General features: G+C 60.2%; 109 protein-coding genes and 1 pseudogene (1 of these 110 cut by a window edge). 44 read left to right on the forward strand and 66 right to left on the reverse strand.

Features of this window, described 5'->3' with window-relative positions:
* Nucleotides 1–1,166 precede the first annotated feature (1,166 nt).
* Both BW33_RS05940 and BW33_RS05945 read left to right on the forward strand, forming a co-directional pair.
* Nucleotides 1,167–2,141 carry a 2-hydroxyacid dehydrogenase gene (locus tag BW33_RS05940; RefSeq protein ID WP_047597740.1) on the forward strand — a complete coding sequence of 325 codons (975 nt, stop codon included), beginning with the start codon at nt 1,167–1,169 and terminating at the stop codon, nt 2,139–2,141.
* Between the two features lie 148 nt (nt 2,142–2,289).
* On the forward strand, nt 2,290–2,799 hold the full coding sequence (locus BW33_RS05945; RefSeq protein WP_047597743.1) for a DUF2165 family protein: 510 nt from the start codon (nt 2,290–2,292) through the stop codon (nt 2,797–2,799).
* 26 nt (nt 2,800–2,825) lie between these two features.
* On the opposite strand, the gene BW33_RS05950 is transcribed toward BW33_RS05945, so the two are convergent.
* The gene (locus BW33_RS05950) at nt 2,826–3,728 is read right to left on the reverse strand and encodes a DMT family transporter (RefSeq protein ID WP_047597746.1); all 903 of its coding nucleotides are present in this window, start codon (nt 3,726–3,728) and stop codon (nt 2,826–2,828) included.
* A gap of 254 nt (nt 3,729–3,982) precedes the next feature.
* On the opposite strand from BW33_RS05950, the gene BW33_RS05955 reads away from it, so the two are divergent.
* Entirely contained in the window at nt 3,983–4,858 is an 876-nt protein-coding gene (locus BW33_RS05955) for a helix-turn-helix domain-containing protein (protein ID WP_047597747.1), read from the forward strand.
* A gap of 99 nt (nt 4,859–4,957) precedes the next feature.
* On the opposite strand, the gene BW33_RS05960 is transcribed toward BW33_RS05955, so the two are convergent.
* The 6 genes from BW33_RS05960 to BW33_RS05985 form a co-directional block, all read right to left on the reverse strand.
* Nucleotides 4,958–7,387 carry a TonB-dependent siderophore receptor gene (locus BW33_RS05960; protein ID WP_047597749.1) on the reverse strand — a complete coding sequence of 810 codons (2,430 nt, stop codon included), beginning with the start codon at nt 7,385–7,387 and terminating at the stop codon, nt 4,958–4,960.
* A 212-nt stretch (nt 7,388–7,599) separates the two neighbouring features.
* Nucleotides 7,600–8,589, reverse strand: coding sequence for a FecR family protein (locus BW33_RS05965; RefSeq protein ID WP_047597751.1), 990 nt, complete (start codon nt 8,587–8,589; stop codon nt 7,600–7,602).
* Entirely contained in the window at nt 8,586–9,152 is a 567-nt protein-coding gene (locus tag BW33_RS05970) for an RNA polymerase sigma factor (RefSeq protein WP_029977467.1), read from the reverse strand. The genes BW33_RS05965 and BW33_RS05970 overlap by 4 nt, the downstream gene beginning before the upstream one ends.
* 1 nt (nt 9,153) lies before the next feature.
* Entirely contained in the window at nt 9,154–9,480 is a 327-nt protein-coding gene (locus BW33_RS05975) for a DUF3325 domain-containing protein (RefSeq protein ID WP_047597754.1), read from the reverse strand.
* Nucleotides 9,480–11,063 carry a PepSY-associated TM helix domain-containing protein gene (locus BW33_RS05980; RefSeq protein ID WP_047597755.1) on the reverse strand — a complete coding sequence of 528 codons (1,584 nt, stop codon included), beginning with the start codon at nt 11,061–11,063 and terminating at the stop codon, nt 9,480–9,482. The genes BW33_RS05975 and BW33_RS05980 overlap by 1 nt, the downstream gene beginning before the upstream one ends.
* Nucleotides 11,060–11,365, reverse strand: coding sequence for a DUF3649 domain-containing protein (locus BW33_RS05985; protein WP_007967542.1), 306 nt, complete (start codon nt 11,363–11,365; stop codon nt 11,060–11,062). Before BW33_RS05985 ends, BW33_RS05980 begins: the two co-directional genes overlap by 4 nt.
* 178 nt (nt 11,366–11,543) lie before the next feature.
* Between BW33_RS05985 and BW33_RS05990 the strand changes: the two genes are divergently transcribed.
* The 3 genes from BW33_RS05990 (at nt 11,544) to fecA (ending at nt 15,469) form a co-directional block, all read left to right on the forward strand.
* On the forward strand, nt 11,544–12,032 hold the full coding sequence (locus tag BW33_RS05990; RefSeq protein ID WP_047597757.1) for a sigma-70 family RNA polymerase sigma factor: 489 nt from the start codon (nt 11,544–11,546) through the stop codon (nt 12,030–12,032).
* Nucleotides 12,029–12,961, forward strand: coding sequence for a FecR domain-containing protein (locus BW33_RS05995; protein ID WP_047597759.1), 933 nt, complete (start codon nt 12,029–12,031; stop codon nt 12,959–12,961). Before BW33_RS05990 ends, BW33_RS05995 begins: the two co-directional genes overlap by 4 nt.
* Before the next feature lie 177 nt (nt 12,962–13,138).
* Nucleotides 13,139–15,469 (forward strand): TonB-dependent Fe(3+) dicitrate receptor FecA, encoded by a 2,331-nt coding sequence (fecA, locus tag BW33_RS06000; RefSeq protein ID WP_047597760.1) that lies wholly within the window; start codon nt 13,139–13,141, stop codon nt 15,467–15,469.
* 210 nt (nt 15,470–15,679) lie between these two features.
* Here the strand turns inward: fecA and BW33_RS06005 are convergent, their stop codons facing one another.
* Both BW33_RS06005 and BW33_RS06010 read right to left on the reverse strand, forming a co-directional pair.
* The gene (locus BW33_RS06005; RefSeq protein ID WP_007968091.1) at nt 15,680–16,084 is read right to left on the reverse strand and encodes an HPF/RaiA family ribosome-associated protein; all 405 of its coding nucleotides are present in this window, start codon (nt 16,082–16,084) and stop codon (nt 15,680–15,682) included.
* 200 nt (nt 16,085–16,284) lie between these two features.
* Entirely contained in the window at nt 16,285–17,232 is a 948-nt protein-coding gene (locus BW33_RS06010; protein WP_007914183.1) for a LysR substrate-binding domain-containing protein, read from the reverse strand.
* 135 nt (nt 17,233–17,367) lie between these two features.
* On the opposite strand from BW33_RS06010, the gene BW33_RS06015 reads away from it, so the two are divergent.
* From BW33_RS06015 to BW33_RS06025, 3 genes are all read left to right on the forward strand, one after another.
* Nucleotides 17,368–18,744, forward strand: a complete 1,377-nt coding sequence (locus BW33_RS06015; RefSeq protein WP_047597763.1) for an L-serine ammonia-lyase — start codon at nt 17,368–17,370, stop codon at nt 18,742–18,744.
* An 86-nt stretch (nt 18,745–18,830) separates the two neighbouring features.
* A complete protein-coding gene (locus tag BW33_RS06020) occupies nt 18,831–20,132 on the forward strand; it encodes an HAAAP family serine/threonine permease (RefSeq protein WP_047597765.1) in 1,302 nt (433 codons plus the stop codon).
* A 304-nt stretch (nt 20,133–20,436) separates the two neighbouring features.
* Nucleotides 20,437–20,754 (forward strand): DUF3509 domain-containing protein, encoded by a 318-nt coding sequence (locus BW33_RS06025; protein ID WP_047597768.1) that lies wholly within the window; start codon nt 20,437–20,439, stop codon nt 20,752–20,754.
* On the opposite strand, the gene BW33_RS06030 is transcribed toward BW33_RS06025, so the two are convergent.
* Together BW33_RS06030 and BW33_RS06035 are read right to left on the reverse strand one after the other, a co-directional pair.
* Nucleotides 20,751–21,251 carry a phosphate-starvation-inducible protein PsiE gene (locus BW33_RS06030; protein WP_003221775.1) on the reverse strand — a complete coding sequence of 167 codons (501 nt, stop codon included), beginning with the start codon at nt 21,249–21,251 and terminating at the stop codon, nt 20,751–20,753. The genes BW33_RS06025 and BW33_RS06030 overlap by 4 nt on opposite strands.
* Before the next feature lie 324 nt (nt 21,252–21,575).
* A complete protein-coding gene (locus BW33_RS06035) occupies nt 21,576–22,295 on the reverse strand; it encodes an autoinducer binding domain-containing protein (RefSeq protein ID WP_047597770.1) in 720 nt (239 codons plus the stop codon).
* 155 nt (nt 22,296–22,450) lie between these two features.
* Here BW33_RS06035 and BW33_RS06040 point away from each other — a divergent pair, with 155 nt between their 5' ends.
* From BW33_RS06040 to BW33_RS06060, 5 genes and pseudogenes are all read left to right on the forward strand, one after another.
* Complete coding sequence (locus tag BW33_RS06040) at nt 22,451–23,005, forward strand: acyl-homoserine-lactone synthase (RefSeq protein WP_047597772.1); 555 nt, start codon at nt 22,451–22,453, stop codon at nt 23,003–23,005.
* Between the two features lie 141 nt (nt 23,006–23,146).
* The gene (locus BW33_RS06045) at nt 23,147–24,391 is read left to right on the forward strand and encodes an AfsA-related hotdog domain-containing protein (protein WP_047598023.1); all 1,245 of its coding nucleotides are present in this window, start codon (nt 23,147–23,149) and stop codon (nt 24,389–24,391) included.
* Nucleotides 24,388–25,536: an oxidoreductase gene (locus BW33_RS06050; protein WP_047597774.1), complete on the forward strand. Its 1,149-nt coding sequence runs from the start codon at nt 24,388–24,390 to the stop codon at nt 25,534–25,536. Before BW33_RS06045 ends, BW33_RS06050 begins: the two co-directional genes overlap by 4 nt.
* A 13-nt stretch (nt 25,537–25,549) precedes the next feature.
* Nucleotides 25,550–26,320 (forward strand): SDR family NAD(P)-dependent oxidoreductase, encoded by a 771-nt coding sequence (locus tag BW33_RS06055; protein WP_047597777.1) that lies wholly within the window; start codon nt 25,550–25,552, stop codon nt 26,318–26,320.
* A gap of 188 nt (nt 26,321–26,508) precedes the next feature.
* Nucleotides 26,509–26,763 (forward strand): annotated as a pseudogene (locus BW33_RS06060) (YebG family protein); the annotation flags it as partial.
* A 209-nt stretch (nt 26,764–26,972) separates the two neighbouring features.
* Here BW33_RS06060 and BW33_RS06065 read toward each other — a convergent pair.
* Nucleotides 26,973–27,992, reverse strand: a complete 1,020-nt coding sequence (locus BW33_RS06065; protein WP_047597781.1) for a Glu/Leu/Phe/Val dehydrogenase family protein — start codon at nt 27,990–27,992, stop codon at nt 26,973–26,975.
* Between the two features lie 172 nt (nt 27,993–28,164).
* Between BW33_RS06065 and BW33_RS06070 the strand changes: the two genes are divergently transcribed.
* Complete coding sequence (locus tag BW33_RS06070; protein WP_047597784.1) at nt 28,165–28,968, forward strand: SirB1 family protein; 804 nt, start codon at nt 28,165–28,167, stop codon at nt 28,966–28,968.
* A 99-nt stretch (nt 28,969–29,067) separates the two neighbouring features.
* Here BW33_RS06070 and BW33_RS06075 read toward each other — a convergent pair whose 3' ends face one another.
* The 4 genes from BW33_RS06075 to hmgA form a co-directional block, all read right to left on the reverse strand.
* Entirely contained in the window at nt 29,068–30,423 is a 1,356-nt protein-coding gene (locus BW33_RS06075) for an MFS transporter (protein WP_047597786.1), read from the reverse strand.
* 157 nt (nt 30,424–30,580) lie between these two features.
* Entirely contained in the window at nt 30,581–31,216 is a 636-nt protein-coding gene (maiA, locus tag BW33_RS06080) for a maleylacetoacetate isomerase (RefSeq protein ID WP_047597787.1), read from the reverse strand.
* 12 nt (nt 31,217–31,228) lie between these two features.
* Complete coding sequence (gene fahA / locus BW33_RS06085; RefSeq protein ID WP_047597789.1) at nt 31,229–32,533, reverse strand: fumarylacetoacetase; 1,305 nt, start codon at nt 32,531–32,533, stop codon at nt 31,229–31,231.
* A gap of 3 nt (nt 32,534–32,536) precedes the next feature.
* Nucleotides 32,537–33,841, reverse strand: coding sequence for a homogentisate 1,2-dioxygenase (hmgA, locus tag BW33_RS06090; RefSeq protein ID WP_047597790.1), 1,305 nt, complete (start codon nt 33,839–33,841; stop codon nt 32,537–32,539).
* A 165-nt stretch (nt 33,842–34,006) separates the two neighbouring features.
* Between hmgA and BW33_RS06095 the strand changes: the two genes are divergently transcribed.
* Entirely contained in the window at nt 34,007–34,801 is a 795-nt protein-coding gene (locus tag BW33_RS06095; protein WP_047597792.1) for an IclR family transcriptional regulator, read from the forward strand.
* Between the two features lie 355 nt (nt 34,802–35,156).
* Here the strand turns inward: BW33_RS06095 and BW33_RS06100 are convergent, their stop codons facing one another.
* The 5 genes from BW33_RS06100 to BW33_RS06120 form a co-directional block, all read right to left on the reverse strand.
* Entirely contained in the window at nt 35,157–36,068 is a 912-nt protein-coding gene (locus BW33_RS06100; RefSeq protein WP_047597794.1) for an SDR family oxidoreductase, read from the reverse strand.
* A gap of 200 nt (nt 36,069–36,268) precedes the next feature.
* Nucleotides 36,269–37,171, reverse strand: a complete 903-nt coding sequence (locus BW33_RS06105; RefSeq protein ID WP_047597797.1) for an alpha/beta fold hydrolase — start codon at nt 37,169–37,171, stop codon at nt 36,269–36,271.
* Nucleotides 37,171–37,953, reverse strand: a complete 783-nt coding sequence (locus tag BW33_RS06110; protein ID WP_047597799.1) for a class II aldolase/adducin family protein — start codon at nt 37,951–37,953, stop codon at nt 37,171–37,173. The genes BW33_RS06105 and BW33_RS06110 overlap by 1 nt, the downstream gene beginning before the upstream one ends.
* A 131-nt stretch (nt 37,954–38,084) precedes the next feature.
* Nucleotides 38,085–38,771 (reverse strand): LrgB family protein, encoded by a 687-nt coding sequence (locus BW33_RS06115; RefSeq protein ID WP_047597802.1) that lies wholly within the window; start codon nt 38,769–38,771, stop codon nt 38,085–38,087.
* The gene (locus BW33_RS06120) at nt 38,761–39,147 is read right to left on the reverse strand and encodes a CidA/LrgA family protein (protein WP_027610876.1); all 387 of its coding nucleotides are present in this window, start codon (nt 39,145–39,147) and stop codon (nt 38,761–38,763) included. The genes BW33_RS06115 and BW33_RS06120 overlap by 11 nt, the downstream gene beginning before the upstream one ends.
* Nucleotides 39,148–39,241: 94 nt before the next feature.
* Here BW33_RS06120 and BW33_RS06125 point away from each other — a divergent pair, with 94 nt between their 5' ends.
* Complete coding sequence (locus BW33_RS06125) at nt 39,242–40,129, forward strand: LysR family transcriptional regulator (protein WP_047597804.1); 888 nt, start codon at nt 39,242–39,244, stop codon at nt 40,127–40,129.
* Here the strand turns inward: BW33_RS06125 and BW33_RS06130 are convergent.
* Entirely contained in the window at nt 40,119–40,574 is a 456-nt protein-coding gene (locus BW33_RS06130) for a flavodoxin (RefSeq protein WP_047597806.1), read from the reverse strand. The genes BW33_RS06125 and BW33_RS06130 overlap by 11 nt on opposite strands.
* 152 nt (nt 40,575–40,726) lie before the next feature.
* On the opposite strand from BW33_RS06130, the gene BW33_RS06135 reads away from it, so the two are divergent.
* A complete protein-coding gene (locus BW33_RS06135) occupies nt 40,727–41,203 on the forward strand; it encodes a PAS domain-containing protein (RefSeq protein ID WP_047597807.1) in 477 nt (158 codons plus the stop codon).
* A gap of 55 nt (nt 41,204–41,258) precedes the next feature.
* On the forward strand, nt 41,259–41,864 hold the full coding sequence (locus BW33_RS06140) for a hypothetical protein (RefSeq protein WP_025109427.1): 606 nt from the start codon (nt 41,259–41,261) through the stop codon (nt 41,862–41,864).
* Between the two features lie 3 nt (nt 41,865–41,867).
* Here the strand turns inward: BW33_RS06140 and BW33_RS06145 are convergent, their stop codons facing one another.
* On the reverse strand, nt 41,868–42,827 hold the full coding sequence (locus tag BW33_RS06145) for a MerR family transcriptional regulator (protein WP_047597808.1): 960 nt from the start codon (nt 42,825–42,827) through the stop codon (nt 41,868–41,870).
* Nucleotides 42,828–43,039: 212 nt separating this feature from the next.
* On the opposite strand from BW33_RS06145, the gene BW33_RS06150 reads away from it, so the two are divergent.
* The 6 genes from BW33_RS06150 (at nt 43,040) to BW33_RS06175 (ending at nt 46,144) form a co-directional block, all read left to right on the forward strand.
* A complete protein-coding gene (locus BW33_RS06150) occupies nt 43,040–43,609 on the forward strand; it encodes an antibiotic biosynthesis monooxygenase (protein ID WP_047597809.1) in 570 nt (189 codons plus the stop codon).
* Nucleotides 43,610–43,789: 180 nt separating this feature from the next.
* Nucleotides 43,790–44,494, forward strand: a complete 705-nt coding sequence (gene folM / locus BW33_RS06155) for a dihydromonapterin reductase (protein WP_442965392.1) — start codon at nt 43,790–43,792, stop codon at nt 44,492–44,494.
* Nucleotides 44,495–44,515: 21 nt separating this feature from the next.
* A complete protein-coding gene (gene folE / locus BW33_RS06160) occupies nt 44,516–45,076 on the forward strand; it encodes a GTP cyclohydrolase I FolE (protein WP_047597811.1) in 561 nt (186 codons plus the stop codon).
* Nucleotides 45,077–45,448, forward strand: a complete 372-nt coding sequence (gene folX / locus BW33_RS06165; protein WP_047597813.1) for a dihydroneopterin triphosphate 2'-epimerase — start codon at nt 45,077–45,079, stop codon at nt 45,446–45,448.
* Nucleotides 45,449–45,516: 68 nt separating this feature from the next.
* The gene (locus BW33_RS06170; protein WP_047597815.1) at nt 45,517–45,813 is read left to right on the forward strand and encodes a DUF1244 domain-containing protein; all 297 of its coding nucleotides are present in this window, start codon (nt 45,517–45,519) and stop codon (nt 45,811–45,813) included.
* The gene (locus BW33_RS06175; RefSeq protein WP_047597817.1) at nt 45,806–46,144 is read left to right on the forward strand and encodes a HopJ type III effector protein; all 339 of its coding nucleotides are present in this window, start codon (nt 45,806–45,808) and stop codon (nt 46,142–46,144) included. The genes BW33_RS06170 and BW33_RS06175 overlap by 8 nt, the downstream gene beginning before the upstream one ends.
* Nucleotides 46,145–46,326: 182 nt before the next feature.
* Here BW33_RS06175 and trxB read toward each other — a convergent pair whose 3' ends face one another.
* The 18 genes from trxB to BW33_RS06255 form a co-directional block, all read right to left on the reverse strand.
* Entirely contained in the window at nt 46,327–47,289 is a 963-nt protein-coding gene (gene trxB / locus BW33_RS06180) for a thioredoxin-disulfide reductase (protein ID WP_003221727.1), read from the reverse strand.
* A 649-nt stretch (nt 47,290–47,938) separates the two neighbouring features.
* On the reverse strand, nt 47,939–48,634 hold the full coding sequence (locus BW33_RS06185; protein ID WP_081794177.1) for an outer membrane protein: 696 nt from the start codon (nt 48,632–48,634) through the stop codon (nt 47,939–47,941).
* A gap of 43 nt (nt 48,635–48,677) precedes the next feature.
* Nucleotides 48,678–50,126, reverse strand: coding sequence for a catalase (locus BW33_RS06190; RefSeq protein WP_047597818.1), 1,449 nt, complete (start codon nt 50,124–50,126; stop codon nt 48,678–48,680).
* 28 nt (nt 50,127–50,154) lie between these two features.
* Nucleotides 50,155–50,922, reverse strand: coding sequence for an OmpA family protein (locus BW33_RS06195; protein WP_047597819.1), 768 nt, complete (start codon nt 50,920–50,922; stop codon nt 50,155–50,157).
* A gap of 10 nt (nt 50,923–50,932) precedes the next feature.
* Entirely contained in the window at nt 50,933–51,349 is a 417-nt protein-coding gene (locus BW33_RS06200; RefSeq protein ID WP_052032685.1) for a DUF4398 domain-containing protein, read from the reverse strand.
* Nucleotides 51,350–51,602: 253 nt separating this feature from the next.
* Nucleotides 51,603–52,358: a carbonic anhydrase gene (locus tag BW33_RS06205; RefSeq protein WP_047597820.1), complete on the reverse strand. Its 756-nt coding sequence runs from the start codon at nt 52,356–52,358 to the stop codon at nt 51,603–51,605.
* Between the two features lie 87 nt (nt 52,359–52,445).
* Entirely contained in the window at nt 52,446–52,889 is a 444-nt protein-coding gene (locus tag BW33_RS06210) for a hypothetical protein (RefSeq protein WP_047597821.1), read from the reverse strand.
* Nucleotides 52,886–54,091 (reverse strand): EAL domain-containing response regulator, encoded by a 1,206-nt coding sequence (locus BW33_RS06215; RefSeq protein ID WP_047597822.1) that lies wholly within the window; start codon nt 54,089–54,091, stop codon nt 52,886–52,888. The genes BW33_RS06210 and BW33_RS06215 overlap by 4 nt, the downstream gene beginning before the upstream one ends.
* Before the next feature lie 188 nt (nt 54,092–54,279).
* A complete protein-coding gene (locus BW33_RS28030; RefSeq protein ID WP_052032686.1) occupies nt 54,280–57,147 on the reverse strand; it encodes an autotransporter outer membrane beta-barrel domain-containing protein in 2,868 nt (955 codons plus the stop codon).
* 181 nt (nt 57,148–57,328) lie between these two features.
* A complete protein-coding gene (locus BW33_RS06225; RefSeq protein ID WP_047597823.1) occupies nt 57,329–57,901 on the reverse strand; it encodes a hypothetical protein in 573 nt (190 codons plus the stop codon).
* Nucleotides 57,902–57,933: 32 nt separating this feature from the next.
* The gene (locus BW33_RS06230) at nt 57,934–60,414 is read right to left on the reverse strand and encodes a fimbrial biogenesis usher protein (RefSeq protein ID WP_236645203.1); all 2,481 of its coding nucleotides are present in this window, start codon (nt 60,412–60,414) and stop codon (nt 57,934–57,936) included.
* A 127-nt stretch (nt 60,415–60,541) separates the two neighbouring features.
* Complete coding sequence (locus tag BW33_RS06235; RefSeq protein ID WP_152546090.1) at nt 60,542–61,255, reverse strand: fimbria/pilus chaperone family protein; 714 nt, start codon at nt 61,253–61,255, stop codon at nt 60,542–60,544.
* Nucleotides 61,256–61,760: 505 nt separating this feature from the next.
* Complete coding sequence (locus tag BW33_RS28300) at nt 61,761–62,396, reverse strand: DUF1120 domain-containing protein (RefSeq protein ID WP_081794179.1); 636 nt, start codon at nt 62,394–62,396, stop codon at nt 61,761–61,763.
* Between the two features lie 257 nt (nt 62,397–62,653).
* The gene (locus BW33_RS06240) at nt 62,654–63,052 is read right to left on the reverse strand and encodes a fimbria/pilus periplasmic chaperone (RefSeq protein ID WP_081794180.1); all 399 of its coding nucleotides are present in this window, start codon (nt 63,050–63,052) and stop codon (nt 62,654–62,656) included.
* 172 nt (nt 63,053–63,224) lie between these two features.
* Entirely contained in the window at nt 63,225–63,869 is a 645-nt protein-coding gene (locus BW33_RS28305; protein ID WP_081794181.1) for a DUF1120 domain-containing protein, read from the reverse strand.
* 326 nt (nt 63,870–64,195) lie between these two features.
* On the reverse strand, nt 64,196–67,825 hold the full coding sequence (locus BW33_RS06245) for a transporter substrate-binding domain-containing protein (RefSeq protein WP_047597824.1): 3,630 nt from the start codon (nt 67,823–67,825) through the stop codon (nt 64,196–64,198).
* Entirely contained in the window at nt 67,825–68,451 is a 627-nt protein-coding gene (locus tag BW33_RS06250; RefSeq protein ID WP_047597826.1) for a response regulator transcription factor, read from the reverse strand. Before BW33_RS06250 ends, BW33_RS06245 begins: the two co-directional genes overlap by 1 nt.
* Nucleotides 68,452–68,585: 134 nt before the next feature.
* Nucleotides 68,586–69,806 (reverse strand): EAL domain-containing response regulator, encoded by a 1,221-nt coding sequence (locus BW33_RS06255; RefSeq protein WP_047597827.1) that lies wholly within the window; start codon nt 69,804–69,806, stop codon nt 68,586–68,588.
* 434 nt (nt 69,807–70,240) lie between these two features.
* On the opposite strand from BW33_RS06255, the gene cysZ reads away from it, so the two are divergent.
* The gene (cysZ, locus tag BW33_RS06260) at nt 70,241–70,993 is read left to right on the forward strand and encodes a sulfate transporter CysZ (RefSeq protein ID WP_047597828.1); all 753 of its coding nucleotides are present in this window, start codon (nt 70,241–70,243) and stop codon (nt 70,991–70,993) included.
* A gap of 54 nt (nt 70,994–71,047) precedes the next feature.
* Entirely contained in the window at nt 71,048–72,247 is a 1,200-nt protein-coding gene (locus tag BW33_RS06265) for a glycosyltransferase family 4 protein (protein WP_047597829.1), read from the forward strand.
* A gap of 135 nt (nt 72,248–72,382) precedes the next feature.
* On the opposite strand, the gene BW33_RS06270 is transcribed toward BW33_RS06265, so the two are convergent.
* From BW33_RS06270 to BW33_RS06280, 3 genes are all read right to left on the reverse strand, one after another.
* Complete coding sequence (locus BW33_RS06270) at nt 72,383–73,486, reverse strand: NADH:flavin oxidoreductase (protein ID WP_047597830.1); 1,104 nt, start codon at nt 73,484–73,486, stop codon at nt 72,383–72,385.
* Between the two features lie 221 nt (nt 73,487–73,707).
* Complete coding sequence (locus BW33_RS06275; protein ID WP_047597831.1) at nt 73,708–74,190, reverse strand: glutathione peroxidase; 483 nt, start codon at nt 74,188–74,190, stop codon at nt 73,708–73,710.
* A gap of 122 nt (nt 74,191–74,312) precedes the next feature.
* Nucleotides 74,313–74,798: an FKBP-type peptidyl-prolyl cis-trans isomerase gene (locus tag BW33_RS06280; RefSeq protein WP_047597832.1), complete on the reverse strand. Its 486-nt coding sequence runs from the start codon at nt 74,796–74,798 to the stop codon at nt 74,313–74,315.
* Here BW33_RS06280 and BW33_RS06285 point away from each other — a divergent pair.
* Genes BW33_RS06285 through BW33_RS06295 form a run of 3 tightly spaced genes read left to right on the forward strand, consistent with a single transcriptional unit; the run spans nt 74,767 to nt 78,159 of the window.
* Complete coding sequence (locus BW33_RS06285; RefSeq protein ID WP_045122156.1) at nt 74,767–75,093, forward strand: DUF3565 domain-containing protein; 327 nt, start codon at nt 74,767–74,769, stop codon at nt 75,091–75,093. The genes BW33_RS06280 and BW33_RS06285 overlap by 32 nt on opposite strands.
* 60 nt (nt 75,094–75,153) lie before the next feature.
* Nucleotides 75,154–77,253, forward strand: coding sequence for a phosphate acetyltransferase (pta, locus tag BW33_RS06290; protein ID WP_047597833.1), 2,100 nt, complete (start codon nt 75,154–75,156; stop codon nt 77,251–77,253).
* Nucleotides 77,254–78,159 carry an acyltransferase gene (locus BW33_RS06295; protein WP_047597834.1) on the forward strand — a complete coding sequence of 302 codons (906 nt, stop codon included), beginning with the start codon at nt 77,254–77,256 and terminating at the stop codon, nt 78,157–78,159.
* Nucleotides 78,160–78,864: 705 nt separating this feature from the next.
* Here BW33_RS06295 and cysN read toward each other — a convergent pair.
* The 3 genes from cysN to BW33_RS06310 form a co-directional block, all read right to left on the reverse strand.
* A complete protein-coding gene (cysN, locus tag BW33_RS06300; RefSeq protein WP_047597835.1) occupies nt 78,865–80,763 on the reverse strand; it encodes a sulfate adenylyltransferase subunit CysN in 1,899 nt (632 codons plus the stop codon).
* Nucleotides 80,764–80,772: 9 nt separating this feature from the next.
* Nucleotides 80,773–81,690, reverse strand: coding sequence for a sulfate adenylyltransferase subunit CysD (cysD, locus tag BW33_RS06305; RefSeq protein ID WP_003221715.1), 918 nt, complete (start codon nt 81,688–81,690; stop codon nt 80,773–80,775).
* Between the two features lie 254 nt (nt 81,691–81,944).
* Nucleotides 81,945–82,703 carry a Nif3-like dinuclear metal center hexameric protein gene (locus BW33_RS06310; protein WP_047597837.1) on the reverse strand — a complete coding sequence of 253 codons (759 nt, stop codon included), beginning with the start codon at nt 82,701–82,703 and terminating at the stop codon, nt 81,945–81,947.
* Between the two features lie 103 nt (nt 82,704–82,806).
* Between BW33_RS06310 and algW the strand changes: the two genes are divergently transcribed.
* The 3 genes from algW (at nt 82,807) to BW33_RS06325 (ending at nt 86,887) form a co-directional block, all read left to right on the forward strand.
* Nucleotides 82,807–83,961 carry a Do family serine endopeptidase AlgW gene (gene algW / locus BW33_RS06315; protein ID WP_047597839.1) on the forward strand — a complete coding sequence of 385 codons (1,155 nt, stop codon included), beginning with the start codon at nt 82,807–82,809 and terminating at the stop codon, nt 83,959–83,961.
* A gap of 88 nt (nt 83,962–84,049) precedes the next feature.
* Nucleotides 84,050–86,155: a TonB-dependent siderophore receptor gene (locus BW33_RS06320; protein WP_047597840.1), complete on the forward strand. Its 2,106-nt coding sequence runs from the start codon at nt 84,050–84,052 to the stop codon at nt 86,153–86,155.
* A gap of 12 nt (nt 86,156–86,167) precedes the next feature.
* Complete coding sequence (locus BW33_RS06325) at nt 86,168–86,887, forward strand: DUF4198 domain-containing protein (protein ID WP_047597842.1); 720 nt, start codon at nt 86,168–86,170, stop codon at nt 86,885–86,887.
* Between the two features lie 119 nt (nt 86,888–87,006).
* On the opposite strand, the gene hisC is transcribed toward BW33_RS06325, so the two are convergent.
* The 10 genes from hisC to BW33_RS06375 form a co-directional block, all read right to left on the reverse strand.
* On the reverse strand, nt 87,007–88,059 hold the full coding sequence (gene hisC, locus BW33_RS06330) for a histidinol-phosphate transaminase (protein WP_047597843.1): 1,053 nt from the start codon (nt 88,057–88,059) through the stop codon (nt 87,007–87,009).
* A gap of 2 nt (nt 88,060–88,061) precedes the next feature.
* Nucleotides 88,062–89,399, reverse strand: coding sequence for a histidinol dehydrogenase (hisD, locus tag BW33_RS06335; RefSeq protein ID WP_003221712.1), 1,338 nt, complete (start codon nt 89,397–89,399; stop codon nt 88,062–88,064).
* A 125-nt stretch (nt 89,400–89,524) separates the two neighbouring features.
* Nucleotides 89,525–90,160, reverse strand: a complete 636-nt coding sequence (gene hisG, locus BW33_RS06340) for an ATP phosphoribosyltransferase (RefSeq protein ID WP_007912384.1) — start codon at nt 90,158–90,160, stop codon at nt 89,525–89,527.
* Between the two features lie 141 nt (nt 90,161–90,301).
* Complete coding sequence (gene murA, locus BW33_RS06345; protein ID WP_047291321.1) at nt 90,302–91,567, reverse strand: UDP-N-acetylglucosamine 1-carboxyvinyltransferase; 1,266 nt, start codon at nt 91,565–91,567, stop codon at nt 90,302–90,304.
* A 22-nt stretch (nt 91,568–91,589) separates the two neighbouring features.
* Nucleotides 91,590–91,829: a BolA family protein gene (locus tag BW33_RS06350; RefSeq protein ID WP_008085051.1), complete on the reverse strand. Its 240-nt coding sequence runs from the start codon at nt 91,827–91,829 to the stop codon at nt 91,590–91,592.
* 116 nt (nt 91,830–91,945) lie between these two features.
* Nucleotides 91,946–92,251 (reverse strand): STAS domain-containing protein, encoded by a 306-nt coding sequence (locus BW33_RS06355; RefSeq protein WP_047597845.1) that lies wholly within the window; start codon nt 92,249–92,251, stop codon nt 91,946–91,948.
* Entirely contained in the window at nt 92,248–92,901 is a 654-nt protein-coding gene (locus BW33_RS06360; RefSeq protein ID WP_047597846.1) for an MlaC/ttg2D family ABC transporter substrate-binding protein, read from the reverse strand. The genes BW33_RS06355 and BW33_RS06360 overlap by 4 nt, the downstream gene beginning before the upstream one ends.
* Before the next feature lie 11 nt (nt 92,902–92,912).
* Nucleotides 92,913–93,380, reverse strand: coding sequence for an outer membrane lipid asymmetry maintenance protein MlaD (mlaD, locus tag BW33_RS06365; RefSeq protein WP_007967220.1), 468 nt, complete (start codon nt 93,378–93,380; stop codon nt 92,913–92,915).
* Nucleotides 93,380–94,177: a lipid asymmetry maintenance ABC transporter permease subunit MlaE gene (gene mlaE, locus BW33_RS06370; protein WP_003221704.1), complete on the reverse strand. Its 798-nt coding sequence runs from the start codon at nt 94,175–94,177 to the stop codon at nt 93,380–93,382. The genes mlaD and mlaE overlap by 1 nt, the downstream gene beginning before the upstream one ends.
* Nucleotides 94,177–94,986: an ATP-binding cassette domain-containing protein gene (locus BW33_RS06375; RefSeq protein WP_003221703.1), complete on the reverse strand. Its 810-nt coding sequence runs from the start codon at nt 94,984–94,986 to the stop codon at nt 94,177–94,179. Before BW33_RS06375 ends, mlaE begins: the two co-directional genes overlap by 1 nt.
* Nucleotides 94,987–95,261: 275 nt before the next feature.
* Here BW33_RS06375 and BW33_RS06380 point away from each other — a divergent pair, with 275 nt between their 5' ends.
* From BW33_RS06380 to BW33_RS06425, 10 genes are all read left to right on the forward strand, one after another.
* Nucleotides 95,262–96,236 (forward strand): KpsF/GutQ family sugar-phosphate isomerase, encoded by a 975-nt coding sequence (locus tag BW33_RS06380; protein WP_027610849.1) that lies wholly within the window; start codon nt 95,262–95,264, stop codon nt 96,234–96,236.
* Nucleotides 96,236–96,760, forward strand: a complete 525-nt coding sequence (locus tag BW33_RS06385; protein WP_007967216.1) for a KdsC family phosphatase — start codon at nt 96,236–96,238, stop codon at nt 96,758–96,760. The genes BW33_RS06380 and BW33_RS06385 overlap by 1 nt, the downstream gene beginning before the upstream one ends.
* An 8-nt stretch (nt 96,761–96,768) precedes the next feature.
* Entirely contained in the window at nt 96,769–97,341 is a 573-nt protein-coding gene (lptC, locus tag BW33_RS06390) for an LPS export ABC transporter periplasmic protein LptC (RefSeq protein WP_047597847.1), read from the forward strand.
* Nucleotides 97,328–97,873 carry a lipopolysaccharide transport periplasmic protein LptA gene (gene lptA / locus BW33_RS06395; RefSeq protein WP_025109456.1) on the forward strand — a complete coding sequence of 182 codons (546 nt, stop codon included), beginning with the start codon at nt 97,328–97,330 and terminating at the stop codon, nt 97,871–97,873. The genes lptC and lptA overlap by 14 nt, the downstream gene beginning before the upstream one ends.
* Nucleotides 97,873–98,598 (forward strand): LPS export ABC transporter ATP-binding protein, encoded by a 726-nt coding sequence (gene lptB / locus BW33_RS06400; protein ID WP_003221693.1) that lies wholly within the window; start codon nt 97,873–97,875, stop codon nt 98,596–98,598. The genes lptA and lptB overlap by 1 nt, the downstream gene beginning before the upstream one ends.
* A 275-nt stretch (nt 98,599–98,873) precedes the next feature.
* A complete protein-coding gene (locus tag BW33_RS06405) occupies nt 98,874–100,367 on the forward strand; it encodes an RNA polymerase factor sigma-54 (protein WP_027610846.1) in 1,494 nt (497 codons plus the stop codon).
* A gap of 73 nt (nt 100,368–100,440) precedes the next feature.
* Nucleotides 100,441–100,749, forward strand: a complete 309-nt coding sequence (gene hpf / locus BW33_RS06410) for a ribosome hibernation-promoting factor, HPF/YfiA family (protein ID WP_025109458.1) — start codon at nt 100,441–100,443, stop codon at nt 100,747–100,749.
* Between the two features lie 12 nt (nt 100,750–100,761).
* Complete coding sequence (ptsN, locus tag BW33_RS06415; RefSeq protein WP_007967207.1) at nt 100,762–101,226, forward strand: PTS IIA-like nitrogen regulatory protein PtsN; 465 nt, start codon at nt 100,762–100,764, stop codon at nt 101,224–101,226.
* A 2-nt stretch (nt 101,227–101,228) separates the two neighbouring features.
* Entirely contained in the window at nt 101,229–102,086 is an 858-nt protein-coding gene (rapZ, locus tag BW33_RS06420; RefSeq protein ID WP_007967205.1) for an RNase adapter RapZ, read from the forward strand.
* Nucleotides 102,087–102,101: 15 nt separating this feature from the next.
* Nucleotides 102,102–102,377 (forward strand): HPr family phosphocarrier protein, encoded by a 276-nt coding sequence (locus BW33_RS06425; protein ID WP_047597848.1) that lies wholly within the window; start codon nt 102,102–102,104, stop codon nt 102,375–102,377.
* Between the two features lie 117 nt (nt 102,378–102,494).
* Here the strand turns inward: BW33_RS06425 and BW33_RS06430 are convergent, their stop codons facing one another.
* From BW33_RS06430 to pmbA, 6 genes are all read right to left on the reverse strand, one after another.
* Nucleotides 102,495–103,388: a ZIP family metal transporter gene (locus BW33_RS06430; protein WP_047597849.1), complete on the reverse strand. Its 894-nt coding sequence runs from the start codon at nt 103,386–103,388 to the stop codon at nt 102,495–102,497.
* Between the two features lie 30 nt (nt 103,389–103,418).
* Nucleotides 103,419–104,030 (reverse strand): superoxide dismutase, encoded by a 612-nt coding sequence (locus BW33_RS06435; RefSeq protein ID WP_047597850.1) that lies wholly within the window; start codon nt 104,028–104,030, stop codon nt 103,419–103,421.
* A 1-nt stretch (nt 104,031) separates the two neighbouring features.
* Complete coding sequence (locus BW33_RS06440; RefSeq protein WP_007967199.1) at nt 104,032–104,472, reverse strand: hypothetical protein; 441 nt, start codon at nt 104,470–104,472, stop codon at nt 104,032–104,034.
* A 27-nt stretch (nt 104,473–104,499) separates the two neighbouring features.
* The gene (locus BW33_RS06445) at nt 104,500–105,876 is read right to left on the reverse strand and encodes a class II fumarate hydratase (protein ID WP_047597851.1); all 1,377 of its coding nucleotides are present in this window, start codon (nt 105,874–105,876) and stop codon (nt 104,500–104,502) included.
* Nucleotides 105,857–106,264: a hypothetical protein gene (locus tag BW33_RS06450; protein ID WP_047597852.1), complete on the reverse strand. Its 408-nt coding sequence runs from the start codon at nt 106,262–106,264 to the stop codon at nt 105,857–105,859. Before BW33_RS06450 ends, BW33_RS06445 begins: the two co-directional genes overlap by 20 nt.
* Before the next feature lie 217 nt (nt 106,265–106,481).
* Nucleotides 106,482–107,828: a metalloprotease PmbA gene (gene pmbA / locus BW33_RS06455; RefSeq protein WP_047597853.1), complete on the reverse strand. Its 1,347-nt coding sequence runs from the start codon at nt 107,826–107,828 to the stop codon at nt 106,482–106,484.
* Between the two features lie 108 nt (nt 107,829–107,936).
* On the opposite strand from pmbA, the gene yjgA reads away from it, so the two are divergent.
* Entirely contained in the window at nt 107,937–108,461 is a 525-nt protein-coding gene (gene yjgA, locus BW33_RS06460) for a ribosome biogenesis factor YjgA (protein ID WP_007961589.1), read from the forward strand.
* 111 nt (nt 108,462–108,572) lie between these two features.
* Here yjgA and tldD read toward each other — a convergent pair whose 3' ends face one another.
* From tldD to BW33_RS06475, 3 genes are all read right to left on the reverse strand, one after another.
* Nucleotides 108,573–110,015, reverse strand: coding sequence for a metalloprotease TldD (tldD, locus tag BW33_RS06465; RefSeq protein WP_007961588.1), 1,443 nt, complete (start codon nt 110,013–110,015; stop codon nt 108,573–108,575).
* 4 nt (nt 110,016–110,019) lie between these two features.
* Nucleotides 110,020–110,880, reverse strand: a complete 861-nt coding sequence (locus tag BW33_RS06470) for a carbon-nitrogen hydrolase family protein (RefSeq protein WP_047597854.1) — start codon at nt 110,878–110,880, stop codon at nt 110,020–110,022.
* Nucleotides 110,881–111,012: 132 nt separating this feature from the next.
* Nucleotides 111,013–113,560 carry the 3' portion of a YhdP family protein gene (locus tag BW33_RS06475; RefSeq protein WP_047597855.1) on the reverse strand. 1,256 nt of this gene lie beyond the right edge of the window, so the window shows 2,548 of its 3,804 coding nt (coding positions 1,257–3,804); its start codon lies beyond the right edge, outside the window; the stop codon is at nt 111,013–111,015.

A 113,560-nucleotide genomic window follows, 5' to 3' on the forward strand; every position in this document is an offset into this window, starting at 1 on the left:
CCTACAATTGGATGGGGGCAGTCAGTTGGAGATTGGTCGGCTGGCAGGCCGTCTTCGCGAGCAGGCTCGCTCCTACAGTGGAATGGGGGCAGTTAGTTGGAGATTGGTCGGCTGTCAGGCCGTCTTCGCGAGCAGGCTCACTCCTACAGTGGGAATGGGGCAGTTAGTTGGAGATTGGTCGGCTGTCAGGCCGCCTTCGCGGGCAGGCTCGCTCCTACAATTGGATGGGGGCAGTCAGTTGGAGATTGGTCGGCTGGCAGGCCGTCTTCGCGAGCAGGCTCGCTCCTACAGTGGGAATGGGGCAGTCAGTTGGAGATTGGTCGGCTGGCAGGCCGTCTTCGCGAGCAGGCTCACTCCTACAATTGGATTGGGTCAGTCAGTTGGAGATTGGTCGGCTGTCAGGCCGTCTTCGCGGGCAGGCTCGCTCCTACAATTGGATGGGGGCAGTCAGCTGGAGATTGGTCGGCTGTCAGGCCGTCTTCGCGAGCAGGCTCGCTCCTACAGTGGAATGGGGGCAGTCAGTTGGAAATTGGTCGGCTGTCAGGCCGTCTTCGCGAGCAGGCTCGCTCCTACAGTGGAATGGGGGCAGTCAGTTGGAGACTGGTCGGCTGTCAGGCCGCCATCGCGAGCAGGCTCGCTCCTACAATTGGATTGGGTCAGTCAGTTGGAGACTGGTCGGCTGTCAGGCCGCCATCGCCAGCAGGCTGGCTCCTGCAGAAGAGCAAAAGCCGAACGCATGCTCTTCACCACTCAATGGCCGAGTGTCAGCTCGCCGAAAGCTCTTGATCTTGCCGTGCCGGCCCCATCGGCAGGCTGAGTGGAGGGGGTTATCCGGGGGTGGGAGCGCAGCGACGTTTGGCGCAGCCAAACACATCGAGAGGAGGTGCAGCGAAGCAAACCGGAGGCGATGCCCCCGGATGAACCCCGCAACGAAGGAACCCGAGCCACGGCGAGGGCCGTACGCCGGGGCCAAGCCTTTTGGTTACTTTTCGGCGTCTGGAAAAGTGACTCGCCGTAAGGGCGAAACCGCCAGCCGCAACACCCGAAGCAACAGATAAACACCCAAAACCCAGAAGCATGGTCGGCCCAGAGGCCGCCAAGACAAGCCAAACCCCACAAAGAAATGTTAGCGTGCTTGGTAATAAAGACAGCCGAGCCCAAGCCCAATGAAAAAAACAGTCCTGGCCTTCAGCCGCATCACCCCGCCCATGATCGAACGCCTCCAGCAAGAGTTCGACGTCATCGTCCCCAACCCGAAAAACGGCGACATCAACGCCCAATTCAACGAAGCCCTGCCCCACGCCCACGGCCTGATCGGCGTCGGCCGCAAACTCGGCAAAGCCCAGCTCGAAACCGCCACAAAACTCGAAGTGGTCTCCAGCGTCTCCGTCGGCTACGACAATTACGACCTCGACTACTTCAATGAACGCGGGATCATGCTCACCAACACCCCGGACGTGCTCACCGAAAGCACCGCCGACCTCGCCTTCGCCCTGATCATGAGCAGCGCCCGCCGCGTCGCCGAACTCGACGCCTGGACCAAGGCCGGCCAATGGCAAGCCAGCGTCGGCGCCCCCTTGTTCGGCTGTGACGTCCACGGCAAAACCCTGGGCATCGTCGGCATGGGCAACATCGGCGCCGCCATCGCCCGCCGCGGCCACTTCGGCTTCAACATGCCGATCCTCTACAGCGGCAACAGCCGCAAGGCCGAACTGGAACAACAACTCGGTGCAGAATTTCGTAGCCTCGACCAGTTGCTCGCCGAGGCTGATTTCGTCTGCCTGGTCGTGCCGCTCAGCGCCAAGACCCGCCACCTGATCAGCCACCGCGAACTGGCGCTGATGAAACCGGGCGCGATTCTGGTCAACATTTCCCGTGGCCCGGTGGTCGACGAGCCGGCGTTGATCGAAGCCCTGCAAAATAACCGCATCCGCGGCGCCGGTCTGGACGTCTACGAGAAAGAACCGCTGGCCGAATCGCCGCTGTTCCAGTTGAAAAATGCGGTGACATTGCCGCACATCGGCTCCGCTACGAATGAAACCCGCGAAGCCATGGCCAATCGCGCAATGAGCAACTTGCGCAGTGCCTTGCTCGGCGAGCGTCCACAGGATCTGGTGAACCCGCAGGTCTGGCGCGGTTAAACACAATCGGGCAAGTGTCAGAAGACACTTGCCCGTCAAGTTACGCACTTGCACATACTTTGCAATTCAACCCGTCACCAAAAAAAAAGACCCCGCTATAAACTCTCACGGCATATCGAACTCTCGAAAAATGTTATGGAGAACACACTTGAACGCTCTGACCATGGATAAAATTATCCGCTACAGCAAAGTCATACTGATGTGCTACTTCAGTTTTTTTGGCTTGCTGATGATGTTCAGCAATTTCACCGACTACGGTTCAAACTACCAATATGTCGCGCATATCCTGAGCATGGACACCACCGAACACAACGTCAACTTGCGCTACCGCGCCATCACCTCGCCAATTCTGCACCACCGCGTCTACTGGTTGATCATTACCCTGGAAGTCACTTTCAGCGCATTTTGCATGTTGGGTGCCTATCAATTACTCAAGAACATTAACGCGTCCAGCGAGGAATTCCATGAAGCCAAGAAGTTTTCGATCATTGGCCTTTTAATAGCTATTTTCATCTACTACGTATGCTTTCAAGTTATCGGTATCGAATGGTTCGACATGGACACCTCAAGAATCTGGAACGCCAAGGATTGGGCCCGGCATATTGTCGATTTTATCTTGCCGCTGATGATTTACATCGTAATAAAAATCGAGCGCTGAACATTAGCGCCCGAACAGTTACATGCTCAAGCCAACTTGCCCTGACGGGGCAATGCCACGGTACGAGGTTTGCGAAATACCAAGACGTTGCCGAACATCACCAGGACCAGCCCGACCAGTGCCGGCGCCGTCCATTGGTAGCCTTCGGCAAACGCCGACACGTTCAGCGCCACCACCGGAAACAGCACCGTGCAATAGGCTGCACGCTCCGGGCCCATGCGTCCGACCAGCGTCAGGTAGGCAGTGAAGCCAATCACCGAGCCAGGGATCACCAGATACAGCAGCGCGCCGACGTAACGTGGCGACCAGTCCATATCGAACGGAATGCCTTTGACCAGGCACCACACCGACAACATCGCCGCCCCGTAGGCCATACCCCAGGCGTTGGTGGTCAACGGTTTCAGACCGGCCTTCTGCTGCAGGCTCGACAGCATGTTGCCCGCCGAGAAACACAAGGTGCCACACAGCGCCAGGCCAAGACCGAGCAAGGTCTGCGGGCTCGCGTGATGGCCGGCCAGTTCCGGCCAGAACAGCATTCCCAGACCAAACAGGCCGAGCGCTCCCCCCATCAGCACGTTACGGGCGATACGCTGACCGAAGAACACCCGGGCATTGAGCGCATTCCACAAAGTGGCTGTGGAAAACACCACCGCGACCAGCCCGCTGGGTATCCACTGGCTGGCGGTCAGAAAGCACATGAAGTTGACGCAAAACAGGCACAAACCCTGCGCCACGCAGATCAGATGCCCGCGCCGATTCATCGGTTGCAGCCGCCGGCTGAGCAGCAACAACACAAACAGCACCAGCGCGGCGAGGCCAAAGCGATAGACGATCGATACCGGAATCGCGACTACGCCCAGTTGCCATTTCAGGGCAATCCAGGTGGTGCCCCAGATCAGCACGGTCAGCAGATACAGCGAAAGGTTCATGACGAGACTCCTGAGGACACCGGACACTCTGTAGCGAGCGAGCTTGCTCGCGCTTGAGTGCGCAGCACTCACTGATGGGTCCGCTGCGCAGCCCGGCGAGAGCAAGCTCCCTCGCTACAGGGTTGTGTTGTATGGAGATTCAGGGTGCGGCAGCCAGGATCGGCGCGCTTGCAGATTCTTGCGCTTTTGTCGCTCGACAGGCTGGCAGCGCGCAGGCTACGGAGTAGGATGCAAGGCGTTGGAGAGAACCGAACATGGCCGCTATCGATACCCTGCAAGTCTTTCAAGCCCTCAACCGCTCGCCGAACGCACGCCTTGTGCACAGCGCCGAGCTCGGTGACGGCTTGTCTGCGGCCTTGTGGACCAACCACCACGATGCCCAGGAATACGAAGCGCCGAGCCACCACACCCTGTCCTGCTACATCGCCGGTGGCACCGGGACTTTTCGTCGCGGCCAACCGGGCCACAAGGGTGGGCCGGACAAGCTGTGCATCCTGCCGGCGGATCATGAATCCGGTTGGGTGATCAACGGCGATATCCGCCTCGCTCATCTGTATTTCAGTGCCGAGCAGTTTGCGTTGGGGTGCGTCACCTTGCTCGATCGCGAGCCGCGAGAGATGCAACTGCGTGAGCAGACTTTTCTGGAAGACCCGCAGCAGGCCCGACGCTTTCGGCAGTTACTGACGCTGAATTGGGACGAACCTGCCGAACGCTTGCTGACCAGCAGCATTGCCCATGAATTGATCAGCCATACCCTGCTCAGCCAGGTCGGCGCGCGCCAGGGTTTGCGCCTCAAGGGCGGACTGGCGCCCCATCAGCGGCGGCAATTGGTCGAGTTCATCGACAGTCAGTTGGCCGAACCGATCAGCCTCGGGCAACTGGCCGGGCTGTGTGCGTTGTCGGAATACCACTTTGCGCGGATGTTTCGCGTGAGCTTTGGCTTGCCGCCGCATCAGTACGTACTGGCACGGCGCTTGAACCGGGCGCGGGAATTGTTGCGCGGGACGGCGTTGCCGCTGGGGGAAATCGCGCTGGCGTGCGGCTTTGCCAGTGCCAGTCATTTCACCAACCGGTTTCGGCAGGTGTTGGGTGGGACCCCGGGGGAATATCGGCAGGCGTTTTTGCGTTAGAGCCAGATCAAGAGATCGCAGCCTGCGGCAGCTCCTCCAGTTGGAATGCGTTTCCCCTGTAGGAGCTGCCGCAGGCTGCGATCTTTTGCTGTTTACGGATCAGAATTCCAGCGTGCTCGACAACGAAATCTGCCGCGAATCGCCCATCGACACAAAGAACCGGCTCGCCGCCGAGGTGTAGTAGGTACGGTCGAACAGGTTCTTCACGTTGAGCTGGAACTTGACCTTCTGCCCTTCAAGTCTGGTGTCGTAAGTGGCGAACGCATCGGCCACGGTATAGCTCGGCAGGTCGAAATCATTCACCGCGTTGCCCGCGCGTTCGCCGACATACCGCGCCCCGGCACCGACCCGCAGTTGATCACCACCGATCACACTGCCGAAGTCATACACCGCCGACAATGAGCCGCTGTTCTTTGCCACGTTTTGCAGGCGATTGCCTTTGTAGTCCGGGTCTTCGGTGACCTCGGCATCGGTGTAGGCATAGGCGCCGATCAGGCTCCAACGATCGGTCAGTTGACCGGTCAGATCCAGCTCCAGCCCCCGGGAACGTACTTCGCCCGCCGCGCTGTAAATGGTGGTCGGGCCTTCAGAATTGGAGACCAGCACGTTGCGCTTCTTGATGTCGAACAGTGCGATATTGCCAGTGATGCGCCCCGGCATATCCAGACGCGCCCCCAGTTCCCACGACTTGGCTTCTTCCGGTGCAATGCTGCCGTCGAGCACAGTGCTGCTGCCACTGAGTGGGGCGATGGTCGAGTTGGGTTTGAACGATTCGGTGTAGCTGCCGTAGAACGACAACTCGTCGGTGTAGCGATACACCAGCCCCGCGCGTGGTACGAATTTCTGCCCGTTGCTGTCGGTGTTGGCCTTGAACGGCACACCTTTGCCGGCGTACTGGTCGTACTCCTGGAAGCGCCCGCCCGCGACCAGAATCCACTGGTCATTGAGGTGAATGGAATCCTGCAGAAACACCGAATCGCTGCGCAGCAGATCGGTCTGCGCACTGTCCGCCGGGCTGACCGTGGTGCCTTCGACTTCGCGGCCGTAGACCGGATTGACATAGCTGAAGGTGCTCAGGCTTTTCTGGCGGATCAGGTCGGCGCGGTAGATCTTGCGGTACTCATCGTCAACGCCGAACACCAGATCATGTTGCATGCCCAGCAGGTTGACCTTGCCTTCGAGGCTGGCGGTGGTGAAACGGTCAGTGCTGATCGCGCCTTGCGTGCCGTCCATGCTGCGGGTCAGCGTGCCTTTCTTGGTGTCGATGGCGGTCACGCGCACCTGGCTGGCGTCGTAGGTCTCGCGGTTCCAGCTGTAGCCGAAGTGAGCTTTCCAGTCGTCATTGAGTTCGTGGTCGGCCTCGAAGTGGTAGAGGTCGGAACGCCCCTCCATGTCGTTGAACGGCTCGTCCAGACGCTCGTTGCGCGAGATGTCCAGCGGATGGTTGGTGCGCGGATCGATCACCGTGCCACGGTCGAACGGGGTGAGAAACTCGCGGTGTTCATAGCCGAACGACAGCTTGGTGCGCTCGCCGAACCAGGCCAGCGACGGTGCGATCAGCGTCTCGCGGTGAGTGCCGTAGTTGCGCCAGTAATCTTCGTCTTCGTGATCCAGGACCAGCCGGTAGGCCAGCCCGGATTCACCCAGCGCACCGGTGCTGTCGAAGGTGCCGCCGCTGCCATTCTTGCCGTCGCCGTAGGTCGAGCCACGCAGGGTCAAGGCGTTGTATTGAGTCAGTTCCGGCTTCTTGCTGACCAGGTTGACCACACCGCCCGGGTCCTGAATGCCGTAGAGCAACGAGGCCGGGCCCTTGAGCACTTCGACCCGATCGACCGTGGCGTTCATGCCGCGGCCCTGCACGATCGGCATCCCGTCGCGCATGATCGAGCCGTTGCGGTTGTCACCGAAGCCACGGGTCATCACCGAGTCCTGGGTGCTGCCCAAGGTGTTGCCCTGGGTGATGCCACTGACGTTGGCCAGCGCATCGTCGAGATTGCGCGGGGCCTGATCGCGAATGACCTGGGCCGGGATCACGTTGACGGTCTGCGGGATTTCCTGCAACGAAGCCGAGGAGCGCATCACCGAACTGGTCTGCGGCGGCTGATAGCTCATCGACTCGTCACGCATCGAAGTGATGGTGGTCGCGCCAAGATTGAGTGCGCCTGCGCTGGGCTGCGGTTCCAGCGCCAGGGTGTGGCTGTCGGTACGGCGGAAGGTCATGCCGGAGCCACTGAGCAGGCGTTGCAGCGCCTGTTCGGCGCTCATCTGGCCACTGACCGCCGGGGCATTGAGGCCGTATGGCGCTTCGTCGGTGTAGACCACACTTTGCCCGGTGACGCGGCTGAAGTCGCTCAGAGCCTGGGGCAGCGGTTTGGCGCTCAGGGAGAAATTGAACTGTTTCTGCGCCGGGCTGCTGACGGTTTCAGCGGCCAGCGCCACGCTCATCGGCAACAGCGCCAATGCGCAAAAACTCAATGCCGAAACACCCAACCACTGTTTGACCGAACCCGATTTTGCCCTGGACTTCATTGCTCAATGACCTGTGTAGAACCGCAACGGATGCGAATGAATCGCAGTTTCAGTCACTACACGGATGGGGCTGTGGTTTACCTCACCACAAATTTGAAAATATTTTTCGGGACGTGCGTTTTCGGTGCCGACGCCTTCGCGAGCAGGCTCGCTCCCACAGAGAATGCATTCCAAAGGTGGGAGCGAGCCTGCTCGCGAAAGGGCCAGCCCCCTCAGCGCAGAATGATCAGATGCCCCAGCACCTGATGCTGCTCAAACCCCATTACCCCTTGCAGGGAACTGAGCACCGCCTGCGGATCCTTGCTCGGAAAACTGCCGCTGACCTTGCGCGCCGCCAGCTCATCGTTGAGCACAACGATCCGCCCTGGGTAATAACGCCGCAGATCCTCCACCACATCGGCCAGTGACGCCTTGTAGTAAGTCAGCCAGCCCTGACGCCAGGCCAGTCGTGCCTCGCTGTCCACCGCATGGAGTTTTTCTGCCGCGCCGTTAGCGAAAGCCACTTGTTGTCCGGCCGTCAGAATCTGCTGCGGCGCGTTGCGATCCGCCGTCACGCCAACGCGCCCGGACAGCACCGTGACCTGCGCACCGTGAGGCTGCAGTCGCACTTCGAATTGCGTGCCGAGTACCCGCGTCTCGCCCTTCTCCGCCGCGACCACAAACGGATCCCCCGTATGCGTGACGCTGAAGAAACCGGCGCCACGGCGAAGCTGCACATGCCGTTCGCCATGGCTGAAATCCACGGCGATGGCACTGTCGGCATCCAGCGTGACTTGCGATTGATCGGCCAGGGTCACCGTGCGGATTTGCCCCGGTGCCGAGACATAATCGGCGCCCAGATCATCGATCCAGCGCTGCGGCTGCCAGCCCGTGCCGAGGCTGATCATCAGCATCAGACACGCGGCCATCGCCAGCGCGCCCGACCAACGCACCAGCGTTGAACGACGCGGACGATCCATCGCATTCAGGTAGCCCTGCAACGCAAACGCCTCTTCATCGGCCAAGGTACGCGCCGGACTTTCGCTCAACTCCCAGAGTACTTGCGCCTGGGCATAGGCCTCGGCGTGGGCCGGGTCGGCGCGCAGCCATTGGCTGAAGGTCAGTTGATCGCCAGTGCTCGGGCGGTCGTGCAGCAGACTCAGCCAGGCGAGCGCGGCCTGTTCCTGAGCGGGCGTCGGGGTGACGCGGTCGGTGGGTTTCACGGTGCTTTCCCTGGCAGGCGTGGCGCGGGTTCGCGCAGGCTGGCCTTGCAGGCCTCGAGGGCGCGCATCATATGTTTTTCCACGGCGCTTTGGGACAGCCCCATGGCTTTGGCGATGTCCGCGTACTTGCGGCCGTGGATGCGATTGAGCAAAAAGATCTGCCGGGTGCGCTCGGGCAACGCGCGCAATGCCGCTTCGACATGGCGCAGATCATTGCCCGCTTCGAGCGCGGCTTGCGGTTCGCTGCCGTGGCTGTCCGGCTCATCCGGTTGCCAGCCCTCGTTGACCCGCACGCGCGTGCCTTCGCTGCGCAAGTGGTCGATGGCGATGTTGCCGGCGCAACGCAAAAGGTAGGTGCTGAGTTCTTCGACCTGCACCAGCGGCCGCCGCCAGAAACGCAGGAACAGATCCTGCACCAGATCCGCCGCCGTGGCCCGGCAACCGACGCGCCGGTTCACCAGCGCTTCCATCTGCGAGCGCTGCGACAGGAACACCTGGAGAAAATGCGCACGCGCGCCGTGCGGCTCGTCGTCGCGGGATTCCGGAGGATGACCGATCAGCATGTCAGCCCTGCGCCCAGGCGGCGACCGGACTGGCCAGCAGGCTCAACCCGGCCAGTGCGAGGGCCAGACGTGGGCGATACGGCAGCAACAGCACCAACGCCAAGGCGCTGAGCATGAGCACCGCGAACCAGTCGACCAGACCGAAACTCCAGCCGTGTGCAGCGACTGCCGCCCAAAGCGACAGCCCGAGCAACAGCCAGCCGGCGAGTTTCAAAACCCGTGCGCGTCGGACCGAGGGTTTGTTGCCGAGCAGTTCATCGTGGTGCCGAGGCATCGACAGACACAACGCGCTGAACCCGGCGTAGCACAGCAACAACGCCAGCAACATCAATTGACCTCCTGCTCAAGCGCGATCGGTCGAGGCTTTTCGCAGGGTGTTTTTTTCACGCTGACGGCGCTGCCAGCGCGCTGCATTTTCCATGCGGCCCAGCCGAGGAACAGGCCTGCGCCCAGGCAAGTCAGATCGAAACCCGCCAGCGTCCAGTCACCTTGCGCCAGCGTTTCGCCGAGATTCCACGGTGTGGTCAGATTGATCAGCGGCACCGCGATAAACAGCACGGCAGCCAGCGCGAGCTGTTCGACCCAGGCCTTTCGCCCTTTGCGCAGCAACGCATGCACCACACTCAAGGCCCAGGCGATAAAGAACGCTTCCACTTCCTGATCGGCGCGCCCGACCAGATCTGCCGGCAACAGGCGATTGGCCAAAAAGAACACCGCTACCGCCACCACCAGTCCGGCCATGCTGGCGATGTTCAGCACTTCCACCAGACGCAACTCGAACGGCATCACGCCGCTTTTGGCGTGTTTGAGCTGGCGCTTGCCAAGCCAGATCACCAACCCGGTGCCGATCATCGCGGTACTCGCCAGACCGCAGATGAAATACAGCCAGCGCAATGTCGCCCCGGCGAAGTGGCCCATGTGCAAACCGTAGAACGTGCCGCCAACCGCCATCGCCACGGGCTGCTCCGGCGTGCTGCCGAGGCGCTCGCCGGTGACACCATTGAACGTCACCGCGCGACCGAAATCATGGACGACGCGGTCGCCACGGCGCGACAGCACCACCGAGGCATTCGCGTCCCCCGGGTTGTTCACCGTCAGCCGCGCGGTGCTGCCTCCCGCCCACTGCTCGCTGGCCTTGGCCAGCAGTGGCGCCATCGGGCTCAGCGGCGCCGCCCGGTTGGCTCGCTCAGGGGTCTTCGATGCCGGAAAAACTTCGTCGTAAAAGGCGCGCACGTCGCCGTTATAGGACGCCAGAATGCTCGCCGGCATGACCATCGCCATGAAGATCACCAGGCTGCTGTAGGTGATCATCAGGTGAAACGGCAGCACCAGCACGCCGACTGCGTTATGCCCGTCGAGCCATGAACGCTGGCCTTTGCGCGGGCGAAAGGTGAAGAAGTCCTTGAAGATTTTCTTGTGGGTGATGATGCCGGTGATCAGCCCGACGAACATCACCATTGCCGCCATCGTCGCCAGCCAGCGGCCCCACGGATAGGGCATTTGCAGCTGAAAATGGAAGCGGTAGAAGAACTCGCCGCCCAGGCTTTCGCGGGCCTGGACTTCGCTGCCGGTCTGCGCGTCGAGAGTTCTGGATTCGAACTTGCCGCGCTCGCCCGGTTTGTTCGGGGCCTGCTGCCAGCGCACCGTCAGGCCGGGATCGCGGGCGTCGGGCAAGTCGATCAGCCAGCGCGAGGCACCGGCGGCGTGTTGTTGCAGATAACTTTGCGCCAGGGTCAGGCTCGCTTCGGCATTGATGGGCCGCGCGGGAATTTCCGGCTGCATCCAGTGGCTGATCTCATCCTTGAAATAGGCCAGCGTCCCGGTCAGGAAAATCGCAAACAGCAGCCAGCCGAACACCAGTCCCGTCCAGGTGTGCAGCCAGGCCATCGACTGACGAAAGCCCTCTTTCATGCGTAGCCCAAGCCCCGTGCGGCGCCGGACACCGTCGCCAGAATCACGCTTGGCACCAGCAGACCGACCCACGCCGACCACGCCGTGCGGCAAGCGAAACACCACAGCACCGCGACCAGATAGACCAGAAAGGAAATGGTCATGCCGGTCACCACCGCTTCGGCGCGGCTCAACGGCAGCCACATCGTCAAGGCGACACTGGCCAACGCCGCAACCAGATAGCCGCCGAACACCGCCGCCAGCACCCGCGAGGTGACAGCCAGACGATAGGACATGGGAAGTGAGGCGAGTTTGCCTTTCATGTTTCGACCCTGAAACGAAAAAACGTCCGGCCGACAAGCCGAACCAACAGGCGAGCAATATTAATGATAAATATTCTCATACGCAAAAGCATCTGATTGCCGGACACCCTCGCCCACCCCTACAATGCGAACAGTTCTTGTTCTCTAACGCATCGATCATGCGCCCGGAGTAATACCCTTGCCGTCCGCCCATCCCGTCGAATCGCTCTACCACGACCACCACAGCTGGCTCACCGGCTGGTTGCGGCGCAGACTCGGCTGCCCGGACAGCGCGGCGGATCTGGCACAAGACACGTTCCTCCGCGTGCTCAGCGCCCGCGACCCCGCAGTGATCATCGAACCGCGCGCCTTTCTCACCACCCTCGCCAAACGCGTGCTGTTCAATCATTACCGCCGTCAGGACCTGGAGCGCGCCTATCTCGAAACCCTGGCGCAGATGCCGGAAGTGACCGCGCCATCGGAGGAAGACAAAGCGATCATCCTGCAAACCCTGATCGAACTGGATCAGTTGCTCGATGGCTTGCCACGACCGGTCAAACGCGCCTTTTTGCTGGCGCAGGTCGATGGCCTGACTTATCCGCAAATCGCCGCCGAGCTGGGCATCTCCGTAGCCACGGTCAAGCGTCACCTGCAAAAAGCCGCCCTGCGCTGCTACTTCGCCCGATGAATCGCGTTCCGGATTTCTCTGCGCAAGTGGCCGAACAGGCCGTGCACTGGCTGATGGAAATGCAGCAAGGGTCGCTCTCCCCGCGCCAGCAACAAGCCTGGCAGCAATGGCTGGACGCCCACAGCGAACATCGTCGGGCGTGGGAGCACATGCAGCGGGTCAACCAGCGCTTGCGCGGCGTGGCGTCACCATTGGCCCACGCCGCGTTGAACGGGCAGAAGTCTTCCAGCCGCCGTCAGGCGCTCAAATTGCTGCTGCTTCTCGGTGCCGGTTCTGCCGTCACCTGGGGCATGCGCGAGCACAATCCACTGCCGACGCTGCTCGCCGATTACCGCAGTCCGCTGGGTGAGCGACGCAAAGTTACGCTGGGTGCGGGCAGTCAGTTGCAGCTCAACACCGCGAGCGCGGCAGACGTGGACAGCACGCAACGGCTGATTCGTCTGCTGGAAGGCGAGATCCTCCTGAGTACCGCACAGGCGTTCGAAGTGCGCACGGCACAAGGACTGTTGAAAACCAGTGCTGCCCGGTTCAACGTCCGGCAATTTGCCGATCGCACGCAGGTGGCGCTGTTCGAAGGCCAGGTCGAATTGACCCGCCACGGGCACGCGCCGATGTGGCTGCCCGTCGCTCGTCAGCTGAGTTTCAGCGCCACCTCGATCAGCGAAGCCAAGCCACTGGACGCCAACAGCGGCGCCTGGGCCGACGGCATGCTGATCGCCGCACACATGCGCCTGGGCGATTTTCTTGAAGAGCTCGGCCGCTACCGTCGCGGCCAGTTGCATTGCGATGCGAAAGTGGCCGACCTGCTGATCTCCGGGACTTATCCACTGGACGACAGCGAGCGAATTCTTGATCTGCTGCAAATCAGTCTGCCGGTGAAAGTGCGGCGGTTTACCCGCTATTGGGTGAGCGTCGAGGCGCGGGCGTAGAAGCAAAATCAAAAGATCTCAGCCTGCGGCAACTCCTACACTGGCTCGGTGTACATCCTGCAGGAGCTGCCGAAGGCTGCAATCTTTTGCCCTCGAAAAATAAATGAGCCGTTTTTCAGATCTGGCGTGACAGAGAAGGAAAGCCCCCTTGATTCAACCTTCTCAGGATCAACCTTCATGCACCCCACCCGCCTCACGCCACTGGCCCGCCGCCTGCGCAACCTCATACTGGGCGCCAGCCTGAGCTTCAGCGCTCTGCCGGCCATGGCCGCCGAAACCAGGGTTTACCACATCGCCCCGGCGTCGCTGGAAAACGCCCTCAACCAGTTTGGTCGTGAAGCCGGCGTGCTGATTTCCTTCGGTTCGCAGATCACCCGCGGCGTGCAAAGCCGTGGTCTGGAGGGAAGCTACAGCGCCGAACAAGGTCTCGATGCGCTGCTCGAAGGCACCGGCCTGCAAGCTCGCGCCGAGGGCAACAATGCGTTCAGCCTGCAACCTGTGGCCGACACGGCGCTGGAGCTGGACACCTCGAAAGTCGTCGGCGACTGGCTCGGTGACGCGGCGCAGGTCAACGTGTTCGAACACCCCGGCGCCCGCGACGTGATCCGCCGCGAAGACTTTGAACGTCAGGGCGCGACTCAGGCGCGCGACGTGCTCAATCGCATCCCCGGGGTCAATGCTCCGGAAAACAACGGCACCGGCAGCCACGACATGGCGCTGAACTTCGGCATTCGCGGTCTCAATCCGCGCCTGGCCGCGCGCTCGACGGTACTGATGGACGGCATTCCCGTACCGTTCGCACCGTACGGCCAGCCGCAGTTGTCGTTCGCGCCGATCAGCATGGGCAACATGGATGCCGTGGACGTGGTGCGTGGCGGCGGCGCCGTGCGTTATGGCCCGCAGAACGTCGGCGGCGTGGTCAACTTCGTGACCCGCGCCATCCCGGATGAGCCGACGGTCAAGGGTGGTTTCCAGACGGAAACCAGCCCGTCGTCGAGCCATGACGGCTTCAAGACCAGTGCCAACCTGCTGGCTGGCGGCACCAACGAAAATGGTCTGGGTGGCGCGCTGCTGTACTCCGGCACCCGTGGCGGTGACTGGCGTGAACACAGCGACAGCGAAATCGACGACCTGATCCTCAAGGGCAAATACCAGCTCGACGACGCCAACAGCTTCAACGCCATGGCCCAGTATTACGAAGGCAAGGCCGACATGCCCGGTGGCCTCGGCGTCGCCGATTACGACGCCGATCCGTATCAGTCGACGCGCCTGAAAGACCAGTTCTGGGGCCGTCGCACAATGTTCAACTTCGGCTATCGCTATCAGGAAGATCGCCGCGAATTCACCGCCAACACTTTCTTCACCAAGACCCTGCGCAGCGGGTATCTGGATCAGGGCAGTTTCCTCTCGCTGTCACCGCGCGAGTATTGGGTACGCGGTTTCGAAACGCGCTTCGCACAGGGCTTCGACCTCGGCCCGACCAGCCATGAAGTCGGCGTCGGTTACCGCTACATCAACGAGGCTGGCCACGAGTTGCGCTATCGCACGCCGATCAGCAGCAACCAATACCCGACCACCAACAGCCGCAACGACCGCGATACCCGCGGCGGCACCGAAGCCAATGCGTTCTTCGTCGACGATCGCATCGACATCGGCAAATGGACCATCACCCCGGGCGTGCGCTACGAGATGATCGAGTCGCAGCAGACCAACAACCTGACGGACGTCAAATACAAGGGCGACTACAACACCGCGCTGCCGGCGCTGAACGTGCTGTATCACCTGAGCGACAGCTGGAATCTGTACGCCAACACCGAAGGTTCGTTCGGCAGCGTGCAATACAGTCAGATGCCCAACCGTGTGAGCAGCGGCGAAGTGAAACCGGAGAAGGCTCGCACTTGGGAACTCGGTACCCGTTATGACAACGGCGCATTGCGCGCCGAGATTGGTGCCTTCCTGATCAACTTCGACAACCAGTACGAAAGCAACCAGACCAACGATTCGGTGATTGCCCGTGGCGAGACCCGTCATCAGGGCATCGAGACCAGCGTCAATTACGCGCTGGATGACTTGAGCCCGGCACTGGCCGGTTTCGATGTGTACGCCACTTATGCCTACGTCGACGCGACCATCCGCGAAGACGGGCCGAACAAGGGCAATCGCGTACCGTTCTCGTCGAAACACAAAGGCACGATTGGCGTTGGTTACACCGAAGGCCCGTGGAAACTCAACGTCGACAGCAGCTTCCAGAGCGACCAGTTCGCCGACAACGCCAACACCTCCAAGGAAAGCGCCGACGGCAGCACCGGCAAGATCCCGGGCTACATGCTGTTCAGCAGCCGCGCCGGTTATGATTTCGGCCCGCAACTGTCGGATCTGAACGTGGCGGTCGGGGTGAAGAACATTTTCAATACCCAGTACTTCACCCGCTCGTTTGATGACAACAACAAGGGCAAGTACGTGGGTGAACCGCGCACGGTGTATGTACAAACGTCTGTAGCTTTCTAAGAAAATTGTGGCGAGGGAGCTTGCTCCCGCTCGGCTGCGAAGCAGCCGTAAATCCTGCTAATACGGTCTCGCTGTTGAACGCCGCTGCAGGTTTTGGGGCTGCTTCGCAGCCCAGCGGGAGCAAGCTCCCTCGCCACACCATTGACCAAACAAAAAACGGGCCTGCTTGCGCAGGCCCGTTCTCATGGGGTGGCTTGAAAAATCAGCGCATCAACTGTTGATCGCTGCCTGTTCGTTCTCCAGAAATTCTTCCTCCAGCAGTGCGTCATTCGCCTTGCTGAATGGCACGATGGCGGCGCGGGGTTTGCCTCGCAGTTTGCCAAACAGGTGCTCCAGCGCGTGTTCCAGTTTTTCGGCTGCACCGTCGATCGCCTGTTCCAGCGAATCGGCTTTATGGGTGACGGAAATCGGTTGATGGCCTTTTGGCCGCGCTTCCAGTTGGCAGCGCAAGTCATGGGGACCTGGTTTGTCGCCGTTCTCGTCGCTCAGGTGGACTTCGACACGGGTCAGGTCTTCTTCATAACGGTCGAGCGTGCTCTCAATGGTTGTACGTACCCACTCCTCCAGTCGTTTACTGCTTTGAATATGGTTATCGCTGTTGACTTGGATTTGCATAGTTCATCCCTTATTTCAGCTAGCTCGCGAGAGGCCTTGAATTGAATTTCCTGACCCCTTGGTTACAACAATCGGCCCGACTGACGAACATTTCAACCCCTGAAAAAAGATAAATATTCATTCGCAAAAAAAGCCGGACAACCGAGCAAGTCACTGGTAAGGTCGGGAGTTGGGTCGCCTCGCAACCCTGCAAAATCTGCTCACAATTGCCCGTCGTTCAACGGGTGCAAGCTGCGGAAAATCCCCGCCTCCTCCACCAGCCAGTCATGCACCGCACGCACGCCCGGATGGCTCAAGGCCCCCGGCGCATACAGCAGCACGTAGCGTTTATGGTTGGGCACCGACAGACCGAACGGCACAATCAACGTCCCGCGCTCCAGCTCATCGTTGAGCAACGTGCGCCGGGCAATCGCCACGCCCATACCGGCGATCGCCGCTTCGATGGTCAGGTGATTGCGATTGAACGTGTGCCCACGCCGTACGTCGGCGCCTTCAAAGCCAATCGCATTCAGATAGAACTCCCATTCCGCGTATTCATAACTGCCGCGCCAGGCGGTGATGTCGTGCAACAACGGGAAATGCACCAGATCCGCCGGCCCGTGCAGCGGAGGGCGTCCGCGCAGCAAACTCGGCGCGCAGACCGGGAAAATCTGCTCATCGAGCAAGGCTGTGGATAACAGCCCCGGGTAGCTGCCGTCGTTCAAATCGATTGCCAGATCAAAGTCGCCCTCGTGCAACGGCACGCTGCTGTCCTCGGCCACCAGGCGCAACTGGATATCCGGATAACGCTGTTGCAGACGCGGCAAACGCGGGGTCAGCCATTTGCTGAGGAACGACGGAATCGAGCGCACCCGCAGAATTCCGCTGATCATCCCCGCATCCAGTCGACGCAATTCAGCATCGATGCTGCCGTAGGCCTCATTGACGGTGATAGCCAGCCGCTGGCCTTCCGCACTCAACTCGACACCCCGCGCCCGGCGATGGAACAGGCGAAAACCGAGACGCTCTTCCAGTTGGCGAATCTGCTGGCTGACCGCCCCCGGTGTGATGTGCAGCTCTTCCGCGCAACGGGTGAACGACAGGTGCCGCGCGGCACAGGAAAACACCTGCAGCCAGACGTAGGTCTGGGCGTGCAATTGACGACTCATCGTTTAGTCCTGCTAAAGGCTTTCTTAGGAAGTTTCGTTGGTCACGTAGGACCGAGGTAGGCAGTATCGCCGACATTGCGCTTGTCCTACAAAAAATGGCAGCGATTCCTACTCCATTGCTTGTAAGGGTTTAGCATGGCTATCAGTGTTTTCGATCTATTCAAAGTCGGCATCGGTCCGTCCAGTTCCCACACCGTCGGCCCGATGCGTGCCGCCGCGACCTTCGCCCAAGCGCTGATCGACCAACGCTTGCTCAACGATGTCCGCCGCGTGGAAATCCGTTTGTACGGTTCGCTGTCGGCCACCGGTGTCGGCCACGCCACCGACCGCGCCACGGTCATGGGCCTGATGGGCGAATGGCCGGACAGCATCGATCCGGCGACCATCGACCCACGCATCCAGCAACTGCGCGAAAGCGGCGTGTTGCTTCTGGCCGGGCAGAGAGAAATCTCCTTCAACTGGCAACACGATCTCCTGCTGCTGGACGAAAGCCTGCCCTACCATCCCAACGCCATGTCGCTGACAGCCTTCGGCGAAAGCGCCGAGCTGTTTACGCAGACGTATTACTCGATTGGCGGCGGTTTCATCATCGAAGCGGCGCAAGCCGAGTCCGGTGTGGCACCAGCCGGCGACGTGGTGCTGCCGTACGATTTTTCCAGCGCTGCCGAACTGCTGAGCCTGTGCAAAACCCACAACCTGCGAGTCTCAGAGCTGATGATGGCCAACGAACGGGCCTGGCGCAGCGACGCTGAAATCCGTAACGGCTTGCTGCACATCTGGTCGGTAATGCGCGAGTGCGTTGAACAGGGCCTGCGCCACGAAGGCATCCTGCCCGGCGGTCTGAACGTGCCGCGCCGCGCGGCGAAACTGCACCGCAGCCTGCTGGAAATCGGCAAGCCGAACGTGATCAGTTCGACGCTGTCGGCGATGGAGTGGGTCAACCTGTTCGCCCTCGCGGTCAACGAGGAGAACGCTGCCGGCGGGCGCATGGTCACCGCGCCGACCAATGGCGCAGCCGGGATCATCCCCGCCGTTCTGCACTACTACATGAAATTCAATCCGGATGCGTCTGACGATGACGTGGTCGCGTTCTTCATGGGCGCCGCCGCCGTCGGCATTCTGTGTAAGAAAAATGCTTCGATCTCCGGCGCTGAAGTCGGCTGCCAGGGTGAAGTCGGTTCGGCCTGCGCCATGGCCGCTGCGGGCCTTGCTGAAGTACTCGGCGCAACCCCGGAGCAACTGGAGAACGCCGCCGAAATCGGCCTGGAACACAACCTCGGCCTGACCTGCGACCCGGTCGGCGGCCTGGTGCAGGTGCCCTGCATCGAGCGCAATGCCATCGCTGCGGTGAAAGCGATCAACGCCACGCAAATGGCCCTGCGCGGCGACGGCAAACACTTCATTTCCCTCGACCGGGTGATCCGCACCATGCGCGATACCGGCGCCGACATGCACGACAAGTACAAAGAGACTTCACGGGGCGGCCTGGCCGTGAGCTGGGTGGAATGCTGACGCGCATTCCCTGACTGCCCCGGCGGGCTGCAACTTGCGGCCTGCCAACCGTGAGCCCGAGCAAAAATAATAACGAGGCAAAAACGATGACCGATGTACGTACACCTGCTGCCGAAAATCCCGCTGTAGATCGCACACGCAATACAGAAACTGCCCACAAGGGCTGGAGCAAATCCGACACCACCTGGATGCTCGGCCTGTACGGTACCGCGATTGGTGCCGGCACTTTGTTCCTGCCGATCAATGCCGGTGTCGGCGGTTTCTGGCCGTTGCTGATTCTGGCACTGCTGGCGTTCCCGATGACTTACTTCGCTCATCGGGGACTGACCCGCTTCGTGCTGTCCGGGCGTTCGGGCGACATCACCGAAGTCGTCGAAGAGCACTTCGGCATCGGTGCCGGCAAGCTGATCACCCTGCTGTACTTCTTCGCGATCTTCCCGATTCTGCTGGTGTACAGCGTCGCGCTGACCAACACCTTGAGCAGCTTTCTCGAACACCAGTTGCACATCGCCCCGCCACCTCGGGCAATCCTGTCGCTGGTGCTGATCCTCGGCTTGATGGCGATCGTACGCTGCGGGCAGAACGTGATCGTCAAGGCCATGAGCGTGCTGGTCTATCCGTTCGTTGCCGCACTGCTGTTACTCGGCCTGAGCCTGATCCCCAACTGGAACGGCGCGTTCTTCGCCAGCGCTCAAGAGGCAATGCCGCTGTCGACGTTCCTCAAAACGATGTGGCTGGCGATCCCGGTGATGGTGTTCTCGTTCAACCACTCGCCGATCATCTCCGCTTTCGCGGTCGACCAGAAACAGCGCTACGGCGCCGAAGCCGAACGCAAGAGCAGCGGCATTCTCGCCATGGCCCACGGGATAATGGTGGTGACGGTGATGTTCTTCTGCTTCAGTTGTGTGCTGGCGCTGTCGCCGGCCGATCTGGCTGCGGCCAAGGCGCAGAACATTTCGATCCTGTCGTATCTGGCCAACCACTTCCAGACCCCGGTCATCGCCTACGCCGCACCGCTGATTGCGCTGGTGGCGATCACCAAATCCTTCCTCGGCCACTACATCGGCGCCAGCGAAGGCTTTCAGGGCATGATCGTCAAGAGCCTGCGCGGTCGTGGCAAGGTGATGTCGGCGAGTTGGCTGAACCGTGCAACCGCGCTGTTCATGATCCTCAGCTGCTGGGCCGTGGCCACGTTCAACCCGAGCATCCTCGGCATGATCGAAACCCTCGGCGGGCCGGTGATTGCCTGCCTGTTGTTCCTGATGCCGATGTACGCCATCCGCCGCGTGCCAGCCTTGCGCCAGTACTCGGGACAGGCGTCCAACGTGTTCGTGGTGCTGATCGGCCTGATTGCACTGCCGGCGATCATCTACTCGGTTCTGCCCTGAAACGGGCCACAAATGACAAAGGCGAGCCATGGGCTCGCCTTTTTTATGCCGTATCCATTGTCCAACAATTTTCCCGGCACAGCCCTTGCTATGACGTGTGCAGGAGCTGTCGAGTGCTACGAGGCTGCGATCTTTTGATCTTCATGACTGAAGTCAAAACAGCACAGGTCAAAAGATCGCAGCCTGCGGCAGCTCCTACATAAAGCAACAACACAGGCCACGGAATCGCCGATGATCAGGTATTGCGAACCAACCCGATCACGGCCGGTCAACAACTGCACGTTCAATCAGGCGGTGACGCATCATGGACAACCCTTTTCAGATCATTACCGATGCCTTCGCGCCGGACTATCAGATCAACCTGAGCATTCAGGGGCTGGACGGCAGCATCATGCTGACCCTGTCGAACAGCGGCCGGATCGTCGCCAAACGGATGATCAGCGCCGACCAGCGCAACGATCCGGTACGGCTCAAACGGCTGGTGCAAAGCATTCAGTTCGGCATCGCCATCGAACAGGGTCACAGCGCGATGGCAATCCTTGAAGCGATGACCGGCGGCGACGGTCTGCCCCCGCCACCGCAGCCATTTGACGGCCGCTCTCGACCGTCAGCCGGGATTTAGAGTTCGCCCTTCTCGATCTCGGGGTGTTCACCGGAGCCGGCGCCGAGTTTGCGTTGCGGTTTTTCGATCTTCACCGACGGAAATTGCGACGAGGCGTAACGCACCACCAGGATCGAGAACGCCAGCAGCAGAATGCCGCCGCACAGGTAGATGATGCCCATGTCCGGCGGGTTGTGGTGCGAGACGTTGGAGATCAGCAAGCGGGTCAGCGCAGTGATCGCCACGTAGATCAGGAAGCGCACCGGCATGTGGTTGGTCTTGAAGTAAATCCCGACCATCGCCCCCAGTTCCAGATAGATGAACAGCAACAGAATGTCATCGATCTTGATGTGGCCCTCTTCGAGCATGCCGAGAAATTCCATCACCGCCGCCCACGCGGTCACCGCACCAATGGCGAACAGCGCCAGGTAGTGGAAGGTCTCGACGAACAGATTGCCCAGGGACTCGGCCAGTTGGTGCACGTTTTGCCGCAGTTTCTCGGCCCAGTTGATTTTCACGATGATGTTCCTTAGCCCGACTCGGGCGGATGATGCGTGTTGGACGTGACGGTTTTCCGTATGTGCTGTGCGCCATGCAGAAACGAGGCCACGCATCATGGCGAGCCGGCATGAAACCTGCGCCGTGGCGTTTGGTCGCACCGTTGAACAGACAACGTCGACAGGAATGATTGTGACGGTATAACTGAAGTTTCTTGATGAGTTCGTTACGCTTGAAAAGGCATTAGCTTATAAGTGAAATATTATTAACCAGGTCAATCTGTGAACTCGCGCACACTCACCCGGTTATTCACCAGTTAGTTATCCAATAAATGACGGGGGTAATTATTTCCAGAGCAGACCCATCAGCGAAGCTTTAACTGCAGCAGCGATCTTGTTTTGGCAACCGAGTTTTTTCAGGCAATGGTTAATATGGAAGTTTACCGTCCTTTTGCTGATGCCAAGGATCACCGAAACATCGTCCGATGACTTTCCGTCAGCGGTCCATTGCAGGATTTCCTTTTCCCTCTGCGACAGTTCTATCGGCACCGGGAGCGCCGAATCCACGCCGCGCATTTGCAGGCGCGTCAGGCCCAGGTGAGTGATCTGGGCCAGCCAGGACAGCTGCGCCTGTTTGGTTTCGAGTTCCAGCGCGGTGATCGTCTCGCTGCCCCGGGCAAAGGTCACCAGCCCTTGGGTTTCGCTATTGAGCAGCGTCTGCCCCCAGCCCTCCGAGAGCCCGTGAGCCTGCGCATCCTGCCAGAATTCAGGTGTCTGAGCCTTGAGTTCAGCGTCCCACAGCACCGGTTTCACGCTGCGCATTGCGCGCATGACGTAAGGGTCGATTTCCAGGTAACGATTGGTGGAATAGGCAGCTTGCCAGGCGGGCGAATAATTATTGGCGAGAAAAAGACAAGGTTTGGTGATGGGAAAAAGCCTGCGTGAACCATAGGCCACATAATCAAACTCCAACTGCCTGGCAACGGTCTTGATATTGTCGAACAACAACTCGACATCCGTTGCAGACATGGCGTTTTCCAACAGTTCAGCCTGCCAATACGACATAGAGATTCCTTTCCCACAGTTAATGCTGTCGGCCTCTTGCCAACATGCCTAGCATATTTCCAAATGTTTCCGCTAGCTGTCAAGGGTGACAGGTAGTATGCGAGCGCAGTGTGCACTTTAATCGCCACCCAACCAATCACTAAACGGAATCTGTGATGGATTACTTGTCAGGACGTTATGACGAGTTGACGACACTAAAGCGTCAACGCTTGGCTCAATATCGCTATCAGGTGTTCGTCGAACGCCTCGGCTGGCAATTATCCACGCCGGACGATTTCGAATTCGACCAATTCGATCACATCGGCACTCACTACATCGTCGCCGAAGAAGACGGCGGCAACATCAAGGGATGCGCCCGCCTGCTGCCGACCACCCAACCGTATTTGCTGAGTGAGGTGTTCACCTCGTTGCTCGGTGACAAGCCTGCACCGTGCGCAGATGACATCTGGGAGCTGTCACGCTTCACCTCACTGGACCTCGATGCCGAGGGCGGCAAAAACGAACAGGTGATGTCCGACGAAAACACCGTTGGCCTGTTCATGGCCACGCTGGAGTACGCCAGGACCTGCGGCGTTTCACATCTGGTGTCGGTGTCCCCGATTGCCATCGGACGCCTGCTCAAACGTGGCGGCATCGACTACAAATGGCTGGCACCGCCGCAGGTACTGGACAACCGAACCCTGGGCGCCTGCTACATCACGGTGCAGTAACCCTGCCCGACACTCGATAACAAGAAAACACATCAACTGAAGCTGCTGACACGCGTCGAGCAGCACCTTTCGGTGTGGGTCGATTTTCACGCCATGGATAGCAACTGCCTTACAACCAACGTTCAACACAGAGGGATGATCATGATCGACATGCACAGGAAAGTTGCCAAAGACATCGTCCACAAGGGCCACGATGACGATGTGCTGATTTACGACGCTCACCACTTGCTGCCGGCCTGGCTGCCTGCCGCCATCGTGCAACAGGCCAACCTCGATCCCGTGGATCTGGAGATCGTCAATCAGGCCTATCGGCTGGACAGCGAACGTCTGGTGCTGCGCTCGCTGCCAACCATCATTGACCTGCAAGAACTCGAACAGGCGGGCCTGTCGGACTGTCTGCCGGAGCTGCTGACGAATTACGAAAAGGCCACCGACCACCTGATCCTCAGCGGCGTCTGGGTGCTGGAAAGCACTGAGGCCAAACTGGCTCGACTGCCCGGTTACGGCAACGGCCTGAGCCTCGACCAGCGTCGACAGGTGCATGATGTCCTGAAAACCCTGGACGGCTGCCCGCAGCAGGGTCTGCTTTATTTCACCCTGTTCAACGACACCGCCAATTATTTTTTCTACCGCAAGCACCACGAACACGTGCCCGGCCTGATGCTGATCGAAGCGGCACGCCAGGCGATGTACGCGCAGTTCTACGAGCACAGCGGTTACGCCCGCGGCGAGGTGTCGATTTCCATCGTTGATCTGCTGTCGAGTTTTCCCCGTTACACCGAGTCTTCATTTCAGGTGGATGTACTGGTCGGCGACTACGAGGGCATGGCGCAGCCGCGGGCGCGCAAGGTCGACAAGCGTGCGCGTTTCTTCCAGCGTGGCGAGCTGGTGGCCGATATTCGCCTGCACGGCGAAGTGATCAAGATGCCGGTGTTCAAGCGCATGCGGAATATCAACATCGACCCGGCCTGCTGGTTCCGTCCGCTCAAGGGCATACGCCATGAAGTGCTGGTGCGCCTGGATTCTGGCCGTCACCTCTCCGCCCGCCTTGAGCTGCTGTCGATGGCCGGTCTGCAAGTGCAATGCGACAGCCCGCTCGACGCCTCCGAGCGCGGACACGTCTACCTGTACCTGGAAAACGAAGGCATGCTCAACCTGCCGTTGCAATCGCTGCACGCCGGCGACGCGACAAAGGCCGGCACGCTCAAACTGCATCTGGCAGAGCTGGACTCGCCGTTGCGCTTCAAGTGGCGCGAAGTGCTCAAACAATTCGCTTACTTCTCGCACGAAGAAACCACCCCGGCTCCGGCGCCCGTCCTAGGGCAACCGTTGTGGATGACCTTCGATCAAGCCTCGGCGATGCCCGAACAAAGGAAGGAAGCATGATGCCGCGCTATCCCCACGTGCTGGAGCCTCTGCGGCTGGCCGGTGGCCTGGAGTTGCGCAATCGGCTGTTCTTCGCGTCGATGGGCGTGGACCTGGCCGATCACAGCGGGTGCGTGACGCCCGCCATGATCGAGTTTTATCAGGGCATCATGGAGGGCGGCTGCGCCATGGCGTTTCTGTGCAACGCCACGGTCTCGCCGCAGTCGCGTCTGCAGAGCACCGGGCTCGGCCTGTTCGAGCAGCATCAGGGCGAATCGCTCAAGGCGATGTTCGCCATGGCCGAGCAGGTCAACACGCCGGTGGGTGTGCAACTGCAGCATTACGGGGGTCAGGGCACCACCACCCACACCGGAGTCGCGGTGCTGACCCCGAGCGGCGTGCCCTGCCCGCGCGTGTCGAAACTTGATCCGGATTATCGCGTGCGGATCATGGACGAAAGCGACATCGCTCTGGTGATCGAGCAGTTCGCCCATTCCGCCTGGCTGGCCTGGACCAACGGCGCGCGTCTGGTGCAGTTGCAGGCGTCCAACGGCTACCTGCTGAGCAGTTTTCTCTCGCCGCACACCAACAAGCGCACCGACCGATATGGCGGCAGCGAAGAGAACCGCGCGCGGCTGTTGCTCGACGTGGTCAGGGCCATCCGCGAGCGCACCCAGGGCCAACTGATCGTCACCATTCGTCTGGGCATCGACGACCGTCTGGGCGCTGAGGGGCTGCAATATCCGGACCTCAAGGAAACCGTGCAGACGCTCTGTCAGGCCGGCGTTGCCGCGCTGGAATGTTCGATGTGCATGGGCGCGACGTTCGGCCAGTTGATCGTGCATTCCGAGACCATGGACCAATACCTGCAAGCCGGGGTGCGGGCAATCAAGTCCGTGTCGACAGTGCCGGTGGGATACGCCGGCTTCATCAATGGGCTGGACAAGGCCGAGCAGTTGCTCGCCGACGGTGTATGCGATTGGGTGGGGATGTCGCGGGCGCTGTTTGCCGACAATGACTTGATCAACAAAACCCTGCAGGGCCGCTCCGCCGACATCCACAAATGCCGATGGGACAGCCAGTGCTTCAGCGACAAGAGCAATCCGCGACTGGATCGGGTGTATTGCTGCGTAAACCCAAAATATTTACGCCCCGCGTTGGCATAAGGAGATGCGACATATGTACGATTTTCTGGGAAAAGTGTGCCTGGTCACCGGCGGCACCAGCGGCATCGGCGAGACCGTCAGCGAACGCCTGATCAAGGCCGGCGCCGATGTGATCGTGTTCGGCCGGGACGAAGAAAAAGGCGCGGCGCTGGCCGATCGACTGGGTGAGCACTGCCGCTTCATCGCCTGCGATGTCGGTGACCCGGCGCAGGTCGAACAGGCGTTCGCGACCATTCGTTCGGTCTACAACCGCCTCGATTGCGCGTTCAACAATGCCGGCGTGACCGCCAAGTACGGAGCGCTCGCACAATCGTGCCCGGATGACTGGATGAAGGTGATGAACATCAACGTCAACGGCACCTACCACTGCATGCGTCATGAGCTGCAACTGATGCTGGGCCGCGGCACCGGGGCGATCGTCAACACCTCGTCCTGCGCAGGTGTGGTACCGATTGGCGGCCAGGTGGCCTATGTCGCCAGCAAGCAGGCGATCAACGGCATGACCCAGGTGGCGTCGATCGAAAATGCGCGGCTGGAAGACGGCGGCTGCATTCGCGTCAATGCGGTCGCCCCGGGGCCGATTCTCGGCGGCATGAACAGCGAGGCACGCCTGAAAGCCGCACCGGAAAACACCCAGCGCAAAATCAACGTGACTTCGATGAAACGCTTCGGCACTGCGGACGAAGTGGCCAACGCGGTGCTCTGGCTGCTCAGCGATCAATCCGCTTACGTCACGGGTGTGATCATGCCCATCGATGGCGGTTACGCCAGCGGCAAGTTCTGAAATCAAAAAAACCAACGACCCGACCTGTGCGGGTCGTTTTGCTTGAGGGCCAGGGTCAGAAAAACTGCCGAATCCGGTCTACAGTGAAAAGCCGCTACCCAAAGCGCAGGGATTCGCTTATCCTTTTCGCTGTATATAGATACAGTAGTCGCTAAGACAACTAAATGTGAAGGCATGTGAGGTGGTGAATGGCCGTCGAAGTGGTATACCGCAGCAGCCGAGATCTGGAGCGCTTGTTCATGGATAAAGCCGAAGCTGACCGTCATGACAAAATGCTCGAACTGGCAGAGATGCTGTCCGAAGTGTTGCAAAAAGCCGTGCCGTCGCTGAACGAGCAACAGGTTGAAGAAGTCGGGATCTACATGGCGAAGAACCGCGATGTGTTCGCCAAGGCTTTCAAGAGCCAGCCTGATGCGCTGTCGGAGCTGATCAATGCACCGGCCGAGCCCGTGGCTGAAGAGACTGGCTCGGCAGAATCCGATGAAGCACCGGTCAAACCGGCAAAAGCGGCGAAAGCTGCCAAGTAATCACTGACCCATTAAAAGATCGTCCGTACGCGGCCCGAGCCTGCGGCAGCTCCTACAGGGAATACGCATTCCCAATTGTAGGAGCTGCCGCAGGCTCGGGCCGCGTTCGGACGATCTTTTGCTTTTCAGCGATACAGGACTTTCTCCGCCAACTCATCCGCCACCCGCGCCGGCGAGCGCTTCTCGGCTTGCGCATGGGCAAACACCTCGGTCAGTCGCGAACTGATCTTCGACAGGTGCGCAGTAATCGTCCCCAGCTCTTCGCCGCGATGTTTGAGCGAGACATAAATCAAACCGCCCGCATTGATCACGTAATCCGGCGCATAGAGGATCCCACGCCGCTCCAGCTGGTCGGCCACGTCCAGATGCGTCAGTTGATTGTTCGCTGAACCGGCCACCGCCGAGCAGCGCAGTTGCGTCACCGTGTGACTGTTGAGCACCCCGCCGAGGCCGCACGGCGCAAGGATGTCGCAGGGTGTACTGAGCAAGGCGTCGTTGGCGATCGGATGCGCGTTGAGTTGCTCCATCGCCAGTTGCACCTTGCCGTGGTCGATGTCGCTGACCAGCAATTCGGCGCCTGCCGCGTGTAGCTGCTCGGCCAGTGCATAACCGACGTTGCCCAAGCCCTGAATCGCCACGCGCAAGCCTTCAAGATTGTCGCTGCCCAGCCGCGCCATAGCGGTGGCACGAATTCCGGTGAACACGCCCATCGCCGCGTGCGGCGCCGGGTCGCCCGCCGAGGTGGTGCTGGTGACATGCTGGGTCTGCTGGGCGATGCAATCCATGTCCGCCACCGAAGTGCCGCTGTCGATGGCGGTGATGTAGCGACCGTCGAGCTGCTCGATGCAACGGCCAAATGCCTCGAACAGCGCCGCGCGGTTTTCCACATGCGCCGGGCGCACGATCACCGCCACCCCGCCGCCCTGATCGAGCCCGGCCAGGGCCGCCTTGTAGCTCATGCCCTGCGCGAGGCGAATGGCATCCTCGACCGCGGATTCGTCGTTGGGATAGGCAAGATAACGGCAACCGCCCAGGGCAGGCCCGAGGCGACTGTTATGAATGGCAATGACCGCCTTCAACCCGGTGACCGGGTCAACGCTGAGGTGCAGCGATTCCAGGCGAGTGCTTTGCATGAGAGCGAACATCGGCAGGCTCCCGAATCACTTCTGGTAGACGCCAGTATAGGCTTGCGCCCAAAAATTGCTGAAGCGCACCGGAATAAGCGCCCGCTTCGACGGCGACTTTGCGGCATAACCTGGCCGGTACTGGACGAATGGCGCGGACGGGGCTAAAACGAGGCATTCCCCGGAGATTTCGATGAGCCCGCGCCAACGTTTTTTCGAGTGTCTGCACCGTTCACCGCCCGCGCTGTTCGAAGCGGCGTTGTGGATGGCTGCCGAGCACGAAAAAAGCCTGGATGTCGAAGCGCTGCAACAAGATTTCAAGGAGCTGCAACAGCGCGTCAGCTACGGCTTGCCGATGCTGCCGGTCAGCGAACTGGCGCAGCCGTTGCTGCGGCGGATGAATGATCTGGGCTTTTCTCAGGACGATTTTCTGCCGCTGCGCCCGCAGGTCGCGTTGTTGGACAAAGTGTTACAGACCCGTCGCGGCCAACCGCTGAGCCTGTCCTTGATTGCTCTGGAACTGGCGCGTGGTCTGGAGATTCCGCTGGTCGGGGTGAACTTTCCCGGGCATTTCCTGCTGCGGGTGCCCGGTGCTGATCACCTGCTGGATCCCTGCGGTGGTCGGCGGCTGTATCCCAATGATTGTCGCGAGTTGTTGCAGCGTCAGTACGGCGCGCACCTCAAACTCAATGCCGACCATCTGGTCACCGCCAGCCCAGAGCAGATGCTCCAGCGCCTGTCACGCAACCTGCGGCAGTTGCATCTGGCCCATGAGGATTACATCGCCGCGCTGATCGATGCCGAACGCGTGCTGGAACTGGGCGGTGCCAGCGCCGCCGATTATCTGGCCCGCGCCAGCCTGTATCAACGGCTCGATTGCCCGAACGCCGAGCGCTTCGATCTGGAACATGCGCTGCTGCTCAGCGACGATCCGATCCAGCGATTGCGTCTGACTGAACGGCTTGGGCATCTGCCACCCAATTCCGTTGTTCATTGAAAAGCAAAGATCGTCCGAACGCGGCCCGAGCCTGCGGCAGCTCCTACAGGGGCATGTATTTCAATGTAGGAGCTGCCGCAGGTTGCGATCTTTTGCTCTTCAGGTTTTTACAGCCTCTGCATTTCCAACAACCGGAACGAAATCGGAAGGCGAGCGCACCTGGATGATCAACAGCGCCGCAATGACTGCCGGAATCGCGCAGAAGAAGAAAATCTGCGTCACCGGAATGTGCATCGCCAGCAACATGCTGCCGAACAGCGGCCCGAGGATCGAACCGAAGCGCCCTACCCCCAACGCCCAGCCAGTGCCCGTGGCCCGCACATGCGCCGGGTAGAAATTACTGGCGAAGGCGTTCAGCGTCAGTTGCCCACCGATGATGCAGAACCCGGCGGCAAACACGCAGGCCACCAGATAACGTGGATTGTCGTGGTTCAAACCCAACAGAATCGTGCACAGCGCCGCCCCGGCCAACACTGCGCAGAGTAGCCGCACCTTGCGTTTCAGGCGATCGGCGAACCACGCCATGCACACCGCGCCCAAGGTGCCGGCGAACAGGAACATCGAGGTCACCAGGTTGGCTTCGTTGAGTTTCAGACCGCTTTCCAGCAACAGCGTCGGCAGCCAGCTGATCATGAAATACAACAGAATCAGGCTGACAAAAAACGTCGCCCAGATCAGCAGGGTCGGTCGTGCATAACCGTTGCGGAACAGCTCGACCACGGTCAATTTGCTGCCCTGCTCGCGCTCGTTCTGTTCGACGGACGCGGCCGGCGGTTGCCAGTCCGGCAGCATTCGCGCGGTGACTTTGCGCAGGCGCGCATAGGGCGCTGCATCGCGCAGCAGACGCGGCAGCGATTCCGGCAGCATCCACCACAGGAACGGGAACAGCAGCAACGGCGTGACACCACCGGCGAGGAACACCGCTTGCCAGCCAAAGCGATCGATGAAGCCCGCAGCAACAAAACCACCCGCCGCACCGCCAAACGAAAACCCACAAGCCGCCAGCGTCACCATCAAGGTGCGCAGACGCGGCGGTGAGTATTCCGACATCAGGGCCATGGCACTCGGCATCGCCCCACCCATGCCGATGCCGCAGATGAAGCGCGCGATCATCAGGGTATTCAGCGAGTCGGCGAACACCATCAGCACCGTCAGGCTGGCGTAGATCAGCACGCAGGCGAGCAGGATTCGCCGTACGCCGAAGCGATCGGCCAGCGGCGTCACCGCAAGAGAACCGAGGGTCAGACCCAACAGGTTGGCGCTGAAAACCGGCCCGAACGCGGCTTTCTCCAGCCCCCAATCCTGAGCCAGGGCCGGCACCACGTAACCGAGCACCTGGGCGTCATAACCGTCGGTGACCAGCAACAAGGCGAGCAGGATCAGGAGCAACCACTGATAGCGGGACACAGGACGGGCGTCGAGTGCTGCGCGGAAGCTGGCAATCTGGTTGTGCATCGCAAGGTACCTGTTTTGTTTTTATGATTTTTGTGTACGGCGCTGATCCCTTGTAGGAGTGAGCCTGCTCGCGATAGCGGTGTGTCAGTCAACATCCCCGTATCTGACACTCCGCCATCGCGAGCAGGCTCACCCCTACAGTGGGCAGTGTGGCGCTTTAAGGGGTATCCGGTTGATTGGCCGGATGCGCCTTGATGAACGCCGGATGCTCAGCCGCCAGCGCCGCCACCCGACAAATCCGCGGGTAAGCCTGCAGCGAAACACCGAAGCGCTCGGCCGCATACAACTGCGGAATCAGATAGACATCCGCCACGCACGGCCACTCACCGAAACAGAAACCGCTGTCACCGATCAACTGCTCGACAGTCGCCAGCCCCTGACTGATCCAGTGCGCGATCCACTCCACCACCTGCGGCTCTTCGTGGCCCAGCTGACGCAGACGATTGAGCACGCTGACGTTGTGCAGCGGATGCACGTCGCAACCGATCACCGCCGCGACGCCGCGCACATGAGCGCGGGCAGCGAGGTCTTCGGGCAGCAATGGCAGCTGCGGATAACGTTCTTCCAGGTACTCGATGATCGCCGGCGACTGAATCAGCAACTCGCCGTCATCGGTACGCAGGGCCGGCACCCGCCCCTGCGGATTGATCGCCAGATACGCCGCCTGCCGATGCTCGCCCCCGGACGGCGCGATCAGGTTGACCGGCAGCGCGGTGTAGTCGAGCCCTTTCAGCGCCAGGGCGATACGTACCCGGTATGACGAGGTCGAGCGGTAATAGGTATAGAGATCCATGACCCGCTCCTGTCAGCGCGCCGCCAGCACTTTGCCACGGCATTCGCCGAAGCCGATCGAGGCAAAACCGTCTCGGGTGCAACGCGCGCGCAGGATGATTTCGTCGCCGTCTTCGAGGAATTTGCGCACTTCGCCGGAGGCCAGTTCGATCGGCTTTTTACCGCCCTCGGTGATTTCCAGCAGGCTGCCGAACTGACCGCTTTGCGGACCGGACAAGGTGCCCGAACCGAACAGGTCACCGGCCTGCAACTGGCAACCGTTGACGCTGTGGTGCGCGACCATTTGTGCGACGGTCCAGTACATGTAGCGAGTGTTGCTCAGGGTCAGGCGATGGGCCGGCAGATTCTGTTCGCGCATGGCTTCGGTGAGCAGCAGCACTTCCAGTTCGATGTCGAAAGCACCGCCATCCTGATCACGCTTGTCGAACAGATAGGGCAGCGGCTGCGGATCGCCTTCCGGGCGCGCAGGTTGCGCCGTGCGGAATGGCTCCAGCGCTTCGGCGGTCACCACCCATGGCGAGACACTGGTGATGAAACTCTTGGAGAGGAACGGGCCCAGCGGCTGGTACTCCCAGGCCTGGATATCGCGGGCCGACCAGTCATTGAGCAGGCAGAAACCGGCGATGTGTTCGGAGGCGTCACCGATCGCAATCGGCTCGCCCATTTCGTTGCCCTGACCGATCCAGATGCCCAGTTCCAGTTCGTAGTCCAGTCGGGCGCAAGGGCCGAAGGTCGGCTCGCTCGCACCGGCCGGCAGGGTCTGGCCTTTCGGGCGGCGCACGTCGGTACCGGAGGCGCGAACCGTAGAGGCGCGACCGTGATAACCGATCGGCACGTGCTTGTAGTTGGGCAGCAGCGGGTTGTCCGGACGGAACAGTTTGCCGACGTTCTGCGCGTGCTCGATGCCCACGTAGAAGTCGGTGTAATCGCTGATGCGCGCCGGCAGGTGCATCTGGCAATCGGCCGCCAGTGGCAGCAGTTTTGCGCCCTGGGCCTCGATGGCGCCGCGATGGCTGCTGCCCTCGCTGAACAATTCCAGCAAACGGCTGCGCAAGGCTACGCGGGCTTCGCGACCGAGGTCGAAGAAGGCGTTCAGCAGGCCGCCGTGCATCGCTTCAACCGCGCTGCGTGCCACGTCGTCGAACAGACCGGCTTCAAGCGCCACTTGCAGATCGAAAATATGTTCACCGATCGCCACGCCCGCGCGCGGTGCCGAGCCGCCAGTGCTGAACACGCCCAGCGGCAGGTTCTGCAGCGGGAAATCCGCGTGGCCATTGGCCGAAGCAACCCAGCTGCGGGTGATGGAAGTCTGAGTCATGGGTTATCTCCGGGTCGGGTCGAACGTGGCGGGCAGCGTGGCCCAGCAGGCGTCGTAGTTGGATTGCAGTTGCGGGCAGTCGAGGGCGAAGCGGCTTGGGCGCAGCACCTGACTGGTCTCGAACATGAAGGCCATGGTGTTGTCGATCTTCGCTGGCTTGAGGTCGGCGTTGATCGCTTTGGTGCAGGTTTCGCCATCCGGGCCGTGGGCGCTCATGCAGCTGTGCAGCGAGGCACCACCGGGCACGAAGCCTTCAGCCTTGGCGTCGTATTCGCCCTGGATCAGGCCCATGAATTCGTTCATCAGGTTGCGATGGAACCACGGTGGACGGAAGGTGTTCTCGGCGACCATCCAGCGTGGCGGGAAGATCACGAAATCGAGGTTGGCCAGACCGTGCACGCTGGTCGGCGAGGTCAGCACGGTGAAGATCGACGGATCCGGGTGATCGAAACTCACGGTGCCGATGGTGTTGAAACGGCGCAGATCATATTTGTACGGCACGTTGTTGCCGTGCCAGGCGACCACGTTCAGCGGCGAATGATTGAGCTCGGTGCCCCACAACTGGCCGAGGAACTTCTGCACCAGCGTCGTCGGCTGCTGCAGGTTTTCGTAGGCGGCGACCGGTGCAAGGAAGTCCCGTGGATTGGCCAGGCCGTTACTGCCGATCGGCCCCAGATCCGGCAGGCGCAGCGGCGCGCCGTGGTTCTCGGCGACGTAACCGCGCGCTTGCGGATCAAGCAACTCGACGCGGAATTTCAGACCGCGCGGCAGCACGGCGATTTCCAGCGGCGCGACTTCGAGCACACCGAGTTCGGTGGCAATGCGCAACCGCCCCAGTTGCGGTACCAGCAGCAGTTCGCCGTCGGCGTTGTAGAACACCCGCTCCATCGAGCGGTTGGCGACATAGTTATAGATGCTGATGCCGGCCGGTTTTTCCGCTGCCGAGTTCGCCACCATGCCGACCAGACCGTCGATGAAATCAGTCGGCTCGGCCGGGATCTGTAGCGGGTTCCAGCGCAAGCGATTGGGGGTCACCTCACCCAACGGGCCGCCGGCCAGTTGCCGCTCCAGTTTGACGAACGCCGGGTGATTGGCCGACGGCTGAATCCGGTACATCCAGGTGCGCCGCGCTTCACTGCGGGTCATGGTGAACGCAGTGCCGGAGAGCAATTCGGTATAGAGGCCGTACGGGGCTTTTTGCGGAGAGTTCTGGCCGATGGGCAAGGCGCCGGGCAACGCTTCACTGCTGAATTCGTTGCCGAAACCGGACTGATAAACCAGCTCCGACGCGTTTGAATCGAGGTTCATGGAGCCTCCTGAACAGGGAGTCGGCAGTGGCCCATCGCTCTGGCTCGGAGCTTTGCGCACGCCGGGGTTGTTATTATCGTAATTCGATTACGCATAACGTAATTTGCTCGCTATCCAGCGTCAAGCTATAAAGACGCCCATTCGTTTTCGGATCCCGGCCGCACCATGGAAAAAACCAGCGACAGCAACGGCAAACAGAAAGTCCGCTCCGCCGAGGTCGGCACCGACATCCTCAAGGCGTTGGCCGAGTTATCGCCCTCCACCTCACTGTCGCGTCTGGCCGAACATGTGCAGATGCCGGCGAGCAAGGTGCACCGTTATCTTCAGGCACTGATCGCCAGTGGTTTCGCCGAGCAGAACGCCGCCACCAACCACTATGGACTCGGCCGCGAAGCGTTGCGCGTGGGCCTGGCAGCCCTGAACAGTATGGACGTGCTGAAAGTCGCCGCCCTGCCCCTGTCCGAGTTGCGCGACGAACTGAATGAAACCTGTTTTCTGGCGGTGTGGGGCAATCAGGGCGCGACCGTGGTGCACATCGAACCGGCAGTGCGCGCAGTGACGGTGGTGACGCAGTTGGGCTCGGTGTTGCCGCTGCTCAGTTCGTCCACCGGGCTGGTGTTCAGTGCCTTTCTGCCGCATCGGGAAACCGATGAGTTGCGCGAGCAGGAAATCGCCGTCGCCGGCCATCCACTGGCCGATCAAAATGCCTACAGCGGTTTGTGCGAGCAGATCCGCGAGCGCGGTCTGCATCATGTTCACGGCTTGTTGATGCCAGGTGTGGACGCGTTGTCGGCGCCGGTGTTCAACGCTGTCGGGCAGATCGCCGCGGTGCTGACCATCGTCGGCCCGACTTCGCTGTTCCACGCGGATGAAAACGGCCCGGCCGCCCGGCGACTGCTGGCTGCGGCACGCGCCGTGAGTTGGCGCATGGGCTATCAGGCCGACGACCTGCGCCCTTGAAGCAACAGCCACAATCCCTTCAGTGACCCAATGGCGTAGCCGGATTCGACTGTTGCATGCCCCGTAACAGTGCATGTCCGGAATCGCTATTTTTCCTTCGGCCTCAAGTGCTTATTCTGAGCGGGCTTTCACGACACACGCCGCAAAGCACCCAGCCCTGGCTGCTGAGCAACTCGCGCCATCGCTGACCGATTTCAGATGAGTCGATGCTTCGATTGATCGCCCCGGTGTTCACTGACGTTGATTTGTAGCTCCTTGATCCAACGTCTTACCTTGGCCGCTGCGTTTGCAGCGGCCTTTTTTATGGGCAAGGGTTTTACCGACGAGATCGGTCATTTGTCGCGCATGACACACGTCACAGCGAATACTTCTGCAAGTTCGCCATCATTTCCTTCAGCGCTTCAATGTTGTCATTCGGATGCGCCGCGCCTTCGAAATCGCAGATCTGCTGCCAGTGCGCCGCGACATCTTCCGGCGAGAAACCGCTGCGTGGATCGAACCCGGCACCGAGGCTGCGTTCCCAGCGCACCTTGCCCATCCAGCCGCCACCGACTTCAAACAGGCCGGACGTTTCCTGGCACTGTTCACTGGACAGGTACACCACCAGCGGGCTGACCAGTTCCGGTTTCAGCTGCTCGAACACTTGCGGCGGGATCAGGCCCTCGGTCATGCGCGTGCCGCCGGTAGGCGCGATGGCGTTGACCAGAATATTGTTCTTGCGACCTTCGATGGCCAGGGTACGGGTCAAGCCGTAGAGGCCGAGTTTGGCCATGCCGTAGTTGGACTGGCCGAAGTTGCCGTAGATGCCTGAGGTCGAAGCCGTGAAGATCACCCGACCGTAGTTTTGCTCACGCATGTGCGGCCAGGCGGCGCGGGTCACTTTGTAGGCGCCTTCGACATGGACGCGATAGACCAGATCCCAGTCGGCGTCGTCCATCTTGTGAAAGGTCTTGTCACGCAGAATCCCGGCGTTGTTCACCACCACGTCGACACGGCCAAAGGCGTCGAGGGCGTTCTGCACCAGTTTGTCGCCGTCGGTCACCGAGTCATGGTTGGCCTCGGCGATGCCGCCGGCTTCGCGAATCTCCGCCACCACACGGTCGGCGGCGGAGGCGTTGGCACCTTCACCCTGGGTCGAGCCGCCGAGGTCGTTGACCAGCACTTTGGCACCATGCCGGGCGAACAGCAACGCGTGCGCCCGCCCCAGGCCACCACCGGCTCCGGTGACGATCACGACTTTATCTTCGAAACGTACGGACTCATTCATCGCAGGAACTCCAGCAGGCCAGTATTGATTCCGAGTGTCAGGCACAAGGCTTTGGGTCACAACGAATACGGCTGCGGCTGAATAGTGCGCGATAAGGGTGGGGGATGATGAGGGCGTCAAAAGATCAAAAGATCGCAGCTTGCGGCAGCTCCTGCATTAATTTGTGCAGGAGCTGCCGCAGGCTGCGATCTTTTGATCTTTCAGGAACACGCCACCTTGCGCGGTGGCAACTCCAGGCGCTCACGAAACGCCAGGTAATGCTTGAGCACCTGCACCGGCGCTTCGATCTGCGGATAGTGGCCGATGCCCGGCAACAGCACGGTGTCGGCATCGGCAATCAGCTCGCGGTAACGCTCGACCATGTGCGCACCGGAGACCGGGTCAACTTCGCCATCAATCACCCGCAACGGCACTTCATCGCGCTGCATGGCCGTCACCCAGCGGTCGCGCTGCACGCGGCGCTCGGGGATGTAGCCGATCAGTTTGTGCAGGATGCGCGGCCCGCGATGGGTCTCGATCAGGCTCCAGAAATCATCCAGTTCACTTTCACTGGGGCCGGTCTGCGGACCGAAGATCTGCCGGAAACCTTTCACCAGTGCATCACGGGTGAACGCCCGCCCGATCATCCAGCCCAGCGGACTGAGCAACAGCTTTTGCATCAGCACCGGACGATGGGTTTCCGGAAACAGCCCGCCATTGAGAAAGACACAACTGGCCACCTCGATGCGCTGTTCGTAATGCCGGGCAAGCAGTTCCTGGGCAACGCTGTCACCGTAATCGTGAGCCAGCACATGCACCGCTTGCTCGATCTGAAGATGCGCCAGCAGCGCCTGTTGCAGGTCGGCCTGTTCCAGCAGACTGTAGCGGTGATTCAACGGTTTGGCCGAATCCCCGAAACCGAGCATGTCACAGGCGATCACCCGATAACGCTGAGCCAGCGGCTGCCACAGGTAGTGCCAGTCCCAACTGGCCGTCGGGAAGCCATGGATCAGCAGCAGCGGCTCACCCTGCCCCGCCGTCCAGTAACGGATCGACTGGCCGCGAAAGACAAACGTCCGGCTGCGTTTGCGCCAGACACACAGAGGAATCTCGGCAAGAGGCATCAGAGTTTATATCCGGGGTCTTGTTTATCGAGTTTGCGCAGCAGCGCCGGCCAGGCCAGCGCGCCGCCCATGCCTTGGGCGCTTTTGGTCACACCGGCGATCATCGCCTTGGCGCCCGCGAGGATCTGCGGTTCGATGGCGATCAGTTCAGCACCGCCGGTTTGCGCCATGACCTGAATATCGCAGGCGCGCTGGAAGGTGAACATCATCAGAAAAGTGTCGGCGATGGTGCCGCCACAGGTCAGCAACCCGTGGTTGTGCAGCATCAGGAAATTGTTGTCGCCAAGGTCCGCCTGCAAGCGCGCCTTCTCTTCGTGATTCAGCGCCACGCCTTCATAGGCGTGATAGGCCAGGCTCGACAGCACGAACAGCGACTGCTGACTGATCGGCAACACGCCCTGCTTTTGCGCTGAAACAGCCACACCGGACGCGGTGTGGGTGTGCAGCACACAAACCACATCGTGCCGCACTTCGTGCACGGCGCTGTGGATGGTGTAACCGGCGGGATTGATTTCGTAGGGACTGTCCATGAGCTTGTTGCCGGCCTGATCGACTTTGACCAGGCTCGAGGCAGTGATCTCATGGAACATCAACCCGAACGGGTTGATCAGGAAGTCTTCGGTGCCGGGGACCTTGGCCGAGATGTGGGTGAAGATCAGGTCGTCCCAGCCATGCAACGCCACCAGTCGATAGCAGGCGGCGAGATCGACCCGAGTCTGCCATTCCGCGGCACTGACCTGGTCTTTGACATCAAGGGACGATTGGACGGTGGCTACGCTCACTGTATGCACCTCTGCGTTCTTATTGTTCTGCACGTACGAGCAGTCTAGTCAGGCGCAGACGATCGCGGAGTTGCATTGCCAGCCAGCTTGATGACTGAGCGGGTCAGCCATGCAAACACCTTGGATCCATGTCAAAGCAACGACGCCAACAAAGGCGCGGCGAACAGATTGAGCAGCCCGGTCAGCACCATCACCAGCCCCGCCACCGAGCCTTCTTCACCGCCCACTTCATGCGCCCGACTGACGCCTGCGCCGTGTGCGCCAACCCCAAACAATGCACCGCGCGCCAGGGCACTGCGCAGCGGCAGCCACTTGAGCAACACGCCGCCGAGCATTGCGCCGAATACGCCAGTGAACATCACGAACACGGCGGTCAGTTCCGGCACGCCACCGAGATCCTGCGCCAGCGGCATGGCAAACGGCGTGGTGATCGAACGCGGCACCAGCGACATGGTGACTGAGGTGTCCAGCGCCAGCGCTCTGGCCAGGCCGAACGAGGTGGCGATCGATGCCGCACTGCCGGCGAGCATGCCCAGCAGCAGCGCCGACCAGTGCCGCACCAGCAGACGCCGCTGCTGCCAGATCGGCACCGCGAAGGCGACCGTCACCGGCCCGAGCACCAGCATCAACCAATGGGTGTTGCTGGCGTATTCGGCATACGCGGTGTGCAACGGCACCGCGAGCGCCAGCAGCAGGGCTGGCACCAGAATCAGCGGCGACAGCAGATAGCGCCCGGTGCGCCGGTAAATCCAGCGACTGAACAGGTAAGCCAACAAGGTGAAGGCGAGCCAGAACATCGGCATCCATTCAAGCTTCATGGGACCGCCTCAGGCGCACGGCCAGCTCCACGGTGAAGGCTGTCACCAGCATCACCATCAGGGTACTGGCGCCGATCACCAGCAGAATCCGCCAGCCGTCATCGCGCAGCAGTGCGCCGTAGTCGAGCAGACTCATCAGTGCCGGAATAAAGAACAGCAGCATCTCGGCCATCAGCAATCCGGCCCCCAGTTGCAACGCCGCCGGTTTGACCCAGCCAAACGCGAACGCCAGCAGCAACAGGGCCATGCCGATGACGCCGCCGGGAATCGGCCAGGCCAGCCACGCGGCAATCTGGCAGCCGAGCAAGTAGAGACCGAGCAACACGGCCAGTTCTGCGAATAGACGGGAAAGGTATTTGAGGGATGCGGCGTTCATGATGGGCTCCTTACAGGGGCTTATTTTACGAAGCGGCCTGTCATCCCAGAAGCGAATTGTTAGACTCAGCCCTATTCCACAATGGAATCGAATGATGGAATTCAAACAGCTGCGCAGTTTTGTCGAAGTCATGCATCAGGGCGGCTTCACCCAGGCGGCGAAAACCCTGCACATCAGCCAGTCGGCGGTGAGCAAGCAAGTCGCGCAACTGGAGCAGAGCCTCGGCACGCCCTTGCTCGAACGACTCGGCTCGCAACTGCGCCTGACCGCCGCGGGCAGCGTGGTGCTGCAACGCGCCGAGGGCATGTTGCGTTTGCGTAACGAGTTACTCATCGAACTGGATGATCTGAGCCAACTGGCGCGCGGTGAATTGCGCCTCGGTCTGCCGCTGCTGGGCAGTGATGCGCTGTTCGCCGGGTTGTTCGCCGAGTATCGGCGGCGCTATCCGAACATCAGCATTCAATTGCTTGAAGGCGGCAGCCGCAATATCGAGCAGGCGGTGCTCAGCGGCGAACTGGAGTTGGGTGGCAGCCTGTTGCCGAAAGATCCACAGTTCGATTTTCAACCGTTCTGCGATGAGAAACTCGATGCGTTGCTGCCGGTGGATCATCCGTTGGCAGCACGCGGCGAGATTGGTCTGGAGGAATTGGCCGACACGCCGTTCCTGCTGTATCAGCGCAGCTTTGTGCTCAATGACCGTTTATTGCAGGCCTGCCAGCAACTGGGCTTTACCCCGAAAGAAGGCGGGCGCAGTGGGCAGGCTGATTTTCTCGTGGCACTGGTGGCCGCCGGGCAAGGCGTGGTGTTGCTGCCCAGCGTGGTCGCCCGGGCACTGGAGCGTCCGGGCGTGGTGCGCCTGACCTTGCGCGCGCCAGAGTATCTGCGTTGGGACATCGCCTTCATCTGGCGTCAGGGCGCCTATCTGTCGAAAGCCGCGCAGGCCTGGCTGGCCTTGCTGCGCGAGCGCGCGATCAGCCCTTGAGCGTGGCGATCAGTTGCGCCAGCCATGGCTCGGCGTCGGTTTCCGGGGTCACGCTTTCGCTGGCGTCCAGACGCAGCATCTCCTGCACCTCGCGCACGCCCAGCTCGGCGAACAACTCACGCATCAGTTCGCCGCCACCGCAGAACGTATCGCCGTAACTGGCATCACCCAAACCGATCACTGCGCCCTGCAAACCGCGCCACGCGGCTGGCAACTGATCGCGAAGGCTGAAATACAGCGGCTGCAGGTTATCCGGCAGTTCGCCCATGCCGGTCGTCGAGGTCACCGCAAGGAGCGCTTCAGGGCCGAACGCCTGAATGTCCGCCAGACTGGCGCGTGGGTTGTAGAACGTTTCAAAACCGGCGTCTTTCAGCAGGTTCTGCGCGTGACGGGCGACTTCTTCGGCCGTGCCGTAAACCGAGCCGGAGAGGATGGCGACTTTCATCAATCTGATCCTGAAGCTGAAAAAAAGAGCGGCGATAGTAGCAGTCCGGCGTAAAAGCCGCGATCAAGGCCCAATCAGCAGTGATGGCCAGTAGACAGGCCCGCTGGAACTTCTAGAATGCCAGCCAACATCGACACGGAAAGGATTCATTGATGATCAATGCCAGTCTGCTGCAAATGGTGATCAACGCGTCGAACGACGGAGTCGTCGTGGCTGAGAAGGAAGGCGAACAGGACAACATCCTGATCTATGTGAACCCGGCCTTCGAACGCCTGACCGGTTACACCAGCGAGGAGATTCTCTATCAGGACTGCCGTTTTCTGCAGTCCGGAGACCGCGATCAGGCCAATCTGACGCTGATTCGTGACACCTTGCGCAATGGCGGGGCGTGTCGGGAAATCCTGCGTAACTACCGCAAGGACGGCACCCCGTTCTGGAACGAACTGTCGCTGTCGACAGTGAAAAACGCCGAAGACGGCCAGACCTATTTCGTTGGCGTGCAGAAAGACGTCACGGTTCAGGTCAAGGCGCAGCAACGCGTCGCGCAACTGGAAGCGCAGGTTGCCGCCTTGCAAGCTGAACTCGCTGCCCTGAAAGCGACGAACGGCGCAAACAAAACTGCGAACTAAGTGTCAGTAACTACAATCACCAATGACTTTGTAACTATTTCTTTCGAGCCAGGCCATGCAACGCGACGCACTCCTGACCCAGGATGAGCTGGATTTTATCCAGACCATGCAGCACAACCCGCAGCTTAACGTGCGGGATGCGACGTCGAGCCTGTTGGTCAATGGCGGTTCGCAGATCCGTGATCTGCTCACGCGCCTGGCTGCTCATGAGCAAGTGACCATCCAGGCCAACTTCGAAAATCAGCAGATGACCTTCCCGCTGCACCTGGTGGAAGACGAATTTCACGCCTTGCACCTGCGTCTGGGCGTACCGAGCATTTACGAAGACGGGCCGATGGTTCGCCCATGGCGCCTGACCCTCGAAGAGCCGGTAGCGCTGGAAAATGCCAAGGGCCAGCCGGGCATGATGTGGGTGCACGAGGTGTCGCACAAAGGTGTGCTGCTGGAAATGCGCAACAAGACCAAACCACCCAAGCATTTCGCCCTGTGGTTCAGCCCGTCAGGTTATGAGCGGATTTCCCTGCGCGGCAATTTCGAGCGCGAAACCGAGCACGGTTTCTACGCCTACGAGCTGAGCCAGACCGATGCCGATGAAACCGAACGCCTGCGCCAGTTCATTCTGCAGCAACACCGTCTGACCCACCCCGCCCTGCACACCTGATCGTCAGGTATCCAGCGTCCCCGCGAGAAACTGCGTCATGCGCTGACGCATCGTCGCCCCTTCATTGCCCAGACAGCCGATCGACGATCCGTCCAGGCTGTCCTGTGCCAGATCAGCGGTATCACCGGCCAGCATGACCTGACAATCCAGACTTAACGCCAGACGGTTCAACCGTCGCGGCAAATCGGCTGCCGGGGCGTGATTGGAAAACAGCACCAGTGCCTGCGGCTTGATCCGCTCGCACACCAGCGCCAACTCATCGAATGGCTGACCGGTGGTGAGCACCCGCACCCCGGCGTCATTGCCACTGAGAAACAACGCGGCGACCAGCAATTCCAGCTCCCGACACTGAGCGGCCAGTGCGCTGACGACCACCTTGCGCGGCTGCGTGCCGCGCAGCACGACAATCCGCTGTAACACCCGCGCCCGCAGGAACCCGTCGAAAAACAGCCACTCGCTGGTCTGACCGAAGGCGTCCTGGCGCTGCAACATCTGCAGCCACAAAGGCATGAGGATGTCCTGAAACACCACCGGCAACGCGTAGGACGAGAAAATCTGGTTGTAGACCTGATCCAGCGCACGGTCATCGAACGCACTGACCGCAACCTGCACCTGTTGCTGCCACTGCACGTAATCGGTCTGGACCAGATCATCGGGGATGATATGGGCCAAGGCTTTCAATGGCTCGGTCTTGGCGAGGATCTTGCCGACCTTGCTCACGGCGACGCCGCGATCAATCCAGTCGACGATGCTGCGCACGCGCTCGATTTCGGTCATCGAATACAACCGGTGTCCGCTTTCGGTGCGCGTCGGCTGGATCAAACCGTAGCGGCGCTCCCATGCACGCAGCGTAACCGGGTTGACGCCGGTCAGCCGCGACACCTCCCGAATAGGGAACAACTCTTCGCGCTCAAGCGCAACAGAGGCCTGCGAGCCAAGGTTAGCGTCCGTGATAACAGCCATTGTGCTGGTGTGTCCGCTGGGTAAATTTGGATCCCATTCTACATCCGATGCCCTCTATCGTTTCAACCCAATGAACAGAGTCGAAAGCCTCTGAAATTGTCATCAAAATCAGGAATAATCCTTGCTTGCTGAAGAGCGCAGGCCCCTACCCCCGCCTGCGCAATGCGAAATCTCCTACCCGGAGCGACGCACTCGAAATATGGAGATACACAATGTCTACTTCCCCCGTCACGCTGATGGTTGCGCGTCGCGTCGCCGACGGCCGCTATCAGGACCTGATTGCCTGGCTGCGCGAAGGCGAACAACTGGCCACTGACTTTCCCGGTTACCTGGGTTCGGGCGTGCTCGCTCCGCCACCCGGTGACAACGAATTCCAGATCATTTTCCGCTTCGTCGACGAGCAGACCCTGCACGCCTGGGAACACTCGGCCTCGCGTACCACCTGGCTGGCACGGGGCAGCGATCTGTTCGCGCATCCCAAAGAACATCGGGTCAGTGGTATCGAAGGCTGGTTCGGCGCTGCGGGTCAACGGCCACCGCGCTGGAAACAGGCCGTGGCGATCTGGCTGGCATTCTTCCCGGTATCGCTGCTGTTCAACTTTATCCTCGGGCCGCTGCTCGGCGAGATGAGCCTGTTGCCGCGGGTGTTGATCAGCACGGCGTGCCTGACGCCGTTGATGGTGTATTTCTTTATTCCGCTGTCGACGCGGTTGCTGGCCAACTGGTTGAACAGCACGCCGGTACGGCCATTATCTGCGACGCCTTCTGCACAGAATCGCTGATATCTGTGTGGGAGCGAGCCTGCTCGCGAATACGGACTGACATTCAACATTGATGTCGACTGAGACACCGCTTCGCGAGCAGGCTCGCTCCCACAGGTATTGGTAACGTCGACGATAGGTGCATGGCTCATGTCGCTGTTATAGTTTTTACTCTAACCGCGACGCGAGCCGTTCATGTCCATATCCTCCGCCCCGATCCTCATCACCGGTGCCGGCCAGCGTGTCGGTCTGCACTGCGCGCAGCGTTTGCTTGACGACGGCCACCGGGTCATCTTCACCTACCGCAGCGAACGTCCGGGCGTACAGGCCCTGCGTGATCTGGGCGCTGTCGCGGTGTTCGCGGACTTCTCCAGCGAAGCCGCCATCCTTGCCTTCATCGATGAACTGAAGAGCCACACCGACTGCCTGCGCGCCATCGTCCACAATGCCTCCGAATGGCTGGCGGAAACCCCGGGCAGTGAAGCCGAGGCCTTCTCGCGCATGCTCAACGTGCACATGCTCGCGCCGTACCTGATCAACCTGCACTGCGCCGACCTGCTCAGGCGCTCGACCCCGGCCGACATCATCCACCTCAGCGACGACGTCACGCGCAAGGGCAGCAGCAAACACATCGGTTATTGCGCCAGCAAAGCCGGGCTCGACAGCCTGACCCTGTCTTTCGCCGCGCGCTATGCGCCGGCAATCAAGGTCAACGGCATCGCGCCGGCCCTGCTATTGTTCAACCCCGACGACGACGCGGCGTACCGTGCCAAGGCGCTGGCCAAATCCGCGCTGGGCATCGAACCCGGCAGCGAAGTGATCTACCAGAGCCTGCGCTATCTGCTCGACAACCCCTATGTCACCGGCACGACCCTGACCGTCAACGGCGGACGGCACGTCAAATAAGCTGCTGCGCGAGGATCTCCCATGAGCCGTTCCCTGTCCGAGAATTACCGCGAGATCCTCATCGGCCTCGGCGAAGACCCCGACCGCGAAGGCCTGCTCGATACGCCGGTACGCGCGGCCAAGGCCATGCAATACCTGTGTCACGGCTACGAACAGAGTGTGGATCAGATCGTCAACGGCGCGCTGTTTGCCTCCGACAGCGACGAGATGATCATTGTCGCCGACATCGAGTTGTACTCGTTGTGCGAACATCACCTGTTGCCCTTCATCGGCAAGGCCCATGTGGCTTATATTCCGACAGGCAAGGTGCTGGGGCTGTCGAAGATCGCGCGGCTGGTGGACATGTTCGCCCGGCGCCTGCAGATTCAGGAAAACCTCACCCGGCAGATTGCCGATGCGGTGCAACAGGTCAGCGATGCCGCCGGCGTCGCGGTGGTCATCGAGGCCCGGCACATGTGCATGATGATGCGCGGTGTCGAGAAACAGAATTCGACCATGAACACCTCGGTCATGCTCGGCGCCTTTCGCGACTCGAGCAACACCCGTCAGGAGTTCCTGCAATTGATTGGACGGAGCAAGTAAATGTCACAACTTCAACCGGGAATGGCGCGCATCCGGGTCAAGGATCTGCGCCTGCGCACCTTTATCGGGATCAACGAGGACGAGATCCTCAACAAGCAGGATGTGCTGATCAATCTCACGATCCTGTACGCGGCGCAGGAAGCGGTGCGCGACAACGACATCGATCACGCGCTGAACTATCGCACTATCACCAAGGCGATCATCGCCCACGTCGAGGGCAACCGTTTTGCGCTGCTCGAACGCCTGACCCAGGAACTGCTGGATCTGGTGATGAGCAATACCGCCGTGCTGTACGCCGAAGTCGAAGTCGACAAGCCGCATGCGCTGCGTTTCGCCGAATCAGTGTCGATCACCCTCGCCGCCAGCCGCTGAGCGTGTCTGGCGCATCACGCGCCAGACTTTTATCATCCGCGCCACGAATAGACTGCACAGAGCCCATCATGACCGAGCAACAACGCCTCGAACTCGAAGCCGCCGCCTTCCGCCGGCTGGTCGCCCACCTGGACAGCCGCAAGGACGTGCAGAACATCGACCTGATGAACCTCGCCGGGTTCTGCCGCAACTGCCTGTCCAAGTGGTACAAGGCCGCCGCCGACGAGAAGCAGATCGAGGTCAGCCTCGACGACGCCCGCGAAGTGGTTTACGGCATGCCTTACGCCGAGTGGAAGGCCCAATACCAGCAAGAAGCCAACGCCGAACAACAGGCGGCGTTCGCCAAAGGAAAACCCAATGAGTGATCTGAACACCCTGCGCGCCAGCCTCAAGAGCGGCGAACACGTTTTTGCCGACACCCTGGCTTTCATTGCCGTCGGTTATGACTACCAGCCTCAGGCGTTCAACAACGGAGGCGTGGAAAACGCCGCCGGGCAGAACGAAGGTTCGTGCAAGACGTTGGGTCTGGCACTGCTGGAAGGCTTGAGCGATGAAGAAGCGCTGCTGGCATTCGGCGAACATTACCGCTCGGTAGTGGCGACACCTGAAGGCAGCGACCACGGCAATATCCGCGCGCTGATCAAGCACGGGCTGGCCGGTGTCAAATTCGAAGCACAGCCGCTGACCCGCCGCTGATATCAGATCTAACGCCATTCCCTGTGGGAGCGAGCCTGCTCGCGAAAGCGGTGTATCAGACATCCAGAATATTGACTGACATGACGCCTTCGCGAGCAGGCTCGCTCCCACATTTGTTGTGTGGTGCTGTAAATAACAAGCATAAAAAAACCGGCCGAAGCCGGTTTTTTTTTGTCTGCGATTTAGAACGAAGCGTTCTGCAGACCGTCCAGGTAACGCTCGGTGTCCAGTGCCGCCATGCAGCCGGCGCCGGCCGAGGTGATGGCCTGACGGTAAACGTGGTCAGCCACGTCACCGGCAGCGAAGATACCTTCGACGCTGGTGGCAGTCGCGTTGCCGTCACGGCCGCCCTGCACCACCAGGTAACCGTCCTTGAGGGTCAACTGGCCTTCGAACAGCGAAGTGTTCGGAGTGTGGCCGATGGCGATGAACACGCCGTCAACTTTGATCTCGTCGAAGCTGCCATCGTTGTTCTTCAGACGCGCACCGGTCACGCCCATGTTGTCGCCCAGCACTTCGTCGAGGTTGGCGTTCAACTTGAGGATGATCTTGCCTTCGGCAACGCGGGCGTTGAGCTTGTCGATCAGGATCTTCTCGGCGCGGAAGGTTTCGCGACGGTGGATCAGGGTCACGGTGCTGGCGATGTTGGCCAGGTACAGCGCCTCTTCAACAGCAGTGTTGCCGCCGCCGACCACAGCCACTGGCTTGTTGCGGTAGAAGAAACCGTCGCAGGTCGCGCAGGCCGAAACGCCTTTGCCCATGAACGCTTCTTCCGACGGCAGGCCCAGGTAACGAGCGCTGGCACCGGTAGCGATGATCAGGGCGTCGCAGGTATAGGTCGCGCTGTCGCCGGTCAGGGTGTACGGCTTGGCGGCGAAGTCCACGGCATTGATGTGATCGAAAACGATCTCGGTTTCAAATCGCTCGGCGTGCTCGCGCATCCGCTCCATCAGCGCCGGGCCGGTCAGGCCGTGTACGTCACCTGGCCAGTTGTCGACTTCGGTGGTGGTGGTCAGTTGACCGCCAGCCTGCATGCCGGTGATCAGCAGTGGCTTGAGGTTGGCACGGGCGGCGTAGACCGCAGCGCTGTAACCGGCAGGGCCGGAACCGAGAATAATCACTCGCGAATGACGGACTTCAGACATGACCTGCTCCTGTTGACCGGGCCGAAAAACTGGCGCGGAACGCCGGACTGCCGGCGGGAATAAAAAAGGACTGTGGATAACCTTGGGGAAGGCATGAGCTCGACAGTCCTGTAAAAAGTTGGGTGCAGCGTATCGAGGGGGGCAAGATTAAGGAAATACGGTTTAACAATCCAGCTCATAGGTGGTCTCTATGTGCAGACTCCGACCAGATCGACGTCAGCGTATCTGAATTACCCTAACCAATATCAATCAGCATCCTATCGATTTTTAAGGGTTTCACATCGCCAGCCTTTTTCTTTTTTTAGCAATTGAGGGCGGAACGGCAGACCAACAGGCCTTTGAGAGGTATCAGGGGTTGTAGTGAAGTCCGCTCGGTTGGTGTCACCTGAATGGTTCACCGGGGAGTCAGTTGCGCGTCGGTCGCCACACAGGCAGAGCAACCGCGATAACCTCTTGTCAGAAAATCAATGTTCCCCACTAAAATGTACAAAAGAAATAAAGTTCGTCTCAAGTTGCCACAGCAGGTTCGAAAAATCCTGCCCTTCAAAAAAATATAGGCGCTTGCCCGTTATGATGTGATGGAACCGAGCGTCAGTGCAGCCAATACGCGCAATGTTCGGGGAGGACTAAAGCCCTCCCGTACTCATAGTTAGAAGGCCCAACGAGCACCCAACAAAATTTCACTGGATACGAGGTTGGCCTTCATCTTCTCGTCCTGCAGGCCACGGGCATTCGGGAAGTTGTTCCAGCCACTTTCGGTATCACCCATGTCAACGTAGCGATAACCGAGGTCCAGCGCCAAGTGATCAGTCACGTCATACGCGACGCCCGCGCCGAGAGACCAAGCCAGATTGGTCTGTGTCGCCGAGCCGTACTGGCGTGACTCGTTACCCTGCCAGCCCTTAGATTCAAGTTGGGCCAGGCCCAGTCCGGCGGAACCGTAGAACGACATTTTCTCTGTCACACGGAAGTCCCGATAGGCGTTTAGCATTACGCGCCTGGACTCGATATGGTGCTCGTTGAGGCTGGTGGGGAACGTGGTCGAGCCGCTGGTGAACTTGTCCTTTTGAGGCAGGGACAACTCGCCCTCCATGCGCCAGCCATTGCCGAAACGATATCCAACACCGATGGAACCGGTCATGTCGTTCTGGGTATCGTTGCCGGAGACAAACGCGCCGATGCCGGGACGTGCGCTGGAGTCCATGTTGCGCGCTTTGCGCTCGGCGCTGATCACCCGGGCAACTCCGTAGTAACCCTCTTTTTCGGCAGGAGCGGCCACTGCCAGCGTAGTGTGGATGGCAGAGCTTACAAGCAATAACACAGGAAGAGTCTTCAACATTTGCATGATATTTTTATCGCTTATGTCTAATGAATAACATTGGGCTTTATTAGCCAAGTGGGACGCCCAAGGCTTGGGCGATACCTTCTCCATAAGCCGGATCGGCCTTGAAGAAATGTTGCAACTGGCGCTGAACTATCTCGACGCTGACACCAGACATCGCATCCACGATGTTGTGGATCAACAGCGTCCGCTGCTGCTCACTCATTAAGCGGAACAGAGCGCCCGCGTGGCTGTAGTAGTCGGTGTCTTCGCGGTGATCGAAACGATCGGCCGCGCCACTGAGGGCAAGGGTCGGCTCCGCAGAGTGGCGAACCTGTTGCGGTGCATCGGCGTAGCTGTTCGGCTCGTAGTTCGGTGCCGCTCCACCATTGCTGCCAAAGGCCATAGCCCCGTCACGCTGATGGTTGCTCACCGGGCAACGAGGCGCGTTGACCGGCAATTGCTGGTGATTGGTTCCAACCCGATACCGGTGAGCGTCGGCATAGGCGAATACGCGGCCTTGCAGCATGCGATCCGGCGATAGGCCGACACCCGGCACCATATTGCTTGGGCCAAAAGTCGCTTGCTCGACCTCCGCGAAATAGTTCAGCGGGTTACGGTTGAGCTCTAGCTCACCGAGCTCGATCAACGGGAACTCCTTCTGTGACCAGGTCTTGGTCACGTCGAACGGGTTCTCGTAATGCACCGCAGCCTGCGCCTCGCTCATGATCTGAATGCAAACAGTCCACCGCGGAAAATCGCCGTGCTCGATAGTGTTGAACAGGTCACGCTGGGCATAGTCCGGATCGTTGCCAGCCAAGTGAGCTGCATCCTCCGGGGTCAGGTTTTTGATGCCCTGCTGAGTCTTGTAATGCCATTTCACCCAGTGACGCTCACCCTTGGCGTTGATCAGGCTGTAGGTGTGACTCCCATAGCCATGCATATGCCGGTAGCCATCCGGAATCCCACGATCTGAAAACAGAATGGTGATCTGGTGAAGAGCCTCGGGAGAGTAGGACCAGAAATCCCACATTGCCTGGGCGCTTTTCAAGTTGCTCTGTGGCAGGCGTTTCTGGGTGTGAATGAAGTCGGGGAACTTCAGTGGGTCTCGAATGAAGAACACAGGAGTGTTGTTGCCGACGATGTCCCAGTTACCCTCTTCGGTATAGAACTTCACGGCAAAACCGCGCGGGTCGCGCTCGGTGTCTGCCGAACCACGTTCGCCGCCGACCGTGGAGAAGCGCAGGAACACCGGCGTGCGTTTGCCCACGGACTCGAACAGCTTGGCGCATGTGTAGTCGGTGATGTCCCGGGTCACAGTGAAAGTGCCGTAGGCACCCGAACCCTTGGCGTGAACACGACGCTCGGGAATGTTCTCTCGGTTGAAGTGCGCGAGCTTCTCGATCAGATGAAAATCGTCGAGCAGCAACGGACCGCGGGGACCCGCCGATCGGGAATTCTGGTTATCCGTGACGGGAGCACCACTGGCAGTGGTAAGCACTTTGATTTCACTCATGCTTAATCGTCCTTTGTCAGGCAGGCAGTTACCCGCGGCCATCAACAGCCGCGGCACCGTTGGAAATGATCACCTCGACCCGACGATTCAATTGGCGTGACTGCGCCGAGGCATCGTCGGCCACTGGATAGGCCTTGCCGTAGCCCTCGGTCTTTATGCGGTTCATGTCCACGCCCAGGCGTTGCAGGGCAAAGGCCACGCTTTCGGCGCGACGCTCGGAGAGCGTCTGGTTGAAGGCATCGCTACCCACGCTGTCGGTGAAGCCTTCGATACGCACCTTGCGCTCGGGGTTGCTGAGCAGAAAATCCGCCAGTTGCTGGACGTTGCGCTGGTTGCCGGGCTTGAGGCTGGCCTTACCGGTATCGAATAGCACGTCGCCGAAGGTGACCACTTCACCTCGTGGCGTCTGTTTGGCATTCATCGCCTGCAGGGCCTTGAGCTGCTGGGTACGTACATCCAGTTGCACCTGGGTGCGTTGCACATCGATATTGCTCAAGCCGGCCTCGGCCTTGCGCCCGAGAATGGTCTGCTCGGCCAAAGCGATTTTTTGCTTTGCCAGGTACGCGTATTGGTCGATCTCGGGAGCGCGGCGGTCCTGGATGGACAGCATGTCTGCCTTGCCCAAGGCGATAAACGCATCCTGGGTTTCCAAGGCAGCCAGAGTGCTCGACTCCGGCTTGCTCTCCAGCTGCGAATAGAGATCTCGCGCCTCAATCAGTTGTGGGTTCTCGGGGGTCGCCGCGCAACCAGTCAAGACCAGAGCGAAAACGCAAGCGGAGGGAAACAAAATACGCATGAAGAAATCCTCAGTTGGAAAGCGGGGTGGTTGACTTCAAACCAGAGTCGGGGGCCTGTAGCATTTCCTGCTTGAGGACCTGAATACCGGTCTGGGCATCCTTCAGCTCTTTCTGCAATTTCGCGGTACGCGCCATGCGCTCGGCCAATGCCGAGTCCGCCGCGATCTGCTCAGCCAGACTCTTGGCCTTCCCGAAGTTTCTTTCGCCGAGCGCACGGTCCATCAACATGGTTTTGTCCTGCGCGGTTTTCATTTGTACCGGCGCGTATTGAGTCGCACCTGCGGATACCGCGCGGCTCAGAGCATTACGTGCCAAGGAAACTTGTTCGTCAGGCGCAGGGACGCTGGCGCAGGCACTGATCAAGACAGTGCCGATGAGCAGCGAAGACCAGAAAAAGGCTCGCCGGAATACAGGTTTAGTACTCATAAAGTTCTCCAGATGTTCTCAATGCTTGAAGCCTTCCTCACCCAAGTGAGAGGCAATGGACATCCACACGCGCATTACCTGACGGCAATGCACAGCGGCTTAGTGACGATTCATTGGGCGGGTGGTCCACTGCTGCATCAGCCCCCGCCTAACTTCTCAGCCAGTGCTGAAAAGCCGTACCTCATCTTGCGTGACCTCCCAAGCCAACAACCGAGGCAACGGCCTGAATTCCTGTAAGAAATTTCCCAAGGATTTAGTCCTCGTCCACCTCGCGCTCATTGAGCGGTTGCGACGGACGATGGTTGTCGGGAAACAATTGGCGGATTTTCCGGATCTGGGTCTTTGACATTTCGATGGGTTGTTCGAACAGAACCCACTGCACCCCTTCCGTGCAGGGCGGCGTGGTCAGTGAGCCCTTGTAGAAGACATGATGGCTGGCGGCGGGCACTAGAGATCCGAGGTCCGGCGCGTCCTTTGCACTCAGGGTCAGGGTTTGGTTTTCATGATCGGGGAGTCGCTTCCACAACGAGGCAAGCTCACGGTTGTTTTTCCCTTCCTTGACAAAAAGCCCTATGACCAGCAAACGGCCGTCCGAGTCTTGGTTGACCAAGTGCATTTCCATTGGATACGACACATGGTCGATCTGGTGCTCGCTGGGGGTGTGAAAGTGGAACTGAACCAGGCGGTATTCGCGGCCCTTGAACGTGACGGTTTCCACATCACCCACGTTGGCCTGAATGCTGTGGCCATTGTTGACCACATCGAGCGACATCGCGCCGTAGCTGATTTTCAAGTCCGAGGCGCTGCCCGCAAGCGGGTGAATTTTTTTCAACTCGACATCGATGGGCGACTGCTGTTCGCCTTGGGCGCACAGCTCGCTGCCCAGCATGCCCCAATGCGCGGGACCATGGGCCCCGTGATAATTCCAGTCAGCTCCATGCGAGTGCTGACTGGCCAGGGAAAAGCACAATGGAACGATCAAATAAAAAGGACGAATAAATACGCTCATGAGGCCTCGTTTAAAAACCGTTAAATTCGACAGACGCGAATCCATACGCGTATCGCTACTGGCCATGCACAACGGCTTATTGACAGTTCATCGGGCCTGCCGGGCGGATCCACGCAACCACGACAACGCTTTAATGCCGGCCCACTGGACAGGTTGATCAATAAGGCTCATCAGCAGACTCAGCGAGTCAACGTCTGGGGGGACCGCCGAGCAGGCACGGAGCGATTGGTCCGCACTGTGCAACACCAGCTCCAGCGATGGCTCTGGGCTGCCGTAGATCAGGACATGGCGGATATGCGGACGGGCACGACAGAACTGTTGCATGTCGATGCCATGCGGCACGCCCAGGGTCTTGTTAACGATGAGCAGGTCAAACGTTTGGGTGGCATTACTGGTCAACAACATCAGTTCATCGAAGGTGCGGATGGGCGCGATGCGGTAGTAGTCGAGTCGGTTGAGCTGCTTCTCGATGTGCAGCAACTGCTCGTGACGCTCATCGGCGAGCAGGATGCGCAGTTTCTTGTCGCTCATGCGCGCAGGCTCCGCTGTTGCCCACCCTCGAGCCAGCGCAACAGGTCGCCACCACTCATGGGCTTGGCGTACCAGTACCCCTGCCCCTGACTACAGCCCATGTTCAACAGATGCTGACGTTGCTCATCGGTCTCGATACCCTCCACCACCACCGCCATGCCCAGGGCCTCCCCAAGCGCTAGAGTGCTGCTGACCACCGCATGGCAACGCGGCTCTTGGGTCAGCGCCTGGACGAACTCGGCATCCAGCTTGATTTCGTTGAAGGGCAGCTGGAGCAGGCGCTGGAGTGAAGAAAAGCCGCTGCCGAAATCATCGATGGACAAGCGGCAACCCATCATCCGCAAGCGATACAGGCACTCCAGGCTGGTTTCCGGCGCTTGCAGCAGGCCGCTCTCGGTCAGCTCGAAGGTCAGGCTTGAACCCCGCGCGCCGTACTCACTGAGCAAAGTACGGATCTGTGAGGCGAGGGTACCGCTGGACAATTGTCCGGCGTGCAGATTGAAGGCGAAATTCAGGTCATGCCCCAGCGTGCGCAATTGCTGTTGCAGCGCGAGCCCCTGGTGCAACTGCTGGCTCAGCAGCTCATCGAGCAAGTCGTACCGCTCCAGGACCGGCAGGAAACAAGCCGGAGAAAGTACCTTGCCTGACGTATGCCGCCAGCGGGCAAGCACTTCGACGCCAGTGATTTCCCCTGTCTCCAGGATGAATTTTGGCTGAAAGAACCCACAGAGTTCGTGAGTCACCAGGGCCTCGCGTACCTGCGCCTCATCCGGAAAGATTTCCGGTGGTTCGGGCGGGATTGCGATACGCGGCGCACTGCAATGCTTTTTTAGCAGGCGCTCCAGGGTTTCGTAGTGCAGCGGCTTGCCGATATCGCCGAGCAGTTCCAGGTTCAACAGGGAAATGATCTGCCGCACTGTGCGCCGCAGGTCGGCGGACAGCGAGCTGCTGATGATCACCGAGCCCACCTGCCCCGAATGACCGACCGCCTGCAAGAACTCCAGGCCGTCCATGCCATCCATGCGCAAGTCGCACAGGGCGATATCCACCGGGCCCACCTCGTTCAGCACCGCCAGCGCCTGCGCCCCGTCCGCGGCCTGGAACACCTGCGTGCAACCCATCTGCTGCAACATGCTCACGGCAATGGCGCGCTGGAACGAATGATCTTCAAGGACGATGACACGCAAAGTAGAAACAGGCATTGGGACCCACCCACGAGAAGTGTTGTACCGCATGTTGCGTGACCGGCCAGGAGAACAACCGAGGGAACGGCCTCAGTTGTTGTATGAAATTTCCCAAGCAGCACCTCTCGAATAACAGCGTCGAAAGTGCAAAAAAATCCAGGCAAAAAAAAGCCCAGCCAAGGCTGGGCAAAGGGAGCAAACACGTTCTACCAAAGGTAGCGATAACCGAGCGTCACACCCCACGGCTGTTCAATGTCATTGCCCTTGGCGAATTCGGCATCCAGGGAAAGCTTGCTCCGTTCACTGACTTGCAGGATCCCGCCAACACCCAGCTCGGCCCGATTACCTGGCAACTCCGACTTGAGCTTGTGACCGTTGACCCGCACATGGCTGTCCCCAGCATGTTCAGCGACATAGGAGGCCTTGACATAAGGCTGGGCCTGCATGCCATTACCCAGCTCCAGGCTGCGACCGAACAGCGAGCCAACACGGCTTTGCAACGAATCCATGGCCGCCGCGTCGACCCGCAGGCCATTGCTCGCGGTGTATTTCGCGGCCGTGGTGCGGGTGGCGCTGAGCTCGACCTGCGGCTCGACGAACCAGCCATCCTTGAGCTTGATGTGCTTGCCCACTTCCACATCGACACCGTAGCCGTTGGCGCTGTAGGAGCCCTTGACCGCGTTGCCCAGGTTGGTCGGCAGCTTGAGGTCGTTGTCGAAACGGCTGTACTTGAGCACGCTGTCGACATACACGCCGTTGTCGTTCAGGTAGGTGGCGTAGGCGCCCAGCATCCGGCTGTCGATCTGCCCGCTCGCGCCTTCGCCGAAATTCAGCTCGGACTTGGCGGTCCCCAGCATGCCGCCCACATACACCTTGCCGCTGGCCAGGCCGATCGCCTTGTCCGCGCCGATCTCGACCCCCGTGTTGTTCTGGCTGAAGGCCCGGCTGGAATGCTCGGCGATGTTGTAGCGACTGCCGATGGCCCGGGTCCAGACGCCGCCTTCATCCTTGCCCAGGCGCAGCTCGCCCAAGCGCTTGACCAAGGTGTTCATCTGCGCGTTCCACAAGGTGGCGGCCGCGGTCTGCGAAGCGATGGCGGCATTGGCCCCCGCGGACAGATGTGCCGGGGCTGGGTCCACTGGAATGACCGGGGGCTCGACCGGGTCGACCGGAGGATCACGCGGGTCAACCGGAGGGTCGACCGGCGTCACACCGGCGGTGTTCACCAGATACCAGTCATCCGCCCGCTGCTCCAGGGTGTAGCGGAAAGCGCCCGCGTCTACATGCCCGCCATACAGGCTGAAGCGCCCCGCGCCACCGTTGCCGTCCACCAGCATCAGCTTGCCGTTGGCCGCCGCCGGCTCATGGCCCGAGTCTTCCACCACCAGGGTATGGGCGCCTTCGATCGAACCGCCGACCTTGATCAGGTCGCCCTGCTCGCTGGCCAGGTCGCTGTTCATCATGAAGGTGCCGGTGCCGGTGAGGTCGCCGTCGATGGCCAGCACGCTGTGCACAGGACCGCTGAAACGCACCTGCCCTTGATCGAGGTTCAACTGCCCGATCTGCGAACTGCCGGTCATGTCCCAGGCACTTTGATTCAAGGTCAGCCCATTCAAGCCATGGGCCGTGCCAGTCAGGCTGGAGCCATCTTCCAGCAGCAGTTGTGAATTGCGCGCGTTGGCCTGAATGGCGCCGCTCAGGCTCGACTGACTGGCCGTGATCAGCACGTCCTCGCTGTCGAGCACACGGCCATCGGCGAGGGTTCGTTGATCCACCGACAACAGGGTGTCCGCGCTCAGGGTCGAGCCGCTCAGGTCGATTCGCGCGCTGCCACCCTGGACGCTGATGGCCCGGCCGTTGGCTACGTCGAGGCGGGTGTTCTGCACCTCGAAGGTGTTGCCGACGCCGGCGCTGGCCAATGACTGCAAGCCGATGCTGTCGGCACCAGTGGCCGCGATGTCCAGGTTGTCCAGGCGCAAGGTCCCGCCGTTATTGGCCTGGGCCGCCCGCGCCCCGCTACCGCTGAGGCTGATCGAGGAATCGGCGGCCGCGATGGTCGAGCCGGAATAGGCCGCCAGGCCAATCGCCGTCTGGTCGCTGCTCAGGTCGATGTTTTCAAGCGTGATCTGCGAACGGTCGCTCGCGAAGGCGCCGACGCTGCTGGCTCCGACCTGCAGCGACAGATTGCGCGCCTCGATGGCCGAAACGTTGCCGGCATACAGGGCATACGCCTGGCTCCCCTGGGTGTGCACGCGGCCACCGTCGAGGCTGGCTTTGCCGCCCAGTTGGGTAAAGACGCCAATGGCGTTGTCGCCCTGGGTCTCGATGCTCAGGTTGCGCGCCAGCAACTGGCTGTCGGCATGCGGCACCCAGACGCCAAAGGCATTCGCACCGCTGGTGACAATCCTGCTGCCCTCCAGGGTCGCCGTGGCATTGCCGTTGACGTTGACCCCGATGGCGTTGTCGCCGCTGGTGCGGATGTCGCTGTCGATGAGGGTGGCCAGCGCGCGCTGGCGGGTGTCGGTACCCAGCAGGTACAGGCCATGGGCATTGTCGCCAGCGGTCTGGAAACGGCTGCCGCTGGCGCTGAGCTGGCTGGCGCCCGACAGGTCGGCCGCCGAGGAGAACCGCCCCTGGGTCTGCAGGTTCACATCGGTCAGTTGCACCTGGGCACCCTGCCCCAGGTTCAAGGCAAAGGAGTTGTCTCCCGCCGTGCTCACCCCGGTACGGTTCAACACCCCCGTCTGGTTCGCGCCGGCGAAGCTGAAACCATGGCTGGCATCGCCCAAGGTCGACACCGTCGAATCGTTGGCCAGCACCGAGCTGTTGGCCCCCGACAACACCACCCCGTGGCTGAACTGGCCGTTGGCGCTAATGACGCTGTCACGGATGCTGATCGGGAAATTATTCCCGCCATCGCGCACCCCCGGGAAGTTGTTCCCGGTCACATCGATGGTCACCCCATCCAGCACCAGGCCCGGCAAGGTAACGGCATGAGCCTGGCCCAGCGTCATGAATTCAAGGGCCACCCCCCCGACAACACTGACCAGACAGCACTTCGACTTGGAAGACATAAAACCATCCTTATTTTATTCGGCACGCAGCAGCCCCCATCGCAATCCTCAAATTGCAAAGTTGGCTTAGGCGTTTGCCTTGTTGAGAAACCACGATCAGCCTTGGGAGCTGTCCCTTACGCTTGAATCCACCGCCTCCGCTCCTGGCCTGCACTCGCCCTGGAACAGCGCGGCACCGCTCTCAGTAAACCCTTACCTCGAACGACAAATTGGCCTCCAGGGTCTTGGCCTCGCGGGTACGCAGCTCCGCGACCGGCACCACCGGCTGGATTTCCACTTGCAGCGACAGCACCGAACCCGTCGCCGGCAAGCCACCGCTGACCGGGATGATCATGTCTCCCGGCACCACGGTGATCGATGGGCTGTAGGCGCCCGCCGCCGCGCCAGGCGCCTTGACCTGCGCCAGCTCGACACTGCGTCCGTCAAGCAAGGCATTACTCAAGGTCACGCGGGTCTGCCCCTGCTTGGCAAACTTGAAGTCCGCACCGAGCTGCTCGCCCCGCAGCACCAGCAGCAACTTCGAAGGTTGCGGGCAGCTGGCGTTGAGGCTGATGACCCGATTGCCCAGGGAATGCAGGTTGCCGGCATTCAGGGCGGCGTTGGTACTGGGCGGCATGACCTGTCCGAAGTCCATCTGTGACTGGCTCAGGTTGATCTGGCAGTCATCGGCCAAGGCTGGCTCGCTCGCCAGGGTCGCGCCGACCAACAGCGTTCCGAGGGCCAGTGCCCTCAGGCTTAACAGGGAAGTTTTCATACTCGTTCCTCGCCCCGGCATGGGGTCGGCAATCAGCTGGCCGTGCAAGTGGCCTTGGCTGTTTCGAAATACACATCCAGATCCGGCTCTTGCGGGAGGCTGAAATGGATCGCGCAGGAGGTGCTCTCCGTGGTGTGAATGTTCAGGGCCTCGCTCAACTGCCCATTGGTCAGGAACACCTTGCCGTCATCCACCACCGTGGTGACGAAGTTGCCCTTGGCATCGAATACCGCCAGGCCCTTGCTCATCGGCTGGCCGGCGGCGTCGGTCACCCGCAGCAAGGCGCGACGCGACTTGACCACCGGGAAGTCGAGTTTCTGTACCGAGCCGCGGCCGGCCGACACCGACTTGAAGCCGTTCTGGATATCCACGTTGCGCGGCAGGCTCTTGGTCTCGATTTCCACCCGGGTGTTCTGGTAGGCATTGAGCTGCGGGATCACCGCATTGCCCCAGGGGTCGGTCCAGACCGGGCCGCTCGGGGTGGTCAGCTTGACGCCGCCGACATCGCCGACCTTGACCACGCCGAAGGTGTCGCTCAGCGCATAGGGCGACAGGGTCACGCCGTTTTCATGCACGGCCACGCCGCCCCGCAACTGGCCGCTGTAGCTGGTGCTGTCGGCGCCATTGCGCGCATAACCGAGGTTGACCTGGGCATAACGCGGCATCAGGTTGAGGTTGCCGGAGAAGTCCTGTTCCTTGCGCTCGGTGTCACGCTCGGCGCTCAGGCGATAGGTGGCGAAATCATTGCTGTTGTCATCGTAGGTGGTACCAAAACGGGTGCTGCCGTCGCGCTTGTTGGCATAAGCCCGCACATTGCGCTTGCCGCCCAGGGGCACGCTGATCGTGAGGTACATGGCATTGCCGCTATCGCTGGAGGAGCGTCCTCCACGGAAAAACTCATCCTGGTCGCGATTGCCGCCCAGGGAACGCTCGACGTTCAGGCTGACCGTCGCATGCTTGAAGGTTTTCACCCAGGAAGCATTCAGATGGCGGGTGCTACGGCCGTCGAAGGTGGTCCCGGTCGAGTAACTAGTAGCCAAGGCCCCCAGCACGTCGTCGTTCCAGCTCAGGGAAACACCGTACTGCTGTTGGCTCAGGCCATCGGTATAGCCAGGGGTCTGTTCGCGGGTGGTGTCGAGCAGGTCGCGATAACCCTCGGTCTGGCGGGTGGCGTTGACCCCGGCGCTGATTCTCTCGGTCAGGCTGGTGTTGAGCGAGATGCTCGCCTGGGTGCCGCTCTTGCCCTCCTCGCCAGCATTGGAGACGGTGTTTTGCACACTCATCACCGTGCTGGGGGTCAGGCTCGAATCCAGGGTCCAGGCCGCCGCGCGATAGTCGTTGTCGCTGAGCATCAGCCCGGTCGACACTTTATTACTGGGGTTCAACAGCCAGCCGCCGGTGCCGGTCACCACCATCGGCGACTGCATGTCCCGGGCCTCGAACGTACGGACCTTACCGGCGGCCACCGAATAACCTGGTGCGGTCAGCGCAACCTGGGACAGGGAGGCTGCTGGAATGGTAAAGCTGCGCTGCGAGCCATCCGCTTCGATGACCCGTACATCCAGGTCCGTGCGCCCGTTCAACAATTGCACGTTGGGCAGGCTGAACGGCCCGGCAGGCACCAGGCTGGTGTGAATCAGCGCGCCGGCCTGGCGCACTTCCACCCGCGCCGAACTCTGGGCAATACCCTCGACAGTGGCGCCGCCGAGCCCGCGACCTTGCAGCGCCGCCTCCGGGACCACCTGTACGCCGGTGATCGCCGCGCCCTGGAACACCGAGTTGCTGATATTGATCTGCCCCGCCTGCAGGGTCGACTTCAGCGGCACGAAGGTTTTCTGCGCATAGGTGTAGAGCGACTGGAAGTTGCTCACCTCGTTCTGCATCGAGTACGCCTGACGGCTGCGCACAATCCAGTCACCGGCGTTGAAACCCAACTCGGTATTGGCGGCGTAATAGCTGTTCTGCCCGCCAGAAAACTGGTTGTTCTGCCCCAGCACTTCATAGTTGAACAGCCCGGCGCTGCCGCCGCCCTGATAAATGCCCAGGTCTTCACCGATCGGGCGCAGGGCGTCGCTGCTGACCAGCAGGGCTACCTCTTCGCGGTTCGGCCGCAGTTCTACTTCGGTCTGTGGGTAGGCGCGGGCAAAGTCGTAGCAGTCGCTGTCCGCCGGGGGTTGCCCCTGGCTCAGCCGGTACTCGTCCGCGGGCACCCGCAGGTTGGCCTGATCCATGAGCGCCCGGTCGAAACACAACGCGCCCTCGGCATCGAACCGCGCGTCGACGCTGCCACGCGGGCTGCCGTTGACCTGCAGGCCGACCCGGCGACGGCCTTCGGTAAAGCGCGGTGCCTGGCTGAAAAACTCCGCCACCTTCGGATCGAGGCCAAGGCTTTTCAACATGCCCTGGTCGAACGACGCCGGGGCCGCTGCGCCCTTGGGTGCCGTGCCGCCGGGCGAGGCAGGCGCCGCGGCCTTGGCCACCTGCGCGCCGCAGGCGATCAGGCCGGCGATCATCAGCAACAAGGGTCTGACCCGGAAAGCTGGCATCGGCGCAGGGAATTTCCGCGCATTCCCTCGGCGGGAGTGCGCCATCGTCGGTTGCAAAGTCATGAGCTGTACCACGTGGAAGGTCGGAACGGGATCACTGCTTCTTCAGTGGCGCATCGAAAGGCGGGGTGGTGAAGCCGTAGGTGGTGGCCGGGTAGATCCGCACCTTGGCGTCAGCGCCCAGGGTGGTGCCGGCGGGCAGCTCGAAGTGGTGGGTCTGCCCCGGCAGGATGTAACTGGCAGGCAGTTCCAGCTTGAGGTCGGCCGGCATCACGCTGAATGCCTGGTTGAGGCGCACCACGTAACGGCTGTCGTTCTTCACCGCCAGGTCGCGACCGTTGAGGCTCCACTCCAGCAAGGTCCAGGGGTCCTGCTTCTTCGGCAGATCCCCGGGGCTGATCAGCACCGGCAGGTTCTGGCGCACGGTGACGCCGATCTTCGCCTTGGCAGCGGGGTCGGCTTGCGGGATGCCCTCGAAGGTCACGCGCTTGAGGCGTTGGGTGGTAATAGGTTGCTCCGACTGGACGATAAAACGCACCAGCTGCTTTTCCCCGGCCTCGACCCGGGCCACGGGCGGGCTGACCACCAGCAGGCTGTCCTGATCTTCCGGCAGGTTCTCCAGCGAGGTGTAGAGCAACATGGCTTTGTCATCGCTGTTGGTGACATTCATGGTGCCTTCGCCATCGGCGACATTGACCAATACCACGGTGGATTCGGGCACCATGCCTGCCGCATGGGAAATATTACTTAATGCAACTAACACAAATGCAGCCAAGGAACACAAGCCAATTTTATATGAAAACTTCATAGATAAACCCTCGCAAAAAAATTCGACCACTTAATAACTATCGCGCCGCCCCATACAAAAAAACATCCACTACCAAGGCAAGCAACACCAACAACATCACCTTAAGTTTAATGAGATGAAACCTTAAAAACAGATGAATCAGCCCACAATCATGTAGGAAATTTCTTACGCAACTTTAATTATATAAAAATCACTTCCAGAGCGAATTAGACAAAGGAAGATCAGGTGACACCTTAGAGCGGCTCTACCTACTTTATTAAATCGCACCGACCGAAGAGTGCCGATATTCATCCGGCGTGTGCGTCGAGAGGGAGCGAAAAAATCGCCCAGTAGATAATATTTTCCTCCTTATCGAAAGAGATGCGACTTAAAGAAAATCCGCAAAACCACTAAAGACTGACAAGCCATCTTCCATTAACAATTGACAAGAAAAAACAGACCAACCCATAGGACACTTATATTTTTAGAATTACGCCCACACCTGTAGGCGCAATACTATCCATCGTTACAAGTAACGAACTATCATGGTCGTCAGACCATCCAGGGTCACCGAGCGGGTCATATCCAGCGTGCTGGTAGGGGCAATAACTGAAAGAACATTGATAGTGCCTGCATAGTTACTATAGGCGCCTGGAACCAGCGTTCCCTTTGGAGCATAGCTGTGAGTGCGTACGCCGTCAGGCACTATAGGGCTAATAGCACTCGCAAGTACCCAGGCCGCAGTATCATTGGTTCTACTAATAAGATCTACCGAAGCCCCATCTGCGGTAGTCCCGGCAGGAACGGGAGTCATAAGGAAAAACCCGATATTAGCCCCCATGTGTTTTCCAAGCCCATTATAGGGAGCCCTGACAGTACTATCCCGGCGACTGTCAGTCCACGACATACCAATTCTAATAGGAGCATTACACGTAATGGTATAGCTAATGGTTCTGACGGCAAGTGCAGTCTCGGCAGTTGCGCTCAACGAGGCACCAGGAATCAAGCCGTAGTTAATAGTGCCACCACCTGCAAAAGTTGGCGTACAGGCAGTGGGTGCGATAGTACCAATCACCCGCAGATCGGCGGTATCGACAGCAAATGCACTCGTCGCGCTTAGCAGTAGCAAAGAACCCAGCAGTGTTTTCTTAGGGAAGCTCATGGCTAATCATCCGTATTAAGAACCTCAAAGAAAGGCTACTAGAGCAAAACGCAACGTTGTATCTGCCTTGCATCTATGACCTGGGCTCAGGGTAACGAGATCACTCATGCAGACGAATATGAAGTAGCCCAAGGGGATGTAGGAAATTTCCCAAGCAGTTGACGAAAAACAAGAAGAAAGAAACTGGATAAAGGAGGAATAAAGACTCGGGCCGTTACGGCCCTGTCACTGCAACTATTCCTCCGCGTCAATGGCTCTCAAGTGACCCGTTGTAGACGTTCAACCCTGTTGCCACCGCGGGCATTTCCTTTCTGGCGCACGGTGACGCCGATTTTCCCCTTGGCCGCGGGATCGGATTGCGGGATGCCCTCGAAGGTCACGTGCTTGAGTCGTTGGGCAGTAATAGGTTGCTCAGACTGGATAAAACGCACCAGTCGCTTTTCCCCGGCCTCGACCCGGCCCATGGGCGGGCTGACCACCAGCAGGCTGTCCTGATCTTCCGGCAGGTTCTCCAGCGAGGTGTAGAGCAACATGGCTTTGTCACCGCTGTTGGTAACATTCATGGTGCCTTCGCCGTCGGCGACATTGACCAATACCACGGTGGATTCAGGCACCATGCCGGCAGCCTGGGACATCGGGCTGATAGGGACCAACATGACGAGAAAGAGCAGTTTGGCCTTATCGAAAATATGAAAAATTATCCTCCAGCAAATTGAAAGCGCACTACTCCTTAGGGTTCAAGAGAGACAAGTAAGAAAACAAAGGACAAGCGAAGAAAAAACGAAATATCATATTGCGCCCTAAGTGGAGCGCAATATAAATACCGTATTACAGGTAGTTAACGGTCATAGTGGAGAGACCATCAAGAGTGACTTCAGTGTTCATATTGAGGCTTTGAGTCGGTGCAATTACCGAAGTCACACGAATTGTTCCGGCATATGTCGAGTAAGCTCCCGGAACCAATGTACCAACCGGAGCGTAGGAGTACTGTCGAATTCCATCATTCGCGACTGTACCGACATTGGAAAGAAGCCAAGGTCCAGTCGCAGTATTTTTCTGGATTAAATCGACAGCATTACCATCTGCGGTAGTACCAGCAACAACATTGGCGACCTGATAGCGACCAATGTTAGCGCCACCATGTTGGCCGAGGCCGAAATAGTTAATAGCCGGTGCCGTTCCTGTTGTAGCGGTACCTGCTCGAGCATCGCGCCAGGTTGTAGAAATCACAAGAGGAGCATTACAAGTAATCGTGTACGCAACATCCCGCGCGGCCAAAGTGGTCTCGGTAGTTTGGCCCAGAGAAGCGGGAGGAATGGCACCGTAGTTAACAGTCGCACCACCCGTAAAAACTGGAGTACAAGCACTTGGCGCAATAGTACCAATAACACGCAGATCCGCGTTATCTGCAAGCACACTGGTAGCGCCCAGCAACAACACAGAACCCAACATTACCTTTTTAGGAAAGTTCATCACATTTACCTATTAATAAAATACAAGGATAAAGACAGGCAGTGAGTTCAAGACTGTTCATCTCGTTAGCTTGTTCTCTATTACCTGGGCACCAGAATAAGCAAGGGCAAAGCGTGGCAGTATCCGAATCAGCCCAAGCCTTTGTAGGAAATTTCCGGCGACCTGAAGTGGCATGGGACAAGATCCCCGAGCATCATGTTGAAACCAACGCATTGCACGTTCCTCTGTGCAGCCTTGTATATAACGCGATTTTAAATTTTGAAGTTTCGAGACTCCGGACAATTGCGGCCCTGTCACTTAACACCCGGTTCTGCGCTTTAGTAGGTCTAGATGGATCCGGTGTAAGTATCCAACGCCATCGCCAGCGCGGACATTTCCTCTTTCAACGCAGCACCCGCCCGCCGCAGGGCCTGCCCGTCTGCCTTCGCTTCACAGGCGGCCTCCAGTTGCTCGCAGGCCAGGATCAGGCGTCGGGCCTTGACGATGCGCGCGCCGCCCTTGACCTTGTGCGCCAGGTCGGAGAGTTCCTGCCAGTCCTGGGTGGAGCAGTCCTCGGCCAGCCGGGCCATGTCCTGCTGGTTGCTCTGCGCCAGGTCGTTCAGCAGCTCGCGCATCGCCGTCTGATCGCCGCGGACCAGTTTTTCTAGGGAGGCGAAGTCGATGTCGTCGGTCTGCTCCTCGGCGGCTTGATCCGCCGGCACCGCGACGACGACCGGCTCGAACCGGTCCAGGCGCTGCTTGAGCGACTCCAGGCTGATGGGCTTGAACAGGCAGTCGTCCATACCCGCCTCCAGGCACCGGGTCTTTTCATCCGGTTGCGCGTTGGCGGTAAAGCCGATGATCAGGCACGGCGCCAGGCGCCGGTCCGCTTCCTCGGCACGGATCGCGCGCGACAGGGCATAGCCGTTCATGATCGGCATATTGCAGTCGGTGATCACCACATCGAAACGCTGCTTGCGCCAGGCGCGCAAGCCATGGGCGCCGTCCTGGGCCTCAACCATCTCGTGGCCCAGGTAGCCCAACTGCTTGGACAGCAGCAGGCGGTTGGCCGGGTAGTCGTCGACCACCAGAATCTTCAGTGGCTGCTGGAGCGAGGCTTCAATCGCTGAGGGTGCTTCAGGGGGCAGCGGTTCGAGGACCGGCATCTGCAGCAGTACTTCGATCTGCGTGCCCTGCCCCAGCACGCTATGCAAGTGCAGTTGCCCGCCCATCATTTCGCACAGGGTGCGGCTGATGACCAGCCCCAGGCCCGAGCCGCTGCGGCCGGACTGGTTGTTGTTGCTGGCCTGGGTGAAGGGGCTGAACAGGCGCTGCTGGTCCTCCACGGAAATGCCTTGACCACTGTCCTCCACCCGCAGCCGTATCGATAGCGGCTCGCCGGGAGTGTCGTCCAGCACTTCCAGGAGCAGGCGCACTTCACCTTCGGCGGTGAACTTGATGGCGTTGCTGACCAGGTTGGAAATGACCTGCTTTAAACGCAGCGGATCGATCGACACATCGCAATCGGCGCGCGCATCCAGCGTCAGCTCCAACTTCAGTTGTTTCTGCTCCGCCAAGCCCTCGAAGATCCGCGCCACCGACTTGATCAATTCCCTGAGGTTGGCGCGGCCCAAAGTCAGGGACAGTTTGCCGGACTCGATCCGGGCGATGTCGAGGATATCGCCGATCAAGTCCAGCAGGCCGTGGGCGGCTCCCGATGCGACTTCGATGGCAAAGCGGTCAAGAACGCCCTGATCGGACTTTTTCAGAGCCAGTTCGAGCATGCCGATCACCGCGTTCAGCGGCGTACGAATTTCATGACTCATGGTCGCCAGGAAAGTGGTCTTGGCCCGGTTGGCTTCCTGGACCATGCCCAGCAGTTGCTCCCGCTCGCTGACATCGATCCAGCCGGCGATCATGCCGGCAATGATCCCTTCGCTGTCCTTGTACGGCAGCATCCAGTGATAGATCGTCAGCCGACGACCGTCTGGCAAGATCAACGCGCGATCCTGGACTCTGGATATATCCTCGCGCAGTACCTGCAGGTACTCGTCGTGGTAGGCCGCCGCTTCGGTGCTGTCGGTAAACACGCTTTCAGTAATGCGCTTGCCCAGCACGTCGTCGTTGCTCAGGCCCAGTACATTGAGGTAGCTGGAGTTGCAGATCACCATGCGCCCCTCGAGGTCACGCACGTAGATCGGATGCGGCGTGCCATCGATCAGCACCCGCATGAATTCCAGCTGGTTGCTCAGCGCCCGCTCGGCCACTTCGCGCCGTTGGATCAGGCGGCGCAGGTAAGCGATCCAAAAAAAAGCAACCAGCAGCAACACACCAGCGATAAAGAAGCCCTGGACAATCGCATCGCGATTACGTAGCCAGAAGGTGTCGTCGATCACCACCTCGCTGCGCCAGCGGTTGGTGATCTCGGCCATTTCTTCCGGCGAGATACTCAGCAGGGCCTTTTCCAGGATGGCGTACAGTTCCAGGTCACCGCGCTTGGTAACGAAAGCAAATCGGGCGGGTTCGATGCCGACGGTGCTGGTGACCTGCAAACGCTCTCGATACTGCCGGGAAATCATGTAACGCGCGCTGAGCAGGGAGTTAGCGCCGGCATCGGCCTCACCCTTGGCGACCATCGCCATGACCTGGGCGGCGTTGTCCGCATAGACGATCTGCACCTGGGGAAAATGGCTGGTGATGTAGTCGGTGAGGAACATGCCGCGAATGATCGCAAGGCGTTTGCCGGCCATATCATCTAGAGTCGCCGGGCTCTGCGGATCCATGCGAGTGATCAACACGTAAGGTGTCGACAAATAAGGCCGAGTAAAGCGCATCTGCCCTTCCCGCTCGGCACTCGGGGTCAAGGCGGCCAACAGATCAACCTTGCCAGCCTGCAGGTTATCGATCTGTCGGGCCATTGAGGTGCCCCGCACCGTATCGAACTTCAAACCGGTACGCAGGCTGACCTTGGCCAGCACGTCGGCGCTGACACCACGCAGGGAACCTTTCTTGTCGAAGAACGACAGTGGCAGGAAGTTCTCCATCGCCGCCACCGTGACCCTGGGGTGCTGTTCCAGCCAGCGCTGTTCCTTGGGCGTGAGGTGGAGGCGATTCTGCCCCGGGATATTCATCTCGGAAGCTCCCCAGCGCCGCAGAATGGCCATGCGCTCGCCGATGGGAATCGCCGCGATGGCGGCATTGGTGATGCCCAACAGTCGAGTGTTGCTGGCGGACAAGGCAAAGGCAAAGCGGCTGCCCTCCAGCCGCGAGAAGTCGCTGAGCCGAACATTGTTCAGGTAGTTCATGCCGATCAAGTAGTTGGCACTGATGGCATCACCGAGGTAGGCATCGGCCTTGCCAAAGGCCACGGCACCAATCGCGCTCAACGTCGAAGGGTAGAGTTGCAGCTCAGCCTCGGGGTAGGCGCGTTTGACACTCTGCGGCGGCAGGTAGTGGTACAGCATTGAAATCTTTTTCCCCGACATGTCCCCGGCAAACGAAGCACCTTCGTCGCTGCGGGTGACGATCATCGGTTGATCGTCGGCATAGGCGGTCGACATCACCAGTTCGGGATCGCTCTCTTCGAAACCGTTGGCGGTGCCCAGCAAGTCGACTTCACCGTCTTTCAGCGCACGGATCACGTCGGCTCTGGACGGGAATCGACGCACCTGCACCTGGACGTGCAGCAGCTGCGCCAGCAGCCCTACGTAATCGGCGGTCAGTCCTTCGTAATCGCGACCGGTGCCGGTCACGTCGAAGGGCGGGTAATCCGGTGCCGAAATCCCCAAGTACAACGTGCCTTTCTTGCGCAACCAGCTCCAGTCCGCCTCGGCAAGCTCGACCTGCGGCTCCCCCAGACTGGAGCGCCCAAGCAATTGCAGGGTTTCCACTTCAGACTCATCAGAGGCGTGAACCACCGCGAATATCGGCGACAGCGACACCAGCAGGGCCAAGCACAAGCGCAATGAAGATTTCATCAGATCAGGTCATTACGCTTGGCCAGCTCCGACAGGTGCACCAGCGAGCTGATATTGAGTTTCTCGATTATTCGGGCTTTATAGGTGCTGATGGTCTTGTTGCTCAAGAGCATGTCGTCACCGATCTGCTTGTTGCTCAAACCTTTGGCCAGTTGCTGCAGAATCGACAGTTCCCGGTCGGAAAGGCTCTCGATCAAAGCCTGTTCCGAAGCTTCGACGTCCTCCCTGCGCACCGAGTTCAGGGTCAGGTCGGGGAAGAAGGTGTAGCCAGACTTGATGGCGTTGATAGCCTTCACCAGCTCATCCAGGTCATCAGCTTTCGACACATAGCCGGCGGCCCCCGCACGCATACAACGCATCGAAAAGAACACCGGGGACAAGGACGTCAGAACCAGGACCTTCACCGGCAGCGCCAACGCCGAGATGCGGTTCAGCGCATCCAGGCCGTCTACCCCCGGCATGGAGATATCCAACAGCACCAGGTTGGGCTGATGCTCACGGGTCAGTTGGACGGCCGAGGCGCCGTTGTCGGTTTCCGCCACGACCTCGTACTGCTGCTGCTTGAGGATCATCCTCACGGTCGAACGTATGAACGGGTGATCGTCCACAATCACGGCTTTGAGCATAAGAGCCTCTGGAAATGGGGGAACGAAATTCGAATCGGGAAGGGAGCAGGATGCTATATGCAAAGCGCCTGATGTCCCGCTACGGCTTTTAGCATATATGAGCTTTTACAAGTCGGCGTGCGACGTGTTTTTCTTCATCTGCGAAGCGCTGGCTCCCCCTCTTCCTCCCCGGCGATAGTGGGTGCCCGCAGCCATGTTAATAGCTCATGGGAAGACATTGGCTGGGCATAGTAAAAACCCTGACCGACTTCACATCCCATATTGATGAGCGCATAGCACTCCTGCTGATTGCTGACCCCTTCGATCACCAGCGACATGCCTAGGGAACGCGCCAAGGCCACCGTGCTGGCAATCACCGCTTTACTGCGGGGCTCATGGATGTTGCGGACAAATTCACCGTCCAGCTTGATCTCGCTGAAAGGTAATTGGCAAAGCAATTTCAGGGAGGAAAAGCCCACGGCAAAATCATCGATAGACAGCCCGCAACCCATCACCCGCAAACGCAACAGGCTCTCCTGAATCCTCGGCTGGATCTCCAGCAGGCCGCTCTCCGCCAACTCGAACGTCAGGATCGAAGCGGATACTCGATAGCGCCTTAGCGCTTGACGAATATGGTCGGTCAAACCCGCCTCCAACAGCTGGGATGCATGCAGGTTGAACGACATCTCCAGCGGGCGCCCACCCCGCTGCAACATGCCCAGCAGACTCAGCCCCTGTTCCAACAACTGCTTGAACATCTCATCGATCAGGTCGTACGCGAGCACAGCTGCTAGAAAATCCCTGGGCAGCAGCAGGCCCTTCGACGGATGCAGCCAACGCGCCAGGACTTCAACTCCCGCTGCCTGACCATTGGCTAGAAAGAACTTGGGCTGGAAGAACGCGCGGAACTCGCCCAGCGCCAGCCCGCGGCGAATGTCTTCTTCGTTGGGCAAGGTCATGACTGGAACAGGCATCGCTGTCTTTACCCGGCATTGATACTGATATCGCTGCAGGATTTTTTGCAGGGCCTTGGCCTGTATCGGGGTGCTCAGGGTTCCCAGCAGTTCCACCCCGGAAAACGAGACCATCTGTTCGATGGCCCGGCGCAACTGCGGTTGAAACTCACAGTAGAGAATCACTGCCCGAACCATCGACAACTGGCCCACGCAGTTAAGGAAATCCAGGCAATCCATGCCCATGTGGGCCAGGTCGCACAGGGCTACATCCACTTGGCCTTGGCGCTGCATCAAAGTCAGCGCCTTTTCTCCGCTGTCGGCCTGCAAAATATCGAAGACACCCAATTGTTGCAGCGCGGCGACCACGGCGCTGCGCTGAGCCGAGTGTTGTTCTAAAACCAGAATACGCAGGGAGGTCATCGTTCGTCTGCCATTGCCATGAAGCCAAGGAGAGGCATTCTGCTAGGTGATTTCGGAGTTTTGAGCAGGGATCCTCCCAAAGACTTGTAGGATTTTTCCCAAGCATAGATGCCAAGTGCCTACGCCAGAGGTCTAGGATGATGAGCAGTACTATCGAAGCATTAGCCGCACTGGTCGAGCTGCTAACGACAGATCTTTTGTTGCGAACACCCGCTTCATAGAGCAGACCTACACACCAACTCAGAATTTTTCTCGGGACCTGACCATGAATTTTTATGATCGCCCCAAAAAAAGCCCTGGGGGCTGTAAACGATTCGCTAACGAATGAATCCCCTCAGGTCTTTGTTACAGTGAATGTCGATGGCTTTGCCGCGCTTTCACACCAGTTGCAAAGTCGGTAAGGTCGGCGCGTTTTCCCTTGCTCGGAGCACCTTATGCCCGCCCCTGTTCTGTCCGGCCCGCAATACCTGCGCGAAGGCCTCAAACTGGTTCTCAGCCCCGGCCTGCGGCTGTTCGTGTTGCTGCCACTGGCGATCAACCTGGTGCTGTTCGTCGGATTGATCTATCTGGCCGGCCATCAGTTCAGCCTTTGGGTCGACAGCCTGATGCCGTCGCTGCCCGACTGGCTGAGTTTCCTCAGCTACATCCTCTGGCCGCTGTTCGTGGTGCTGGTGGCGCTGATGGTGTTCTTCACTTTCACCATGCTCGCCAACGTGATCGCTGCGCCGTTCAACGGTTTCCTCGCGGAAAAAGTCGAAGTGGTGGTACGCGGCACCGATGATTTCCCGGCCTTCAGTTGGGGCGAACTGATCGCGATGATCCCGCGCACCCTCGCCCGGGAAATGCGCAAACTCGGCTACTTCCTGCCCCGGGCGATCGGCCTGTTCATCCTCTCGTTCATCCCGGTGGTAAACATCGTCGCCGCGCCGCTGTGGCTGTTGTTCGGTGTGTGGATGATGGCAATCCAGTACATCGACTACCCGGCGGACAACCACAAACTGGGCTGGAACGAGATGCTCGCCTGGCTGCGCGAGAAGCGTTGGCAGAGCATGAGTTTTGGCGGGATTGTCTATCTGGTGCTGCTGATTCCGGTGGTCAATATCCTGATGATGCCGGCCGCCGTTGCGGGCGCGACCTTGTTCTGGGTACGTGAGCGCGGGGCGGAGAACCTCGTCACGCAGCGCTAGGCCGCTCACAAACAGCCAGTCACAAATCAATCATCCGAACGTCACAAGCACGACATGGCCTCAGCCGACACTGAGGTCATGACGACAGCTCTGCATATCACCCTGATCAGTGAAACTTTCCCACCGGAAATCAACGGGGTGGCCAATACCCTTGGTCGCTTGTGCGATGGCTTGCGCGCGCGCGGGCATCAGGTGGAACTGGTGCGACCGCGCCAGCCGGGGGATCCGCAGCGCGTCGAGGACGATGCCTTGCTGTTGTGTCGGGGCTGGCCGTTGCCGGGCTATCCCGGTCTGCAATGGGGCCAGTCGTCGATGCACAAACTGCTGCGGCGCTGGAAGCGTCATCGCCCGGACGTTTTGTACATCGCCACCGAAGGCCCGCTCGGTTTGTCGGCGTTGCGTGCGGCGCGACGCTTGGGGATCTCGGTGGTCAGCGGTTTTCACACCAATTTCCAGCAGTACACTCACCAGTACGGACTGAGTTTGCTGACGCGCTTGCTGACCCATTATCTGCGTTGGTTTCACAATCGCTCGACGATGACCCTGGTCCCCAGTGTCAGTCAGCGCCTGGAACTGGAGCGTCGGCATTTCGACCGACTCGCCCTGCTCTCCCGAGGCGTGGACAGCCAGTTGTTTCACCCGGCCAAGCGCCTGAACGGCTTGCGTGAGCAATGGGGCCTGAGCGAGCAGGACATCGCGGTGATTCACGTCGGCCGTCTGGCCCCGGAAAAGAACCTCGGCCTGCTCAAGCGCTGCTTCGACACCCTGTGCCGCACTTATCCGCAGCGCAAGCTGAAGCTGATCGTGGTCGGCGACGGACCGCAACGTGTGGCGCTGGAAAAGGACATTCAGCAAGCGATCTTCTGTGGTTCACAACGCGGCGAAGCGCTGGCGGCGCACTATGCGTCCGGCGATATTTTTCTGTTCCCGAGCATGACCGAAACCTTCGGCAACGTGGTGCTTGAGGCGCTGGCTTCAGGTCTGGGGGTGGTGGCTTACGATCAGGCTGCGGCGGCGCAACACATTCGCCATGGCTACAACGGCGTGTTGGCGATGCCGGGGGATGAGGAGGCGTTCTGCGATGCCGCGGCTTGGTTGCTGGAGGAGGATGAGACGCTACGTTGCGTGCGTCTGAATGCACGGCAGCATGCCAGTCGCCAGGGGTGGGCGGCGATCATCGAGCAGTTTGAAAAGCATTTGCGTGGGGCGTGTGTGCGGGAGCAGGTGTTGCCGAATGCGCAGACATTGCCCTAGATTTCCGCAGATTTTGAACCTGCCTTCGCGAGCAGGCTCGCTCCCACAAGGGTTCTCCAGTGAACACGGATTTTGTGAACCCAGAGAAACCTGTGGGAGCGAGCCTGCTCGCGAAGGGGCCGGTAATGGCGACGCTTAAACCAGTGTCATCAACGCCTCGCGGCTGAACGGCAGAATGTCCTGCTCACGCCCTTCGCGGACTTTCAGCGCCCAGTCCGGATCCACCAGCAGCGCACGACCCACTGCCACCAGATCGAACTCGTCGTTGTTCAAACGCTCAAGCAGTTTCTCCAGGCTTGCCGGTTGCGCGACCTTGTCGGTGTTGACCATGAACTGCAGGAACTCGCCGTCCAGGCCGACGCTGCCTACGGTGATGGTCGGTTTGCCAGTCAGCTTGCGCGTCCAGCCGGCCAGGTTCAGCTCGGAACCGTCGAACTCAGGCTCCCAGAAACGCCGCGTCGAGCAGTGGAAAATATCCACACCGGCATCGGCCAGCGGCTTGAGGAATTCGTCCAGCGCCTCCGGGGTCTGCACCAGACGCGCAGTGTAATCCTGCTGTTTCCACTGCGAGAAACGGAAGATGATCGGGAAGCCTTCACCGACCGCAGCACGCACCGCTTGAATCAGCTCGATGGCGAAGCGCGAACGGTTGGCCAGGCTGCCACCGTATTCATCGCTGCGCTGGTTGCTGCCTTCCCAAAAGAACTGATCGATCAGGTAACCGTGGGCGCCGTGGATTTCCACGCCGTCCATGCCGATGCTCTGCGCATCCTTCGCCGCCTGGGCAAATGCGGCGATGACGTCCTGAATATCCTGTTTGGTCATGCCGTGCACCACGACCTGGCCGTCCTTGAGTTTTTCCGTCGGACCGTAACCCGGCACGCTGGCGTCCGGCTCGGTGCCGATGCGGCGCACGCTGCCGACATGCCACAGTTGCGGAACAATCTTGCCGCCCTCGGCATGCACCGCGTCGACGACTTTCTTCCAGCCGGCCAACGGTGCTTCACCAAAGAACTGCGGCACGTTCGGGTAACCATTGGAGGCAACGTGGCCGACGGTGGTGCCTTCGGTGATGATCAGGCCAACGCCGGCCGCAGCGCGACGACGGTAATACTCGATCACTTTGGAGTTAGGTACACCACCCGGGGAAAACGAGCGGGTCATCGGCGCCATGACCACACGGGTCGGCAGTTCAAGGGCACCGAGGTGGAACGGTTTGAACAGGGCTTGCACCGGCATTGGAAGGCTCCACAGGGAATGACTTTATGACGGCGATAATATGGAGAGTTACAAGCCTTGAACAGCATTATTGATTTGGGTGATCAGGGATTAGAAACAAAAAGATCGTCCGATCGCGGCCCGAGCCTCCGGCAGCTCCTACACGTCATCGAATTATCGAATGATTGTAGGAGCTGCCGCAGGCTCGGGCCGCGATCGGACGATCTTTTGATCTTGCTGGTTCAGCTCAGCGCTTTTTCAATCGCGGCAATCACTGTCGGATCATCCGGCGCGGTGCGCGGCGAGAATCGCGCCAGCACCCGGCCGTCCTTGCCGAGCAGAAACTTCTCGAAGTTCCAGGTGATATCCCCGGGAAACTCCGCGCCCTCTCCCGCGAGCAAGCGGTAGAGCTGATGACGATCATGACCGTTGACTTCGAGTTTGCTCGACAACGGAAACGTCACGCCATAGTTCAGGCTGCAGAATTCCTGGATTTCCTGTTCGGTGCCTGGTTCCTGGCCAGCAAACTGGTTGCACGGCAGGCCCAGCACACTGAAGCCCTTGCCCTTGAATTGCTGGTAGAGGTTTTCCAGTGCCGCGTACTGTGGGGTCAAGCCGCATTTGGAGGCGACGTTGACCACCAGCACGACTTGGCCCTTGAAAGGCGCCAGCGGTAGCTCCTGACCATTCAGGGCTGTCAACTTAAGGTCGTGAAAAGCACTCATGACGGACTCCAGATTCCCGTGTTCTACTCGAAACAGCCACTTGACGAGAGCGCCAAGGACAGCCGCGGACTAAAAAGGCGCCCGCAGGCGCCTCTCCAGTACTCGAAGCTTAGCGCAGAAAATCAGTGGTGATGGCCACCTTCGCCATGGGCGTGGCCATGAGCGAGCTCTTCCTCGCTGGCGTCACGGATATCAACGACCTTCACTTCGAAGTTCAGGCGCTTACCGGCCAGTGGGTGGTTGCCGTCTACGGTGACGTCGTCGCCGTCCAGGTCACGGATGGTCACGATCTGCATCTGGCCGTCCGGCGCCGAAGCGTGGAATTGCATGCCGACTTCCAGCTCGTCAACGCCTTCGAACATGCTGCGGCTCAGGGTGCTGAGCAGATCAGGGTTGAATTCGCCGTAGGCATCTTCCGGCTCAACGGAAACTTTCAGCTCGTCACCAACAGCTTTGCCTTCCAGAGCTTTTTCCAGGCCCGGGATGATGTTGCCTGCGCCTTGCAGGTAGACCAGCGGAGCGCCGCCGGCGGAGCTGTCGATGACCTCACCAGCGTCGTTGGTCAGGGTATAGTCGATGGAGACAGCCTTATTGGCGGCGATCAGCATGGGGCGAGACCTTTTGCAGAAGAATATAGAAAGGCCAAGTTTAGCGAAGCAATCGCGCGAAAGCGAACACAACCCGGACAAACGGGATTCGACGATCACCGGCTTCCATCAGGATGAAGACGGTCACTGGGTGGCCGAGCTTTCCTGTGGCCACACCCAGCACCTGCGTCACCAGCCGCCTTGGCAATCGCGGGCCTGGGTCCTGGACCCGGCGCAACGTATTGAAAAAATAGGCCAACCCTTTGCCTGCGGTTGGTGCGCACAAGGCTCGGTTAGCGATAACCTTGGCGACTGAATTGCGGTAGGCGGTCACGTATAGATCGCCACCATTGCCATGCACCCTTAGAGAATCCGCATGCAAACTTTTTTTATCGCGCCCACCGATTTTGGCGTGGGTCTGACCTCCATCAGCCTCGGGCTGGTGCGTACCCTGGAGCGGGCCGGACTGAAAGTCGGCTTCTTCAAACCGATTGCCCAGCCGCATCCGGGCGACACCGGCCCTGAGCGTTCCACTGAACTGGTGGCGCGCACCCACGGCCTGAAACCGCCGCAACCACTGGGTCTGGCCCACGTCGAGCGAATGCTCGGCGACGGTCAGCTCGATGAGTTGCTCGAAGAAATCATCGCCTTGTATCAGCAAGCTGCCATCGGCAAAGACGTGCTGGTAGTCGAAGGCATGGTGCCGACCCGCAGCGCCAGTTACGCCGCGCGGGTCAATTTGCACCTGGCGAAAAGCCTCGATGCCGAGGTGATTCTGGTCTCGGCGCCGGAGAATGAAGTGCTCGCCGAACTCTCCGGCCGCGTCGAATTGCAGGCGCAATTGTTCGGCGGCCCGAAAGACCCGAAAGTCCTCGGTGTGATCCTCAACAAGGTCAAGACCGACGAAAGCATGGACGCCTTCGCCACGCGCCTCAAAGAGCATTCGCCGTTGTTGCGCAGCGGTGATTTCCGTCTGCTCGGTTGCATTCCGTTCCAGCCCGAACTCAACGCACCGCGTACCCGCGACGTCGCCGACCTGATGGGCGCGCAGGTGCTCAACGCCGGCGATTACGAAACCCGGCGCATGACCAAAATCATTATTTGCGCACGCACCATGCGCAACACCGTCGAGCTGCTCAAGCCCGGCGTGTTGGTGGTGACCCCGGGCGACCGCGACGACATCATCCTCGCGGTCAGCCTCGCGGCGTTGAACGGCGTACCGCTGGCCGGGCTGTTGTTGACCAGCGACACCCTGCCCGATCCGCGCATCATGGACTTGTGCCGAGGCGCGTTGCAGGCCGGTCTGCCGGTGTTATCGGTGAGCACCGGCTCCTACGACACCGCCAACCTGCTCAATGGCCTGAACAAGGAAATCCCCATCGATGACCGCGAGCGCGCGGAGATCATCACTGACTTCGTCGCCAGCCATCTCGACGCCAAATGGCTGCATCAACGCTGCGGCACCCCGCGGGAAATGCGTCTGTCGCCAGCGGTGTTCCGCTATCAACTGATTCAACGGGCGCAGTCGGCGAACAAACGCATCGTCCTGCCCGAAGGCAGCGAGCCGCTCACCGTGCAAGCGGCGGCGATCTGCCAGGAGCGCGGCATTGCCCGTTGCGTGTTACTGGCCAAACCCGAGGACGTCGAAGCCGTGGCCCGTGCGCAGGGCATCGAGTTGCCGCCGGGGCTGGAGATTCTCGATCCGGACCTGATCCGCGAGCGCTACATCGAGCCGATGGTCGCCCTGCGCAAAAGCAAAAGCCTCAACGCGCCGATGGCCGAACAGCAACTGGAAGACACCGTGGTGATCGGCACCATGATGCTCGCGCTGGATGAAGTCGACGGCCTGGTCTCGGGCGTGATCAACACCACCGCCAACACCATCCGCCCGGCCCTGCAGCTGATCAAGACCGCACCCGGCTGCACGCTGGTGTCGTCGGTGTTCTTCATGCTGTTCCCCGAAGAAGTGCTGGTCTATGGCGACTGCGTGATGAACCCGCACCCGAGCGCTGCCGAACTGGCGGAGATCGCCCTGCAAAGCGCGGATTCCGCAGCAGCATTCGGCATCACCCCGCGGGTGGCGATGATCAGTTACTCCAGCGGCGAATCGGCCACAGGCGAAGAAGTCGAGAAAGTCCGCGAAGCCACCCTGCTCGCCCACGAGCAACAGCACTCGCTGCTGATCGACGGCCCGCTGCAATACGACGCCGCTGCCAACGCAGACGTCGCCCGGCAACTGGCGCCGAACAGCCAGGTGGCCGGTCGCGCCACGGTGTTCGTGTTCCCCGACCTGAACACCGGCAACACCACCCACAAAGCCGTGCAGCGCAGCGCCGACTGCGTCAGCCTCGGCCCGATGCTGCAAGGCCTGCGCAAACCGGTGAACGATCTGCCGCGCGGCGCGCAGGTCGACGACATCGTCTACACCATCGCCCTGACCGCGATTCAAGCCGCCAACCGACCTATGGATGTGTAAATGCTGGACTTCCTGCCCGCCCCGATTCGCGGCGTCATCGCCGCGCTGCTGTTGGCGCTCAATACGATTTTGCTGTGCTCGTTCCTGTTCTGCGTGGCGCTGATCAAAGTGCTGCCGTTCGACCTCGCACGCCGCGCCTCACTGTGGCTGATGAGCCACACCCACGAAGCCTGGATCAGCAACAACAAAGGCTGGATGAACCTGGTGCGCCGCACGCGCTGGCACATCAGCGGCCTGCAAGGTCTGGACTACCAACACTCGTACCTGATCACCAGCAACCACCAGAGCTGGGTCGACATTCTGGTGCTGCAATACGTGCTCAACCGCCGGATCCAGCCGCTGAAATTCTTCCTCAAGCAAGAGCTGATCTGGGTCCCGGTGATCGGTCTGGCCTGGTGGGCGCTGGGCTTCCCGTTCATGAAGCGCTACTCCAAGGCGTACCTGGAAAAGCACCCGGAGAAGAAAGGCAAAGACCTGGAAACCACGCGCAAGACCTGCGCGAAATTCCGCAACAACCCGGTGGGGATTTTCAACTTCGTCGAAGGCACACGCTTCACCGAAGGCAAGCACGCGCAGCAGCAGTCGCCGTTCAAATACCTGCTCAAACCCAAGGCGGGTGGCATCGCCTTCGTGCTGGACGCGATGGGTGAGCAACTGGAGTCGATCGTCAACGTGACCATTCACTACCCGGGCGGGCGTCCGGGTTTCTGGGATCTGCTGTGCGGCAACGTGCGCGACGTGGTGGTGCACTTTGAAGAACTGAAAATCCCGCCGGCCTTCATCGGCAAGAACTACGACCAGGACGGCGAATATCGCCTGCAATTCCAGGGCTGGATCAATCAGCTGTGGCAGGACAAGGATGCGCTGCTGGAACAGATGCACCGCGAATTCCCAGACAAACGCTAATCCCTGCAGGAGTGAGCCTGCTCGCGATAGCAGTGGATCAGCCCCTCCCAATGTTGAATGACACACCGCCATCGCGAGCAGGCTCACTCCTACAATTGGATCAAGTGTATCCAGTTGGAGATTGGTCGCTCGCAGGCCGCCTTCGCTGGCAAGCCAGCTCCCACAAAATCAAGATCAAAAGATCGCAGCCTTCGGCAGCTCCTACAGGGAAGATAAGTACAACCCGCACGCGGCGCAGCCGCCCCACTCCAGGATGAGCGCAAGCTCGGCTGCAGCTCTTGATCTTGATCTTGACTCACAGGCGACATCGGAAGGCTGAGTGGAGGGATTGATCCGGGGGTGGGAGCGCAGCGACCGTTTGGCGAAGCCAAACACAGCGAGAGGAGGTGCAGCGAAGCAAACCGTAGGCGCTGCGCCCGGATCAATCCCGGAGCGAAGGGACCCCGAGCCCCAGCGAGCGGGCCGAACGCAGGAGCAAGCCTTTTGGGTTACCTTTTCGGCGTTTGGAAAAGGTGACCCGCCGTAAGGGCGGAACCATAATCAGCCGTTACCGCAGCAACGGATATACACCCAAAACCCCAGGAGCATGGTCGGCCCAAAGCCCGCCATCGCCGGCAGGCCAGCTCCCACACTTGACCGAATCACCCCCAAAAAAAAGCCCGCCAATGATCACTCATCCGCGGGCCTTTCATTTCCGGCTAACGCTTAAATCGCGCCACGCTTGCGCAGCAGATCCAACACCTGCTTGACGCTTTCTTCCAGCGACAGCGACTGCGTATCGATCACCAGATCGGCATTCAGCGGCACATCGTACGGGAAGGACTCACCCGGAATATTATCGCCACCCGCAGCATACAAGCCCTGCGGATCACGCTCGGCACACACCGCCGGCGAAGCCTGCACATAAACCGTCAGCAGACGCTCCTTGCCGATCAGATCCCTGGCCTGCTCACGACCTTCAGCGCTCGGCGCCACAAACGCAGCCAGGGTCAACAGACCGGCCTCGTTGAACTGACGCGCCACATGCGCAGCACGACGCCAGTTCTCGGTACGACCGGCACGATCCTGCGGCAGGCCTTTGTTCAGATCCTGACGCAGATTCTGACCATCCAGCACAAACACTGCACGGCCCATGTCGAACAGCTTGCGCTCGACCGCATAGGCCAGCGTGCTCTTGCCCGCGCCCGACAGACCGCTGAACAGCACGGTCGCCGGTTGCTGGCCGAAGCGCTGGGCACGTTCCTCAGTGGCAACATGAGCCAGTTTGCCGTGGTGCGAAGCAGTCCCGTGAGCCACTGGCTGAGCAACGATCATGCCGGCGCCGACGGTGCCGTTGGTCAGGCGATCAATAACGATGAACGCGCCAGTGGTGCGGTTGCTGTCGTAACCGTCGAGAGCGATCGGCGCGTCGAGCGCGATCTTCACCTTGCCGATTTCGTTGAGCTGCAACGCGCTCGCCGGGCCTTCTTCAAGGGTGTTCACGTCGACCTTGTTGACGATGCTGGCAATCGAGCCCGGCACGTAACTGGTCGCGCGTTTGATGTCGTACTTCTTGCCCGGCAGCATCGGCTCTTCAGCCATCCACACCAGCATCGCTTCGAAGCTGTCGGTGACTGGCGGCACGTTGTCGGCATGCACCAGCAAGTCGCCGCGGGAGATGTCGATTTCATCTTCCATCGTCAGCGTCACCGCCTGACCAGGGCCTGCGTGCTCCAGTTCACCTTCGAAGGTGACGATGGATTTGACGCGACTGCTCTTGCCCGACGGCAGAACAACCACTTCGTCGCCCTTGTGCACGATGCCGCTGGCCAGCGTGCCGGCGAAACCGCGGAAGTTCAGATTCGGACGGTTGACGTACTGCACCGGGAAACGCAGATCGGTGAAGTTGCGGTCGCCCGCCACTTCCACGGTCTCGAGAATTTCCATCAACGACTGGCCGGTGTACCACGGCGAGCGCTCGGACTTGTTCACCACGTTGTCGCCCTTGAGAGCAGACATCGGCACGAAGTGCATGCTGGTCGGCTTCATCTTCAAGCCTTCGGCAAACTTCAGGTAGTCGGCCTTGATCGACTCGAATACGCCTTCATCGAAGTCTTTCAGGTCCATCTTGTTGATGGCGACAACAATGTGTTTGATGCCCAGCAGCGAGGCGATGAAGCTGTGGCGACGGGTCTGGGTCTGCACGCCGTAACGGGCGTCGACCAGGATGATCGCCAGGTCACAGGTGGACGCACCGGTGGCCATGTTGCGGGTGTACTGCTCATGGCCTGGGGTGTCGGCGATGATGAATTTGCGTTTGGCGGTGGAGAAATAGCGGTAGGCGACATCGATGGTGATGCCCTGCTCACGCTCGGCCTGCAGGCCGTCGACCAGCAACGCCAGGTCGATGTCGTCACCGGTGGTGCCGACTTTCTTCGAATCGCGGGTAATCGCTTCCAGGTGATCTTCGTAGATCATCTTGGAGTCGTGCAGCAGACGCCCGATCAGGGTGCTCTTGCCGTCATCGACGTTACCGCAGGTCAAAAAGCGCAGCAGCTCTTTACGTTCGTGCTGGCCCAGGTAGGCGAGGATGTCCTCGCTGATCAAATCAGATGCGTGCGACATGACAACCCCTTAGAAATAACCCTGACGTTTCTTGTCTTCCATCGAGCCTGCGCCATCGTGGTCGATGACCCGGCCCTGGCGCTCGGAAGTTCGCGTCAGGAGCATTTCCTGAATGATGTCCGTGAGGGTTTCAGCCTCGGACTCCACCGCGCCCGTCAACGGGTAGCAGCCAAGGGTACGGAAACGCACTTTCTTTTTGACGATGCGTGCCTTGTCCTCATCGGACAGGTGTTCGAGGATACGGTCGTCGTCGATCATGATCAGCGTGCCGTTCTTCTCGATCACTTCACGCTCGGCGGCGAAGTACAGCGGCACAATCGGGATGCCTTCGAGGTAGATGTACTGCCAAATGTCCAGCTCGGTCCAGTTCGACAACGGGAACACCCGAATGGATTCGCCCTTGTTGACCTTGCCGTTGTAGACGTTCCACAGCTCCGGACGCTGGTTCTTCGGATCCCAGCGGTGCTTGCTGTCGCGGAACGAGTACACGCGCTCCTTGGCGCGGGATTTCTCTTCATCGCGACGGGCGCCGCCGAACGCTGCGTCGAAACCATGCTTGTCGAGCGCCTGCTTGAGGCCCTCAGTCTTCATGATATCGGTGTGCTTGGCACTGCCGTGGGTGAACGGGTTGATGTTCTGCGCCACGCCATCGGGGTTGATGTGGGTGATCAGGTCCAGGCCCAGCTCTTCGACCATCTTGTCGCGGAACTTGTACATTTCCTGGAATTTCCAGCGAGTGTCGACGTGCATCACCGGAAACGGCAGTTTGCCCGGGAAGAACGCCTTGCGTGCCAGATGCAGCATCACGGCGGAGTCTTTACCGATGGAGTACAGCATCACCGGGTTGTCGAACTCGGCGGCCACCTCGCGGATGATGTGGATGCTTTCCGCCTCCAGCTGTTTCAGATGCGTCAGTTTGTCGACCATGGCTACTCACGAAAACTTTCTTATGAACGGCCAGCGGGCCGTGTTCGAGCGGGGAATCCTAGCACAGCGACCTCTTCTAATCAGGACACCTACTAGATCGAAAGGGCATATCAATATGCCCACCGGTTTGCCCCGGTTCTCCCCTGTAGGAGCTGCCGAAGGCTGCGATCTTTTGATCTTGCTTTTAAAAAACAAAGTCAAAAGATCGCAGCCTTCGGCAGCTCCTACGCAGGTACACAGGGAACGGTGATAGGTCAGATCGGGTTCGGGCAATCGATGAAGATGTGTTCGAGGGCGAAACGTTTTGCCAGGTAGTCACCCAGCGCCTGTACGCCATAGCGCTCGGTGGCGTGGTGGCCGGCGGCGATGAAGCTGACGTCGTTTTCCCGAGCGCTGTGGAAGGTCTGCTCGGAGGCTTCGCCGCTGAGGAACAGATCAACACCCGCCGCCACGCCCTGATCGATATAACCCTGCCCGCCGCCAGTGCACCAGCCGACCCGACGAATCATCGCAGTGCCCTCGACCAGCAGCGGCTCGCGGCCCATGACTTCCTGGACTTTTCGCGCGAAATCACGCGGAGTCATTGGCTCGCTCAACGACCCGACCAGCCCGACGATTTTCAGGTTGTCCGGGTCCAGCGGCCCTTCGACGGTGATGTCCAGCTGACGCGCCAGTTGCACGTTATTGCCGACCTCCGGGTGCAGATCCAGCGGCAAGTGGTAGGCGAGCAGGCTGATGTCGTGCTTGAGCAACGTCTTCAAGCGACGCTGCTTCATGCCGGTGATGCACGGGTTCTCGCCTTTCCAGAAATAACCGTGATGCACCAGCACCAGATCGGCCTCGGCTTCCACGGCGGCATCGAGCAAGGCCTGACTGGCGGTGACGCCACTGACGATGCGCATCACTTGCGGACGGCCTTCGACCTGCAGTCCGTTGGGGCAATAATCGGCGATTTTTGCACTGCCAAGGTAACGGTCGGCTTCTTCGACGAGGGTGCTGAGGGCGACGGCCATGAAAGACTCCTAAATATCCCGTTCAGAGGCGCGCGCGGCCTCGTATAATGCGCGACATTATGGGCGGTCTGACCCCGCCTGCAACTTTTCCAGGACGTGCTTAATGCTCAAGGCGCTGCGTTTTTTCGGCTGGCCGCTGTTGGCCGGTGTGCTTATCGCTCTGTTGATTATTCAGCGTTACCCGCAGTGGGTCGGGCTGCCGAGCCTCGACGTCAACCTGCAACAGGCCCCGCAAACCACCAGTGTGCAGCAGGGGCCGGTGTCCTATGCCGACGCGGTGACCATCGCCGCACCGTCGGTGGTCAACCTCTACACCACCAAGGTCATCAACAAACCGGCGCACCCGCTGTTTGAAGACCCGCAGTTCCGGCGCTTCTTCGGTGACAACTCGCCGAAGCAGAAACGCATGGAATCGAGCCTCGGTTCCGGCGTGATCATGAGCCCCGAAGGCTACATTCTGACCAACAACCACGTGACCACCGGCGCCGACCAGATCGTGGTGGCGCTCAAGGACGGTCGCGAAACCCTCGCCCGCGTCATCGGCAGCGACCCGGAAACCGACCTCGCGGTGTTGAAGATCGACCTGAAAAACCTCCCGGCGATCACCGTCGGCCGCTCCGACAGCATCCGCATCGGCGACGTCGCGCTGGCCATCGGCAACCCGTTCGGCGTCGGCCAGACCGTGACCATGGGCATCATCAGCGCCACCGGGCGTAACCAGTTGGGCCTGAACAACTACGAAGACTTCATCCAGACCGACGCGGCGATCAACCCGGGCAACTCCGGCGGCGCACTGGTCGATGCCAACGGCAACCTCACCGGGATCAACACGGCGATCTTCTCCAAGTCCGGTGGCTCGCAGGGCATCGGTTTTGCGATCCCGGTGAAACTGGCAATGGAAGTAATGAAGTCGATCATCGAGCACGGTCAGGTGATTCGTGGCTGGCTCGGTATTGAAGTGCAGCCGCTGACCCAGGAACTGGCCGAATCGTTTGGCCTGTCCGGACGTCCGGGGATTGTCGTGGCGGGAATCTTCCGCGATGGCCCGGCACAGAAGGCCGGCCTGCAACTGGGTGACGTGATTCTGAGCATCGACGGCGAACCGGCCGGTGATGGCCGCAAGTCCATGAACCAGGTGGCGCGGATCAAACCGACCGACAAGGTCACGATTCAGGTCATGCGCAACGGCAAGGAGATCAAGCTGACCGCAGAAATCGGCCTGCGTCCGCCGCCGGCTCCGGTGAAAGAACAAGAGTAAAACTTTATTCGCGCCGAAGTGCGCGAATGAAAGGCACTCTCAACAGACATGTTATATTGTTTCAATTTAACGATTGGAACAACATAACATGTCGTCTCGAAAAAAGGCTTCACTGCTTGGCCTGACCCTGGGCCTGCTGGGCGATCCGGTCTTCGCCGAAGATCCGCAACCCCTCGAACTCGACGCCATCAGCGTCACTTCCGATTACGAATCCGCCAGCGGGCCGGTCAGCGGCTACCGCACGACGCGCTCCGCCAGTGCAACCAAAACCGACACCGCCATCCGCGACATTCCCCAAGCGATCAGCGTGGTGCCGGCCAGCGTGCTCAAGGATCTGGGCAGCCACAATGTCGAACGCGCACTGGAGTTTGCCGGCGGCGTGTCGAAGCAGAACAATTTTGGCGGCCTGACGCTGTACGAATACAGCGTGCGCGGCTTCACCACCTCGGAATTCTACAAGGACGGTTTCAGCGCCAATCGCGGCTATCCGGCCACACCCGACGCCGCCAATGTGGAGCGCATCGAAGTCCTCAAAGGCCCGGCTGCGAGCCTGTATGGCCGAGGCGATCCGGGCGGCACGGTGAACATCGTCACCAAAAAACCGCAGCCCGAAGCGTTCACCACTCTGCAGACCAGCGCTGGCAGCTGGGATCGTTATCGCACGGCACTGGACGTCAACACGCCGCTCGACGAACAGGGTGATGTGCTCTCGCGGATCAACCTGGCGGTCGAAGACAACCATAGCTTCCGTGATCACGTCGACAGCCAGCGGGTATTCGTCGCACCTTCGATCAGTTGGCAACTGAGCCCGGACACTTCGTTGTTGGTGGAAAGCGAAATCCTTCGGCACAACTCCACGTTCGACCGAGGAATCGTCGCGCCGAACAACAAATGGAGCGGCGTTTCGCGCTCGACCTTCCTCGGTGAACCGAACGACGGCAACATCGACAACCACAACAACCTGCTCCAGGCCAACCTCGAACATCACCTCAACGACAGCTGGAAACTGCGTCTGGCCAGCCACTACAAGGAAGGCAAACTGTGGGGCGACGCGTCTGAAAGTCGTGCGCTGAACGCCGATGGTCACACCGTCAACCGACGCTACCGCGAACGGGACACTCACTGGCACGACAGCATCACCCAATTGGAGCTGCGCGGTCTGTTCGACCTCGGCCCATGGCAGCACGAACTGCTGATCGGCACCGAATACGAGAACTTCCGCAAGAACGAACGCGTCACTACCATCGCTGGCGGTCCCTACGCCATCGACATCTACAAGCCGATCTACGGCCAACCGAAACCCAACGGCCCACGCTCGGGTACTGACTTCTTCGAACACGTCGAAAGCCACGCACTGAACCTGCAGGATCAAATCATCTTCACCGACAAACTGCGCGGGATGATCGGTGCACGCTTCGAGCACTTTGATCAACGCATCGACGATCACACCCGCAATGCCAAAAGCCAGCAGACTCACGACGCCCTCACCCAACGCGCCGGCCTGCTCTATCAGTTGACGCCAAACACCGGCCTGTTCGCCAACGCCTCGACCTCGTTCAAACCGAATAACGGCCTCGACGCCTCCGGCAAATCCTTCGATCCCGAAGAGGGCATCGGTTACGAAATCGGCATCAAGAACGAACTGTTCGACGAGCGCCTGAGCAGCACCCTCGCTTTCTTCCACATCGACAAGGAGAACGTCCTCGCCCTCGACCCGGGCACCGACACCAGCCGCGCGATGGGCAAGGCGCGCAGTCGCGGTTTCGACTGGCAAGTGACCGGGCAAGTGACCGATGCCGTGCGGGTGATTGGTGCCTTCGCTTACATCGACGCTGAAGTGACCAAGGGCGACGCGGCAATCCCGACCGGCAGCCGCATCCTTGGCGTAGCCAAGCGCAGTGGCAGCCTGCTCGGCGTCTACGAGTTTCAGGACGGCCATTTGCGCGGCTCGGACGTCGGCGCGGCGTTCACCTATGTCGGTGATCGCTCCGGTGAAGCCGGCGGTGATTTTGAAATGCCGGCCTATCACACCGTCGATCTGCTGGCCCATTACAAGGCCAGCGACAACGTCACGGTTGGCCTGAACCTGAACAACCTCTTCGACGAAAAATACTACGAGCGCTCCTACAGCAATTACTGGGTCAACCCCGGCGAGCCGCGCAATTTCACCGTCAGCCTGACACTCAACCTGTAAAAGGACGTCACCATGCAATACGGCAAAACCCTGCTGATCATCGCCGCCCTGTTCGCCACTCAGGCCTCGGCCCACGGCCTGTGGACCGAACAACGGCGCGGCAACATCGAAGTGGTCTACGGCCACGGCGCCGAAGACAATGCCTTCAAGGCGCAGAAAATCAGCGGCGCCTGGGCCTACGATGCCGGTGGCAAGATGATCCCGGTCAGCGTCGAACGCCTGGCTGATCACGCACGTCTCAAGCCTCTCAAGCCGCCGGCAGTACTGGCCGTCGCACTGAACAACGGCATGTGGTCGCAAACCGCCGACAAGAAATGGATCAACGAAGGCCGCAGCAAAGTGCCGGGCGCTGTCGAAGCCACCGAGACGTTCAAATACAGCCTGGCGATTTATCAGCCGGGGGCGAAGTTGCCGAGGCTCGAGCAGATCAAGTTGCTGATTTTGCCGGAGGTCGACCCACTGACCGTCGGCCCGGGCAAATCACTGCCGGTACGGGTGCTGCTCGATGGCAAACCGGCAGCGGGCGTGAAGCTGATTGGCGACTATCGTAATGCGCCGAACACTCTGAGCACCGAGACGGACAAGGACGGACGCGCGCAGGTGCTGGTGCGTAATGAAGGGTTGAACGTGATTGCAGCGCAGGTTGAAGTGCCGGTGAAGGACAGCGCTGATGTGAACAGTCGCGGGCTGTTCAGTTCACTGACGTTCCTTGGCGAACCGCATCACGAATAACCAACACAAAACCAATGTGGGAGCGAGCCTGCTCGCGAAGGGGGCTAAACATTCAGCAAGGATGTTGAATGAAAAACCGCTTTCGCGAGCAGGCTCGCTCCCACAGGTTCAGCGGCGGTTTAGAGTTCGCCGAGGCCGTCGATCAGCGCCTGGTTCTGCTCCGGCGTACCAATCGAAATCCGCAGGAACTGGGCAATCCGCTCCTGCTTGAAGTGGCGCACGATCACGCCCTGCTCGCGCAACCTGGCTGCCAGCCCCGCTGCATCGTGTTGCGGGTGACGGGCGAAGATGAAGTTCGCCGCCGACGGCAGCACCTCAAAGCCCTTGGTCTGCAACTGCGCGATCACCCACTCACGACTCTCGATCACCAGACGGCACGTCTTGTCGAAGTACTCACGATCTTCGAACGCCGCCGCCGCGCCGACAATCGCCAGACGATCCAGCGGGTAGGAGTTGAAGCTGTTCTTGATCCGCTCCAGCGCTTCGATCAGATCCGGGTGCCCCACCGCCAGACCCACCCGCAGGCCAGCCAGCGAGCGCGACTTGGACAGGGTCTGGGTCACCAGCAGGTTTGGATAGCGGTCCACCAGACTGATCGCTGTTTCGCCGCCGAAGTCGATATAAGCCTCGTCCACCACGACCACCGAATCCGGGCTGGCCTTGAGGATCTGCTCGACCGCTTGCAGCGCCAGCAGGCAACCGGTCGGTGCGTTCGGGTTCGGGAAGATGATCCCGCCGTTCGGTTTGGCGTAGTCCGCCGGGTTGATCTGGAACTGCGCATCCAGCGGCACGGCATCGAACTGGATACCGTACAGACCGCAATACACCGGATAGAAGCTGTAGCTGATGTCCGGGAACAGCAGCGGCTGCTCGTGTTGCAACAGACCATGAAAAATGTGCGCGAGCACTTCGTCCGAACCGTTGCCGAGGAACACCTGATTGCTCTGCACGCCGTAGTGGTTGGCGACGGCGGTTTTCAGCAGATCGCTGTTCGGGTCCGGGTACAGGCGCAGATTGTCGTTGAGCTCGACCTGCATCGCCGCCAGAGCTTTGGGCGACGGGCCGTAGGGGTTTTCGTTAGTGTTGAGCTTGACCAGTTTGGTCAGCTTCGGCTGCTCGCCCGGTACATACGGCACCAGATCCTTGACGAACGGACTCCAGAATTTACTCATGTTCACTCCCCCTGCCCTTGCAGAAAATCTGCATCTTTAATGCGGTATTCAGCGCTGCGTGCGTGCGCGCTGAGGGATTCGCCGCGGGCCAGCACCGACGCGGTCTTGCCCAGCTCGGAAGCACCGGCCTCGGAGCAGAAGATGATCGACGAACGTTTCTGGAAGTCGTACACACCCAGCGGCGAGGAGAAACGCGCGGTGCCGGAAGTCGGCAACACGTGGTTCGGACCGGCGCAGTAATCGCCCAGCGCTTCGGAGGTGTGGCGGCCCATGAAGATCGCGCCGGCGTGACGGATCTGCGGCAACCACGCTTGTGGGTCGGCGACCGACAGCTCAAGGTGTTCCGGGGCGATGCGGTTGGCGACTTCGATGGCTTGCGCCATGTCGCGCACATGAATCAGTGCACCGCGACCATTGATCGAGGTTTCGATGATGGTTGCGCGGTCCATGGTCGGCAGCAGTTTGTCGATGCTGGCGGCGACCTTGTCGAGGAACTCGGCGTCGGGGCTGACCAGAATGGCCTGCGCGTCTTCGTCGTGCTCGGCCTGGGAAAACAGGTCCATGGCAATCCAGTCCGGATCGGTCTGGCCGTCGCACACCACGAGGATTTCCGACGGGCCGGCGATCATGTCAATGCCGACCTGACCGAACACGTGACGCTTGGCGGTGGCGACATAGATGTTGCCCGGGCCGACGACCTTGTCCACCTGTGGCACGCTTTCAGTACCGTAAGCCAGCGCGGCAACCGCTTGCGCACCGCCGATGGTGAACACCCGGTCAACGCCGGCAATGCACGCCGCCGCCAGCACCAGCTCATTGATTTCACCGCGCGGGGTCGGCACGACCATGACCACTTCGGTCACGCCGGCGACCTTGGCCGGAATCGCGTTCATCAACACCGACGACGGGTACGACGCCTTGCCGCCCGGCACATACAGGCCGGCGCGATCCAGCGGCGTGACTTTCTGCCCGAGCACGGTGCCGTCGGCCTCGGTGTAGCTCCAGGAATCCTGCTTCTGTTTTTCGTGGTAGCTGCGCACCCGCGCCGCGGCTTTTTCCAGCGCTTCGCGCTGCGCCACGGTGATGCGGGTCAGGGCCAGTTCCAGGCGCTCGCGCGGCAGGATCAGGTCAGCCATCGAGGCGACTTCGAGGCCGTCGAACTTCTGGGTGAACTCGACCAGCGCCGCGTCACCGCGCTCGCGCACCGCCTTGATGATGTCCAGCACGCGCTGATTGACCGAGTCGTCAGACACACTTTCCCAGCTCAGCAGATGATCCAGATGATGCGCGAAATCCGGGTCAGCAGCATTGAGTCGGCGAATTGCAGTCGGTGCGGTCATAGCGAGAGCCTCATAGGAATGGCAAAAAACTCAGGCGCCCGAAACTATCATTCGATCCGCTTGGGCACCTGAGAATTCTGGCTATGAGGCGGATAGACGGCGCGACCAGGGGTCGCGCAGGTACATCAGCCGCGGTGTCGCGATTCCACTGCGTTGCGCAGCGTATCGATCAACGCCTGGATTCGGGCGTGTTGCATTTTCATCGAAGCCTTGTTGACCACCAGGCGCGAGCTGATCGTGGCGATCAGTTCCTGGGGTTCCAGGCCATTGGCGCGCAGGGTGTTGCCGGTGTCGACCACGTCGATGATCTTGTCGGCCAGACCGATCAGCGGCGCCAGTTCCATCGAGCCGTAGAGCTTGATGATGTCGACCTGACGGCCCTGCTCGGCGTAGTAACGCTTGGCAACGTTGACGAACTTGGTCGCCACGCGCAGACGGCCCTTGGGTTCCGGCGCACCGATCTTGCCGGCGGTCATCAGCTTGCACTGGGCAATCTGCAGATCCAGCGGCTCGTACAGGCCCTGACCGGTGTATTCCATCAACACGTCTTTACCGGCGACGCCGAGGTCGGCCGCGCCATGCTCGACATAGGTCGGCACATCGGTGGCACGCACGATCAACAGACGTACGTCATCCTGAGTGGTGGGGATGATCAGCTTGCGGCTCTTGTCCGGATTCTCGGTCGGCACGATGCCGGCTTCAGCGAGAAGCGGCAGAGTGTCGTCAAGGATGCGGCCCTTGGACAGTGCGATGGTCAACATGGGAAACGTCAGTCCTTATCAAGGTACTCATGTCCGGTCGCAATCGGCGCCGGACACACATCGAGGGCGTCTATCCAATGAAAAGACCTCCCTCGACTCGAAACAAATTCAGTGGACACGTCCCTGTGTCCAGTGCAGCTATCAGCCCGGAACGCGACGGATCTTGGCGCCCAGCATCTGCAGTTTTTCTTCGATGCACTCGTAACCACGGTCGATGTGGTAGATGCGGTCGATCAGGGTGTCGCCTTCGGCAACCAGTGCCGAGATCACCAGGCTGGCCGAAGCACGCAGGTCGGTGGCCATTACTGGCGCGCCTTTGAGGACTTCAGTACCGGTGACGATCGCTGTGTTGCCTTCGACCTGGATCTTGGCGCCCATGCGGTGCAGTTCGTACACGTGCATGAAACGGTTTTCGAAGATCGTCTCGATCACTGCACCGGTGCCTTCGGCAATGGCGTTGAGCGAGATGAACTGCGCCTGCATGTCGGTCGGGAACGCCGGGTACGGCGCTGTGCGCACGTTGACCGCTTTCGGGCGCTTGCCGTGCATGTTCAGCTCGATCCAGTCGTCACCGCTGGTGACTTCAGCGCCGGCTTCACGGAGCTTTTCCAGAACGGCTTCGAGGATGGTCGGGTCGGTGTCCTTGACCTTCACACGGCCACCGGTGACCGCAGCGGCCACCAGGTAGGTGCCGGTCTCGATACGGTCAGGCATGACTTTGTAGAAGCACGAACCCAGACGCTCGACGCCATCGATGGTGATGGTGTCGGTACCGGCGCCGGAAACCTTGGCGCCCATGGCGTTGAGGAAGTTCGCCAGGTCAACCACTTCTGGCTCGCGCGCAGCGTTCTGCAGCACGCTGCGGCCTTTGGCCAGGGCAGCCGCCATCATGATGTTTTCGGTACCGGTCACACTGACGGTATCGAAGAAGAAACTTGCGCCGCGCAGGCCGCCTTCAGGCGCCTTGGCCTTGATGTAGCCGCCTTCGACGTCGATCACCGCGCCCATGGCTTCGAGGCCACGGATGTGCAGGTCAACCGGACGCGAACCGATGGCGCAACCGCCAGGCAGGGCGACTTCGGCTTCGCCGAAACGCGCAACCATCGGGCCCAGTACCAGAATCGAGGCACGCATGGTTTTCACCAGTTCGTACGGCGCGATCAGGGTCTTGATGGTGCGTGGGTCGATTTCGACGCTGAGCTTCTCGTCGATCACCGGCTCGATGCCCATGCGACCGAACAGCTCGATCATGGTGGTGATGTCGTGCAGGTGCGGCAGGTTGCCAACGGTCACCGGGCCATCGCACAGCAGGGTGGCAGCCAGAATCGGCAGGGCGGAGTTCTTCGCCCCGGAGATACGGATTTCGCCATCAAGACGAACGCCACCGGTAATAATCAATTTATCCATAAGAATCTCGACGCCCTTGGGCTCAGGTGCGCTCGGCCCAGGCCGCGCTGCTGAAAAATTTCATAGTGACCGCATGGATGCTGCCATCGGTGATCCATGGGTTCAAATGGGCATAGACCTGCTGCTGACGCTTCACCGGGCTCAACGCCGCCAGTTCATCGCTAATCACGTTCAGCTGGAAATTGCAGCCTTCGCCCTCAACTTCTACCAACGTTCCGGGCAGCTTTCCTTCAAGGAAGCTCTTCACTTCTACGGCCTGCATGCTCAACCTCAATCGGCGCCCTGTGCGCACGGGTCGGACATCATACAAAAAAGCCCCGCGCCTGCGAACCCCGCATTGGCAGGACTCTGACGGGGGGCTTCTTTATCGATGCGGGTTCAGGGGTGCGCCAGCAACTCGGTCAGTTCACTGACCTGAGCGATTTCGCGCATATCTTCCGGCATCGCGCGGATGCTGACAGCCTTGCCGGCCGCCTGAGCATCGCGCATGAAGCACAGTAACAAGGACAAGCCGACGCTGCTGGACTTCTTCACTGCCGAACAATCGATGACCAGCGATGCCGCCTTGCTGGACTTGATCAGCGCCTGGCCTTCCTTGCGCAGGTCGGGACCTGTGCGGTAATCCAGCACTCCGCTGAGCAATAGCTCGTCGACCTCACTCATACGAATTGCCGCCTCATTCATTGCGCTGGCTTCGCGGCAGCTTTGTCGGTTTCTTCCTTGGCTTTGGCGACTTCACCGGCCCAACCATTGATGGTCTTGTCCAGATCGTTGCCATTGCGCTGCATCGCGTCGGCGAACTGATCACGGAACAGCTTGCCGATGTTGATGCCGTTGATGATCACATTGCGCAGTTTCCACTCGCCATTGATCTTCTCCAGCGTGTACTGCACAGGGTAGATCGCGCCGTTGTTGCCCTTGACGGTCATGCCGACGCTGGTGCGATCGCCGGACTCATCCTTGGCCGGATCAACGGTAATGCCCTGGTTGTTGTATTCGAGCAAGGCATTGCCATAGAACTGGAACAGGCCGCGCTTGAAGTTTTCCTGGAAGGTCTGCATCTGCGCCGGCGTGGCCTTGCGCGAGTACTTGACCGTCATGATGCTCTTGGAAATGCCTTCGGCATCCACTACGGGACCGACGATGGTGTTCAGCGCCGTGTAGAAGTCCTGCGGATCCTTCTTGTACTTTTCTTTATTGGCCGACAGGTCGGCCAGCATCCGGTTCGTGGTGTCCTGAATCAGGTCGTGCGCCGACTGTCCAGGCGCAGCGTTCGCCAACAGTGGCAGGGCCGCGAGCAACACCAACAGGCCACGTCGCAAGGTAGAGATCATTCAAAAGCTCCTCATTTGGCGTCTTTGCTAACGGTATTGAGCAGGAATTTACCGATCAGGTCTTCCAGTACCAGAGACGACTGCGTGTCGTGGATGGTTCCACCATCCTTCAGACGGGTGTCTTCGCCGCCCACGCTGATACCGATGTACTTCTCGCCCAACAGGCCAGCGGTCAGGATAGACGCTGTGGAGTCGGTCGGCAGGTTGTCGACCTTTTTATCCACTTGCAGGGTTACCCGACCGGTGAAGCTGTCGCGATCCAGATCGATGGCCGTGACCTTGCCGATGGTTACGCCAGCCATGGTCACTTTGGCTCTGACCGTTAAACCGGCGATATTGTCGAAGTAGGCATACAGTTTATAGGTGTCGGTGGTCGACGTCGGAGACAGGCCACTGACCCGCAGAGCAAGCAGCAACAAAGCCAGGATCCCTGCCAGCAGGAACAGGCCGACACCGATTTCCAGGGTGCGGTTTTGCATCAGAAATCTCCAAACATCAAAGCGGTCAGAATAAAGTCCAGGCCCAGTACTGCCAGCGAGGCAAATACTACGGTCTTGGTGGTGGCGCGACTGATGCCCTCGGAAGTGGGCTCACAGTCATAGCCTTGGAAAACGGCAATCCAGGTCACGACGAAGGCGAAAACGATACTTTTGATGACGCCGTTGAGCACATCGCTGGTGAAGTTCACGCTGTTCTGCATGTTCGCCCAGTAGGAGCCTTCATACACGCCAAGCCAGTCGACAGCCACCCACGAACCGCCCCAGATCCCCACCACGCTGAAAATCATCGCCAGCACCGGCAGGGAAATGAAACCGGCCCACAGGCGCGGGGCAATAATGTACTTGAGCGGATCGACACCGATCATTTCCAGGCTGGAAAGCTGTTCGGTGGACTTCATGTTGCCGATTTCCGCGGTCAGCGCCGAACCGGCACGCCCGGCAAACAGCAACGCCGTCACTACCGGCCCCAGTTCACGCAGCAACGTCAGGGCAACCATCTGCCCCACGGCCTGCTCCGAACCGTAGCTCGACAGAATACTGAAGCCCTGCAGCGCCAACACCATGCCGATGAAAATCCCCGACACGACGATGATCACCAGCGACATCACGCCAACCGAATGCAGTTGTTTGACCAGCAGGCCAAAACCGCCGCTGATGCCACCTCGACCGAGCAGGGCGTGGAACAGGAACAGGGTCGCGCGGCCAAACACCGCGACGGCGTCGATCGCCGCCTCGCCGAACCGGCGTACGCGTTCTATTAATGAAATTCTGCGCATCAGCGCTTCCCCAGAAGATCTGCGCGGTAATCCGTCGCTGGAAAATGATACGGCACCGGGCCATCGGGGTTGCCGGTCATGAACTGGCGAATACGCGGCTCATCCGAATTCATCAATTCGTCCGGCGTGCCCTGCCCCAGCACCTGACCATCACCCACTACATAGATGTAGTCAGCGATGCTCGCGGTTTCGGCCAGATCGTGAGAGACCACGATACTGGTGATTCCCAACGCATCGTTGAGCAGACGGATCAGGCGTACCAGCACGCCCATGGCGATCGGATCCTGACCGACGAACGGCTCGTCATACATGAGAATCTGCGGATCGAGCGCAATCGCCCGGGCCAGGGCGACCCGACGCTTCATGCCGCCGGACAGCTCGTCAGGCATCAGCTCGATCGCACCGCGCAGACCGACCGCCTGCAATTTGAGCAGGACGATGTCGCGGATCATTTCATCCGGCAATTGGGTATGAACGCGCAGGGGGAAAGCGACGTTCTCGAAGACATCGAGATCGGTAAACAGCGCGCCGCTCTGAAACAGCACGCCCATGTGCTTGCGCGCATCGAACAGATCACTGCGCGACAGTGTCGGCAGGTTCTGACCGTTGACCCAGACTTCGCCGCTGGAAGGACGCAACTGCGCACCCATCAAGCGCAACAAAGTGGTCTTGCCGCACCCGGAAGGTCCCATGATGCCGGTAACCTTGCCACGCGGGATGCGAATATCGACGTTATTGAAAATGCTGCGCGCACCGCGCTTGAAGGAGACTCCCTTCAGCTCGACCGCGTAGGCGTTATCGGCACTCATCTAAACTCCTTGCGATGCAGCCTCTCACTCGGACGCCTGGCTTTCCTTGGAAAGCACATACCTCCCGGGCAGGCCGAACTGGCGGCGAACTATATCACTGCAAAGGCCAAGCGCCCAAGGCCCATGCCCCCCAGTGTTCAGCGATATGACAGGGCCGCCCGCGCTTTTTCAGGGTTTTGGTGACGAGGAATGACAAAGCACGACGAACTTGCGTGAGGCTTTTCAACATAACCGCTATAATCGCCGCCTTTTCATCGGGCTATACGATTTCTGACATGAGCCAATCCAGCGACCTGATTCAATCGGCACAACGCACCATCCGCCTCGAAGTGGAAGCCGTACAAGGCTTGTTGCCCCATATCGACGCCGATTTCGTACGCGCTTGCGAGATGATTCTGGCCAGCAAGGGCCGTGTGGTCGTGGTCGGCATGGGCAAATCCGGGCACGTCGGCAACAAGATTGCCGCGACCCTGGCCAGTACCGGCACCCCGGCATTTTTCGTCCACCCGGCCGAAGCCAGCCATGGCGACATGGGCATGATCACCCGCGACGACGTGATCCTCGCCCTCTCCAACTCAGGCTCGACCAACGAAATCGTCACCCTGCTGCCATTGATCAAGCGCCTCGGCATCCAGCTGATCAGCCTCACCGGCAATCCGCAGTCGCCGCTGGCCAAGGCCGCCGAAGTCAATCTCAACGTTCACGTCGAGCACGAAGCCTGCCCACTGAACCTGGCACCGACTTCCTCGACCACTGCGGCGCTGGTCATGGGCGATGCCCTGGCCGTGGCGCTGCTGGAAGCGCGTGGTTTCACCGCCGAAGATTTCGCTTTTTCGCATCCGGGCGGCGCCTTGGGTCGACGCTTGCTGCTGAAAGTGGAAAACGTCATGCATGCCGGGCAAGAGCTGCCGCAAGTGCAGCGCGGCACCCTGCTCAAGGACGCGCTCATGGAAATGACCCGCAAAGGTCTGGGCATGACCGCGATCGTTGAAGCCGATGGCAAGCTGGCCGGGATCTTCACCGACGGCGATTTGCGCCGCACCCTGGATCGCAGCATCGACATCCGCAGCGCCACCATCGACCAGGTCATGACCGCACACGGCAAGACCGCACGGCCCGAGATGCTCGCCGCCGAAGCCCTGAAAATCATGGAAGACCACCGAATCAACGCACTGGTTGTCGTGGACGAAGAAGATCGCCCGATCGGCGCCTTCAACCTCTCCGATCTGCTGCGTGCAGGAGTGATGTAATGACCACCGATCTGCTGCAACGCGGCAAAGCGATCAAACTGGCGGTGTTCGACGTCGACGGCGTCCTCACCGACGGGCGCCTGTACTTCCTCGAAGACGGCAGCGAATTCAAGACCTTCAACACCCTCGACGGCCAAGGCATCAAGATGCTGATGAATGCCGGTGTCGAGACCGCCATCATCAGCGGCCGCAAGACTCCGGTGGTTGAACGCCGGGCGAAGAACCTCGGTATCCCGCACCTGTTTCAGGGTCGCGAAGACAAATTGGTGGTTCTGGACGGTCTACTGGCGCAACTGGGCCTAAGCTATGAACAGGTCGCCTACCTCGGTGACGACTTGCCTGACCTGCCGGTGATTCGTCGCGTGGGCCTGGGCATGGCCGTTGCCAATGCCGCCGACTTCGTGCGCGAACACGCCCATGGCGTCACTCGGGCCCGCGGTGGCGAAGGTGCCGCCCGTGAATTCTGCGAATTGATCCTGCGCGCCCAGGGCCGCCTCGATGCGGCCAACGCCGCGTACCTGTGAGCCAAACCATGTTTAGCAAAAAATTTCGCAACTTCCTGCTGTTCGGCTGTATCGCTGCCATGTTTGCGGCGGTCGGCTACTGGAACATCAGTCCTGAACGTTTCCTCGACAAACCTGTGGTCAAGGTCGAAGACACTGCCATCGACTGGTACGCCACCAATACGCATACCCTGCAATACCTGCCGGACGGCAAAGTGCAGTACGAAATGACCTCGGACAAGGCCGAACACCTGAAAGCGACGGATGTGACTCTGGTGACCAAACCTGACCTCAACATGTATCGCGGCACCGAGTTTCCATGGCACGTGACCAGCGAGCGCGGCGAAGTGAATCCGGACGGAACGCAGGTAGAATTGATCGACTCGGTACGCATCAAGCGCACCGATGAAAAGAAACGTGACACCCTGATCACCAGCACACGCATGACGGTGTTCCCTCAGCAGCAATATGCGCAGACCGAGCAACCCGTTAGAATCGACGGCGCTGGCGGTGTATCGACTGGCGTGGGAATGAAGGCGTATTTGAAGGAAAGCAGGATACACCTGCAATCGAACGTAAGAGGACAGTATGAGGCTCGTTAAAACCCTCCCTATTTTGCTCAGTCTGGGCGCAGCACTGGGAAGCGTGAGCGCCTGGGCTCTGCCGAACGATCAGCAGCAACCTATCCGCATTCAGGCCGACGACGCCCAACTGGACGACAAGAATGGCATCGCCACCTATAAAGGTGACGTGATCATCACCCAAGGCTCGATGATCGTTAAGGGCAATACGGTGACCATCACCCGTACCCCGACCGGTGATATCGACGTGGTGACCTCGGTGGGCAACCTTGCCTACTTCGAGCAGTTGCAAACCCAAGGTGACACCAAGCCTGTACAGGGCTGGGGCGTGACGATCCAGTACCACGCCGCGCAAAACCGCGTCGTGCTGATCGACAAGGCCAAGGTTGTCGACAAGGACAACAACACCACCCAGGGCGAGAAAATCGTCTACGACACGGTGAGAAAACTGGCCAGCGCCGGTCGCGCTACCGGCAACAAAGTCACCGAGACGCGTCCGCGCATCGACATGGTGATCCAGCCGAAGAAGAAAACCGACGAGAAAACCCAGTAATGGCAACTCTGAAAGCTCAACACCTGGCCAAGGCCTATAAAAGCCGCCAGGTTGTGCGCGACGTCAGCCTGTCGATCGACAGCGGCCAGATCGTTGGCCTGCTCGGCCCGAACGGCGCCGGCAAGACCACCTGCTTCTATATGATCGTCGGCCTGGTGCAGGCCGATCAGGGTCGCGTGCTGATCGATGATCTGGACGTCAGCCATCAGCCGATGCACGGCCGTGCCAAGGCCGGTATCGGCTATCTGCCGCAGGAAGCGTCGATCTTTCGCAAACTGTCGGTGGCCGACAACATTATGGCCATCCTCGAAACCCGCGCGGAACTCGACAAGGCCGGTCGTCGCAAGGAACTGGAAAGCCTGTTGCAGGAATTCCACATCAGCCACATCCGCGACAACCTCGGCATGAGCCTGTCCGGTGGTGAGCGCCGCAGGGTGGAAATCGCCCGTGCCCTGGCGACCGCACCGAAATTCATCCTGCTCGACGAACCGTTCGCCGGTGTCGACCCGATTTCGGTCGGCGACATCAAGCAGATCATCCATCACCTCAAGGCCAAGGGCATCGGTGTACTGATCACCGACCACAACGTGCGTGAGACCCTGGATATCTGCGAAACCGCCTACATCGTCAACGACGGTCAACTGATCGCCGAAGGCGATGCGGCGACCATCCTCGCCAACGATCTGGTGAAGGAAGTGTACCTGGGCCACGAGTTCCGCCTCTAAGCGGATAGTGCCCGGTGAGCCGCCCGGGCGCTGTATCGATTCAAGCAGGATTTGATACGCTTTAATTGTTACAGCGCTCCAGGCAAACACGTCGCTTCAAAGGTGTTCACCGCTCGCCAGAGCAATGCGTCAATAAAGTTTTCTATCTTTTTATTGTTACAGCGCTCTAGGCAAACACTTCAGTTTCAGGCATATAATTTGCTTAAGTTTGGCGCTCCGGCGCCCTGTAGTGGATGGCGCATGCGCGCCGGCGAATAAGGTGTTAAGCCCCTGCCATGAAACCATCGCTAGTCTTGAGAATGGGCCAGCAGCTGACGATGACACCGCAGCTGCAACAGGCCATCCGCCTGCTCCAATTGTCGACCCTGGACCTGCAACAGGAAATCCAGGAGGCCCTGGAATCCAATCCGATGCTCGAACGCCAGGAAGAAGGCGACGACTTCGACAATACCGATCCTTTGGCCGACAACGCCGAACAAAAACCCAACACCGACATTCAGGAACCGTCCTATCAGGAAGCCGCCCCGACGGTGGACAACCTGGAGGATGGCGAATGGAACGAGCGTATTCCCAACGAGCTGCCAGTCGACACTGCCTGGGAAGACGTCTACCAGACCAGCGCCAGCAGCCTGCCCAGCAGCGATGACGACGAGTGGGACTTCACCACCCGCACCTCCGCCGGGGAAAGCCTGCAAAGCCATTTGCTGTGGCAATTGAATCTGGCGCCGATGTCCGACACCGACCGCCTGATCGCCGTGACCCTGATCGACTGCATCAACAATCAGGGCTACCTCGACGAAACCCTCGAAGAAATTCTCGACGCCTTTGATCCGGAGCTCGACATCGAGCTGGACGAGATCGAAGCCGTTCTGCACCGCATCCAGCAGTTCGAACCGGCAGGCATCGGCGCGCGCAACCTCGGCGAATGCCTGTTGCTGCAACTGCGTCAGCTCCCGGCCAAGACTCCGTGGCTCAACGAAGCCAAGCGTCTGGTCAGCGATTACATTGACCTGCTCGGCAGTCGCGACTACAGCCAGTTGATGCGGCGCATGAAGCTCAAGGAAGACGAGCTGCGTCAGGTCATCGAACTGGTGCAAAGCCTCAATCCGCGCCCGGGCTCACAGATCGAATCGACCGAAGCCGAGTACGTGGTGCCCGACGTCATTGTGCGCAAGGACAACGAACGCTGGCTGGTCGAGCTGAATCAGGAGTCGGTGCCCCGTCTGCGGGTCAACGCGCAGTACGCCGGTTTCGTCCGTCGCGCCGATACCAGTGCCGACAACACTTTCATGCGCAACCAGTTGCAAGAAGCACGCTGGTTCATCAAGAGCCTGCAAAGCCGCAACGAAACCCTGATGAAAGTGGCCACCCAGATCGTCGAGCATCAGCGCGGCTTCCTGGAATATGGCGACGAAGCCATGAAGCCATTGGTCCTGCACGATATCGCCGAGGCAGTCGGCATGCACGAATCGACGATTTCCCGGGTCACCACACAGAAATTCATGCATACCCCACGGGGCATTTATGAACTGAAATACTTTTTCTCCAGCCACGTCAGCACCTCCGAAGGCGGCGAATGCTCGTCCACAGCGATCCGCGCGATCATCAAGAAACTGGTTGCGGCGGAAAATCAGAAAAAGCCATTGAGTGACAGCAAGATCGCTGGTTTACTGGAGGCACAAGGCATTCAGGTGGCTCGCCGCACCGTCGCCAAGTACCGTGAATCCCTCGGGATCGCGCCTTCGAGCGAACGCAAGCGGTTGATGTAAGCCACGTTACAGCGTTCCAGTGGCAGGCTCTTCGGCCTGCCGCTTTATGCACTGGCAACGAAGGAGAAGCTGTATGCAAGTCAACATCAGTGGACACCAACTGGAAGTGACCGAACCTCTGCGCACCTACATCAACGAGAAACTCGAACGATTGGAGCGCCATTTCGACAAGATCACCAACGTGCAGGTCACGATGTGCGTCGAAAAGCTCAAGCAGAAAATCGAAGCCACCTTGCATATTCCCGGCAGCGAAGTGGTCGCCAACGCAGAAGATACCGACATGTACGCTGCGATCGACTCACTGACCGACAAGCTGGATCGCCAACTCAAAAAGCATAAGGAAAAGACCCAGAGCCTCCTTCAGGGCGCGACGGGTCGTTAACACCCCCAACCCATGATCCGACTTGAAAGTATCCTGACCCCCGGCCGTTCCCTGGTGAACGTGCCGGGCGGCAGTAAAAAGAAAGCCCTCGAACAGATTGCCAACCTGATCGCCCGCGAAGTGCCGGATCTGGAGATGCAAGATGTCTTCGAAGCGCTGATCGCCCGTGAGAAACTCGGTTCCACCGGTTTCGGCAACGGCATCGCCATCCCCCACTGTCGTCTCAAAGGCTGTGAAGCGCCTATCAGCGCTTTGATGCATCTTGAGGCGCCCATCGATTTCGATGCAATCGACGGCGCGCCGGTTGACCTGCTATTCGTCCTGCTGGTCCCGGAAGCCGCCACCGATGCTCACCTGGAATTACTGCGCCAGATCGCCAGCATGCTCGACCGCAAGGAAGTGCGCGAAAAACTGCGCAGCGCACCGAGCAATGAAGCCTTGTATCAGGTCGTCCTGAGCGAGCAGAACGGTCACTAATCATGCGTTTGATCATCGTCAGCGGCCGCTCCGGCTCGGGTAAAAGTACCGCCCTGAATGTTCTTGAGGACAACGGCTACTACTGCATCGACAACCTGCCGGCCGGTCTTCTGCCGGAACTCGCCGAACGCGCCCTGATTCATACCGAGCTGGCTCAGCCGTTGGTGGCTGTGTCGATCGATGCGCGAAACCTGCCGAGTCATTTGTCACGCTTCCCCGAGTTGCTGGAAGAAGTCCGCGCCCGACACATCCAGTGTGATGTGCTGTATCTGGATGCCGACGAAGAAACCTTGCTCAAACGCTTCTCGGAAACCCGCCGTCGCCACCCCCTGAGCACCGCCAACCGTTCACTGGCCGAAGCGATCGAAGATGAAACCGCCCTGCTCGGCCCGATTGCCGACCTGGCCGATCTCAAGGTCAACACCACCAATCTGAATCTGTACCAGTTGCGCGACACCATCAAACTGCGCCTGCTGAACCAGCCGGAGCCGGGTACGGCGTTTCTGGTCGAATCGTTCGGTTTCAAGCGCGGCATGCCAGTGGACGCGGATCTGGTGTTCGACGTGCGCTGCCTGCCCAATCCGTACTGGAAGCCTGAATTGCGCGCGCAATCCGGACTCGACGCACCGGTCGCCGAGTACCTGGCGACGCAGCCGGAGGTCGAGGAGATGTTCCAGGACATCTACGGCTACCTGAATAAATGGCTGCCACGCTTTGCGGCAAGCAATCGCGCCTATGTCACCATTGCCATTGGCTGCACCGGCGGGCATCACCGCTCCGTTTACCTGACCGAACGCCTGGGTCAGGCCCTGCAGAAAACCCTGAAGAACGTCCAGGTTCGCCACCGCGACCTCACTTAAAGGATTCACACCGCGATGCCTGCTCTGGAAATCGAAATCATCAATAAACTGGGCCTGCATGCCCGAGCGTCGGCCAAGTTCGTTGGCGTGGCGGGCCAGTATCCCGATTGCACCATCAGAGTAGGCCGCACACCGGAAACCACGGTGGATGGCAAAAGCATCATGGCGATGATGATGCTGGCTGCCGGCAAGGGCACCAAAATCTATCTGAGTACCGAAGGCCATCAGGCACAGGAAGCGCTGGATGCGCTGGTGGCGTTGATCAACAACTACTTCGATGAGGGTGGTTGATCGTTAAAAGATCAAAAGATCGTCCGAACGCGGCCCGAACCTGCGGCAGCTCCTACATTGGAATGCGTTCACTGTAGGAGCTGCCGCAGGTTCGGGCCGCGTTCGGACGATCTTTTTTCAGCCCAACGCCGTATCCATCACCATCATCAGACAAAACCCGATCAACAAGCCCAGGCTGGCCAGCTTGTCATGCCCATGACGGCGCGATTCCGGGATGACCTCGTGAGTCACCACCAGCAACATCGCCCCCGCCGCCAGTGCCAATCCCAGCGGCAATAGCAGCTCCGCCAGACTGACCAGCCAGGCGCAGAGTAGCGCAAACACCGGCTCGACCAGCCCTGACGCCGCACCGATCAAGAACGCTCTGACCCGCGACATTCCCGCTCCCGCCAGTACCAGCGCAATCACTAACCCCTCCGGCACATCCTGCAAGGCGATGCCCATCGCCAGACTGTCGGCATCCGGCATGCCGCCGCCAGCAGACACCCCCACCGCCATGCCTTCCGGAATGTTGTGGGCAATGATGGCGAAGACGAACAGCCAGATCCGCGGAGGAATCACCGGGTGCTCGGGGGTACCGACGAGCATTTCCGGTGAAGCGCCGGACAGTTTCAGATCCACCAGATACAAACCGAATGCACCGAGCATGATGCCGAAGCAGATCAGACCGCTGGCGGCCCAAGGTGTCAGGCCCAGACTTTCGGCGGCGGCTATGCCCGGCACGATCAGCGAAAACGCGGTCGCCGCCAGCATCACGCCGGCGCCGAAACCCAGCAGCGTATCGCTGAGCCTCTGCGGCATGCGCCGGATCACCAGCACCGGTACCGCGCCGAGCGCCGTGCCAAGGGCGCAGATCGCGCCACCCTGCAAAGCCCGCGACAGTTTCGGCTGCAGATCCAGCCATTCCAGCCCGTGCGCCGCCAGCAAGGTTATGCCCGCCAGCAGCAACAGCGAACCGACCGCGTAACGAAACATGCGTCCACCGCCAATCGCCAGTGTTTCAGTGCCCATAGTCAGCCTTGGATTGTTTTTATAGATGACTTAAACCAGCGCAGCCTGATAACGCGCGGCAACTTCAGGCCAATTGATCACGTTGTAGAACGCGTTGATGTATTCCGGACGGCGGTTCTGATAACGCAGGTAGTAGGCGTGCTCCCAGACGTCCAGACCGAGAATCGGCGTATTGCCGTTCATCAACGGGCTGTCCTGATTGCCGCTACTTTCCACGACCAGTTTTTTCTCCGGGGTGACGCTGAGCCAGGCCCAGCCACTGCCGAAACGGGTCAGCGCGGCTTTGGTAAAGGCGTCCTTGAAGCTGTCGAGACCGCCGAGTTGGTCATCAATCGCCTCGGCCAGCGCGCCGTCCGGCCTGCCACCGCCGTTGGGCACCATGACTTCCCAGAACAACGAATGGTTGGCGTGGCCGCCACCCTGGTTGATCACCGCCGCGCGAAGCTTTTCCGGCAACTGCTGGACGCTGGCGACCAGTTTTTCTACCGGCCATTCGGCGTACTCGGTGCCTTCGACGGCGGCATTGAGGTTGTTGATGTAGGTCTGGTGGTGCTTGGTGTAGTGGATCTCCATGGTTTGCGCATCGATGTGCGGTTCAAGGGCGTCGTAGGCGTACGGCAAGGCAGGCAAGGTAAAAGCCATTTCAGTGGACTCCATGGTGATGTGAGGCTGACGCGCGGCGTGCATTGCCGGTGTCCGGGTGCAGCAGGCGCTGGGTGCGCGGGTATTCGCCGTGTTCGCTGATGAAATTCAGCAGTTCGACGTAGGTCTTGCTGCTCTGGCGCAGCGCCGCTTCACGCAGGGCCGGGCGCAGGCGCTCGTCCTGCATGGTCTGCAACAGCCGTTGATGAATCGCGCAGAGGTACTCGGCGCTCTCCTCCGGCTGATTCAGGCGCAAATGCAGATCCGCCAGGTTGTGGTGGGAGATGACGCAGGCCGCCACCGCTTCGTCGGCATCCGCCCAGCGTTCGAACAGCACTTGCGCCAGGGCCAGGGCTTGCAGATAAGCCTCGCGGGCATCAATCAGCTCGCCCAGCATGAAGCAACGATTGGCCCGTTCGATCGTGCGTTTCCAGTGCTCCATGGTGAGCCTCCAAAGCGGTTGCGGGGTTTACACGCCGCCGGCGGTAAGTTTCTCGGGATTGAGCAACTCTTCCAGTTGGCTGCGCGACAGATCGGTGTGTTCCAGCGCGACGTCGATCACCGGACGCCCCTGTTTGTAGGCCTGCTTGGCGATTTCCGCGGCTTTCTGGTAGCCGATGATCGGGTTGAGCGCGGTCACCAGGATCGGGTTGCGCGACAGCGCTTCCTTGAGCCGCGACTCGTTGACCTTGAAGCTGGCAATCGCCTTGTCACCGAGCAGGCGGCTGGTATTGGCCAGCAATTCAATGCTGCTCAGCAGGTTCTGGGCGACGATCGGCAGCATCACGTTCAGTTCGAAATTGCCCGACTGGCCGGCGATGGTGATCACCGAGTCGTTACCGATGACTTGCGCAGCGACCATCGCGGTGGCTTCCGGGATCACCGGATTGACCTTGCCCGGCATGATCGACGAACCCGGTTGCAAAGCTTCCAGCTCGATTTCACCGAGGCCGGCAAGTGGGCCGGAGTTCATCCAGCGCAGGTCATTGGCGATTTTCATCAGCGACACGGCGGTGGCCTTGAGCTGGCCGGAGACGGCGACGGCGGTGTCCTGCGAGCCGATCAGCGCGAACAGATCCTTGCCCGGAGTGAATTGCACATGGGTCAGTTGGCTCAGCTGGCGGCTGAAACGCGCGGCGAACTCCGGATGCGCATTGATCCCGGTGCCGACCGCCGTACCGCCCTGCGCCAGCGATTGCAGGCTCGGCAGCAAGTCCTGCAGATGACCGATGTTGGCCTTGAGCTGCTGCGCCCAGCCATTGAGCACCTGGCTCATGCGCACCGGCATCGCGTCCATCAGATGAGTACGACCGGTTTTGACGTGGTGATGCACCTGTCCGGCTTTGTTTTCGATGACCTGCACCAGATGCAACAGCGCCGGCAGCAGCTGTTCATGCAGGGCCAACGCCGCGCTGACATGGATGGTGGTCGGAATGATGTCGTTGCTGCTCTGGCCGCAGTTGACGTGATCGTTCGGGTTGACCGGCTCGCCGAGCAGGCGGCTGGCGAGGGTCGCGATCACTTCGTTGGCGTTCATGTTGGAGCTGGTGCCGGAGCCGGTCTGGAAGATATCCACCGGAAAATGCTGCATGAAATCGCCTTCGAGCAGGCCTTGGGCGGCGTCGCTGATGGCCTTGCCTTGCGAGGCGCTGAGCTGGTTGAGCTCGACGTTGGCCCGCGCCGCGGCGGCTTTGGCGAGGATCAGCGCGCGAATGAATTGCGCTGGCATCGGTTTGCCGCTGATCGGGAAGTTATCCACTGCGCGTTGGGTCTGCGCGCCGTAGAGAGCGTCCACCGGCACCTGCAGTTCGCCCATGCTGTCGCGCTCAATACGTGTCTTGGTCATCGGTAAATCCTTGGACTAATTCAATGAGAGGAATCGAGGGAAGCAATTCGCAGGTCGCCAATTGCCAGGTGTAGCGCTGCCAGCGCCGGAGCCGGCAGTTGCACAGAGAGAGGCGTTCCATTTCACGCAACGGCCGCCAGGCTTGATCGAGGCACAGGCTGCGCCAGTGCCAGGGCAAGGCGATGTCGCTGGCCGTGTCCAGCAGCAGACGGAAGGAGGTTTCAGCGATGGTCCACGGGGAAGTCGCCGTGCAGCAGGCCAGATAACGGCCTTCGGCCAGGTAGTGTTCGATCAGGCGCGGTTCGTCAGGATCCATCGCGCAACGGATCTGGCGACTCATCCAGCGCCAGCTTTCAAGGTACGGCTGCTCGTGCAAGGCAGAACTCATGATCCGCGACTCATTCGGAAATGAGATTTATTATTAGATGATAATGAGAACCAAAACAAGAGTGCTGTGTAGGAGCTGCCGCAGGCTGCAATCTTTTGATTTTGCTTTTCAAACACAGGATCAAGAGATCGCAGCCTGCGGCAGCTCCTACAGGGCGGGCATGAAAAAAGGCGCGCCACCCGATGAGGTGACGCGCCTTTTTGGTGACGGTTGGGGCTTAGCTACCCGCCACCGTCATCCGCTCGATCAACACCGAGCCAGTGCGAATATTGCTGCGCAGCTCCAGATCATTACCGACTGCAACGATCTGTTTGAACATGTCGCGCATATTGCCGGCGATAGTCACTTCCTGCACCGCGAACTGGATTTCGCCGTTCTCGACCCAGAACCCCGCCGCCCCACGCGAATAATCGCCGGTGACCATGTTCAAGCCATGGCCCATCAACTCGGTAACCAACAAGCCACGGCCCATGCGTTTCAACAGCGCTGCCTGGTCTTCATCACCGTGAGTGACGAACAGGTTGTGCACGCCACCCGCGTTGGCGGTGCTCGGCATGCCGAGTTTGCGCCCGGAATACGTGCCGAGGATGTACGACACCAACTCGCCCTTCTCGACGAACGGTTTGGCGTAGGTGGCCAGACCATCACCGTCGTACGAGGCGCTGCCCATGGCGCGCATCAGGTGCGGACGCTCATCGATGGTCAGCCATTCCGGAAACAGCTTCTGCCCCAGCGTGCCTTCGAGGAACGACGACTTGCGATACAGACTGCCGCCAGACACCGCCGACAGGAAACTGCCGAACAACCCGCCCGCCAGCTCGGCGGAAAACAGCACCGGCACTTCGCAGGTCGGTACCGGACGCGCGCCCAGACGGCTCGCGGCGCGTTGCGCGGCACGCTGGCCGATGCTCACCGGATCCGCCAGCAGACTGCCCTGACGGTTGACGTCATACCAGTAATCGCGCTGCATCTGGCCATCGGCTTCGGCGATCATCACGCAGCTCAGGCTGTGCCGGGTCGATGCGTAACCACCGATGAAACCGTGGCTGTTGCCATACACACGGCAGCCCTGATGGGTGCTGAGGGTGGTGCCGTCGGCGTTCTTGATCCGCGCATCGGCGTCGAACGCCGCGGCTTCACAGAGCAACGCCTTCTCGATGGCCTGCTCCGGGGTGATGTCCCATTCGTGGAACAGATCGAAATCCTGCACATCCCTGGCCATCAGCGCGGCATCGGCGAGACCCGAAGCTTCGTCTTCAGAGGTGTGTCTGGCGATCGCCAGTGCGGCGGCAACGGTTTCGCGAATCGCGTCCGGCCCGGTGGCGGAGGTGCTGGCCGAGCCTTTGCGCTGGCCGACGTACAGGGTGATGCCAAAGCCCTGGTCGCGGTTGAACTCGACCGTCTCGACCTCACGCTGGCGCACCGACGTCGACAAACCCTGCTCCAGTGACACCGCGACTTCACAGGCACTGGCGCCCTGACGCTTGGCTTCGGCGATGATCTGCTCGACCTGCTCCTGCAGTGCCGGCAATGCTTGCGGGCCGACGCTTTGAACTGCACTCATGCTCATCTCCACTCAAATTCTGCTTTCGGCTGGGGTCATCGAGCGACCGGGCCGGACAAGCGGCCCCCGACTGGTTATCATGGCGGCGTTTCTTTGCGGACTGCCACCATGGTTGATTCTTACGACGACTCCCTCGATACGGGAGAAAAAAGCAAATCTCAGGTCAAACGCGAGCTGCATGCTCTGGTTGACCTTGGCGAGCGCCTTACAACACTCAAGCCCGACTTGCAGGCAAAACTGCCATTGACCGACGCCTTGCGCCGGGCCCTGGCCGATGCGCCGAAGCACACCGCGAACATCGCGCGTAAACGGCACCTGCAGTTCATCGGCAAACTGATGCGCGATCAGGACACTGACGCGATTCTGGTCCTGCTCGATCAACTCGATGCCTCCACCCGTCAGTACAACGAGCGTTTCCACAACCTCGAACGCTGGCGTGACCGCCTGATCGCCGGTGACGACGCCGTGCTGGAGAAGTTCGTCGTCGAATACCCCGACGCCGATCGCCAGCAATTGCGTTCCCTGATCCGTCAGGCTCAGCACGAGGTTGCGCACAACAAACCTCCTGCTTCCAGCCGCAAGATCTTCAAGTACATCCGTGAGCTGGACGATACCCAACGCGGTCTGCGTTGATACTCGCCCCTGTAGGAGCTGCCGCAGGCTGCGATCTTTTGACTTTGATTGTTAAAAGCAAGATCAAAGGATCGCAGCCTGCGGCAGCGCCTACAGAGGATGTTTGCATCCTTATGCGCCCGTACCACCCACGGTAATCGCATCGATTTTCAGCGTCGGCTGACCAACACCCACCGGTACCGACTGCCCGTCCTTGCCACACGTGCCCACACCGCTGTCCAGCGCCAGATCGTTACCGACCATCGACACCCGGCTCATCGCCTCGGGACCGTTGCCGATCAACGTCGCGCCCTTGACCGGCGCGGTGATCTTGCCGTCTTCGATCAGGTACGCCTCGCTGGTGGAGAACACGAACTTGCCGCTGGTGATATCGACCTGACCGCCGCCGAGGTTGGCGCAGTAGATGCCCTTCTTCACCGAAGCGATGATTTCCGCCGGATCGCTCTCGCCGCCGAGCATGTAGGTGTTGGTCATGCGCGGCATCGGCAGATGCGCGTAAGACTCGCGACGACCGTTGCCGGTACGGGCCACGCCCATCAGGCGCGCGTTGAGTTTGTCCTGCATGTAACCCTTGAGCACGCCGTTCTCGATCAGCGTGGTGCACTCGGTCGGGGTGCCTTCGTCGTCAACGCTCAGCGAGCCGCGGCGACCACTCAACGTGCCGTCATCGACAATGGTGCAGAGCTTGGAGGCGACCATTTCGCCCATCCGCCCACTGTAGGCGGAACTGCCCTTGCGGTTGAAGTCGCCTTCCAGACCATGACCGACCGCTTCGTGCAGGAGCACGCCGGACCAACCCGAACCAAGGACGACAGGCAAAGTGCCGGCCGGTGCCGGAATCGCTTCCAGATTCACCAGCGCCTGACGCAGCGCTTCCCGGGCATAGCCCATGGCGCGGTCTTCGGCGAGGAAATAACGGTAGTCGGTCCGCCCGCCGCCGCCATGTCCGCCGCGCTCGCGACGGCCATTCTGCTCGACGATCACGCTGACGTTGAAACGCACCAGCGGACGCACGTCAGCGGCGAGGCCACCATCGGTGGACGCCACCAGAATCCGCTCCCAGACCCCGGCCATGCTCACGCTGACCTGCTGAATCCGTGGATCGAGGGCACGAGTAGCGACGTCGATGCGCTTGAGCAGCTCGACTTTCTCGGCGCGGCTCAGCACTTCCAGCGGATTGTCCGGCGCATACAACTGCGCGACATCCTGAGTGCTGAACGCTTGCACCGTGCCGTTCTGCCCGGCGCGGGAGATCGAGCGGGCGGCACGGGCCGCAGCGCCGAGGGCTTCGAGGGTGATCGCATTGCTGTAGGCGAAACCGGTTTTCTCACCGGACTGCGCACGCACGCCAACACCCTGGTCGAGGTTGAAGCTGCCTTCCTTGACGATACCGTCTTCCAGCGACCATGACTCGGAGATCTGACCCTGGAAATACAGGTCGGCAGCATCGATGCCCGGGCCTGCCAGGTCACCGAGCACGCCTTGCAGGCTCTCGATGGTCACGCCGCCGGGCGCCAACAGGTGATCACTGACTGAGGACAACAACTCGCTCATAGGTTTACGCCTTAAATTCATGTTCTGAAGCAGGCCGCTGGGCGCCCTGCGAGAAAAACCGCCGATGACGGGTCACCGGCATTCGCGCCCTGATAGACGCTTGTTCATCACTGTCGCGTGCGGCCAACAACACCGCTTCGCCTTGATCCTGATGCGCCAGCACACGGCCCCACGGATCGATAATCGCCGCATGACCGAAGGTCTCACGCGGTCCCGGATGGGTCCCGCCCTGCGCTGCTGCCAACATGTAACACTGGGTCTCGATGGCACGGGCGCGAATCAGCACGTCCCAGTGCGCCGCCCCGGTCACTGCGGTGAAAGCCGACGGCGCGGTGATCAACTCGGCACCGGCGGCGCGCAGCTCACTGTACAGCTCTGGAAAGCGCAGGTCGTAACACACCGTCAGGCCAACTCGGCCAACCGGCGTGTCTGCCACCACCACGCCACTGCCATAAGCATAGTCATCGGACTCGCGATACCGCCCGCGATTGTCCGCCACATCGACATCGAACAGGTGCAACTTGTCATACCGCGCTACGATTTCGCCCTGATCGTTGACCAGCAGCGAACAGGCGTGGGACTTGGCGTCCGGCTGCCCGAGCGGTGGCAACGGCAACGTGCCGGCCACTATCCATAACTTGAGGTCGCGGGCGGTCTGTTTCAACCATGGCAGGATCGGCCCTTCGCCGAGCGCTTCGGCACGGCCGATGTCGGCGATGTCGCGACGGCCCATGGCGGCGAAGTTTTCCGGCAGCACCGCCAGCTGCGCACCGCCAGCTGCGGCCTGTTCGAGCAGGCGTCGAGCCTGCGCCAGATTGGCCAGCACATCACTCTGGCTGACCATTTGAATCACCGCTAAAGACATGGCCGCTCCTCAGAATCCGCACATAACCGTGTAGGCGCTGCCGCAGGCTGCGATCTTTTGATCTGGCTTCCGATAAAAATCAAAAGATCGCAGCCTGCGGCAGCTCCTACATAGGGGATAGCGTCATGCTACTCAAAAAGGCTTGTCGAAGGTGATTTTCGGCTCTTTCCACGGGCCTTTGACGGTGTACTTGACGCTGGCGAAGCGTGCCACGCGGTCGCCGATCAGCTTGTCGATCAGGAACAACGCCCCGCCGACCGCCGGCGCGCCGACGATCAACGCGGCAATCGGCAGGTTGTTGGTCACCGGCAAGGTCACCAGCAACTTGGCGTCGACCTTATCGCCGACCAGATCCAGCGTACCGTCCAGCTCAAGATTGCTCGAAGGACCGGTCAGACGAATCGGCTCGCGGGTGATATACACGCCGTTATTTGCCACCAACAGGCCCTTGACCCGATCGTAGCTCAAGCCTTTGCCGAACAAATCGGAGAAGTCCAGACGCAGGCGGCGGCCGATGGAGTTGAAGTTGAGCAGACCGAACACTCGCAACGCCTGCGCGCCGCCCTCCACTTCAACGAACTGACCTTTATTGAGCGAGGCATCCAGCGTGCCGGAGAAGCGCTTGGTCGCCAGCCATGCCGGCGAGCCCGGCCAGCGGCCATCGACATCCATGTGGAATTCTTCACTGGTCACGCTCGGCGCAAAGCCCCAGCCCTTCAGCACATCGGCGAGGTTCTTGCCGCTGATCCGGCCCTTGAACCAGCTGTTGGTCGAACCCGGCGCCCCTTCCCAGCCGCCATTGCCCTGCAACAGGATGCCCTTGAGGCCCATGTCCAGATTGTTCAGGGCGATGCCTTTGGCCGTCGGGCGAACCTTGAGCGACCAGCCGCCCACCAGATCCGGGCCGAGGAACAACTGATTGATGGTGATATCCAGCGCGGGAATTTTCGTCGGGTCGACCGAAACCAGCGGATCGGGCGAATTCTCGTCAGCCTGCACCGTCGGATCCGGTGCCGGCAGGCGTACGTATTGCAGATTGACCGCAATCGGCGCGCCTTTGGCATCCGGCAGGCTGGCCGAACCCTTGGCCTGCTGGCTGTCGAGCGCCAGATTCCACGCCCATGGCTTGCGATTGACCTGTACCGCAGCCTGATCCAGCGTGGTGCCGAATGCCGTGAGCTTGCCCACCTTGAAGTCGGCACTGTTGAGCAGTTGTTTGGCGCTGCCACCCGGGTCGTTGCCGGCGTATTTGCTGACCAGATCCTGCCACGGCGCGACGTCCAGCTCCGACAGCACACCGCGAATGCGCAAGCCCTTGGCCTCCGGCAGAACCGCGTCGCCCGTACCGAGGAACAACTCGCCTCGGCCATCGGCGATATTGTTCGGCGGCGCGGCGAAGGCGAAGCTTGCCAGTTGATCGTAGCTGACCCAGTAACGCCGCTCCGCGCCTTGCAACGTCATGCGGAATACCGTGTCACGCCCTTGCTCGGCCGACATGCCGAACGGTGCCGGCAGATCCACCGCCACACCTTTCATGCTGGAGCTGACCGTCAGCTGACTGTCAGTGCCGTCGAGGTTGACCTGCAACTGATAGGGAATGGTCCCGGACACCGGCAACGGCTGAGTCACGCCCAGCCAGTCAGTGAGTTTCTTGACCTCGACCTGCCCGGAAGCCGCGACCCGAGTCTTGAGCTTGTTCGGGCGGCCATCAGCGAAAATCTGTGCGGTCACGGGCTTGTCGAAAGCCCTGGCGGCGATGTTCTGCCCACTCAGGCCCTTGGCACTGTCGAAGCGAAAATCACCCTTGAGCTGACTCAGTTCCAGCTTCGGCTCAGCCAGTTTCAGGCGCGCATTGGCGGTCTTGAAGTCAACGAGGATCTTCGGCAGATCGCCCTTTTCCAGCGGAATGTCGAGTTTGACCTTGCCCTGCAGATCGCCCTCGCCTTCCCAGCCGGCAAAGGTTTCGCCGGTGCCGATCGGCGCGGTCTGGAGAATTTTCAGGCCATCGCCCAGCCCGCCGGCAAATCCGCCGTCCAGCAACAGATGGGTAGGTTGCCCGGCCGGCACATGGGGAATGTTGACGAAGACGTCACTGACCTGAGTGTCGAGCAACTGGCCCTTGTCGGCCACGATGCGCACGCCGCTGTCCTCGATGAACACATCGCCGCTGACCTTGCTGACATGCGGCCAGCCCGGCTGGAACGCCAGTTCGGCGTCATGCACCTTGAAGAACAGGCTGATGCTGCGATCCACGTCCTTGGCGTTTTTGCTCAGCGACCCCTGGTACTGGAAGAAGCCTTGATCCACGGCGCCCTTCAGGATCGCTGTACGCAGCCACTCGTCGAGGGCCGGGCTCAGGACTGCGGGCAGGTATTTGGCGGTGTAGCGACCGTCGCCATCGACCAGACCGACGCGCAGGTCCATGTAGTCTTCCTGGCTATGGTCGAAGTGCAGGCGAATCAGGAAGTCGCCGGCAATCCTGCCCTCTTCGCCCAGCACTTTCAGGTAAGGCGCGATCAGGGTGAAACCTTCTTTATCGAGCTTCCAGGTCAGTCGGGCATTGGCCTGAATGTATTGCCATGGCTTGGCGAAGATCGGGTCGAGGTGCAGGACGAAATCCTTGCTGTCCAGGCGCAACTCGCCGCCGTCGAGGTTGCCGCTGAGGCTGCCACTGACATTT

Origin of the sequence: Pseudomonas sp. RIT288 (genome assembly GCF_000631985.1) — a bacterium.
Taxonomy (GTDB): domain Bacteria; phylum Pseudomonadota; class Gammaproteobacteria; order Pseudomonadales; family Pseudomonadaceae; genus Aquipseudomonas.

What these genes read in the sequence shown, in the direction of transcription:
- BW33_RS05940 (WP_047597740.1), top strand. Translation starts at nt 1,167, where the DNA reads ATGAAAAAAACAGTCCTGGCCTTCAGCCGCATCACCCCGCCCATGATC.
- BW33_RS05950 (WP_047597746.1), bottom strand. Translation starts at nt 3,728, where the DNA reads ATGAACCTTTCGCTGTATCTGCTGACCGTGCTGATCTGGGGCACCACC.
- BW33_RS05955 (WP_047597747.1), top strand. Translation starts at nt 3,983, where the DNA reads ATGGCCGCTATCGATACCCTGCAAGTCTTTCAAGCCCTCAACCGCTCG.
- BW33_RS05960 (WP_047597749.1), bottom strand. Translation starts at nt 7,387, where the DNA reads ATGAAGTCCAGGGCAAAATCGGGTTCGGTCAAACAGTGGTTGGGTGTT.
- BW33_RS05970 (WP_029977467.1), bottom strand. Translation starts at nt 9,152, where the DNA reads ATGCTGATCGGTCATCCTCCGGAATCCCGCGACGACGAGCCGCACGGC.
- BW33_RS05975 (WP_047597754.1), bottom strand. Translation starts at nt 9,480, where the DNA reads ATGTTGCTGGCGTTGTTGCTGTGCTACGCCGGGTTCAGCGCGTTGTGT.
- BW33_RS05980 (WP_047597755.1), bottom strand. Translation starts at nt 11,063, where the DNA reads ATGAAAGAGGGCTTTCGTCAGTCGATGGCCTGGCTGCACACCTGGACG.
- BW33_RS05985 (WP_007967542.1), bottom strand. Translation starts at nt 11,365, where the DNA reads ATGAAAGGCAAACTCGCCTCACTTCCCATGTCCTATCGTCTGGCTGTC.
- BW33_RS05995 (WP_047597759.1), top strand. Translation starts at nt 12,029, where the DNA reads ATGAATCGCGTTCCGGATTTCTCTGCGCAAGTGGCCGAACAGGCCGTG.
- fecA (WP_047597760.1), top strand. Translation starts at nt 13,139, where the DNA reads ATGCACCCCACCCGCCTCACGCCACTGGCCCGCCGCCTGCGCAACCTC.
- BW33_RS06005 (WP_007968091.1), bottom strand. Translation starts at nt 16,084, where the DNA reads ATGCAAATCCAAGTCAACAGCGATAACCATATTCAAAGCAGTAAACGA.
- BW33_RS06010 (WP_007914183.1), bottom strand. Translation starts at nt 17,232, where the DNA reads ATGAGTCGTCAATTGCACGCCCAGACCTACGTCTGGCTGCAGGTGTTT.
- BW33_RS06015 (WP_047597763.1), top strand. Translation starts at nt 17,368, where the DNA reads ATGGCTATCAGTGTTTTCGATCTATTCAAAGTCGGCATCGGTCCGTCC.
- BW33_RS06020 (WP_047597765.1), top strand. Translation starts at nt 18,831, where the DNA reads ATGACCGATGTACGTACACCTGCTGCCGAAAATCCCGCTGTAGATCGC.
- BW33_RS06025 (WP_047597768.1), top strand. Translation starts at nt 20,437, where the DNA reads ATGGACAACCCTTTTCAGATCATTACCGATGCCTTCGCGCCGGACTAT.
- BW33_RS06035 (WP_047597770.1), bottom strand. Translation starts at nt 22,295, where the DNA reads ATGTCGTATTGGCAGGCTGAACTGTTGGAAAACGCCATGTCTGCAACG.
- BW33_RS06040 (WP_047597772.1), top strand. Translation starts at nt 22,451, where the DNA reads ATGGATTACTTGTCAGGACGTTATGACGAGTTGACGACACTAAAGCGT.
- BW33_RS06045 (WP_047598023.1), top strand. Translation starts at nt 23,147, where the DNA reads ATGATCGACATGCACAGGAAAGTTGCCAAAGACATCGTCCACAAGGGC.
- BW33_RS06050 (WP_047597774.1), top strand. Translation starts at nt 24,388, where the DNA reads ATGATGCCGCGCTATCCCCACGTGCTGGAGCCTCTGCGGCTGGCCGGT.
- BW33_RS06055 (WP_047597777.1), top strand. Translation starts at nt 25,550, where the DNA reads ATGTACGATTTTCTGGGAAAAGTGTGCCTGGTCACCGGCGGCACCAGC.
- BW33_RS06065 (WP_047597781.1), bottom strand. Translation starts at nt 27,992, where the DNA reads ATGTTCGCTCTCATGCAAAGCACTCGCCTGGAATCGCTGCACCTCAGC.
- BW33_RS06070 (WP_047597784.1), top strand. Translation starts at nt 28,165, where the DNA reads ATGAGCCCGCGCCAACGTTTTTTCGAGTGTCTGCACCGTTCACCGCCC.
- BW33_RS06075 (WP_047597786.1), bottom strand. Translation starts at nt 30,423, where the DNA reads ATGCACAACCAGATTGCCAGCTTCCGCGCAGCACTCGACGCCCGTCCT.
- maiA (WP_047597787.1), bottom strand. Translation starts at nt 31,216, where the DNA reads ATGGATCTCTATACCTATTACCGCTCGACCTCGTCATACCGGGTACGT.
- fahA (WP_047597789.1), bottom strand. Translation starts at nt 32,533, where the DNA reads ATGACTCAGACTTCCATCACCCGCAGCTGGGTTGCTTCGGCCAATGGC.
- hmgA (WP_047597790.1), bottom strand. Translation starts at nt 33,841, where the DNA reads ATGAACCTCGATTCAAACGCGTCGGAGCTGGTTTATCAGTCCGGTTTC.
- BW33_RS06095 (WP_047597792.1), top strand. Translation starts at nt 34,007, where the DNA reads ATGGAAAAAACCAGCGACAGCAACGGCAAACAGAAAGTCCGCTCCGCC.
- BW33_RS06100 (WP_047597794.1), bottom strand. Translation starts at nt 36,068, where the DNA reads ATGAATGAGTCCGTACGTTTCGAAGATAAAGTCGTGATCGTCACCGGA.
- BW33_RS06105 (WP_047597797.1), bottom strand. Translation starts at nt 37,171, where the DNA reads ATGCCTCTTGCCGAGATTCCTCTGTGTGTCTGGCGCAAACGCAGCCGG.
- BW33_RS06115 (WP_047597802.1), bottom strand. Translation starts at nt 38,771, where the DNA reads ATGAAGCTTGAATGGATGCCGATGTTCTGGCTCGCCTTCACCTTGTTG.
- BW33_RS06120 (WP_027610876.1), bottom strand. Translation starts at nt 39,147, where the DNA reads ATGAACGCCGCATCCCTCAAATACCTTTCCCGTCTATTCGCAGAACTG.
- BW33_RS06125 (WP_047597804.1), top strand. Translation starts at nt 39,242, where the DNA reads ATGGAATTCAAACAGCTGCGCAGTTTTGTCGAAGTCATGCATCAGGGC.
- BW33_RS06130 (WP_047597806.1), bottom strand. Translation starts at nt 40,574, where the DNA reads ATGAAAGTCGCCATCCTCTCCGGCTCGGTTTACGGCACGGCCGAAGAA.
- BW33_RS06135 (WP_047597807.1), top strand. Translation starts at nt 40,727, where the DNA reads ATGATCAATGCCAGTCTGCTGCAAATGGTGATCAACGCGTCGAACGAC.
- BW33_RS06140 (WP_025109427.1), top strand. Translation starts at nt 41,259, where the DNA reads ATGCAACGCGACGCACTCCTGACCCAGGATGAGCTGGATTTTATCCAG.
- BW33_RS06145 (WP_047597808.1), bottom strand. Translation starts at nt 42,827, where the DNA reads ATGGCTGTTATCACGGACGCTAACCTTGGCTCGCAGGCCTCTGTTGCG.
- BW33_RS06150 (WP_047597809.1), top strand. Translation starts at nt 43,040, where the DNA reads ATGTCTACTTCCCCCGTCACGCTGATGGTTGCGCGTCGCGTCGCCGAC.
- folE (WP_047597811.1), top strand. Translation starts at nt 44,516, where the DNA reads ATGAGCCGTTCCCTGTCCGAGAATTACCGCGAGATCCTCATCGGCCTC.
- folX (WP_047597813.1), top strand. Translation starts at nt 45,077, where the DNA reads ATGTCACAACTTCAACCGGGAATGGCGCGCATCCGGGTCAAGGATCTG.
- BW33_RS06170 (WP_047597815.1), top strand. Translation starts at nt 45,517, where the DNA reads ATGACCGAGCAACAACGCCTCGAACTCGAAGCCGCCGCCTTCCGCCGG.
- BW33_RS06175 (WP_047597817.1), top strand. Translation starts at nt 45,806, where the DNA reads ATGAGTGATCTGAACACCCTGCGCGCCAGCCTCAAGAGCGGCGAACAC.
- trxB (WP_003221727.1), bottom strand. Translation starts at nt 47,289, where the DNA reads ATGTCTGAAGTCCGTCATTCGCGAGTGATTATTCTCGGTTCCGGCCCT.
- BW33_RS06185 (WP_081794177.1), bottom strand. Translation starts at nt 48,634, where the DNA reads ATGCAAATGTTGAAGACTCTTCCTGTGTTATTGCTTGTAAGCTCTGCC.
- BW33_RS06190 (WP_047597818.1), bottom strand. Translation starts at nt 50,126, where the DNA reads ATGAGTGAAATCAAAGTGCTTACCACTGCCAGTGGTGCTCCCGTCACG.
- BW33_RS06195 (WP_047597819.1), bottom strand. Translation starts at nt 50,922, where the DNA reads ATGCGTATTTTGTTTCCCTCCGCTTGCGTTTTCGCTCTGGTCTTGACT.
- BW33_RS06200 (WP_052032685.1), bottom strand. Translation starts at nt 51,349, where the DNA reads ATGAGTACTAAACCTGTATTCCGGCGAGCCTTTTTCTGGTCTTCGCTG.
- BW33_RS06205 (WP_047597820.1), bottom strand. Translation starts at nt 52,358, where the DNA reads ATGAGCGTATTTATTCGTCCTTTTTATTTGATCGTTCCATTGTGCTTT.
- BW33_RS06210 (WP_047597821.1), bottom strand. Translation starts at nt 52,889, where the DNA reads ATGAGCGACAAGAAACTGCGCATCCTGCTCGCCGATGAGCGTCACGAG.
- BW33_RS06215 (WP_047597822.1), bottom strand. Translation starts at nt 54,091, where the DNA reads ATGCCTGTTTCTACTTTGCGTGTCATCGTCCTTGAAGATCATTCGTTC.
- BW33_RS28030 (WP_052032686.1), bottom strand. Translation starts at nt 57,147, where the DNA reads ATGTCTTCCAAGTCGAAGTGCTGTCTGGTCAGTGTTGTCGGGGGGGTG.
- BW33_RS06225 (WP_047597823.1), bottom strand. Translation starts at nt 57,901, where the DNA reads ATGAAAACTTCCCTGTTAAGCCTGAGGGCACTGGCCCTCGGAACGCTG.
- BW33_RS06230 (WP_236645203.1), bottom strand. Translation starts at nt 60,414, where the DNA reads ATGATCGCCGGCCTGATCGCCTGCGGCGCGCAGGTGGCCAAGGCCGCG.
- BW33_RS06235 (WP_152546090.1), bottom strand. Translation starts at nt 61,255, where the DNA reads ATGAAGTTTTCATATAAAATTGGCTTGTGTTCCTTGGCTGCATTTGTG.
- BW33_RS28300 (WP_081794179.1), bottom strand. Translation starts at nt 62,396, where the DNA reads ATGAGCTTCCCTAAGAAAACACTGCTGGGTTCTTTGCTACTGCTAAGC.
- BW33_RS06240 (WP_081794180.1), bottom strand. Translation starts at nt 63,052, where the DNA reads ATGTTGGTCCCTATCAGCCCGATGTCCCAGGCTGCCGGCATGGTGCCT.
- BW33_RS28305 (WP_081794181.1), bottom strand. Translation starts at nt 63,869, where the DNA reads ATGAACTTTCCTAAAAAGGTAATGTTGGGTTCTGTGTTGTTGCTGGGC.
- BW33_RS06245 (WP_047597824.1), bottom strand. Translation starts at nt 67,825, where the DNA reads ATGAAATCTTCATTGCGCTTGTGCTTGGCCCTGCTGGTGTCGCTGTCG.
- BW33_RS06250 (WP_047597826.1), bottom strand. Translation starts at nt 68,451, where the DNA reads ATGCTCAAAGCCGTGATTGTGGACGATCACCCGTTCATACGTTCGACC.
- BW33_RS06255 (WP_047597827.1), bottom strand. Translation starts at nt 69,806, where the DNA reads ATGACCTCCCTGCGTATTCTGGTTTTAGAACAACACTCGGCTCAGCGC.
- cysZ (WP_047597828.1), top strand. Translation starts at nt 70,241, where the DNA reads ATGCCCGCCCCTGTTCTGTCCGGCCCGCAATACCTGCGCGAAGGCCTC.
- BW33_RS06265 (WP_047597829.1), top strand. Translation starts at nt 71,048, where the DNA reads ATGGCCTCAGCCGACACTGAGGTCATGACGACAGCTCTGCATATCACC.
- BW33_RS06270 (WP_047597830.1), bottom strand. Translation starts at nt 73,486, where the DNA reads ATGCCGGTGCAAGCCCTGTTCAAACCGTTCCACCTCGGTGCCCTTGAA.
- BW33_RS06275 (WP_047597831.1), bottom strand. Translation starts at nt 74,190, where the DNA reads ATGAGTGCTTTTCACGACCTTAAGTTGACAGCCCTGAATGGTCAGGAG.
- BW33_RS06285 (WP_045122156.1), top strand. Translation starts at nt 74,767, where the DNA reads ATGGAGACAGCCTTATTGGCGGCGATCAGCATGGGGCGAGACCTTTTG.
- BW33_RS06280 (WP_047597832.1), bottom strand. Translation starts at nt 74,798, where the DNA reads ATGCTGATCGCCGCCAATAAGGCTGTCTCCATCGACTATACCCTGACC.
- pta (WP_047597833.1), top strand. Translation starts at nt 75,154, where the DNA reads ATGCAAACTTTTTTTATCGCGCCCACCGATTTTGGCGTGGGTCTGACC.
- BW33_RS06295 (WP_047597834.1), top strand. Translation starts at nt 77,254, where the DNA reads ATGCTGGACTTCCTGCCCGCCCCGATTCGCGGCGTCATCGCCGCGCTG.
- cysN (WP_047597835.1), bottom strand. Translation starts at nt 80,763, where the DNA reads ATGTCGCACGCATCTGATTTGATCAGCGAGGACATCCTCGCCTACCTG.
- cysD (WP_003221715.1), bottom strand. Translation starts at nt 81,690, where the DNA reads ATGGTCGACAAACTGACGCATCTGAAACAGCTGGAGGCGGAAAGCATC.
- BW33_RS06310 (WP_047597837.1), bottom strand. Translation starts at nt 82,703, where the DNA reads ATGGCCGTCGCCCTCAGCACCCTCGTCGAAGAAGCCGACCGTTACCTT.
- algW (WP_047597839.1), top strand. Translation starts at nt 82,807, where the DNA reads ATGCTCAAGGCGCTGCGTTTTTTCGGCTGGCCGCTGTTGGCCGGTGTG.
- BW33_RS06320 (WP_047597840.1), top strand. Translation starts at nt 84,050, where the DNA reads ATGTCGTCTCGAAAAAAGGCTTCACTGCTTGGCCTGACCCTGGGCCTG.
- BW33_RS06325 (WP_047597842.1), top strand. Translation starts at nt 86,168, where the DNA reads ATGCAATACGGCAAAACCCTGCTGATCATCGCCGCCCTGTTCGCCACT.
- hisC (WP_047597843.1), bottom strand. Translation starts at nt 88,059, where the DNA reads ATGAGTAAATTCTGGAGTCCGTTCGTCAAGGATCTGGTGCCGTATGTA.
- hisD (WP_003221712.1), bottom strand. Translation starts at nt 89,399, where the DNA reads ATGACCGCACCGACTGCAATTCGCCGACTCAATGCTGCTGACCCGGAT.
- hisG (WP_007912384.1), bottom strand. Translation starts at nt 90,160, where the DNA reads ATGTTGACCATCGCACTGTCCAAGGGCCGCATCCTTGACGACACTCTG.
- murA (WP_047291321.1), bottom strand. Translation starts at nt 91,567, where the DNA reads ATGGATAAATTGATTATTACCGGTGGCGTTCGTCTTGATGGCGAAATC.
- BW33_RS06350 (WP_008085051.1), bottom strand. Translation starts at nt 91,829, where the DNA reads ATGCAGGCCGTAGAAGTGAAGAGCTTCCTTGAAGGAAAGCTGCCCGGA.
- BW33_RS06355 (WP_047597845.1), bottom strand. Translation starts at nt 92,251, where the DNA reads ATGAATGAGGCGGCAATTCGTATGAGTGAGGTCGACGAGCTATTGCTC.
- BW33_RS06360 (WP_047597846.1), bottom strand. Translation starts at nt 92,901, where the DNA reads ATGATCTCTACCTTGCGACGTGGCCTGTTGGTGTTGCTCGCGGCCCTG.
- mlaD (WP_007967220.1), bottom strand. Translation starts at nt 93,380, where the DNA reads ATGCAAAACCGCACCCTGGAAATCGGTGTCGGCCTGTTCCTGCTGGCA.
- mlaE (WP_003221704.1), bottom strand. Translation starts at nt 94,177, where the DNA reads ATGCGCAGAATTTCATTAATAGAACGCGTACGCCGGTTCGGCGAGGCG.
- BW33_RS06375 (WP_003221703.1), bottom strand. Translation starts at nt 94,986, where the DNA reads ATGAGTGCCGATAACGCCTACGCGGTCGAGCTGAAGGGAGTCTCCTTC.
- BW33_RS06380 (WP_027610849.1), top strand. Translation starts at nt 95,262, where the DNA reads ATGAGCCAATCCAGCGACCTGATTCAATCGGCACAACGCACCATCCGC.
- BW33_RS06385 (WP_007967216.1), top strand. Translation starts at nt 96,236, where the DNA reads ATGACCACCGATCTGCTGCAACGCGGCAAAGCGATCAAACTGGCGGTG.
- lptC (WP_047597847.1), top strand. Translation starts at nt 96,769, where the DNA reads ATGTTTAGCAAAAAATTTCGCAACTTCCTGCTGTTCGGCTGTATCGCT.
- lptA (WP_025109456.1), top strand. Translation starts at nt 97,328, where the DNA reads ATGAGGCTCGTTAAAACCCTCCCTATTTTGCTCAGTCTGGGCGCAGCA.
- lptB (WP_003221693.1), top strand. Translation starts at nt 97,873, where the DNA reads ATGGCAACTCTGAAAGCTCAACACCTGGCCAAGGCCTATAAAAGCCGC.
- BW33_RS06405 (WP_027610846.1), top strand. Translation starts at nt 98,874, where the DNA reads ATGAAACCATCGCTAGTCTTGAGAATGGGCCAGCAGCTGACGATGACA.
- hpf (WP_025109458.1), top strand. Translation starts at nt 100,441, where the DNA reads ATGCAAGTCAACATCAGTGGACACCAACTGGAAGTGACCGAACCTCTG.
- ptsN (WP_007967207.1), top strand. Translation starts at nt 100,762, where the DNA reads ATGATCCGACTTGAAAGTATCCTGACCCCCGGCCGTTCCCTGGTGAAC.
- rapZ (WP_007967205.1), top strand. Translation starts at nt 101,229, where the DNA reads ATGCGTTTGATCATCGTCAGCGGCCGCTCCGGCTCGGGTAAAAGTACC.
- BW33_RS06425 (WP_047597848.1), top strand. Translation starts at nt 102,102, where the DNA reads ATGCCTGCTCTGGAAATCGAAATCATCAATAAACTGGGCCTGCATGCC.
- BW33_RS06430 (WP_047597849.1), bottom strand. Translation starts at nt 103,388, where the DNA reads ATGGGCACTGAAACACTGGCGATTGGCGGTGGACGCATGTTTCGTTAC.
- BW33_RS06435 (WP_047597850.1), bottom strand. Translation starts at nt 104,030, where the DNA reads ATGGCTTTTACCTTGCCTGCCTTGCCGTACGCCTACGACGCCCTTGAA.
- BW33_RS06440 (WP_007967199.1), bottom strand. Translation starts at nt 104,472, where the DNA reads ATGGAGCACTGGAAACGCACGATCGAACGGGCCAATCGTTGCTTCATG.
- BW33_RS06445 (WP_047597851.1), bottom strand. Translation starts at nt 105,876, where the DNA reads ATGACCAAGACACGTATTGAGCGCGACAGCATGGGCGAACTGCAGGTG.
- BW33_RS06450 (WP_047597852.1), bottom strand. Translation starts at nt 106,264, where the DNA reads ATGAGTTCTGCCTTGCACGAGCAGCCGTACCTTGAAAGCTGGCGCTGG.
- pmbA (WP_047597853.1), bottom strand. Translation starts at nt 107,828, where the DNA reads ATGAGTGCAGTTCAAAGCGTCGGCCCGCAAGCATTGCCGGCACTGCAG.
- yjgA (WP_007961589.1), top strand. Translation starts at nt 107,937, where the DNA reads ATGGTTGATTCTTACGACGACTCCCTCGATACGGGAGAAAAAAGCAAA.
- tldD (WP_007961588.1), bottom strand. Translation starts at nt 110,015, where the DNA reads ATGAGCGAGTTGTTGTCCTCAGTCAGTGATCACCTGTTGGCGCCCGGC.
- BW33_RS06470 (WP_047597854.1), bottom strand. Translation starts at nt 110,880, where the DNA reads ATGTCTTTAGCGGTGATTCAAATGGTCAGCCAGAGTGATGTGCTGGCC.